Genomic DNA, 112,523 nt, shown 5'->3' with positions numbered 1-112,523 from the left:
GTCCGGGCGCCGGCCCGTAGCGGAATCCCGGACCGCCGTTCCCGACACTCCCGCGCCCGGCCCAGTTCACCTTCCGTTCACCCAGGTTGCCTACGTTCAACCCGCCAATGACGCTCGAACGATTGCCTGGGTAAATGGAAAGCTTCTCGCTGATCCTCGCGATTGTGGTGGTAACCGCACTCGCGTTCGATTTCACGAACGGTTTCCACGACACCGCCAACGCGATGGCCACCACCATCTCGACCGGTGCGCTCAAGCCCAAGGTCGCGGTGGCCATGTCCGCCGCGCTGAACCTGGTGGGCGCTTTCCTCTCCGTGGAGGTCGCCAACACGATCTCCAAGGGTCTCGTCGATGAGAACGGCATCCGTCCCGAGGTCATCTTCGCCGCCCTGGTCGGCGCGATCCTCTGGAACCTGCTGACCTGGCTGGTGGGACTGCCCTCCAGCTCCTCCCACGCCCTGATGGGCGGCCTGATCGGCGCCACCGTCGCCTCGGCGGGCTTCGGCGCCGTGCACGGCGACGTCCTGGTCACCAAGGTGCTGCTGCCGGCGGTCGCCGCCCCGGTCGTGGCCGGCCTGGCCGCCATGCTGTCCACGCGCTTCTCCTACGGGATCGGCGGCAAGGCCGAGGGCGAGGCCACCCGCAAGGGCTACCGCGCCGGCCAGATCGCCTCCGCCGGACTGGTCTCCCTCGCCCACGGCACCAACGACGCCCAGAAGACGATGGGCATCATCACCCTGGCGCTGATCGCGGGCGGCGCCATCGCCCCGGGCTCCAACCCTCCCACCTGGGTGATCCTCTCCGCCGGCCTGGCCATCGCGCTCGGCACCTACATCGGCGGCTGGCGCATCATCCGCACCATGGGCAAGGGCCTGACCGAGCTGGAGCCGCGTCAGGGCTTCGCCGCCCAGACCAGCGCCGCCACCGCCATCCTGGCCTCCTCGCACCTGGGCTTCTCGCTGTCCACCACGCACGTCGTCTCCGGTTCGGTGATGGGCGCGGGCCTGGGCCGCAAGGGCGGTGTGGTCCGCTGGTCCACCGCCACCCGCATGGCGGTCGCCTGGGTCCTGACCCTGCCCGCCGCCGCCCTGGTCGGCGCCCTCGCCGAGTCCGTCACGGGCCTGGGCGACTGGGGCACCGCCCTCGTCGCGGTCTTCCTGGTCGGCTCCAGCGCCGTCATCTGGAAGCTGTCCCGCCGCGAGGTCGTCGACCACACCAACGTCAACGGCACCGACGAGCCCGCCGGTGTGGTGACCACCGCGATCGCCGCGGTGGCCCCGCCGCCGGCCGGCGCCGCCGCCCTCGGCGAGGGTCCGGTCGTCAGCTTCCCGGAGCAGTCCGGCGGCCCGGCCACGGCCGTCGTCGAAGTCACGGCACCGGCCGCCCCGGCCGTCCCGCCGGCCGCCACCGTCTGACCCGGTTACCGGAGGAATAGCGACATGAAGATCGACTGGGCGGCCATCGGATCCGTCTTCGGCGTCAGCCTCGCCTTCGCGGTGGGCCTGGTGGCCCTGTTCACCCTCGGCGTCAACGGCCTGGCCCGCCGGGAGCGGGCGGCGGCGCAGGGCGGGTCCGCCGGGCTCGCCGTGACCGGCGCCTACGTGTGCTTCGCCGCGTGCGCGGCGGCCGTGGCGTACGGCATCTACCTGATCGTGGCCAAGCCCTGACCTGAGCAGTTCCCGAAGAGGCTCCCCGCCGGTGTGTGTTCCGGCGGGGAGCCTTTTCGCTGTCCCGATCGCGCCGGTGTGGGGCTCAGCACACTCTCCCCCCGCAGGTCAAAGGCAAGTTGACGGCCCTTCGGGGGGCGTGGTGGACTGCCCGGGCCATGTACGGCGGCAGGAGAGGAAGCCCGGTGCGAATCCGGCGCGGTCCCGCCACTGTGACCGGGGAGCGATCCCCGGGAGCCAGGAACTCTCACCGCCGGCTTCGTCGAACCAGGGCGTGGACACCCTGAGTGAGGACACATATCGCCATGCTCGGCCGCAGATCGAGGACAGCCGCAAGGACCGCCCCTGTGCCCACGGCCGGCTGAGCCGATGGGTGCCGATCGCGCTTACGCGTACGGCGCCGCCGCCGGCCTTCTCGGCGACCTGCTCCTCGGCGATCCCCGCCGCGGGCACCCGGTCGCCGTGTTCGGGCGGGCGGCCGCTGCCGTGGAACGCGTGCTGTGGCACGACCACCGCGGCTGGGGCGCGCTGCACACCGCCGTGTGCGCCGGCGGCGCCGTGGCCGCCGGACTCGTCGCCGAACGGGCCGTGCGCCGCTCCCCCGTCGCCTCCGCCGCGCTGACCGGCGTGGCCACCTGGGCCGTCGTCGGGGGCACCTCCCTCGCCCGCGAGGCCCGGACCGTCGGGCGCGCCCTGGAGGCCGGGGACCTGACGGCGGCCCGGGCGCGGCTGCCCCACCTGTGCGGCCGGGACCCGCAGGCGCTGGACGCCGACGGGATCGCCCGGGCCGTGGTCGAGTCCGTCGCCGAGAACACCTCCGACGCCGTCGTGGGCGCGCTGGTGTGGGGCGCCGTGGGCGGGGTGCCGGGTCTGCTCGGGTTCCGGGCCGTCAACACCCTGGACGCGATGGTCGGTCACAAGTCGCCCCGGCTGCGCCGGTACGGCTGGGCGTCCGCCCGCCTCGACGACGTCGCCGGGTGGCCGGGGGCCCGGCTGACCGCGGTGCTCGCCGCGCTCGCGGGTCCTGACCCGCGCGGCGCCGTGCGGGCCTGGCGGGCCGACGCGGCCAGGCACCCGAGCCCCAACGCCGGGCCCGTGGAGGCGTCGTTCGCCGGCGCCCTCGGGGTGCGGCTGGGCGGGACGCTCTCCTACGCCGGGCGGGTGGAGCACCGGCCCGTGCTCAACGGCGGCGCCGGGCGGACCGTCCGGGCCGCCGACATCGAACGGGCCGTACGGCTCTCCCGCCGGGTCGGCCTGCTCGCGCTCGGTGTCACCGCCGGCGCGCGCCTCCTCGTGAAGGGACGTGGCAAGTGAACGGCGGTCTCCTCGTCGCCGGCACCACCTCCGACGCCGGCAAGAGCGTCGTGACGGCCGGTATCTGCCGGTGGCTGGTGCGCCAGGGCGTGAAGGTCGCGCCGTTCAAGGCGCAGAACATGTCCCTCAACTCCTTCGTCACCCGCGAGGGCGCCGAGATCGGGCGGGCGCAGGCGATGCAGGCGCAGGCCTGCCGGGTGGAGCCGACCGCGCTGATGAACCCGGTGCTGCTCAAGCCGGGCGGTGAGCAGAGCAGCCAGGTGGTGCTGCTGGGCAGGCCGGTGGGCGAGATGAGCGCGCGCGGCTACCACGGCGGCCGGCAGCAGCGGCTGCTGGGCACGGTGCTGGACTGCCTCGCCGAGTTGCGGGGCACGTATGACGCGGTGATCTGCGAGGGGGCCGGATCGCCCGCGGAGATCAACCTGCGGCGGACGGACATCGTCAACATGGGCGTCGCGCGGGGCGCGCGGCTGCCCGTGCTCGTGGTCGGCGACATCGACCGGGGCGGCGTCTTCGCCTCCTTCTTCGGCACCGTCGCCCTGCTGGCGCCCGAGGACCAGGAACTGGTCGCCGGGTTCCTGGTGAACAAGTTCCGCGGGGACGTCTCCCTGCTGGAGCCGGGCCTCGACATGCTCCAGGGCCTCACCGGGCGGCGCACCTACGGAGTGCTGCCGTTCCGGCACGGGCTCGGCATCGACGAGGAGGACGGGCTGCGCGTCTCGCTGCGCGGCGCCGTCAGGGAGTCCGCCGTGACGCCGCCGGCCGGCGAGGACGTGCTGCGGGTCGCCGTGTGCGCCGTCCCGCTGATGTCCAACTTCACCGACGTGGACGCGCTGGCCGCCGAACCGGGCGTCGTGGTGCGGTTCGTGGACCGGCCGGAGGAACTCGCCGACGCCGACCTGGTGGTGGTCCCGGGCACCCGCGGGACCGTGCGGGCGCTGGCGTGGCTGCGCGAGCGCGGGCTCGCGGACGCGCTCGCGCGCCGGGCCGCGCAGGGCCGCCCGGTGCTCGGGATATGCGGCGGCTTCCAGGTCCTCGGCGAGCACATCGAGGACGAGGTCGAGTCGCGCGCCGGCGCCGTCGACGGGCTCGGCATGCTCCCCGTGCGAGTGCGGTTCGCCCGCGAGAAGACCCTGGCCCGGCCGTCCGGCGAGGCCCTGGGCGAGCCGGTCGAGGGGTACGAGATCCATCACGGGGTCGCCGAGGTGCTCGGCGGCGAGGCCTTCCTCGACGGCTGCCGGGTCGGCTCGGTGTGGGGCACGCACTGGCACGGCTCGCTGGAGTCGGACGGCTTCCGCCGGGCCTTCCTGCGCGAGGTGGCGGCCGCCGCGGGGCGCCGCTTCGTGCCGGCCCCCGCCACCTCGTTCGCCGCGCTGCGCGAGGAGCAGCTCGACCGGCTCGGCGACCTGATCGAACAGCACGCGGACACGGACGCGCTGTGGCGGCTCATCGAGTCGGGCGCGCCGCAAGGACTGCCTTTCATTCCACCGGGAGCGCCCGCATGAGCACAGTGTTGTTGTTGTCGACCGCCGACACCGATCTGCTGGCGGCCCGGGCCTCCGGCGCCGGGTACCGGATCGGCAATCCGGCCCGGGTGGACGTGGCCGGGGAGCTGCCGGGGCTGATCGAGGGCGCGGACCTCGCGGTGGTACGGCTGCTGGGCGGCAGGCGCGCCTGGGAGGACGGGCTGGCCGCGCTGCGGGCGTCCGGCGTCCCGACCGTGCTGCTGGGCGGCGAGACGGTGCCGGACGCCGAGCTGATGGCCGAGTCGTCCGTGCCCGCGGGCGTGGTGGCTCAGGCGCTCGAGTACCTCGTCGAGGGCGGCCCGGAGAACCTGACCGAGCTCGCGCGGTTCCTCTCCGACACCGTCCTGCTCACCGGCGAGGGGTTCGAGGAGCCGCGCCGGATGCCGGAGTTCGGCGTCCACGGCTCGTACGCGCTCCGCGACGGCCGCCCGACCGTGGGCGTGCTGTTCTACCGGGCGCACGAACTGAGCGGCAACACCGCCTTCGTGGACACGCTGTGCGAGGCGATCGAGGCGCGCGGCGCCAACGCCCTTCCGGTGTACTGCGGTTCGCTGCGCGACGCGGACCCGGGGCTGTACGAGCTGCTGGGGCGCGCCGACGCCCTGGTCGCCACCGTGCTGGCGGCCGGCGGCACGCACGCCTCGCAGGCGTCCGCCGGCGGCGACGAGGAGTCCTGGGACGTCGGGGCGCTCGCCGGCCTCGACGTGCCCGTGCTGCAGGGGCTGTGCCTCACCTCGTCGCGGGCCGCCTGGCTGGAGTCGGACGCCGCCCTGTCCCCCATGGACGCGGCGATGCAGGTGGCCATCCCGGAGTTCGACGGCCGGCTCGTCACCGTGCCGTTCTCCTTCAAGGAGCAGGGCCCGGACGAGGTCCCGGTGTACGTCGCCGACCCCGAGCGGGCCGCGCGGGTCGCCGGGATCGCCGTCCGGCACGCCGGGCTGCGGCACAAGCCGAACGCCGACAAGCGGATCGCGCTGGTCTTCACCGCCTACCCGACCAAGCACTCCCGGGTCGGCAACGCGGTCGGCCTGGACACGCCCGCCTCGGCGGTGCGGGTGCTGGACGCGCTGCGGGACGCCGGATACCTGGCCGAGGGCTACCCGGACAACGGCGACGAGCTGATCCACCGGCTGATCGAGGCCGGCGGGCACGACGTGGAGTGGCTGACGGAGGAGCAACTGGCCGCCGCGCCCGCCCGGGTGCCGCTGGCCGCGTACCGGGAGTGGTTCGGCCGGCTCGACCCCGGGCTGCGGGAGGCGATGACCGAGGCGTGGGGCGAGCCGCCGGGCAGCCTGTACGTGGACGGCGAGGACATCGTGCTCGCCTCCCTGCGGTTCGGGAACGTCGTCGTGATGATCCAGCCGCCGCGCGGATTCGGCGAGAACCCGATCGCGATCTACCACGACCCCGACATGCCGCCCTCCCACCACTACATGGCCGCCTACCGCTGGCTGGAGGCCGCGCCGTCCGAGGGCGGCTTCGGCGCCGACGCGATCGTGCACATGGGCAAGCACGGCACGATGGAGTGGCTGCCGGGCAAGGGCCTGGGCCTGAGCGGCGGCTGCGCCCCCGACGCGGTGCTCGGCGACCTCCCGCTGGTCTACCCGTTCATCGTCAACGACCCCGGCGAGGGCACCCAGGCCAAGCGGCGCGGGCACGCCACGGTGGTCGACCACCTGGTGCCGCCGATGGCACGCGCGGACACCTACGGCGACCTGGCCAAGCTGGAACAGCTCCTGGACGAGTACGCGCTCGTCTCCGACCTGGACCCGGCGAAGGCGCCGGCGGTGCGGGCGCAGATCTGGACGCTGGTCAAGGCGGCCGAGCTGCACCACGACCTGCACGTCGACGAGCAGCCGGACGACGAGGCGTTCGACGAGTTCGTCATGCACATCGACGGCTATCTGTGCGAGATCAAGGACGTGCAGATCCGCGACGGACTGCACGTCCTCGGGGGCGGCCCGGAGGCCGAACCGCGGGTGAACCTGGTCCTGGCCGTGCTGCGCGCCTCCCAGGTGTGGGGCGGGCGGGCGAACGCGCTGCCGGGGCTGCGGGCCTCGCTGGCCGCCCACTTCGGGCTGGACGAGAAGGAGCTGCTGGCCGAGCCCGGCGCCCCGGTGAAGGCGCCGGTAGAGCTGACCGACCTGGTGGAGGGACCGGCGCGCACCGCGTCCGACGCGGTCGACCTGCTGGAGCAGCTGTGCCGGCGGCTCGCGGAGGGCATGGAGGAGCGCGGCTGGGACGTCTCAGCCGTCCGGGGTCTCGTCGGCGACGTCCTCGGCACCGAACTGCCCGACGCCGTCGCCGTGCTGGAGTTCGCGTGCACCGAGGTCGTGCCGCGCCTCGCCCGCACCACCGACGAGATCGGGCACATCCTGCGGGCCCTGGACGGCGGTTACGTGCCCGCGGGCCCCTCGGGCTCCCCCACCCGCGGTCTGGTCAACGTGCTGCCGACGGGCCGCAACTTCTACTCCGTCGACCCCAAGGCCATCCCCTCGCGCCTGAGCTGGGAAGTCGGGCAGTCCCTGGCGGACTCCCTGGTCACCCGGTACCTCCAGGACACCGGCGAGTACCCGAAGTCCGTCGGGCTCACCGTCTGGGGCACCTCCGCGATGCGCACCCAGGGCGACGACATCGCCGAGATCCTGGCGCTGCTGGGCTGCCGTCCGGTCTGGGACGACGCCTCGCGCCGGGTGACCGGCTTCGAGGTGATCCCCCCCGAGGAGCTGGGCCGGCCGCGCATCGACGTCACGGTGCGCATCTCCGGCTTCTTCCGGGACGCGTTCCCGCACGTGGTCGGGCTGATCGACGACGCGGTCCGGGCGGTGGCCGAGCTGGACGAGCCCGCCGAGGTCAACCACGTGCGGGCGCACGTGGACGAGGACACCGCGGAGCACGGCGACCGCCGGCGGGCGACCGCCCGCATCTTCGGCTCCAAGCCGGGCGCGTACGGCGCCGGACTGCTGCCGCTGATCGACGCCCGCAACTGGCGCTCCGACGCCGACCTCGCCGAGGTGTACGCGGTGTGGGGCGGTTACGCCTACGGGCGCGGGCTCGACGGGCGGGCGGCGCGCGGGGACATGGAGACGGCGTTCAGGCGGATCGCGGTGGCGGCGAAGAACGTCGACACCCGGGAGCACGACCTGGTCGACGCCGACGACTACTTCCAGTACCACGGCGGCATGGTCGCCATGGTGCGCCACCTCACCGGCGCCAACCCCGAGGCGTACGTGGGCGACTCCGCCGTGCCGGACCAGGTGCGGACCCGCACGCTCGGCGAGGAGACGCACCGCGTGTTCCGGGCGCGGGTGGTCAACCCGCGCTGGATGGCGGCGATGCGCCGGCACGGCTACAAGGGCGCCTTCGAGATGGCGGCGACCGTGGACTACCTGTTCGGCTACGACGCCACGGCGGGCGTGGTCGACGACTGGATGTACGAGAAGCTCAGCGCGGAGTACGTCTTCGACCCGGAGAACCGGGACTTCATGAAGAAGTCCAACCCGTGGGCGCTGCGCGGCATCACCGAGCGGCTGCTGGAGGCGGCGGACCGCGGGCTGTGGGCGGAGCCGGACGCGGACACGCTGGAGCGGCTGCGCGCCACCTACCTGGAGCTGGAAGGCGACTTGGAGGGCGACCAGTGACCACCCCGTTCCCTTTCACGGCCGTTGTCGGCCAGGACGACCTGCGGCTCGCGCTGCTGCTGAACGCCGTGTCGCCGGCGGTCGGCGGTGTGCTGGTGCGCGGCGAGAAGGGCACCGCGAAGAGCACGGCCGTCCGTGCCCTGTCCGCGCTGCTGCCGCGGGTCGCCGTCGTCCCCGGGTGCCGGTTCTCCTGTGACCCGGCGGCACCGGACCCGTCCTGCCCGGACGGTCCGCACCGGACCGGCGAGGGCGCCGAACGGCCCGCGCGGATGGTCGAGTTGCCCGTGGGCGCGTCCGAGGACCGGCTGGTCGGCGCCCTGGACATCGAGCGGGCGCTCGCCGAGGGCGTGAAGGCGTTCGAACCGGGCCTGCTGGCCGACGCCCACCGCGGGATCCTGTACGTGGACGAGGTCAACCTCCTGCACGACCATCTCGTGGACCTGCTGCTGGACGCGGCCGCGATGGGCGCCTCCTACGTCGAGCGCGAGGGGGTCTCGGTCCGGCACGCCGCCCGGTTCCTGCTCGTCGGGACCATGAACCCCGAGGAGGGCGAGCTGCGGCCGCAGTTGCTCGACCGGTTCGGGCTGACCGTGGAGGTCGCCGCCTCGCGGGAGCCGGACCAGCGGGTGGAGGTGGTACGGCGCCGGCTGGCGTACGACAACGACCCCGGCGCCTTCGCCGCGCGGTGGGCCGGCGAGGAGGCCGCCGTCCGGCAGCGGATCGTCGCCGCGAGGGAGTTGCTGCCGCGGGTGCGCCTCGGCGACGGCGCGCTGCGGCAGATCGCGGCGACCTGCGCGGCCTTCGAGGTGGACGGCATGCGCGCCGACATCGTGATGGCCCGTACCGCGACCGCGCTGGCCGCGTGGGCGGGGCGGACCGAGGTGCTCGCCGAGGACGTGCGGCAGGCCGCGCTGCTCGCGCTCCCGCACCGGCGGCGGCGCAACCCCTTCGACGCGCCGGGGCTGGACGAGGACAAGCTGGACGAGACGCTGGAGCAGTTCTCCGGCGAGGGCGAGGACGAGGGCGACGACGACCCCGACCCCGGCCCCGAGGGCCCCGGCGGCGGTGGCGGGCAGCCGGCGCCCGACGGCGGCCCGGAGGACGACGGCGGCGCGGCCGCGCCGCCGGAGAACGGTGCGGGCGGGCAGCCGCAGCCCTCCGGGGGGCAGGAGCAGCCGGCCGCACGGGCCGCCGAGCCGTTCCGCACGAAGGTGCTGAGCGTGCCCGGCGTCGGCGAGGGCGCGGCCGGCCGGCGTTCGCGGGCGCGTACCGAGCACGGGCGGACCACCGGGGCCAGGCGGCCCCGGGGCGCGCTGACCAAGCTGCATCTGGCGGCGACCGTGCTGGCGGCGGCGCCGCACCAGCGGGCGCGGGGGCGGTCCGGGCCCGGTCTCGTGGTCCGCCGGGACGATCTGCGGCAGGCGACCAGGGAGGGGCGGGAGGGCAACCTCGTGCTGTTCGTGGTGGACGCCTCCGGGTCGATGGCGGCGCGGCAGCGGATGAGCGCCGTGAAGGGCGCGGTGCTGTCGCTGCTCCTCGACGCCTACCAGCGGCGGGACAAGGTGGGTCTGGTGACCTTCCGGGGGTCCGCCGCCGACCTGGCGCTGCCGCCGACCTCCTCCGTCGACGCGGCCGCCGTCCGGCTGGAGTCGCTGCCGACCGGCGGCCGTACGCCGCTGGCGGCCGGGCTGCTGAAGGCGCACGAGGCGCTGCGGGTGGAGCGGCTGCGGGATCCGGCGCGGCGGCCGCTGGTCGTGGTGGTGACGGACGGACGGGCCACCGGCGGCCCTGAGCCGGTGGCCCTGGCGGGGCGGGCGGCGCGGCTGTTCGCGGCGGAGGGCGTCGCCTCGGTGGTCGTGGACTGCGAGTCGGGGCCGGTGCGGCTCGGGCTCGCCGGGCGGCTCGCGGGCGACCTGGGCGGCACCGCGGTGACGCTGGACGAGCTGCGGGCCGACTCGATCGCCGGGCTGGTCAGGGATGTGCAGGGGACTTCGAGGAGGGCCGCGTAATGCCGCAGGGGCAGCCGAGTGTCGTACCGGACGACGGGCTGACGACCCGTCAGCGCCGCAACCGTCCGCTGGTCGTCGTGCACACCGGCGTCGGCAAGGGCAAGTCCACCGCCGCCTTCGGGCTGGCGCTGCGGGCCTGGAACCAGGGGTGGCCGATCGGGGTGTTCCAGTTCGTCAAGTCCGCCAAGTGGAAGGTCGGCGAGGAGAACGCGCTGCGCGTGCTCGGGGCCTCCGGCGAGGGCGGGAGCGTCGACTGGCACAAGATGGGCGAGGGCTGGTCCTGGGTGCAGCGGGACATCCAGGGTGACAACGCGACCAACGAGGAGAAGGCCCGGGAGGGCTGGGAGCAGGTCAAGCGGGACCTGGCGGCCGAGACGTACCGGCTGTACGTGCTGGACGAGTTCGCCTACCCGATGCACTGGGGCTGGGTGGACACGGACGAGGTGGTGGACGTGCTGCGCGCCCGGCCGGGCACCCAGCACGTGGTGATCACGGGGCGGAACGCGCCGCGCAAGCTGGTGGATCTCGCCGATCTGGTCACCGACATGTCCAAGGTCAAGCACCCCATGGACGTGGGCCAGAAGGGCCAGAAGGGCATCGAGTGGTGATGTCGCCGGTGCCCCGGCTGGTCGTCGCCGCGCCCGCGTCGGGCAGCGGCAAGACCACCGTCGCCACGGGGCTGATGGCCGCGTTCGCCGCACGGGGGCTCGCCGTGTCCCCGCACAAGGTCGGGCCGGACTACATCGACCCCGGGTACCACGCGCTCGCCGCCGGGCGGACGGGCCGCAACCTGGACGCGTACCTGTGCGGGCCGGAGCTGGTCGCTCCGCTGTTCCTGCACGGGGCGCGGGGGTGCGGCCTCGCCGTGGTCGAGGGCGTGATGGGGCTGTACGACGGGGCGGCGGGCCAGGGCGAGCTGGCCTCCACCGCCCATGTCGCCAAGCTGCTGCGGGCGCCGGTGGTGCTGGTCGTGGACGCGTCCTCGCAGTCGCGGTCGGTGGCGGCCCTGGTGCACGGGTTCGCCTCCTGGGACCCGGAGGTGCGGATCGGCGGCGTGATCCTCAACAAGGTGGCGTCCGACCGGCACGAGGCGCTGCTGCGGGAGGCGCTGGACGCCTCCGGGGTTCCGGTGCTCGGCGTGCTGCGGCGGGCGGCTCGGATGGACACGCCGTCGCGGCACCTGGGGCTGGTCCCGGCCGCCGAGCGGCGGGCCGCGGCGGTGGACGCCGTGGCGGCCATGGCGGCCGCGGTGTCCGAGGGCTGCGATCTGGACGCGCTCCTGCGGCTGGCGCGGAGCGCGGGCGCGGTGCCGGGCGCGCCCTGGGACCCGGCCGAGGCCCTGGCCGCCGCGGCCGGGCCCGCCGGGAGGCGGGGGCCGGTGGTCGCCGTCGCCGGCGGCCCGGCGTTCACCTTCTCCTACGCGGAGCACGCCGAGCTGCTCGCCGCCGCCGGCGCCGAGGTCGTCACCTTCGACCCGCTCCGGGACGAGAAACTGCCCGCGGGCACCGCCGGGCTGGTCGTCGGGGGCGGCTTCCCGGAGGTGTACGCGGCCGAGCTGTCCGCCAACGAGCCGCTGCGCGAGGCGGTCGCCGGACTCGCGCTGGGCGGCGCTCCGGTGGCCGCGGAGTGCGCGGGGCTGCTCTACCTGTGCCGGGAGCTGGACGGGCGGCCCATGTGCGGGGTGCTGGACGCCGGCGCCCGCATGGGCGAACGGCTCACTCTCGGCTACCGGGAGGCGGTGGCCGTCGGCGACAGTGTGCTGGCCGTCGCGGGGACGCGCACGCGCGGGCACGAGTTCCACCGCACGGTCGTCGAGCCGGGCGCCGGCGCCGCTCCCGCCTGGGGGCTCACGGCTCCGGTCCGGCGCGTCGAGGGTTTCGTACAGCAGGGCGTGCACGCGAGTTATCTGCACACGCACTGGGCCGCCGCGCCCGGTGCCGCCCGTCGGTTCGTGGAGAGGTGCCGGACGTCATGAGCAGCAGGCTGGTCGGAGTCGGGGTCGGACCCGGCGACCCGGAGCTGGTGACCGTCAAGGGGGTCAACGCGCTGCGCGCGGCCGAGGTCGTCGTCGTCCCCGTGCTGGACACGGGCGAGCGCGGCCGGGCCGAGGCGACGGTGCTGCACTACGTGCCCGCGGAGAAGGTCGTCCGGGTGGTGTTCGCGCTGAACGAGCGGACCGACCGGGCCCGCCGGGAGGCCGCCTGGGACGCGGCGGGCGAGCGGGTCGCCGGGCTGCTGGAGCGGCACGGGTCGGTCGCCTTCGCCACCATCGGCGATCCCAACGTGTACTCGACGTTCACGTATCTCGCGCAGACCATCGCGGAGCTGGTGCCGGGGACCGTGGTGCAGACCGTGCCCGGGATCACCGCCATGCAGGATCTGGCGGCGCGCTCCGGCGCGGTGCTGACGGAGGGCACCGAGCCGCTGACCCTGGTGCCGGTGACGGCGGGCTCGGCGGCGCTCAGGGAGGCGCTGGCGGGGCCGGGCACGGTCGTGGCGTACAAGTTCGGGCGGCAGGCCACCGAGGTCGCCGAGGCGCTGCGGGAGACCGGGCGGATCCAGGACGCGGTGTGGGGCTCGGCGCTCGGGCTGCCGGAGGAGTCGGTGCGGCCGGCCGCCGAGCTGGACGGGGCGCCGCTGCCGTACCTCTCCACGCTGATCGCGCCGCCGCGGCGCGACGGCGGGCGGGGCGGGAAGCTGTGAGACGGCCCGTGCGGTCAGCCCCCGGAGACGCCGACCACCAGCCAGATGAAGGCCACACCCGCGACCGTGAACAGCAGGGTGGAGCGTGCCGGGTGCTCGTGGTGGGCCTCGGGCAGGATCTCGGCGGCGGCGAGGTAGAGCAGCACGCCGCCGAAGAGGCCGAGATAGCCGCCGAGCACCGGCTCGGGGATGTGGACGAAGACCGTCGACAGCGCGCCCAGCAGCGGGGCGCAGGCGTCGGCCAGCAGCATGCCCATCGCCCGGCGGCGGGCGTTGCCGTACAGGCTGGTGATGGTGAACGTGTTGAAGCCGTCGGCGAAGTCGTGCGCGATCACGGCGAGCGCCACGGACGCGCCCATGCCGCCGCCCACCTGGAAGGCGGCGCCGATGGCCACGCCGTCCATGGCGCTGTGACCCACCATCGCGGCCGCCGCCGTCAGGCCCACCTCGGGCGCGCGGTGCACGTGCTCGTCGCCCCCGTGCGACGCCTGGCGCGCGGCCAGGGTGCGCTCCACCAGATGGGCCAGCAGGAACCCGGCCACGAACAGCAGCAGGGCCGCCGGCACGCCGAAGATCTCGCGGTCCGCCGCGTGCAGCGCCTCCGGGAGCAGGTCGAGGCCGACCACGCCCAGCATCAGGCCGCCGGCCAGACCCAGGACGAGATGGCGACGGTCGGTCACGCGCTGTGCCGTCCAGCCGCCGGCCAGCGTCATCAGGAACGCGCCGAGCGCGACGAAGACCGCCATGGGCCCTTGCTATCCGATGAAGGCGCCTTCGCGCACATCCGGGGCCTTCCGCACTCCCCCAGACCCTGACGTTCCATCCCATAACAGACCTGCGTCTTTCCCACGAGAGGACCCCTTCCCATGGCCATGGCCGATGCCCCCGCCGGCAAGGTGACGTTCGTCGGTGCCGGCCCCGGCGCCGCCGATCTGCTGACGTTCCGGGCCGCGCGCGCGATCGCGGCGGCCGACGTGGTGATCTGGGCGGCGAGCCTGGTGCAGGCCGAGGTCCTCGAGCACGCCCGGGACGACGCGGAGGTGCTGGACTCGGCGGCCATGTCGCTGGAGGACGTGGTGGCCGTCTACCGGCGGGCGCACGCCGGGGGGCTGCGGGTCGCGCGGATCCACTCCGGTGACCCGGCGCTGTGGGGCGGCACCCAGGAGCAGCTCGACCGGTGCGCGGAGATCGGCATCGCGACGGAGGTCGTGCCGGGGGTGTCCTCGTTCTCCGCCGTGGCCGCCCTCGCCCGGCGGGAGCTGACCATCCCCGAGGTGGCCCAGTCGGTCGTCCTGACCCGGCTCGGGGGCGGCAAGACGCCGATGCCGCCCGGCGAGGAGGTGCGCGAGTTCGCCCGGCACGGCACCACGATGGCGGTGTTCCTGTCGGCGGCGCGCAGCGGCCAGCTCGTGCGGGAGCTGCTGGAGGGCGGCTACCCGACGGACACCCCGGTGGTCGTCGCGTACCAGGCGACCTGGCCGGAGGAGCTGGTCGTCAAGTGCACGATCGGCACGCTGGAGGAGACGGTCAAGGAGCACCGGCTCTGGAAGCACACCCTCTTCCTGGTCGGCCCGGCCCTGGACGCCCACGGGACCCGCTCGCACCTGTACCACCCCGGCCACTTCCACGGGTACCGCAAGGCCGACCCGGAGGCGCGGCGGGCGCTGCGCGAGCAGAGGGCGAAGAGTTGATCACGGTCGTCGGCACCGGGACGGGGGCGCCGGTCCCGGGCGAGGTGCTCGCCGGGGCCGCACTCGTCGTGGGCGGACGGCGGCACCTGGACGCCGTGGACCTGCCCGAGGGTGCCGGGCGGATCGTGCTGGGGCCGCTGGCGCCCGCCCTGGACGCGATCGGGGAGTGCGTGGACCGGGGACTGCCGGTGGTCGTGCTGGCCTCCGGGGACCCGGGGTTCTTCGGGATCGTGCGGGCGCTGGCCGAGCGGTTCGGGCCGGGCCGGCTGGACGTGCGGCCGGGGGTGTCCTCGGTGGCCGCCGCGTTCGCGCGGCTGGGGCTGCCGTGGGACGACGCGGTCGTGGTCAGCGCGCACGGGCGGGACCTGCGTACGGCGGTCAACGCCTGCCGGGCGCACCCGAAGGTGGCCGTGCTGACCGGGCCGGGCGCCGGGCCGGCCGAGCTGGGAGCCGCGCTCGGCGGCGGCCGGGTGCTGGTGGTGGCGAGCGCGCTGGGCGATCCGGAGCGCGAGCGCGTGGAGCGGGTGACGCCCGCCGAGGCCGCCGCCCGGGACTGGGGCACGGCGGTGAGCGTGGTGCTGTGCCTGGACGAGGCGCGGACGCTGGGCGCGGTGCGGACGGTCGCCGGGGCGGGGGCGCGGCCCGCCGGATGGGCCCTGGACGAGGGCGAGTTCGCGCACCGCGACTCGATGATCACCAAGTTCGAGGTGCGGGCGCTGGCGCTGGCCCGGCTGGGCCCGCGCCTGGGCGACCTGGTGTGGGACGTCGGGGCCGGTTCGGGTTCGGTGGCCGTGGAGTGCGCGCGGCTCGGCGCGGCCGCCGTCGCCGTGGAGCGGACCGCGGAGGGGGCCGGGCGGATCCGGGCCAACGCCACCGCCCACGGGGTCGACGTGGACGTGGTGCACGGTGCGGCGCCGGACGCGCTGGACGGGCTCGACGACCCGGACGCGGTGTTCGTCGGCGGCGGGGGGCGCGAGCTGCCGGACATCGTCGGCGCGTGCGCGCGGCGGGCCCGGCGGACCGTCGTCGTCGCCCTGGCCGCGCTGGACCGGGTGCCGGCCGCGCGGGCGGCGCTGACGGGCGCGGGGCTGCGCTGTGACGGCGTGCTGCTGCAGTCGTCCCGGCTGGCGCCGCTGCCCGGGGACGTGACCCGGCTGGCGGCGGCCAATCCGGTTTTCCTGCTGTGGGGCGTCAGGCCCCCGGCGACCAGTGAAGGAGTAGCGAAGTGATCGGCCTCATCTCCGCCACCGCGGCGGGCGCGGCGGCGCGCGACCGGCTGGCCGCGGCCTGGCCGGACCGTACGCGGGTGTACGACGGCGGCGCCGGGGAGGCCGTACGGGCCGCGTTCGCCGAGTGCGAGCAGCTCGTCTGCTTCCTGGCGACGGGCGCGGCGGTACGGCTGCTCGCGCCGCTGCTCGGCGACAAGACGGCCGACCCCGGCGTGGTGTGCGTGGACGAGGGCGGCCGGTTCGCGGTGTCGCTGCTCGGCGGGCACGGCGGCGGAGCCAACGAACTCGCCCGCGAGGTGGGCGGGCTGCTGGGCGCCGAGCCGGTGGTGACGACCGCGACGGACGCGGTGGGACTGCCGGGCCTCGACACCCTCGGACTCCCGTACGAGGGCGCTGTCGCCGCGGTGTCGCGGGCCCTGCTGGACGGCGAGCCGGTCGCCCTGGCGGCCGAGGTGCCGTGGCCGCTGCCCGCGCTGCCCTTCTCGCCGGCGGGCGCGTACACCGTGCGGCTCACCGACCGGGCCGTGGCCCCGGGCGAGCGGGAGGTGCTGCTCAGGCCGCCGTCCCTGGTGGTCGGCGTGGGCGCCTCCCGGGGCGCGCCGGCGGACGAGGTGCTCGCCCTGGTCGAGGAGGCGCTGCGGGAGGCGGGTCTGTCGCCTCGGTCGGTCACGGAACTGGCCACCGTGGACGCCAAGTCCGAGGAGCCGGGCGTCGTGGCCGCGGCGGAGCGGCTGGGGGTGCCCCTGGTGACGTACCCGGCGGCTGAGCTGGCGGACGTGGCGGTGCCCAACCCGTCCGGCGCGCCGCTCGCGGCCGTGGGCACGCCCTCGGTGGCGGAGGCGGCGGCGCTGGCGCGCGGCGGCGAACTCCTCGTGCCCAAGCGGAAGTCGGTGCGCGCCGACGGCCGGCCGGCGATGGCGACCTGCGCCGTGGCACGGCGCCCGGGCCGCGGGCGGCTCGCCGTGGTCGGGCTCGGTCCGGGCGCCCGGGACCTGCTCACCCCGCGCGCGACGGCGGAGCTGCGGCGGGCCTCGGTGCTGGTCGGCCTCGACCAGTACGTCGATCAGATCCGCGACCTGCTGCGGCCCGGCACCCGGGTGCTGGAGTCGGGTCTCGGCGCGGAGGAGGAGCGGGCCCGTACGGCCGTCGAGGAGGCCCGGCGCGGGCACGCGGTGGCGCTGATCGGCAGCGGTGACGCGGGCGTGTACGCGATGGCGTCGCCCGCGCTCGCCGAGGCCTCCGACGACATCGACGTGGTCGGCGTGCCGGGCGTGACCGCCGCGCTCGCCGCGGGGGCGATCCTCGGGGCGCCGCTCGGCCACGACCACGTGTCCATCAGCCTGTCCGACCTGCACACGCCGTGGGAGGTCATCGAGCGGCGGGTGCGGGCGGCGGCCGAGGCGGACATCGTGGTCACCTTCTACAACCCGCGCTCCCGGGGCCGCGACTGGCAGCTCCCGAAGGCGCTCGCGATCCTCGCCGGGCACCGGGACCCGGCGACGCCGGTCGGCGTGGTGCGCAACGCCTCCCGGCCGGACGAGTCGAGCCGGCTGACCACGCTCGGCGGACTGGACCCGGCGACGGTCGACATGATGACGGTCGTCACCGTGGGCAACACCGCGACCCGGAGCGTCGCCGGGCGCATGGTGACCCCGCGCGGCTACCGCTGGCAGGAGGCGCCGAAGTGAACCGTGTCGTCCACCCCATCGAGCAGGAGTCCTACCGGCGGCTGCGCGCCCGGCTGGACACCTCGCACCTCCCGCCGCTGACCCGGGCGGTGGTGGAGCGGGTCGTCCACTCCGCCGCCGACCTGGACTACGCGACCGACCTCGTCACCGACGAGCACGACCTGGTCAGGGCGCACGCCGCGCTGCACGCCGGGGCGCCGGTCGTCGTGGACGTCGAGATGGTCGGGGCCGGCATCACCCGCCGGGAGACCGTCTGCCGCCTGAAGGACGCCGTGGCCGGTCCGGGGCTGACCCGTTCGGCGCACGGCGTCCGGCTCGCCTACGAACAGGTCGGGCCCGGCGCCCTGTGGGTGATCGGGAACGCGCCGACCGCCCTCGAGGAGCTGCTGGCCCTGGACGCCTCCCCCGCACTCGTCGTCGGCCTGCCCGTCGGCTTCGTCGGCGCGGTGGAGTCCAAGGAGGCGTTGCGCGCGAGCGGGCTGCCCGCCGTGAGCAACGTGTCCGAGAAGGGCGGGTCGGCGGTCGCCGCCGCCGCGCTCAACGCCCTGCTGTACCACCCGATTTCCCCGAAGGAGACCCCGTGACCACCCCGCCCCCCGCCCTGCTCATCGCCGGCCACGGCACCCGGGACGAGGCCGGAGCCGAGGCGTTCCGCGACTTCGTACGGGAGCTGGGCCGCCGCCACCCCGAACTGCCCGTCGCGGGAGGCTTCATCGAGCTGTCCCCGCCGCCGCTGGGCGAGGCGGTCGCCGAACTGGTGGAGCGGGGCGTGCGGCGCTTCGCCGCCGTACCGCTGATGCTGGTGTCCGCCGGGCACGCCAAGGGCGACATCCCGGCGGCGCTGAACCGGGAGAAGGAGCGGCACCCGGGCATCTCGTACACCTACGGGCGGCCGCTCGGCCCGCACCCGGCGCTGCTGGACGTGCTGCGGCGGCGGCTGGAGGAGGCGCTGGCCGGTACGTCCGCCGAGCGGTCCGACGTGACCGTGCTGCTGGTGGGGCGCGGGTCGACCGACCCGGACGCCAACGCCGAGGTGCACAAGGCGGCCCGGCTGCTGTGGGAGGGGCGCGGCTACGCCGGGGTGGAGACGGCGTTCGTGTCGCTGGCGGCGCCCGACGTGCCCGGCGGGCTCGACCGGTGCGCACGGCTGGGGGCGCGGCGGATCGTCGTGCTGCCGTACTTCCTGTTCACCGGCATCCTGCCGGACCGGGTGCGCCGGCAGACCGAGGAGTGGGCGGCCGCGCACCCGGAGCTGGAGGTGCGCTCCGCGGACGTCATCGGGCCCGAGCCGGAGCTGCTCGACCTGGTGATGGAGCGGTACGCGGAGGCCGTCAAGGGCGATCTGCGGATGAACTGCGACTCCTGTGTGTACCGGATCGCGCTGCCCGGCTTCGAGGACAAGGTCGGGCTGCCGCAGCAGCCGCACTTCCACCCCGACGACGACGGCCACCACCACGGGGGGCACTCGCACAGCCATGCGCACTGAGGAGACCGGGGCCGTCCCGGGCGGCGGGCCCGACCTGCGTCACCACGGGGACGCGGAGACGCGTGACGACGGCGCGGGGCTGGTCGATCTGGCCGTCAACGTCCGTGCGGACACCCCGCCGCAGTGGCTGCGGGAGGAGATCGCCGCCTCGCTGCCGTCCCTCGCGGCCTACCCGGACGGACGGGCCGCGCGGGCGGCGGTCGCCGCGCGGCACGGCCTGCCGGCGGAGCGAGTGCTGCTGACGGCGGGGGCGGCGGAGGCGTTCGTGCTGCTGGCGCGGGCGCTGAAGGTGCGCCGGCCGGTGGTGGTGCATCCGCAGTTCACCGAGCCGGAGGCGGCGCTGCGGGACGCGGGGCACACCGTGGACCGGGTGCTGCTGCGGGCGGCGGACGGGTTCCGGCTGGATCCGGCGGCGGTGCCCGAGGACGCGGACCTGGTGGTGATCGGGAACCCGACGAACCCGACGTCGGTGCTGCACCCGGCCGGCTCGGTCGCCGGGCTCGCCCGGCCCGGCCGGGTTCTGGTGGTCGACGAGGCGTTCATGGACGCGGTGCCCGGTGAGCGGGAGGCGCTGGCCGGGCGGACCGACGTGCCCGGTCTCGTCGTGCTGCGCAGTCTGACCAAGACCTGGGGGCTGGCCGGGCTGCGCATCGGGTACGTGCTGGCCGCGCCGGAGACGATCGACGCGCTGGAGCGGGCCCAGCCGCTGTGGCCGGTGTCGACGCCGGCCCTCGCCGCGGCCGAGGCGTGTGTGGCGCCGCGGGCGCTGGCGGAGGCGGCGCACGCGGCGCACCGGATCGCGGCGGACCGCGGCCACCTGCTGGCCGGGCTCGCCGCGCTGGCGTCCCGCGGGGTGCGGGTGGTGTCGCCGGCGGAGGGGCCGTTCGTGCTGGTACGGCTGCCGGAGGCGGGTGCCGTACGGGGCCGGCTGCGTGAGCTCGGGTACGCGGTGCGGCGCGGGGACACGTTCCCGGGCCTGGACGGGGACGAGTGGGTGCGGGTGGCGGTGCGGGACCGGGGGACGGTGAGCGGGTTCCTGGCTGCGCTGTCGGCCGCACTGCCGTAGCCGGGGCGCCGCCGGGGGCGCCGTCCCGGCCCGGCGCCCCCCTTGAGGCCGGGGCCCGTCAGTTCCTGCGGCGGCGGGCCACGGTCACCGCGCCTCCGCCGGCCAGCAGCAGTGCCAGCGCGCCGCCCGCGATGTACGGGGTGGCCGAGTCGCCGCCCGTCTCCGCGAGGTCGGCTTGGGCGCCCGGGGCGCCCTGGGGCTTGACCTCGGGGGCGGTGCCGGAGTCGTGCCGGGCGGGTGCGGGGGTCTCGCAGGTGGCCTTGGCGAGCGTGACCGTGCCGTTCACCTCGGCCACGTTCAGCTTCAACGGGTTGATGGAGACCTTGAGTTCGAGTGCCGTGGCGGCCGCCGTACGGGAGGTGGTCCGGCGCTGGGAGAGGTCGAGGCCGACCTCGCCGACGCCCGGCACCTTCACCACGGCGGGGCTGCCGGCGGTCAGCGTGACCCGCTTGCCGAGGACCGTGACGGCACCGAGGACATTCGCCGAGGCGACCGGCGCCTTCCCGGCGGCGCAGGTCGCCTTGGCGGTGACCGTGCCCACCTCCACCACGGAGAGCAGGGGCAGGCCCGGGACGTGCAGCTTGGCGTGGACGAGGCGGACGGAGCCCTCGGCGAGCCGGCCGTTCGCCGTGGCACGGGCGGAGGCGGCCTCCGCGCCGAGGACGGTGAACGGGCGGCCGCCGTTCACGCCGTCGAGACGGGCCGTCAGGGCGGTACGGTCGGCGCTGCGCGGCGCCTGGACCTCGTTGAGGGAGACCGCGAGCGGGACGTTCACGGTCTTGTTGAGCAGGGACACGTCGAGCCCGGTGCGGAGCACGACGGCGGAGGCGCGGCCGTGGCCGGTGGTGGCGTGCGCGGCGCTCGCGCCCAGCAGCGCGGGCGCCGCGGCGAGCGCGGTAACCGTCGCGGCCGTGGCGATCCTGCGTACGGGCATGCGGAAGTTGTTGCTGTTCAAGGCGGTGGGACCCCCAGAGGAAACTGCTTGGGACACGTCAACCTTGTACGCACTGTGGGTGAACGGTCGGCGATCCAGCGTTACTTCACTCCATCGTGGAGTTTCCGTACGCGTCTTCGAATCGCCGGGCACATTCGTTCACCCGCCCCGCCCGTGCCGCCCGGCCCTCCCGCGCGCCCTACTCCACGACCCGTCCGTTCAGCACCACCCGGCGCGGCGCCGCCAGCACCCGGACGTCCGCCCGCGGATCGGCCTCGTACACCACAAGGTCGGCCGGTGCGCCCTCCTCCAGGCCGGGCCGGCCCAGCCAGGCGCGCGCGCTCCAGCTCGCCGCCGCCACCGCCCGCACCGGCGGGATGCCCGCGGTGACCAGTTCCGCGACCTCGGCCGCGACCAGCCCGTGGGCCAGCGTGCCGCCGGCGTCGGTGCCCACGTAGACCGGGATGCCGGCGTCGTGGGCGCCGCGCACGGTGTCGTAGCGGCGCTCGTGCAGCCGGCGCATATGGGCCGACCAGCGCGGATACTTGCGTTCGCCGCCCGCCGCGAGCCGCGGGAAGGTGGCGATGTTGACGAGGGTCGGGACGATCGCCACGCCCCGCTCGGCGAACAGCGGGATCAGGTCGTCGGTCAGGCCGGTGGCGTGCTCGACGCAGTCGATGCCCGCCTCGACCAGGTCGCGCAGGGAGCTCTCGGCGAAGCAGTGCGCGGTGACGCGGGCGCCCAGCCGGTGGGCCTCGGCGATGGCGGCCTCGGCCGCCTCCCGCGGCCAGCAGGCGGAGAGGTCGCCGAGGTCGCGGTCGATCCAGTCGCCGACCAGCTTGACCCAGCCGTCGCCGCGCTCCGCTTCCCGGGCGACGTAGTCCACCAGGTCCTCCGGTTCGACCTCCCAGGCGTAGTTGCGGATGTAGCGGCGGGTACGGGCGATGTGCCGGCCGGCCCGGATGATCTTCGGAAGGTCCTCGCGGTCGTCGATCCAGCGGGTGTCGGAGGGCGAGCCGGCGTCCCGGATCAGCAGGGTGCCCCGCTCCCGGTCGGTCAGCGCCTGCTTCTCGGCGGTGTCCGCGTCCACCGGGCCCTCGGCGCCGAGGCCGACGTGGCAGTGCGCGTCGACCAGGCCGGGCAGCGCCCAGCCCTCGACGACGGTCACGTCGCGCGCCCCGGCGGGGCGGTCGTAGGACACGCGGCCCCCGACCACCCACAGCTCGTCGCGGACGTCCTCGGGTCCGGCCAGGACCCGCCCCCTCACGTGCAGCACCGCGTCATCGCTCATACCCGGCACCTTAGTGAGCTACCGCTCGGCCCCGCCCACCTGGTCGGAGCTCTCCTCCTCGACCTCGGCCATCGCCGGGTCCAGCAGGCGGGAGAGGAAGTGGCGGGTGCGTTCGTGCCGGGGGGCGCCGATGACCTGGCCGGGGCGGCCGTCCTCGACGATCACGCCGCCGTCCATGAAGACGACCCGGTCGGCGACCTCGCGCGCGAAGGTCATCTCGTGGGTGACGACCATCATGGTCATGCCCTCCTCGGCGAGCCGGCGCATCACCGCGAGGACGTCCCCGACCAGTTCGGGGTCGAGGGCGGAGGTCGGCTCGTCGAACAGCATCACCTCCGGGCCCATGGCGAGCGCCCGGGCGATGGCCACCCGCTGCTGCTGGCCGCCGGAGAGCGAGGACGGGTAGGCCTGCGCCTTCTCGGCCAGGCCGACGCGCTCCAGGTTCTCGGCGGCGATCCGCGCGGCGGTCGCCTTGTCCCGGCCGAGGACGCGGCGCTGCGGCAGCGTGAGGTTGTCGGTGACGCTCAGGTGCGGGAAGAGGTTGAACTGCTGGAAGACCATGCCGATGCGGCGGCGCGCGGCGTCGATGTCCACGTCGGGGTCGGTCAGTTCGGTGCCGCCGACGAAGACCCGGCCGCCGGTGGGCTCCTCCAGCAGGTTCACGCAGCGCAGCAGCGTGGACTTGCCGGATCCGGAGGGCCCGATGACGCAGACGACCTCGCCCTGGCCGATCTCCAGGTCGATGCCGCGCAGCACGTGGTTGTCGCCGAAGGACTTGTGCAGGTCCTGGACCTGGATCTCCGCGCGGCTCACCGGATCGCCTCCTGGGACCTGGACTCCATGCGGCGCACGACGTAGCCGAGCGGGATGGTCACCAGCAGGTAGCACAGGCCGGCGACCAGGATGGGCGTGGAGTTGGCGGTGGTACTGGCCAGATCGCGGCCGTACTTGGACAGTTCGCGCTCCTCGAGGGTGACGCCGAGGAACAGCACCAGCGAGGAGTCCTTGAAAAGCAGGACGAGTTCGTTGGTGAGCGGCGGCAGGATGATCCGGAAGGCCTGCGGGACGATGATCGAGACCATGGCCCGGGCCGGCGAGAAGCCGAGCGACCTGGCCGCCTCCATCTGGCCCTTGGGCACGGCCTGGATGCCGGCGCGGATCGTCTCGGCCATGTACGCGGCCGAGACCAGGCCGAGCGCGATGGCGACCTTGCCGTACGTGCCGCCCGGGATCTGCGTGCCCGGGAAGGCGAGCGGCACGGCCACGCCGACGAAGATGAAGATCAGCAGGGCCGGCAGGCCGCGGAAGATCTCGATGTAGATGCCGGCCACCCAGCGGTACGGGCCCACGGAGGACAGCCGCATCAGGGCGATGACCATGCCGAGCACGAGTCCGACGACGAAGCCGGACAGCGTGTAGAGCACGGTGTTCTTCAGGGCCAGCGTGATGACCTCGGGGAACATCTCCTTGGCGATGCTGCCCTGGGCGAACTGGTTCTTCAGCCGGCCCCAGTCCGCCGCCAGCGCGAACGCGATCACGGCGGCGGCGAACACGACGTACTGCACCGTCCTGGACAGGCTGCGCCGCTGCCGCCGGGTCAGGCCCTTCTTCTTCGGCCGCAGTGCTGTGCCGGTGTCGGTCATGAGGCCGAGGGGGAGGCGGCGGACGCGTCGTACGGGCCGATCCACTTCTCGTACAGCTTCTTGTACGTGCCGTCGGCCTTCGCGTCGGCGATCGCCTTGCTGACGGCCTCGCGCAGCTTGGTGTTGCCCTTCTTGAAGGTGAACCCGTACTGCTCACCGGTCTTGAGGTTGCCGACGACCTTGAACCGGCCGGCGTTCGCCTTGTCCTTCAGCCAGCCCTGGACGACCGGGTAGTCGATGACGACGGCCTGGACCTGGCCGGTGCGCAGGCCGTTGAGGACCGCGTCGGAGGACTCGAAGGAGATCGGGTCGTAGCCCTTGCCCTTGACGTAGTCCTCGCCGGTGGTCTGCGCCTGGGCGCCGAGCTTCTTGCCCTTGGCCTTGACGTCGTCGAGGGAGTTGATCCCGCTGTTCCTGTCGACCAGGACCGCCTGGGTGGCCTCGAAGTACGGGTCGGAGAAGTCGACGTTCTTCTTGCGCTCGGCGGTGATGGTCATGCCGGCCGCGGCCAGGTCGCACTGGCCGGAGTTGAGGAACGCGCCGGTCTTGAAGTTCTCGAACGGCGTGTCGAGGATCTGCTGCCTGACGCCGAGGTCCTTGGCGACGAGGTCGACGAGGGAGACGTCGAAGCCCTGCACCTTGCCGTTCACCTCCGACTGGAACGGCGGGTAGGGCAGGTGGGTGCAGGTGGTCAGCTGGCCCGCCTTGACGAGGTGGACCCCCTTGACCGTGGCGCCGCCTCCCCCGTTGCCCGAGGAGCAGCCGGCCACGAGCACGAGCCCGGCCGTGGCGGTGGTGGCGGCCAGAAGGCGGGTCCGGCGCCCGAGGAGCGTTTTCATGGGGAGGTCTCCAGTGGGGGGAATCTTGGGTTCCGATTATAAGGAGATGTTTGGGTCTCTCAAATCAAACCGATGACCGAGGGGCGTTCCGGCCTGAGAAGTCGCCGGTCGCGAGGGGGTGGAGGGCGGGCGTTACCCTCGTTTCCGTCGGCCTTCGGCCGGCCTCGTGGACCCTCGTGAGCGAAGAGAGCAGCGCCGTGACCCACCCCCTCCTCGATCTGCCCCCGCTGAGCGCCGAACGGTTCGCCGCCATCGAGGACCGGGTGGCCCGGCTGCTGGACACCCGCCAGGACGTGGTGATCACCCAGGGCGAGGCGCTCCTGCCGCTGGAGGGCGCGATCCGCGCGGCGGCCGGCCCCGGCACGACGGCGCTCAACGTGATCACGGGTCCGTACGGGCAGACCTTCGGGGACTGGCTGCGGGACTGCGGGGCCACGGTGCACGACCTCGCGGTGCCCTTCCACACGGCGGTGACGGCCTCCGCGGTCCGGGAGGCGTTCGCCGAGCACCCGGAGATCGACTTCGTGTCGCTGGTGCACGCCGAGGCGGCGACGGGCAACACCAACCCGGTCGCGGAGATCGGCGAGGCGGTGCGGGAGCAGGGCGCGCTGTTCTACCTGGACGCGGTCGCCTCGGTCGGCGCGGAGCCGGTGCTGCCGGACGCCTGGGGCGTCGACCTGTGCGTGATCGGGGCGCAGAAGGCGATGGGCGGGCCGGCCGGGGTGTCGGCGATCTCGGTGAGCGAGCGGGCGTGGGCGCGCATGGCGGCCAACCCGAACGCCCCGCGCCGCTCCTACCTCTCCCTGCTGGACTGGAAGGAGCGCTGGATCGACGGCGGCCGCAAGGCGCTGCTGCACGCTCCCGCCCAGCTGGAGATGCTCGCGCTGGAGGCGTGCCTGGAGCGGATCGAGTCCGCGGGCCTCGACGCGGTGATGGCGCGGCACGCCGGCGCAGCGCGGGCCGCCCGGGCGGGCGCCGCGGCGCTGGGGGGCGGCCTGGAGCCGTACGTGCACGAGGCCGGGGACGCGGCGCCGGTCGCCACCACCCTGCGGGCGCCCTCCGGCACGGTGGCGTCGGAGCTGGTGGCGCACGCGCTGGGGAGCGAGCCGGGGCTGCCGCTGGCCGCCGGCGGCGGCGCCCTGGCCAAGGAGATGATCCGGGTGAACCACTACGGGCCGGATGCCACGCGGGACGCCGTGCACGCCTGCCTGGCGGCCCTGGGCGGGGCGCTCGCCGCGCAGGGGCTGACGGTGGACGTGGCGGCGGCACGCCGGGCGGCGGACGACGCCTGGCGGTGACGGCAGAAGTCCGCGAAACGACGGCCCGCACGCACCGTGCGGGCCGTTTTCATTGCCGGAGTGGAAATTCAAATTAGTTTCACAAATTCCGCGAATTCGTCCGCCGATAGCTTCCCGTCTTCTTCTGCCCGCTTTTCACATGGCTAAACGGGTGGGTTTTCCGGCGTGTTTCATGTATGTGACACACTCCACAGGCGAGACTCTTTGTCATAGTTTGATGTAGGTCAAACCCGACATTTCATCGGCGTGGTCGTGAGTGCCGTCGATGCCGCCCGTGCATTCTTCAATTTGTCTCGCTAAATTCCATCCGCATGACTGCCGCACCAGCAGACCTGCTGATAGACCGACCGGCGGTGACCGACGGAGCCTCGCTCTGGCGGCTCGCCAAGGAATCGAAAACCCTCGACCTGAACTCCTCGTACAGCTATCTGCTGTGGTGCCGGGACTTCGCGGCCACCTCGGCGGTGGCCCGCGGCGCGGACGGCGAGCCCGTCGGTTTCGTCACCGGGTACGTGCGGCCCGACGACCCCCGCACCCTGCTCGTGTGGCAGGTGGCCGTGGACTCCGCCCACCGCGGCTACGGCATCGCCGCCGCACTGCTGGACGGGCTGACCGCCCGGCTCGCCGACGAGCGCGGGATCACCGGCATCGAGACCACCATCACCCCGGGCAACACGGCCTCCGAGCGGCTCTTCACCTCCTTCGCCGAACGGCACGGCGCGGACCTGACCCGCGAGGTGCTGTTCCCGGCCGGCCTGTTCCCGGACGGCCCGCACGACCCCGAAGTCCTGTACCGCATCGGCCCCCTCACCCCCACCACCGCGCACTGAGGAGCGACCCACCGTGACGATCACCCAGCCCGACCTGAGCGTCTTCGAAACCCTCGAATCCGAGGTGCGCAGCTACTGCCGCGGCTGGCCCACCGTGTTCGACCGTGCGCAGGGCAGCCGAATGTACGACGAGGACGGCCACGCGTACCTCGACTTCTTCGCCGGGGCCGGCTCGCTCAACTACGGGCACAACAACCCGGTGCTCAAACGGGCGCTCATCGACTACCTGTCCCGGGACGGCGTCACCCACGGCCTGGACATGTCGACCACGGCCAAGCGGAGCTTCCTGCAGACCTTCGAGAACCTGGTGCTGCGCCCGCGCGACCTGCCGTACAAGGTCATGTTCCCGGGTCCGACGGGCACCAACGCGGTCGAGTCGGCGCTGAAGCTCGCCCGCAAGGTGAAGGGGCGGGAGGCGATCGTGTCGTTCACGAACGCCTTCCACGGCATGTCGCTGGGCTCCCTCGCGGTCACCGGCAACGCCTTCAAGCGGGCCGGCGCCGGCATCCCGCTGGTGCACGGCACCCCCATGCCGTTCGACAACTACTTCGACGGCCAGGTCCCCGACTTCCTGTGGTTCGAGCGGCTGCTCGAGGACCAGGGGTCCGGCCTCAACAAGCCCGCCGCCGTGATCGTGGAGACCGTGCAGGGCGAGGGCGGCATCAACGTCGCGCGCGCCGCCTGGCTGCGGGCGCTGGCCGAGCTGTGCGAGCGCCAGGACATGCTGCTCATCGTCGACGACATCCAGATGGGCTGCGGCCGCACGGGCGCCTTCTTCTCCTTCGAGGAGGCGGGGATCACGCCCGACATCGTCACCGTGTCGAAGTCGATCAGCGGTTACGGCCTGCCGATGTCGCTGTGCCTGTTCAAGCCCGAGCTGGACGTCTGGGAGCCGGGCGAGCACAACGGCACCTTCCGCGGCAACAACCCCGCGTTCGTCACCGCCACCGCGGCCCTGGAGACCTACTGGACCGACGGCTCCGCCATGGAGAAGCAGACCCGCACCCGCGGCGAGCAGGTCGAGCAGGCCCTGATCTCCATCACCGAGGAGAACCTCGCCGACGTGAAGGAGTACCGCGGCCGCGGCCTGGTGTGGGGCCTGGAGTTCCACGGCAAGGACCGGGCCTCGCGGGTCGCCCGGCGCGCCTTCGAGCTGGGGCTGCTCATCGAGACCTCGGGCCCGGAGGGCGAGGTCGTCAAGCTGCTGCCGGCGCTCACCATCACCCCCGACGAGCTGGACGAGGGCCTCAGCGTCCTCTCCCGCGCCGTCCGCGAGACCGTCTGACCCGCTCCGCGCGGCCCGCCGGCCGCACCGCGGAGCAACCGTTCGACCAGGAGGAAGTACAGCACCGTGATCGTCCGATCGTTCAAGGACCTCGAAGGCACCGACCGGCACATCAAGTCCGCGTCCGGCACGTGGGAGAGCAAGCGGATCGTCCTCGCCAAGGAGCGGGTCGGCTTCTCCGTGCACGAGACCATCCTGTACGCGGGCACCGAGACGAACATGTGGTACGCCAACCACATCGAGGCCGTCGTCTGCACCCGGGGCGAGGCCGAGCTCACCGACCGCGAGACCGGGAAGGTGTACACCATCACCCCCGGCACCATGTACCTCCTGAACGGGCACGAGCGGCACACGCTGCGCGTCAAGGAGGACTTCCACTGCATCTGCGTGTTCAACCCGCCCGTGACCGGACGGGAGGACCACGACGAGAACGGCGTCTACCCGCTGCTCACCGAGCCCGAGGAGGTGTGACACCCATGACCGCTGTCACGGACCTGTACCCCAGCCGCGGCGCCGGTGAGGTGGCCGTGCCCCGCCAGGACCCGGTGGTCTGGGGCTCCCCCGACACGCCCGGCCCGATCGCGACGGCCGACCTGCAGGCGTTCGAGCGCGACGGCTTCCTCGCCGTCGACCAGCTCATCACCCCGGACGAGGTCGAGGTCTACCGGAGCGAGCTGGACCGGCTGGTCGCCGACCCGGCGATCCGGGCCGACGAGCGCTCGATCGTCGAGCCGAAGTCCAAGGAGATCCGCTCGGTCTTCGAAGTGCACCGGATCAGCGAGGTGTTCGCGAAGCTCGTGCGCGACGAGCGGGTGGTCGGCCGGGCCCGGCAGATCCTCGGTTCCGACGTGTACGTCCACCAGTCGCGGATCAACGTCAAGCCGGGCTTCGGCGCGAGCGGCTTCTACTGGCACTCGGACTTCGAGACCTGGCACGCCGAGGACGGCCTGCCCAACATGCGCACGGTGTCCGTCTCGATCGCGCTGACCGAGAACTACGACACCAACGGCGGGCTCATGATCATGCCGGGCTCGCACCGCACGTTCCTGGGCTGCGCGGGGGCCACGCCCGAGGACAACTACAAGAAGTCGCTGCAGATGCAGGACGCGGGCACCCCGTCCGACGAGGCGCTGACGAAGATGGCCGGCGAGTACGGCATCCGGCTGTTCACCGGCAAGGCCGGCTCGGCGACCTGGTTCGACTGCAACTGCATGCACGGTTCCGGCGACAACATCACGCCGTTCCCGCGCAGCAACGTCTTCATCGTCTTCAACAGCGTGGAGAACAAGGCGGTGGAGCCGTTCGCGGCGCCGGTGCGCAGGCCGGAGTTCATCGGGGCCCGCGACTTCACTCCGGTCCGGTGAGCATTTCCGGCCGGGGGTCCGGGGGTCGCCCCCCGGGAAGACGCAGCATCGGGGCCCGCGACTTCACTCCGGTCCGGTGAGCATTTCCGGCCGGGGGTCCGGGGGTCGCCCCCCGGGAAGACGCAGCATCGGGGCCCGCGACTTCACTCCGGTTGAGTAGACCCCTCCGACCGCCGGGCCGGAGCCTCCTCGTGTGGGACGGGAGGCTCCGGCCCGGTCGCGTGGTCAGCGGGACAGCGCGTCCAGCAGCCGGTCCACGTCCGCCGGGGTGTTGTAGAGGTGGAAACCCGCGCGCAGATTGCCCGCCCGGTCGGACACCTCGATACCGGCCTCGCTCAGCCCGGGCTGGAGGTGGCCGAGTCCCGGCACCGAGACGATGGCGGAGCCGGGCGCGGGCACCGGCTCGTGGCCGAGGCCGGCGAGCCCGGTCCGGAACCGGTCGGCGAGCCGCACGGCGTGCGCGTGCAGGGCGGGCAGCCCGATCTCCTCGACGAGTTCCAGCGAGCGGCGCAGCCCCGCGTACGTGAACAGGGCATGGCTGAGGTCGAACCGCCGCGCTGAGTGGGCGAGTTCCCGGACCGGTCCGTAGCAGCTGTCCCACGGCCGCTCCCCCGCGACCCAGCCCGCCAGCACCGGGCTCAGCCCGCCGAGGTCCTCCGGGACCACCAGGAACGCCGCGCCGTGCGGGCCGAGCAGCCACTTGAAGGAGACCGTGGCGCTGAAGTCGAAGGCGGCCGCGTCCATGGGGAGCCAGCCGGCGGACTGGGAGAAGTCGACGTAGGTGCGCGCGCCGTGCTCGCGGGCGGCCTCGCGCACGGCCGCCAGGTCGGCCACGCGTCCGTCGGCGGACTGCACGGCGCTGAGCGCGACCAGCGCGGTGTCCGGGCGGACGGACTCGGCGATCCGCTCCAGCGGGACCGACCGCACCTTGAGGTCGCCGCGGACGTGGAACGGATTCAGCACCGAGGTGAAGTCGTCCTCGGCGGTGAGCACTTCGGCGCCGGCGGGCAGCGACGCTGCGATCACGGCGGTGTGCGCGGCGACCGAGGCGCCGGCCGCGACACGGCCGGCCGGAACGCCGGCGAGCCGGGCGTAGGCGGCCCGGCAGGCCTCGACGTCCTCGTACAGCGGCAGCAGCGGCCGGCCCTCGGCCCGCAGCAGAGCCGCCTCGTGCAGGGCGGTGACGGTACGGGCGGGCAGCAGGCCGTTTCCGGCGGTGTTGAGGTAGCTGCTCCTGGGGGCGAACTCGGCGCGGACGAGGCTCTCGAACGTCTCCGTGGTCTCCATGGGGTCCACTGTGCGGCCCGGCGAACCCGCCGTCCATCGCCAGTTTTCGCGCAGGTTCTCCCAGTGCTCCTTATACGTCCGCGCCGGCCTGCGGTTTCTCAGTGCTGCGGCACCGCGCACCCGTCCGGGCCACAGGCCTCGGCCGCGCCCTCGTCGACCAGCTTCAGCGGGGAGCGCTCGCCCCAGGCCTGGGCCAGCGCCCGGGTGAAGACCTCGGCGGGCTGGGCTCCGGAGACGCCGTACTTGCGGTCGAGGACGAAGAAGGGGACGCCGGTCGCGCCGAGCTCGGCGGCCTCGCGCTCGTCGGCGCGGACCTCGTCGGCGTGGGCGGCGGGGTCGGCGAGGACCGCCCGGGCGGCCCCTGCGTCCAGGCCGGCCTCGGCGGCCAGCTCCACCAGCCGCTCGTCGTCCTCGCCGAAGACGGACCGCTCCTCGGCGAAGTTGGCGCGGTAGAGGATCTGCAGCAGCTCGTCCTGCCTGCCCTGCGCCTTGGCGAAGTGCAGCAGGCGGTGCATGTCGAAGGTGCTGCCGTGGTCGCGGTCACGGGTGCGGTAGTCCAGGCCCTCGGCGGCGGCCTGGGCGCCGAGGTTGTCCTCGCCTGCCTGGGCCTGCGCCTCGCTCATGCCGTACTTCCGGGTGAGCATGGTCAGCACCGGCTGGACGTCGCCCTTGGCGCGGCCGGGGTCCAGCTCGAAGGAGCGGTGCACCACCTCGACGTCGTCGCGGTGCGGGAAGGCCGCGAGCGCCTTCTCGAAGCGGGCCTTTCCGACATAACACCAGGGACAGGCGATGTCGCTCCAGATTTCGACGCGCATGCTCTCGGCTCTTCTCCAGGTCGTACGGATGCGGAGGGGTTCTCCTCGCGCGTACGTGAACGTTCAAGCAGCGGCGTTCATTCCCCGGCGACCGCCAGGCGCAGGAAGAGATGGTGGTCGCCCTCGGCGGTCGGGTTCTCCGGGTCGGGGACCCAGCCCTGGCGTGCGTAGAAGGCCTGGGCGCGCCGGTTGTCCACGTGCACGTCGAGGACCGCGGTCCGGACGCCGTCGGCCCGCCACTGCTCCACGCAGGCGGTGTGCAGCGCCGTTCCGACGCCGGCGCGCCAGCGGCCGGGGTCGACGTGGAACTGGAACAGCTTGACCGTGCCGGCCGGCCCGCCCTCGGGGGCGCGGAAGGAGGCGATGCCGGCGAGCCGTCCCCGTTCGACGGCGCACAGCACGTGCCCGTCGGGCCGTCCGATCGCCTCGCGCCACCTGGCCGGCCAGTCGAGGCCGTCGTCCGGGAGGCCGTCCGGGTAGTACGTCGACCTCGCCCGGACGTGCAACTCCGCCACGGCACCCGCCTCCGCGGGCAGGGCCGTCCTGATCACGAGGGTCCCGGTGGCCGGGTGCGCTTCGCTCACACCCGCGGGGACGTGCCGGGGCGCGGCTCCGGTTCCCCGGCCGCGCCCCGCCCGCCGCGCTCAGCCGCCGCCGCGCTCAGCTGCCGTCGCGCTCAGCTGCCGTCGCGCAGGTCGTCCGGCCAGCCGGCCCGGAACTCGAGGTGGTCGTAGGTCACCACACAGCCCTCCCCCAGCGGCGACTGGGTCATGAAGCCGACCAGCGCCGCGCCGGACTCCTTCTCCTCGCCCAGGGTGAAAAGCCGGACGAAGGTCCAGCGCACGCCGTCCCGGGAGGCGTGGAAGGCGAAGGCGCGCCCGGTCCGGCTGACCCGCAGCCAGACCGAGCTGCCCTCCACGGTGAAGGAGTTGGCGTCGTCGGAGTGCCCCCGGGTGACCACCGTGCAGACGGTGGGCACGTCCCGGGAGTACTCCAGGCAGAGCTTGGCCCAGGCGCGGTCGCCGACGTGGACGTACAGCACGCCCGCGTCGAAGGCCGCGCCGAAGCCCACGGTGACCCTGGCTATGAGCTGGAAGTCCCCCTCAGGCGCCCCGAGCAGCCGGGGCGCGTCGGCGGCGGGGTCCAGGGCCTCGCCGGTGGGCGGCACGAACCGGTCCTGCCGGGGCCCGGCCCAGCCGGTGAGCACGCCGCCCTCGTAGGACCAGTTGCCGTCGGGACCGTAGGTCCGCAGGGGGAAGGGGAGTTCGGGGAGTTCGACGTCCATCGCGTGAGTGTCCCAGGTTCCTCGTGCCACGTCCCGCCGCTCCGGTCAGTGCTCCAGCCGGCCGTTGAACCGGCGCGGGAGCCCGAGCGGGTTGTCGTCGCGCAGCTCCGGGGGCAGCAGGGCCTCGGGCGCGTTCTGGTAGGCGACCGGCCGCAGCCACCGCTCGATGGCGGTGCCGCCCACGGAGGTGGAGGTGGAGGTGGTCGCGGGGTACGGCCCGCCGTGGTGCTGGGCCGGCGCCACCGCCACCCCGGTCGGCCAGGCGTCGACCAGCACGCGTCCGGCGAGCGGGGTCAGCTCGGCGAGGATCCGGGCGCCCTGCCCCTCGCCGGCGGCCTCCCCGGCCGACAGGTGCACCGTGGCCGTGAGGTTGCCCGGCAGCCGCGACAGCACGGCGGTGGCCTCGCCGTCGTCGGCGTAGCGGACCACCACGGTCACCGGCCCGAAGCACTCCTCCAGCAGCAGGTCGTACGCCCCCTCGGCGGTCAGACCGCTCGCCGGGACCGTCAGGAAGCCCGCGCTCACCGTGTGCTCGCCGCCGGCGCCCGGCGTGACCGGCGTCTCCACCCCGGGGAGCTGCGCCCGCTCGGCCACGCCCGCGATGAAGTTGTCCCGCATCCGGTGGTCGAGCAGCACCCCGGCGGCGGTGCCGCCGACGGCGTCGGCCAGGGACTTCAGCAGCCGGTCGCCGGCGTCGCCGGACGGCACCAGCACCAGGCCCGGCTTGACGCAGAACTGGCCGACGCCGAGGGTCATGGACCCGGCGAGTCCGGAGCCGATCGCCTCGGGCCGCTCGGCCGCGGCCGCCTCGGTGACCAGGACCGGGTTCAGCGAGCCCAGCTCGCCGTGGAACGGGATCGGCACCGGACGCGCGGCCGCCGCGTCGAACAGGGCGCGCCCGCCGCGCACCGAGCCGGTGAAGCCCGCGGCGGCGACCAGCGGGTGCGTGATCAGCTCGACGCCCGCCTCGAAGCCGTGCACCAGGCCGACGGCCCCCTCGGGGATGCCGTGCTCGGCGGCCGCCCGGCGCAGCACCGCGGCGACCTGCTCGGACAGGGCCGGGTGGTCGGGGTGGGCCTTGACGACCACCGGGCAGCCCGCGGCCAGCGCGCTGGCGGTGTCGCCGCCGGCCACGGAGAAGGCGAAGGGGAAGTTGGAGGCGGAGTAGACGGCGACCACGCCCAGCGGCACCTTGTACCGGCGCAGGTCCGGGACGGGCGGGGTGGCGGTGTCGTCGGGGTGGTCGACGATCACGTCCAGGAAGGCGCCCTCGTCGACGATGCCGGCGAAGGCCCGCAGCTGGTAGACCGTGCGCGCGAGTTCTCCGGTGAGGCGGACCGGGCCGAGGGCGGTCTCGGCGTCGGCGGTCTCGATCAGGCCGTCCGCTGCGGCCTCCAGGCCGGCGGCGGCCGAGCGGAGGAAGGCCGAGCGCACGGCGCGGTCGGCGAGGGAGCCGCGCGCGGCGTGCGCCGCCCGGACGGCCGCGTCCACCTCCTGGGCCGTCGCCTCCACCGCGACCTGTTCACGCTGCTTCCCGGTGCGCGGGTCGACACTCCAGACTGGTGCTGCTGCCACCGCGGGTCCCTCCAGTTAAGGCCGCATTCGCTGGGTCAACCACCAGCGCGTTCGATATACTGAACGCCGTCTCTGATGGTGAATATGCTGCTCGGAGACTATTTCCCGTCGAATGAAGGGGTCAAGGGCGATGTCGGCAGGCGAGACGGGCGGGGCCCAGGTCAAGTCCGCGGTGCGGACCGTTGAGTTGCTCGAGTACTTCGCCGGCAGGCCCGGCATGCACTCCCTCGCGGCGGTGCAGGAGGCCGTCGGATACCCCAAGTCCAGCCTGTACATGCTGCTGCGCACGCTCGTGGAGCTGGGCTGGGTGGAGACCGACGCCACGGGCACGCGGTACGGCATCGGGGTGCGGGCGCTGCTGGTCGGCACGTCCTACATCGACGGCGACGAGGTGGTGGCGGCCGCCCGGCCGACCCTGGACCGCCTCTCCGACGACACCACCGAGACCATCCACCTGGCCCGGCTCGACGGCACGAACGTGGTGTACCTGGCCACCCGGCAGTCGCAGCACTACCTGCGCCCGTTCACCCGGGTGGGCCGGCGGCTGCCCGCCCACTCCACCTCCCTCGGCAAGGCGCTGCTCGCCACCCACACCGACGAGCAGGTGCGCAAGCTGCTGCCGGAGACGCTGCCCGCGCTCACCGAGCACACCATCACCGACCGGGAGAAGCTGATCGAGGAGCTGAACCAGGTCCGGGAACAGGGCTTCGCCGTCGACCGCGAGGAGAACACCCTGGGGCTGCGCTGCTTCGGCGTGGCGATCCCGTACCGCACCCCCGCCAGGGACGCCATCAGCTGCTCGGTGCCGGTGGCCCGGCTGACCCCCGCCCACGAGCAGATGATCAAGGACGCGCTGTTCGACGCGCGGGACCGGCTGACGCTGGCGACGCGGCGGCTGTAGGCCCGGCGCGCTCACGGCGGTCTCCGTCTCCCGGGCGAGTGCGGATCGTCGTGTACGCGGCGGGCTTTCTGAACGCGGGATGAGAAAAGGGGCGGACGGGAACGATTGCCCCGTCCGGCTCGTCTTCACCAGCGGCATGAACAAGACGATCAGGCGGGCTTCCGTCTTCACCCTGCTGCTCGTGCTCGCCCTGCTGGTCAGGGCGACCTGGGTGCAGTACTACGACGGAACGGCCCTCGCGGACGACCAGAACAACCGGCGGAACGTCATCGAAACGTACTCGCAGCCGCTGGGGAACATCATCGTGGCCGGCAGCGCCGTCACCGGCTCGGCCCGGACGAAGGGCGGCGACCTCGCGTACAAGCGGACGTACCGCGACGGCGAGCTGTACGCGCCGGTGACCGGCTACGCCTCCCAGGCCTACGCCCCGACCCAGCTCGAGGGCATCTACCAGGACCTGCTCAACGGCACGGACAGCAGACTGAAGACCGTGCTGGGCACGGTGACCGGCAAGCGCGCCGACCCGGGCGACGTCGTCACGACGATCGACCCGGCCGTGCAGAAGGCCGGGTACCGGGCGCTCGGCGGCAACAAGGGCGCCGCCGTCGCCCTCGACCCGAAGACCGGGAAGATCCTCGCGGCGGTGTCGACGCCGTCGTACGACCCGACGCGGCTCACCGACGCGAACACCGCCGGGGCAGCCTGGAAGTCGCTCAACGCGGACAAGGACAAGCCGCTCGTCAACCGCGCGCTGCGCCAGCCGCTGCCGCCGGGCTCGACGTTCAAGCTGGTCGTCGCCGCCGCGGCGCTGGAGAGCGGGCTCTACAAGAACGTGGACGACCCGACCGACAGCCCCGACCCGTACACCCTGAAGGGCTCCACCAAGGATCTGGTCAACGAGAACCGCTCGGCACCGTGCGAGAACGCCTCGATCCGGGTCGCGCTGCGCTACTCCTGCAACAACGTCTTCGGCAAGATGGCCGTCGACCTCGGTCAGGACAAGGTGCGGGCCATGGCGGAGAAGTTCGGCTTCAACGACCGGAAGCAGGACGTCCCGGTGCGGGCGTACCCCAGCGTCTACCCCTCCGGGATGGACGAGGCGCAGACCGCCCTGTCCGGCATCGGCCAGTTCGACGTCACGGCGACCCCGCTGCAGATGGCCATGGTCTCCGCGGTGATGGCGAACGGCGGCAAGCTGGTCTCGCCGCACATGGTGTCGCGGATCACCGACGGCGACGGCGACGTGCTGAAGGACTACGACGACGGCACGGACAGCAAGCAGGTCGTCGGCTCCGCCACCGCCGCGCAGTTGCGGTCGGCGATGGAGACGGTGGTGAAGGACGGCACCGGTACGAACGCGCTGATCGACGGGGCGACGGTCGGCGGCAAGACGGGTACCGCCCAGCACGGTGAGAACAACAGCAAGACGCCCTACGCCTGGTTCACCTCGTACGGCAAATCGGACGGCACCGGCAAGGAGGTCGCCGTCGCGGTGATGGTCGAGCAGTCGGACGCGGCCCGCTCCGAGGTCAGCGGCAACGGGCTCGCGGCGCCGGTGGCCAGGGCGATGATGCAGGCGGCGCTCAAGTAGGCGCGGCACGGGGGCGGTCCGCACGCGGCCGCCCCCGTCCGTCTCACCCGACGCCCAGGACCTGCTCCACCGGGTCGATCGCGAAGTACACCAGGAACAGCGCGGAGACTCCCCACAGCAGCCAGTTGACCTCCCTGGCCTTGCCCAGGACCGTCTTGATGAGCACGTAGGACAGGAAGCCCGCGCCGATGCCGTCGGTGATGGAGTAGGTGAACGGCATCGCGGCGATGGTGAGGAACGCCGGGATGGCGATCTCGTACCGGTCCCAGTCGATGTGCTTGACGTGGGTCATCATCAGGAAGCCCACCGCGATCAGCGCGGGTGCGGCGGCCTGCAGCGGGACGATGGTCAGCAGCGGGGTGAGGAAGAGCGCCAGCCCGAACAGGCCGCCGGTGACGAGGTTGGCGAAGCCGGTGCGGGCGCCCTCCCCGACGCCGGCCGCTGACTCGATGTAGGCGGTGTTGGAGGAGGCGGATCCGATCCCGCCCGCGACGGCCGCGGCGCCGTCGATGAACAGCACCCGGCCGATGCCGGGCACCTGTCCCTGGTCGTCGAGCAGCCCGGCCTCGGCGCTGATGCCGACGATGGTGCCCATGGCGTCGAAGAAGTCGGACAGGATGAGGGTGAAGACGAGCAGCACGGCGGTGAGCACACCGGCCTTGGCGAAGCCGCCGAACAGGCTGAAGTGACCGACGAGCCCGAAGTCGGGTGCGGCGACGATCTTGTCGGGCACCTTCGGCGTGGTCAGGCCCCAGCTCTTGATGTCGGCGACCGCGTCGATGACGATCGCGACGACCGTCATGGTGACGATGCTGATGAGGATCGCGCCCTTCACCTTGCGGGCGAGCAGGGCGATCGTCAGCAGCACGCCGAGGCAGAAAACCAGCACGGGCCAGCCGGTCAGCCGTCCGACCGCGCCGAGCTGGACGGGCACGGTGCTGTGCGCGGCGTCCGGGATGCGGCTGACGAACCCGGCGTCCACGAAGCCGATGAAGGCGATGAACAGGCCGATGCCGACCCCGATGGCCTGCTTGAGCTGCTGCGGGATCGCGTTCATGATCGCTTCGCGGAGTCCGGTGAGCACCAGCAGGCAGATGACGGCGCCTTCGAGGACGACGAGGCCCATCGCGTCCGCCCAGCTCATCAGCGGGGCCAGCTGGAAGGCGACGACGGCGTTGAGGCCGAGACCCGCGGCGATGGCGAGCGGCAGGTTGCCCCCGACGCCCATGACCACCGTCATCACGCAGGCCACCAGCGCGGTGGCGGTGACGAGTTGGCCGGTGTCGAGAGTGTGGCCGAACTTGTCCTCGGCGCTGCCCAGGATGATGGGGTTCAGCACGAGGATGTAGGCCATGGTGAAGAAGGTGGCGAAGCCGCCGCGTATCTCCCGGCCGAAAGTGGATCCCCGTTCGGAGATTCTGAAGTACCGGTCGACGCCGTTGCCCGCGGGCGGTGCGGCACCGGGCCGTTGTTCCGCCTTCTGCGTCTGGGACATGGTCGTACTCCTCGTCGCCTGATCAAAGGTGCGCGGATGCTGGCTGGATTGTTCCCCTGCCGGACCCGGTTCAGGTTTTCCTCGTGTTACGGAATCGGGGCCCCGCCGATCGTTCGCGTGTGGTGACACGCACGGACCCGTACCGAGAAGAGGTCACTCGTGGGCCCGGTCGTCGACGACGCCGCCTCCGTGGAGTTCCACGCCTTCTTCGAACGGCACTACGCCGAACTCGCGCGACTCGCGTACCTGTTGACCGGCGAGGCGGACGCGGCCGACGACCTGGCCGCGGACGCCCTGCTGGCCCTGTGGCACCGCTGGGACCGGGTGCGCGCGGCCGGCCACCCGGTGGCGTACGCGCGGGGCGTGGTCGCCAACCTGGCCCGGACGCGCATCCGCGCCGCGGTGCGCGAACGGCGCCGGATCGCGCTGTTCTGGCCGCACCGGGAGGAGCGGACCGAGAACCCCGACGTGGCGGGCGTGGTCGACGTGCGGGAGGCCCTGCGCCGGCTGCCGTTCCGCAAACGGGCGTGCGTGGTGCTCCGGCACGCGTTCGACCTGTCGGAGAAGGACACCGCACTGGCCCTCGGGGTGTCGGTGGGTACGGTGAAGAGCCAGACGTCCAAGGGGGTGGCCGAGCTGCAGAGGCTGCTCGGCGGTCAGGGGGTGCCTCAGCGGGTGCACGCGGCCGCGGCCCGGGGCGGCGGGAGCGGAGGAAGGAACCGATGAGGCGGCGGGACGGGCACGAGGAGCTGCGCGCCCGGCTGCACGAGGCGGCCGAGGCCCATGAACCCGACCGGGCGCGCATCCTGGCCCGGGTGGAGCGCGGGACGGCCGCGCAGGACCCGCCGGGACGCCGGGGCGGCCGGCCGCCGGTGGCCGGCCGGCTGAAGGTGCTCGCGGCGGCGGGGGCGGCCGCCGTGCTCGCGGCCGGCGGGTACGCGGTGGCCTCCGCGGTCAGGCAGGAGCCGCCGGCCCGGCGGACCGTCGCCGTGTCGCCGGCGCCCGCGTCCACACCCGCCCCCTCGCCGGACGCGGCGAACCGGCCCCCGGCGCACTCCGCCGGCCCCGTGCCCGGCGCCACGCACACCGCGCCCGGACCGGACCCCGCCGCGCCCCGGACGCCGGAGTCCTCCGTGCCGCCGCCCGCCGCCCGGGCAGGGCAGCAGGGTCCGCTGTGGTCGGACGGCTCGGTGGACCCGCACGGCAACGACTTCTGGGCGCAGAGCGACGTGACGCTCAGGACCTCCCGGCGACTCAGCGCCCTGTCCGTGGAGCTGCGGATCGCGCAGACCGGCGGGGTGTCGTCCACCGGTGCCTGGCGCACCCTGCCCGAGGCCGACTTCACCCAGCGCGCCGAGGAGCGCGGCGGGTTCCTCGTCTTCACCTGGACGCTGAAGGACGGCCGCACGGTCCCGGCCGGCGAGTGGATCTTCGCCGGTCAGTACGACCACGCGCGCGGCGGGCGGGACGCGAAGGACGACAGCTACACGATCACGGGGGCCGCGGGCGCGCGGTACACCGTCACCGGCGCCTTCGCGGCCCACGACGGCGGCGGGGACGGCTCGTAGCGAAGAGCGCGGGCCGTGGCGGCCCTGTGCAGCGGCGCGGGCGCGGCGGCCCTGTGCAGCGGCGCGGGCGCGGCGGCCCCGGGAAGAAGACGAGGACCTGCGGCTCGTACGGGTGGGCCCGTCACCTTCGCCACGACGACGGGCGGCCCCGCCGGGGATCCCCGGCGGGGCCGTCGTCGCGGACCGCCTGCGCGTGCGGCGGTGCGTCAGGACACGAAGTACGTCGGGTTCGGCAGCTTGTAGGTGCGGTCGGCGTGGCCGCCGTCCAGGTCCGAGTACTGGTCGCCGAAGTTGGCGATGATGTCGTACCCGAGGTCGTCCTCGATGTGCTCGCGGGTGCCGGCCTTGTACTGCACGGTGGTGCAGTTCCAGGTGCCCGGGGTGGCGCAGTCGCTCAGGTAGGCCGGAGGTGCGGCCTTGTCCTTGAGGAACATGTGGCCGGCGTCGAGGTTGACGTCGGCGCCGATCTTCTTCAGGTTCTCCACGGCGCCGGCGCGCTGCGCCTCGCTGAGACCGGAGTTGTAGAAGACCTCCACGCCCTTGGAGTCGGCGTAGCGCACCAGTTCGGGGCTGCCGAAGACGGCCGGGCGGTCGGCGCGGTTCACGTAGTCGTTCCACGTGGTGGAGTTGTACGTGTAGTTGTAGCGCTTCTCGTAGTCGAGGCTGAGCAGCAGGGTGTCGTCGATGTCGAAGACGACGGCCGGCTTCTCACCGTGCTTGTGGGCCTTGCGGGCCGCCTTGTCGATCCAGTTCCGGGCGTCGGCGTCGATGCGCGCCAGGTCCTTGGCGTACGGGCTGTCCGGGGAGGCCTGGTAGACGCCGTCGCTGTCGGCGGTGGTGCCGTAGTAGGTGTCGATGTCCTTCACCAGGAGCCCGATGTTGTAGGGCTCGTGGGTGGAGTTCGCCGTCGACTGACCGGCGGTGGCCGCACCGGCGCCGTACAGGGCGCCGCCGGCGAGGGCACAGGCGGCGGTGACCGCCGCGATCCGCTGTGATGTACGCATGACAGGTGTTCTACGCGCGTCACCCGGGGTAGCGCGAGGGCCTTTGCCCGATCGATATCAAGCCATCGGGCGAGAGGCCCCCGCGCCGTCTCCGGCCGGACGTGCCGTCAGCACTCCTTCCAGGGCGCCCAGTCGCCGAGGTGGGTCTCCCGGGTCGCCGACGCCGCCTGTGCCGCGGTCAGTTGCGGCCGGTTCCCCGGGACGGTGACGACGGCGCCGGGGCCGGTGTTGCGGTACTCGGCGAACCGCTGGTCCTGCCAGGGGTGGGCGGCCGACATGTCCGTGTAGGGAGCCACCGCGTCGATGCCGGGGCCGAGCCAGGTGTCGCGGACGGTCAGCATGGGGCGGGCGGTGGGGTCCGAGCTGGGCACCCAGGGGCGGGCCAGTTCGTAGTACCCGTCCGGGGCCTCGCCGCCGACCCGGCCGTGGAGCACCAGGAAGCCGCGGGGGTTGGCGCCGGCCGTGGAGGGCGCGAAGACGAAGCCGTAGGGAGCGGTGGCCAGTTCCGTGCGGTTCAGGGTGCGGAAGCGGCAGTGCTCGAAGACGGCGGTGGCCCGCCCGAAGACGAAGTCGACGTCGCCCTCGGCGTAGCAGTGCGCGTAGTACTGGCGGGCGAGGACGCCGAGGGCCGTGGTGTCGGCGTACAGCGTGTCCTGGTGGCCCAGGAAGCGGCAGTGCAGGAAGGCGGTCCGGTCGCCCTGCGCCTTGAGGGCGACGGCCTGGGTGCCGGTGACGTCCGGGTGTCCGGCGCGCAGCCAGTCGTTGGCGAAGGTGATCCGGTGGGCGGTGAAGCCGTCGGCCTGCACGGTGACGGTGGCCGAGCCGGAGGTGCCGTAGGTGCCGCCGCCGGGTCTGGGGGTGCCGGCCGCGTTGTCGTACACGATCACGACGCCCCCCGGGTCCCCGGAGGCGCCGATCCAGGTCATGTCCGTACGGCCGGCGTCGACGAGCACCGTCTCCCGGTAGTCGCCGGGCGCGATGACCAGGGTGCGGCCGGCGCCGGTGGCCGCGGTCACCGCGGCCTGGACGGAGGTGAAGTCGCCCCGGCCGCCGGGGTCGACGTACAGGGTCCCCGGGGTGCGGCGGCGGGCCGGTGACCCGTGGCGGCCGAACGGGCCGGGCCCGCCGGCGGCCCGGGCGGGCGCGGCGGCGAGGCCCGGCGCGGCGGCGGCAGCGGCCCCCGCCGCGAGGAGACGCCGTCTGGACAGGGGTGGTCGGGCCGAGGGCATACGGGTGCTCCTTCGCGATGGGTGGGACGCGGGCGGTGCGGGCGGCAGGGGGGCCGGGGCCGGTGGCCCGGCGGTGGTCCGGAGCCGGAGACCTGGCGGTGGTCCGGGCCCAGAGACCTGGCGGTGGTCCGGGGCCGGAGGTCCGGCCCCGGACGGGTCGTCAGCCGATGCGGCCCGCGCCCGCGCGGTGGCCGACGAGGCCCGGCACGGCCCTGGCCGGGTCGACCCTGGTGCGCAGGACCGGGGTCCAGCCGGCCCCGGACCGCAGGGTCTCGCCGGGGACCTCGGCGTTGTGGACGGCGATCAGGTCGGTGAGGCGGCCGTTGACGTAGTTGTCGGCGGCGGTGACCGGCGCGTCCTTCCACTTCTTCAGGATCGGTCCGGCCGTGACCCCGTCCGGCAGCGTGAACGCGTTGTGCTCGGCGACGAGCTGGGACTCCATCCCGATGCCGTAGCTGTAGGAGTATCCGTCGCCGGCGACGAAGTGGTTGTTGTACGAGTCGACCTGGCCGAAGCGGACCCGGGGCGCGCGTTCCACCAGGTTGCGGAACAGGTTGTGGTGGAAGGTGACCTTGAGGTGGCCGCGGTCGACGGCGGCCGTGGCGGCGCTGTCGCTGTTGCCGACGAGGATCGTCTTGTCATGGTCCTCGAAGACGTTCCAGGAGGCGGTGACGTAGTCGGCGCCCTTGACGACGTCCAGCTCGCCGTCGTGCTGCTCGTAGATCCGCCCGAAGTAGTGCGGCAGGGTGCTGTCCGGGTGGTCGCCGTCGGTGAAGGTGTTGTGGTCCATCCAGACATGGGTGGAGCCGTGGATCACGGCGCTGTCGTACTCGGAGTTCCAGTTGCCGTCCGCGGTGTCGGTCGGGTCCCACTGCGGGAAGCAGTCGAGGGGGCTCTCGAAGCGCAGGTTGCGGACGATGACGTTGTCGACGCCCTTGATCTGGAGGCTGGCGCCGTTGAAGCCGGCGTTCCTCCCCACGCCGACGATGGTGGTGTCGGCCGGGACGTCCGCCTTGATGTAGGCGTCCTGGCCGGCGGCGGAGGCGCGGCGCAGGCCCTCGGGGCTGTCGTCGGGCTCGCCGTCGAGGGTGGTGGTGCGCCCCCAGTTCTCCGGGGCGTACTTGGCCAGGTAGGCGCCGAAGTCGTAGCCGGGCGCGGCGAACGTGTCGCAGCCCGGCCCGTCGGCGTCGATGACGCCCTTCACCCTGATGATCCTCGGGGCGCCGCCGTCGTCGGCGAGGGCCGCCTTGAACTGCTCCCAGGTGGTCACGGTGTGGACGTGCGCGCGGTCGGCGGCCGCGCCGCCGGTGGTCCCGGCGCCGTAGGCGGCCCAGCCGTCGCCGGCGGGCAGGACCTGCCGCTCGGTCGCGGCCCGGTGCGCGGCCTGCGCGGGGGCGGTGCCGGTGACGGCGAGCACGAGCGCGGTGCAGCCCACCAGGGCCGCCATGACACGTCCATGACATACAGGTGTACGCACTGTGCGGGTCTCCTCTTTCACGGGGGAACGGGATCGGGGGCCGGGCGGGCGTGCCGCTCCGCCGCGTGGGCGCGGCCGGCCCTGCCGGGCCGGGGCGCGCCCACGCGAGGCGGCCGCCCGGGGTCAGTGGTTCTTCTTCCAGTCCGCCTGGGCCGCGTTGAGCTGCTCGGCGAGCGTGTCCAGGAACTGCTTGGCGGTCATCTTCCCGAGCAGCAGCTTCTGGAAGTTCGGCTCGTTGTCCGCCTTGGAGATGGTGTTCCAGTCGGGCAGGTAGTACGGCAGCTGGACGATCTTCGTGTCGGCGCCGTTCAGCGCCTCGGCCGCCAGCTTGGTCGGCTCGGCCCGCTGGATCCACGCGTCCTTCGCCGCGTCGGTGTTGGCCGGCACCTGTCCCGCGGACTCGTTGAACTTGGAGTTCTCCGCTGCGGAGAGGGCGAACTCGATGAACTTCCAGGCGGCCGCCTTGTTCTTGCTCGACCTGAACAGGCTCAGCCCGTCCACCGGGTTGGACACCTGCACCCGGGTGCCGTCCTCAAGCGTGGGGTTGGGCACGCCCCGGAACTTGTCCTTGCCCAGCGCCTTCAGATGATCCTGGTAGGAGCCGAGGTTGTGGCTCAGCATGCCGATCGTGCCGCTGTCCCACTGGGCGACCATCTTGGTGAAGTCGTTGTTGACGTCGGCGGACGGGGTGTCCTTCTTGTAGAGCGCGACGTACTTCTCCAGCGCGGCGACGTTCTTCGGGTCGTTGACGGTGGTCCTGTCGCCCTTCCAGAACGAGGTGATGCCGGTCTGGCCGTAGACCGCGTCGAGGGCCGGGGCGATGGCGCCCTCGCCGCCGCGGATGGTGAAGCCGAACTCGTTCCTGCCCCGGTCGGTGAGCTTGCCGGCCGCCTCGTAGAACTTCGGCCAGGTGGTCGGCGCGTCGAGACCGGCCTTCTCGAACAGGTCCGTCCGGTACCACAGGGTGCCGTTGTTGGCGGAGGTCGGCACCTGGTACAGCTTGTCCCCGCCGCCGGCCGACTTGCTGACGTCGAGCAGGTTCTGGCTCAGCCTGCCCTTCAGCGGGCTCTTCTCCAGCCGGCCGTCCAGCGGCTCCAGGGCGCCCTGGACGGCGACCTCGGCGAGCATCGCGGTGCCCACGCCGCCCACGTCGGGCAGCCCGCCGCCCTGGATGGCGGTGTCGTACTTGGACTGCGCGCTCGCGGCCGGGATGCCGACGTACTCGACCTTGATGCCGGGGTACTTCTTCTCGAAGTCGGCGATGACCTGCTTCCAGATGTCGGTGCGGACCCCGCCGTTGTTGTCCCAGAAGGTGATCGTCCCCTTGCCGGAGCCCTCGCCCCCCTTGTCCCCCGCGCCGCCGCTGCCGTCGTCGCCGCAGGCGGTGGCGGTCAGCGCGAGGACGGAACCCAGGGCGACGGCGGTGGCGGCGCGCCTGCTTCTGCGGATGCTGCTTCTCATCGGTCGGCTCTCTTCTGCTGGATCCAGTGAGGTGGTGGAGCTGTGGGGTCAGTGGCCGGCCCGCGCCCGCGGACCGCTGGGGGTGACGCGGAACCGGGTGAACGTCGCCGTGCCGGTGGGGCCCGGCCCTTCGGGGGCGACGGCGAACAGGCCGAGCAGTGCGCCCACCCAGCGCCAGGGGGTGGCCGCGAACACCGGCCCGGAGGGGCGTGGGCCGTCCCCCAAGTCGTAGTGGAAGCGGCAGCGCGCCCCGGCCCCGATCCCGATCCGCAGCAGGGCCCGTCCGCCGGGCGCCGGGCACGACGGTCCGGCGTCCCGCTCGGCGCCGGCCGCGGCCTCGGCGAACCGGTGCACGAGCCGGACCGTCCCGTCGGTCCCCCGTTCGAGCCCGATCCAGCCGTAGGCGTCGCCGAGCACGGCGAGTCCCGCCCGCGCCCCCGGCTCGCCGCCGTCGAGGCGCAGTTCGGCCTCCACCGTGCAGGGGAAGCCGGGCAGGCGCTGGGTGAGCACGTTCGGCAGGCACCGCGGGTCGTCGGCGTCCGCGGAGCGGACGCAGGTCAGCCGCAGCCCGTCGGCGCGGTGCTGGGTGGTCCAGCCGGTGCCCGGGTTGGCGGTCCACTGCCACTGGCGGCCGTGGCGTCCGCCGGGGAAGTCGTCGTCCGTGGCCGGCGCGGCCGGCGGCTGCGGGGCGAGGTCCGGCGCCCGGTGCACGGTGACGGGCGCGCCGTCCTCCCCCAGCACCGGCCAGCCGTCGGCGCCCCAGCGCATCGGCTGGAGGTGGACCACCCGGCCGTAGGCCCCGCGCTGCTGGAAGTGCAGGAACCAGTCCTCGCCGGCCGCCGTGCGCACCCAGCCGCCCTGGTGCGGCCCGTTGACCTCGGTGTCCTGCTGCTCCAGGACGATCCGCTGCTCGTACGGCCCGAAGAAGCCGCGCGAGCGGAAGGCGCCCTGCCAGCCGGTCTCCACGCCGCCCGCGGGCGCGAGGATCCAGAACCAGCCGTCGTGCCGGTAGAGCTTCGGCCCCTCCAGGGTGAACCAGCCGGGGAGGCGGTCCCCGTCGACGATCACCTGGCCGTCGTCCAGCAGCGAGGTGCCGTCCGGGTGCATGCGGTGGCCGGTGAGCCGGTTCTTGACGCCGGAGCGGGACCTGGCCCAGGCGTGCACCAGGTAGGCCTCGCCGGTCTCCTCGTCCCAGAGCGGGCACGGGTCGATCAGGCCGCTGCCCGCCTTGACCAGGTGCGGGCGGGTCCAGGGCCCGCGGATCCGGGGCGCGTTGACCTGGAAGACGCCCTGGTCGGGGTCGCCCCAGAAGATCCAGAAGCGGTCGTCGTGGTGGCGGATCGAGGGCGCCCACACGCCGCGGTCGTGCCGGGGGACGGCGAACTCCTCCTCCGGTTCGAGGCGTTCGAGGGCGTGGCCGGCCAGGGTCCAGTTGACCAGGTCGCGCGAGTGCAGCAGCGGCAGACCGGGGACGCGGCCGAAGCTGGAGGCGGTGAGGTAGAAGTCGTCGCCCACGCGGACCACGTCCGGGTCGGACCAGTCGGCGTCCAGCACCGGGTTCCGGTACGTGCCGGCGGTCACCGGCTCACCGCCCTGCGGACCAGCGCGGCCGCCTCGGCCCGGTCGAGCCGTCCGTCGGCGACCACGGTGACGACACGGCGGACGACGGTCTCGCCGGGCGGCACCCGCAGCCGTTCGGCGGAGGCCAGCGACGAGCCCACCCCGGGGTAGTCGGCGGCCCGCACGAACCACGGGTCCCGCCGGGTCTCCTCGGTGGCCCCGGCGAACACCAGCGTCCACGCTCCCCCGCTCCCGGCCTCACCGGGGCGGGGGGACCCGCCGCCGGCCAGCGCCAGCCAGTCGGCGCGCCCGCCGTGCACCTCGGCCTCGCCCGCGCGGTCCGCGGTGAAGACCTCCGGCGCCCGCGGCTCCTTGCGGGCCCGCCAGAAGAAGCCGCCGTAGGCCGCGCCGGGGCGCCCGTTGGTGGCGGGGCTGCCGAGGGACAGCGGGCCGGCCGTGACGTTGGTGAGGGAGAAGGTGAGGTCCAGCGCCCAGGCCCGGTCGTCGAGGCCGGTCGCGGCGACGGTGCGGCGTTCGCGCAGCAGCTCGCCGCCGGCGGCGACCCAGCGCAGCTCCTCGACGAAGCCGTCGGGGTCCAGCAGCTGGAAGGCGGTGTGCCGCTGGGCGCCGTGGTTGTCCAGCTCGGTGGGGCCCCGGCCGCGGACGAAGGTGCGGCCGCCCCAGAAGTTGTGCCCCTCGACGTCGGGGACGGCGACACCGACGCCGAGGTGGTGTGCGTGGTCGGCGGGGCCGAGTTCGGTGACCGCCGTGCCGGCCAGGGTGGTGACGGGGTGCAGATAGGGGCGCGGGGAGAGGCGGGCCGGCAGTTCGGGCCGGGTGACGTACCGGCCGACCGGCCGGCCCGCGACCCGCAGGACCGGCGTGTCGTGGGACATCAGGTGCTCACCTCTTCGTGCGGGGCCCAGGGGGCGCCCAGTTCGGAGTAGAGGGCGAGGGTGTCGGCCGAGGCGGCGACCAGGGCGTCGACGCCGGTGACGACCCGGCGGCCGGCGCCGGGCGGCCGGTGCCAGGCCTCGCGGGGCAGCGGTAGCGGGTCGGGGGCGGTGCGGACCGCCTCGACGACCTTCATGAAGGCGCCGGTCTCGTCCGGGGCGACCAGCAGCGGGGTGCCGCCGGTGAGGTGCCCGACCAGGTTCTCCAGCAGGTCGGTGCGGCCGTAGGAGGTCTCCCGCGGACCGTGGCCGGACCGCTGCAGCAGCACCCGGTCCTGCTTGTACCAAAAGGTGATCCGGCCCCTGCTGCCGTGCACCAGGACGTACGGCTCCCCCGGCCGCTCGGCGCACAGGGTCGCGGCCACCGTGACCGGGCCGTGCGTGGTGCGCACCCGGACGCAGGAGGTGTCGTCCGACTCGATGTCGTTGGCGCGCAGCAGCTCGGTGTCGATGCCTTCGACGTCCTCGGCCCGGGTGGCGCCGAGCACGGCGAGGGAGGTGGCGACGGCGTGCGCGAGCGGGTTGGTGAGCACCCCGTCGACCACGTCGGCGCCGTTCAGCCGCCGCCGGCCGGCCCAGGGCGCCCGCCGGTAGTAGGCCTCGTCCCGGGCCCAGGCCCCGGCGCCGCCGACCCCGGTGACCTCGCCGATGGCGCCCTCGGCGAGCAGCCGCCGGATCGCGGGCACGGCGTGCGAGCCGAGCGACTGGAAGCCGATCTGGCAGGCGACGCCGGCCCCGGCGATCCCGTCGGCCATCCGCCGGAACTCGGCGTAGGAGGGCGCCGGCGGCTTCTCCAGCAGCAGGTGCACGCCCCGTTCGGCGGCCGTCAGCGCCAGCTCGGCGTGGGTGGGGATCGGGGTGCAGACGACGGCGGCCCGGGCGCCGGTGGAGTCGAGGAGCGCCCCGAAGTCCGCGGACTGCTCGGGCGTGCCGAGGCCGTCGGGGATCTCGTCCTCGGCCAGCGGGGTCAGCTCGCAGACGCCGGCCAGCCGGACGGCGCCCTTCGCCTGGAGCCGGCGGATGTTGTCCAGGTGCCAGCGGCCGTGGCCGCGCGCGCCCGCCAGCACGACGGGGAGGGTCATCCCTTCACCGCCCCCGCGCTGAAGCCGGTGATCAGCCACTTCTGGATGAAGGCGAACACGACGACCACCGGTACGGCGGCGATGATGCCGCCCGCGGCCAGCGCGCCCAGGTCGACGCTGTCGGCGCTCATCAGCGTGTTGAGGCCGACCGGGATGGTCTGCTTGCCCTGGTCGGAGAGGAACATCAGGGCGAACAGGAAGTGGTTCCAGGCGTGCACGAAGGCGAACGAGCCGACGGCGATCAGCCCGGGCCGCAGCAGCGGCAGCACGACGATCCGGAAGGCGGTGAGCCGGTTGCAGCCGTCCACCCAGGCGGCCTCCTCCAGGGAGTACGGCACGTTCCGGATGAACCCGCTGATGAGGATCATCGACAACGGGAGCTGGAAGACGGTCTCGGCGATGACGACGCTGCCGAGCGAGTTGATCATCGACAGCCGGGCGAAGATCTGGAAGAGCGGCACCAGCAGCAGCGCGCCCGGCACGAACTGGGAGCAGAGCAGGGCCAGCATGAAGCCGCGCTTGGCCCGGAAGTCGAAACGGGCCAGGGCGTAGCCGCCGGCCAGGGCGACCACCGTGGTCAGGACCAGGGTGGCGAAGCCGACGTAGACGCTGTTGGCGAAGTAGGTGCCGAAGCCGCGGTCGGTCCACACCTTGCCGAAGTGCTCGAACGTCACCGGCCAGGGGACCAGGGAGGTGGAGCCGGCCGGGCGGAGGGCGAAGAGCAGGATCCAGTAGAAGGGGACCAGGGTGAACAGCAGGTACACCGACAGCGGGAGGTAGATCTGCCAGCGCGGGACCTCGTCCCAGGCGCGGCGCCTGCCGCGCGGACGGGCGGGCTCGGACACGACCCGCTCGGGCGCGGGAGCGATCTCGGTGATCACTTGGTCTCACCTCCGAACTTGCTCAGCCGCAGATAGACCATCGAGCAGAAGAGCAGGATCACGAACGCCACCGTCGTCAGGGCGGAGGCGTAGCCGAAGTTGTGGGCGTCGACGCTGGTGTTGGCGATGTAGAGGGGCAGCGTGGTGGTCTCGCCGGCCGGTCCGCCGCCGGTCAGGGTGTAGAGCAGGTCGACGTTGTTGAACTCCCACACCGCACGCAGCAGCGTGGACAGGACGATGGCGTCCTTCAGGTGGGGCAGGGTGATGTGCCAGAACTGCTTCAGGCGGCCGGCCCCGTCGACCTCGGCGGCCTCGTACAGGTCGCGGGAGACGGACTGCAGGTCGGCGAGGATGAGGATGGCGAAGAAGGGGACGCCCCGCCACAGGTCGGCGACGACCGCCGCCGGGAAGACCGTCGAGGTGTCGGAGAGCCAGCTCGTGCCGTAGGAGCCGATCCCGGCGTCGGCGAGGTAACGGGTGATGCCGGTCTGGGAGTTGTAGAGCAGCACCCAGATCACCGAGGTCAGCACACCGGAGACGGCCCAGGGCGAGAAGACCAGGGCGCGGCCCAGCGAGCGGCCCACGAAGGTCTGGTTGACGATGAGCGCCAGGGCCAGGCCGAACAGCAGTTGCAGCCCGACCTCGACCACGACCCACTTGGCGCTGAAGGTCAGGGTGTCCCAGAACTGCGGGTCGTGGCTGAAGGCCCGGGTGAAGTTGTCCAGGCCCGCGAAGCCGTTCCGCCAGGGCTTGGTGGGGTTGTAGTTCTGCAGGCTGTAGTAGAAGACGCTGAGCACCGGGTAGGCGATGAAGCCCAGCATCAGCAGGGCGGCCGGCGCGATCAGCAGGTACGGCAGCCTGCGCGGCGTCGCGGAGGCACGGCGCCGCCGGGGTGGCGCGGGCGGTTCCGCCACGGCTGCGGCTTGGGCCATGACTGTTCTCCGTTCGCAGGGGGGCAGTTTCAGCGGGGACAGGAAGCGCTTGCTACGTACACATGGGTGAAGCGCTTCCGCCGTGGGGCGGGGTCAGCCGGCGTAAGGGTCCGGCACCGTGGCCTGACGGGCCAGGAACTCGAAGTCGCAGCCGGTGTCGGCCTGGGTGATCTGCTCGTTGTAGAGGGCGCCGTAGCCGCGTTCGTAGCGGGCGGGCGGCGGGGTCCACTCGGCCCGCCTGCGCTCCAGTTCCGCGTCGTCGACGTGGAGACGGAGGGCGCGCGCCCCGACGTCCAGGGTGATGAGGTCGCCGGTGCGCACCAGCGCCAGCGGTCCGCCGACGTACGACTCCGGCGCCACGTGCAGCACGCAGGCGCCGTAACTCGTGCCGCTCATCCGGGCGTCGGAGATCCGCACCATGTCCCGCACGCCCTGCTTGAGCAGGTGGTCCGGGATGGGGAGCATGCCGTACTCGGGCATGCCCGGGCCGCCCTTGGGGCCGGCGTTGCGCAGCACGAGCACGCTGTCCGCCGTGATCCCCAGCGACGGGTCGTTGATGGTGCGCTGCATCGTCCGGTAGTCGTCGAAGACGACCGCGGGGCCGGTGTGCTCGAGCAGGCGGGGCTCGGCGGCGATGTGCTTGATGACGGCGCCGTCCGGGCAGAGGTTGCCGCGCAGCACCGCGACCCCGCCCTCGCTCGCGACCGGGTCGTCCCGGGTCCGGATGACGTCGTCGTCGTGCACCCGCGCTCCGGAGATCTGCTCGCGCAGGGTGTCGTGCGAGACGGTCGGCCGGTCCAGGTGGAGCAGGTCCGGGATCCGGGAGAGGAAGCCGGGCAGGCCGCCCGCGAAGTGGAAGTCCTCCATCAGGTAACGCCGTCCGCCGGGGCGGACGTTGGCGAGGACCGGGACCGTGCGGGCGGTGCGGTCGAAGTCGTCCAGGGTGAGCCGCACCCCGGCCCGGCCGGCCATGGCGATCAGGTGGATCACGGCGTTGGTGGAGCCGCCGAGGCCGAGGACCGTGGTCACGGCGTCCTCGAAGGCCTCGCGGGTGAGGATGTCGCCCAGGGTGCGGTTCCGGTGGATCAGGTCGACGACGGTCATGCCCGCCCGGGCCGCCATCCGGTCGTGCCCGGAGTCCACCGCCGGGATGCTCGACGCGCCCGGCACGGTCACGCCGAGCGCCTCGGCGGCGGCGGTCAGCGTGGACGCCGTGCCCATGGTCATGCAGTGGCCGGGCGAGCGGGCCAGGCCGCTCTCCAGCTCGGTCATCTCGCAGTCGCCGATGAGACCGGCCCGCTTGTCGTCCCAGTACTTCCACATGTCGGTGCCGGAGCCGAGGACCTCGCCGCGCCAGTGGCCGGGGAGCATGGGCCCGGCCGGGACGAAGACGGCCGGCAGGTCCACCGAGGCCGCGCCCATCAGCAGGGCGGGCGTGGACTTGTCGCAGCCGCCCATCAGCACCGCGCCGTCGACGGGGTAGGAGCGCAGCAGCTCCTCCGTCTCCATGGCGAGCATGTTCCGGTAGAGCATCGGGGTGGGCTTCTGGAAGGTCTCGCTGAGGGTGGAGACCGGGAACTCCAGCGGGAAGCCGCCCGCCTGCCACACCCCGCGCTTGACGGCCTGGGCGCGGTCGCGCAGGTGGACGTGGCAGGGGTTGATGTCGGACCAGGTGTTGAGGATCGCGACGACCGGCTTGCCGAGGTGCTCCTCGGGGAGGTAGCCGAGCTGGCGGGTGCGGGCGCGGTGGCTGAAGGAGCGCAGGCCGTCGGTGCCGTACCACTGGTGGCTTCTGAGGTCCTCGGGGGCGCGGCGGGGGGTGTTCATATCGACCACCCGGCGGTGATGGCGGCGACCTCGGCCCGCTCGTCCGCGGGCAGCGGCTTGCTCGGCGGGCGGACGTCCCGGCGGCACAGGCCGAGCGCGGCCAGCGCCTCCTTGACGACGGTGACGTTGTTGGCGTTGCCGTGGGCGGCGCGCAGTTCCTCGAAGCGGCGGATGCGTTCCCAGACCTTCATGGCGGCCGGGAAGTCGCCGGAGCGCAGCGCCTCGATCATCTCCCGCGAGACGGCCGGGGCGACGTTCACCAGCCCCGAGGTGAAGCCGGTGGCGCCGGCCGAGAAGTACGAGGGCGCGTACGGCTCGGCGAGGCCGGCGACCCAGACGAAGCGGTCGAGCCCCGCGTCCCGGGCGAAGGCGGCGAAGCGCGCGGCGTCGGGGACGGCGTACTTGACGCCCATGACGTTCGGGCACTGGTCGGCGAGTTCGGCGAGCCGGGCGCCGGGCAGCCGCTCGTTGCGGATGTAGGGCACCACGCCCAGTTCGGGCACGGACTCGGCGATGGCACGGTGGTAGTCGACCCAGCCGGCCGCCGAGACGTACGGGTGCACGGGCTGGTGGACCATCACCATCGCGGCGCCGGCGTCGCGGGCGTGCCGCGCGGAGTCGATGGCGGTGGACAGGTCGTGGCCGATGCCGACCAGGACCACGGCGCGGTCGCCGGCCTCGTCCACGGTCAGCTCGGTGACCAGGCGGCGCTCCTCGGGGGTGAGGGCGTAGAACTCGCCGGTGTTGCCGTTGGAGGTGATGGTGGTGACACCGCCGTCGAGCAGGCGACGCAGCAGCGAGCGGTGGGCGTCCCGATCGACGGAGCCGTCCTCGGCGAACGGGGTCACCGGGATGGCCACCACGTCGGCCAGGGCCGCCCGCTGGGTCTCGAACGTCACGCTGCTCATTCCTGGCCTTCCTCTGGATGCTCGGGGATCGCCCGCCGTACGAACGACGCGATGTGGGTGTGCAGGGCGCTCGCCGCGCCGTCCGCGTCGCCCGCCAGCGCGAGCCGCAGGATGTCCCGGTGCTCGGCGGCCTCCCGCTCCCAGGAGGGGTCGGCCGCCCAGGCCACGGCGGCCACCAGGGCGGCCTGGTCGCGGACCTCGTCGAGCATCCGGCCGAGCAGCGGGTTGCCGCACGGCAGGTACAGGGCCCGGTGGAACTGGCGGTTGGCCAGGGAGCGTTCGGCGGTGTCAGCGGCGGCGTCGGCGCGGGCCAGCGCGTCCCGGGCGGCGTCCAGGGACGCGCCGCGCCGCACGGCCCGGCGCAGCGCCTCGGGTTCCAGCAGCAGCCGGACGTCGTAGACCTCGCGCGCCATGTCCGCGTCCACCATGCGCACCGTGACGCCCTTGTACTGGCTCATCACGACGAGCCCGGTCCCGGCGAGGGTCTTCAGCGCCTCCCGCACCGGGGTCTTCGACACCCCGAACTGCGCGGCCAGTTCCGTCTCGACCAGGGCCTGGCCGGGCGTCAGCTGACCCGTCAGGATGCGGTGTTTGATCGCGTCCAGCACGTACTGCGTGCGGGACGGGATCGGCGTGGGCACAGAGGTCATGCGGCCCTCTCGGATCTCGCGTATCGCGTCTCATATATGACGTACGGAGTACGACGCGTTGAAGGTAGGAGGGGGCCCGTGTTTCGTCAATGCTTCTGACAAAGGAAGTCCTGGTTGCCTTGAGGCGCCCCGGACTTCACGGGTGTCGCCCTCCACGGCGGCCCGGGTGGGCCGGCCGACGGCATCGGCGTGTTCGCCACCGCGATGTCCCGCGGGGTCCGCCTCGCGCGGGACCAGGCCGGCGCGGGCGGTGAGCCGGAGGTTCCGGCGCCGGACGGCATGGCCGTCGTGCGGGGGCCGGAAGTCGCAAGCGCCCTTGAGGAAGCCGACGTCCGGGCGCCCGCGGAAACCCTGCGGCCGGTGGGCGCGGTCCTGCGGCGCGTGCACCGGAACGGGCGCCGCGGGGATTCGGATCCCGGTGAGCTGGTGAGCCGCGCGGGATCCGTGTGCCGCCGCAACGCCGCGAACGTGCCGGGCTTCGACCGACGAGGTGTCCGAGCAGGGCCGTGGGCGGGCACGGACAGCGGAGGCGTCCGAGCAGGGCCCTGGGCGGTCACGGACAGCGGCGGAATCGAGCGGCCCGGGCCCCAGCCCCGGCCGAAACGGAAGCCGGGGCGGGACCGGAGCCGGGGCGGGGCCGGGGCCGCTGCCGGGTCAGGCGGGATTCACGGGCGCCATCCCGGGTCGCGGCCGCTCAGGCCGATCGTGCGGTCCAGCAGGGACGCGGTGGGCGGGACCGGGACGACCGGGCCGAAGGGGGCGTCGCCCCGGGACGGGTCGTCGGCGGCGGCGGCGGCGAGGAAGCCGTGGGCCGCCTCCAGGGCGGCGGGGTCGGGCTCGTAGGGCTGGCCGGTGGCGCGGGCCAGGTCCCAGCCGTGGACGACCAGTTCCTCGGCGGCGACCGCGCCCGCGACCGCCCCGGGCAGGTCCACGCCGCCGGCCCGGGTGGCGCCGGTCCAGGCGGCCGGGTCGCGCCAGGCGTCGGCGAGTTCGTCCAGCGCCTTCGGCAGGTCCTCGCGCCAGCCGGGGCCGATGTCCGGGACGGCGGCGTCGGGACGGGTGTCGGTGGTCGCGCCGAGGTCCTTGCGGGCGGCGTCCCGGAAGGCCACCGACAGGTGCAGGATGTGGCCGAGCAGGTTCCGCACCGCCAGGTCCGGGCACGGCGTGGCGGCCGTGAGCCGCTCGTCGGCCACGGACTCGGCGAGCCGTGCCACGATCCGGGCCTGCGGGCCGAGATCCACCATGCTCATGGGTCGCTCCTTCGCGTTCGCGCTGTCTGTACGAAGGGGTGACCGTGCGGCCCGCCGGAACTCATCGGCGCCACCCGGCCACTCCTGCGCCGGACGGCCGGGCGGCGTACGGAACGCGCTCGGGATTAGGGCGTCCTGCCGATGCCGGGCCCCCGCCTTAGGCCCACGATGAACAGGCATGACGACTTCCTGGCCGCTGGTCCGCGTCCTGCGGAACCGCAGCGCGGCGCTGTACCTCGCCGGCGTGGTGGTGTCCGCCTTCGGCACCTCCTCGCTGTGGCTGGCATCGGGGGTGTGGGTGAAGGACCTCACGGGGTCCGACGGCCTGGCCGCCCTGAGCGTGCTCGCCCTGTGGGCCCCCACGCCGGCGGGGCCGGCGCTCGGCGCGCTCGCCGACCGGATGCGGCGCAGACCCCTGCTCGTCGCGTCGAACCTGTGCCTGGCGGCGCTGCTCCTCACCCTTCTCACCGTCGACTCCCCCGGCCGGCTGTGGCTCCTGTTCGCCGTGCTGTTCCTCTACGGCGCCATCGGGGTCGTGCACGACGCCGCCGAGTCGGCCCTGGTCGCCGCCGCCGTCGCGGCTGACCTCCTCGGTGACTTCAACGGGCTGCGGACGACCCTCACGGAGGGCATGAAGCTCGTCGCCCCGCTGACGGGAGCGGGTCTCTACGCCCTCTGGGGCGGCCCCGCCGTGGCTTGTCTGGACGCCGTCACCTTCGTCCTCGCCGCCGGGCTGTACGCCCTGCCGCGGGTGCGCGAGGAGCGGCCCGCGCGGACCGGCGACGGCTGGCGGCGCCGGACCGCGCAGGGCGTCCGGCACCTGTGGGGCCACCCCGTGCTGCGGCCGCTGGTGGGGGCGGGCGGCACGGCCATGCTGCTGGCCGCGCTCGCCGGCTCCGCGGTGTACGCCGTCGTCGACCGTCTCGGCCACTCCCCCGCGTACGCGGGTGTGCTGTACGCCTTCCAGGGCGCCGGTTCGGTGGCGGCCGGGCTGGTCTCGGGGCCCGCGCTGCGCCGCATGGGCGCGCGCCGGTTCGCGGCGGCCGGGATCGCGCTGACCGGGATCGCGGTGGCGGCGCGGGCCGTGCCGTCGGACCCGGTGGCCCTCGCGGCGGGCGTGGTGATCGGCCTGGGCCTGCCCTGCGTGCTGGTGGCCGCGTTCACCGCCGTCCAGCGGGAGACGCCCGGCCCGCTGCTCGGCCGCGTGACGGCCACCGCCGGCACGCTGGTCCTCGCCCCGAACGTGCTGGGCCTCGGCGCCGGGGCCGGCCTGGTCGAACTGGCCGGCGTGGGAGTGCTGCTGCCGCTCTACGGGGCCGCGCTGCTCGCGACGGCGGCCGCCCTGGCTCACCGCCCGGACAGGGCCTCCCGCACCGCGGACAGGTCGTCGTCCGACGCCAGTCCGGCGTGATACAGGCGCAGTTCCGTCGCCCCCTCGGCACGCGCGCGTGCCGCGTCCGAGGCCAGCGTGGCGGGGCTGCCGCCCATGCCGGTGACCACCGTGAAGTTGGCCGCCAGGACCTTTCCTCCGTCCGCCCGCCCGGCGAAGGGCGCCAGCGGGCCGGTGCCGCCGGTGCACGGCACCACCACCCCGTCCGCGATCCCGAGGACGTGGGCGGGGTCGACGCCGGCGTTGGCGCCGCAGTGGTAGGTCACCGGGTCGGCGTGCAGCAGCACCTGGAAGCCCACGGGCGCCGCTGCGCGCACCGCGGCGACGGCCTCCTCCTGGAGGGTGCGGGCGACGGTGTCGCGCCACGCGCGCGTGGCCGCCGCCGTGTCCTGCCCGAGGAGCTTCTCGACCGCCGGCCAGCCCCCGTCGTCCGCCGCGCCCCGCCACAGCGGTTCCAGCGCCGCGCGCACGCCGGCCGCGAGCCGGGCGGGGTCCAGCCCCTGCTCGCCGTAGCCGGCCGCGCAGGACGGGCAGAAGCACAGGGACATCAGGTATTGCCCGGCGTCCCCGAGGCCGACCCCTGAGGTCTTGTCGTGCGCGTGCAGGTGCTGCAGGCCGTACCAGCCGAGTGACTCCAGTTCGGTGCCGCGCGCGCCGGGGCGCACGGCGGCCTCGGCGGCCAGGTCGACCAGGTACGCGCGCGTGGCGGGCTGCGCGATGCACGGCGCCCACGGGTAGCGGTCGCCGTAGGCGTTGACCACCGAGGTGTCGGGGTGTTCGGCGCCCAGGCGGGAGTTGTGCGCGAGGACGACCCAGGTGTGCACCTCCAGCCCGGCCGCGGTGAGCGCGGTGGCGGCCTCGCCGTAGGCGTCCCCCGGGGCCCAGCGGCCGGCGGGGTACGGGCGCAGCCCGCGGCCCGCCCAGCGCTCGCCCGGCGGGTAGAGGACGGCCGCGTACTCCGCCGTGACGATGCGGTGCCGGGGGTGGCGGGGGGTCAGGGCGCGGGTGGAGTGGTAGGCGGAGGCGAGGGTGACCTGCCCGGCGCCGAGCGAGGCGATCCGCGCGGGGGCCTCCGGGTCGCCGGCCACGTCCCAGGGGTAGACGAACGCCGACGCCTTCACTCCGTCTCCTCCAGCAGGGCGTGCCCGCGCTCGATGAGCCGGGCGAGCTGCTTGACGTGGTCCTCGTCCGGCTCGTGCAGCGGCGGTCGGACCTCGCCCACGTCCAGGCCGCGCAGCCGCACGCCCGCCTTGACGAGCGAGACGGCGTAGCCGCGGCCACGGTCGCGCAGTTCGACGAACGGGCGGTAGAAGCCGTCCAGCAGGCGCCGCACGGTGGCCTCGTCGCCCGAGCGGAGCGCCCGGTGGAAGGCCAGGGCGATTTCTGGGACGAAGCAGAAGACGGCCGAGGAGTACAGGGTGATGCCGAGGGCCCGGTAGGCGAGCTGGGTCTGCTCGGCGGTCGGCAGCCCGTTGAAGTACAGGAAGTCGCCGGGGGCCTCGGTACGCACGGCGCTGACGATCCGCTGCATCAGGTCCAGGTCGCCGAGTCCGTCCTTGAGGCCGGCGATGCCCTCGGTGCGGGCGAGTCCGACGACGGTCCGCGGGGTGAGAACGGCGTTGTCGCGCTGGTAGACGATGACAGGCAGGGCGGTCGCGGCGGCGATCTCCCGGTAGTGCCGCAGCAGTCCCTCCTGGCCGGCGACAACGAGGTACGGCGGCATGGCGAGCAGCCCGTCCGCGCCCGCCTCCTCGGCGAGGCGCGCGTAGCGGACGGCGAGCGCGGTGCCGTACCCGGCGCCGGCCACGACGGGCACCCGCCCCCCGGCCGCCTCGACGGCCGTCCGTACGCAGGCCTCGAACTCCTCGGGCAGCAGCGCGTGGAACTCGCCGGTGCCGCAGCAGGCGAAGACGGCGGCGGCGCCGGCCGCGACGCCCTCGCGCACATGGGCGCGGTAGACGTCGAGGTCGACGGAACCGCCGGGGCCGTAGGCCGTGACGGGGAAGAACAGCGGCCCGCTCGGGTCGTGGAGCCGGGCGGCGAGAGGGGCTGGCGTCACGAGCGCTCCCTGTCGGTGCATGTCTCTGATCGACGTCCATATTTCTGAACAACAGCACGCTACGGGCCCCTTTCGGCCCGGGTCAAGCGTCCAAACACGCGACACAGCACCGGATTTCCCCACCCCACAGCACCCTTGACTGGATCAGTCAGCGCTTTCTAGCGTGTCCACGCATGTGAATGACGTCCCGGCACACGGCCGTTCGTCACCCGTCACAGGTGATCAAGGAGACCGAGGATGCCCGCTCCCCGCACCGTTCTGCTCACCGGCGCCGCCGGCGGGCTCGGCACCCTGATGCGCTCCCTGCTGCCGGAGTACGGCTACACGCTGCGCCTGTTCGACGTGCGGCCCATGGAGGGAGAGCCGGACGCCGTCACCGCCGACCTCACCGACACCGGCGCGCTGCGCGAGGCGGTGCGCGGGGTGGACGCGGTCGTCCACCTCGCGGGCATCTCCCTGGAGGCGCCGTTCGAGAAGATCCTCAGGTCGAACATCGAGGGCACCTACAACCTGTACGAGGCCGCCCGCCTCGAAGGCGTGCCCCGGATCGTCTTCGCCTCCTCCAACCACGCCGCCGGCTTCACCCCGGCCCCGCGTCCCGGCGAGGCGCTGATCCCCGTGGACACCCCGCGCCGCCCGGACACCTTCTACGGCCTGTCCAAGTGTTTCGGCGAGGACCTCGCCCAGCTCTACTGGGACAAGCACGGCCTGGAGACCGTCTCGGTGCGCATCGGCTCCTGCTTCCCGGAGCCGACCAGCGTGCGCATGCTCTCGGTGTGGATGAGTCCGGCCGACGGCGCCCGCCTCTTCCACGCGGCCCTGACCGCCGAGGGCGTCGGCCACACCGTGGTCCACGGCTCCTCGGCCAACACCCGCCTGTGGTGGGACCTCACGAGCGCCCGGGCGCTCGGCTACGACCCCCAGGACGACTCCGAGCCGTGGGCGGAGAAGCTCATCGCCGAGCAGGGCGAACTCGACCCGGCGAACCCCGCGCACAGCCGCCTCGGCGGCCACTTCGTGACCGACCCGCCGATCTGGCCGTACTGACGCGGCCGGCCAGCGCGGCCGGAAAAGGGCGTTCGCGGCGGCGGGCGGGCACCGAACGGGCCCGCCCGCCGCCGTGTTCGGGCATCCGGACCGCCCGATCCCACCGCGCCCCGGACGGCCCCGCAGGTCCGCGACGGGCACGGCAGGTCCGAAACGGGCGCACCCGGGCAGGATCGGGCCCGTAACAGACCTGGTCAGCGCCGCACACCCGCTGTAGAACTTCCCCCAGGGCCCGAACGGGCAGGCCGGCGGGGAAGCGGGTGAGGACATGAGCATCAGGACGGCGGAGGAACGCCAGCGCGAGATCGTGCGGGCCGCGCGCGCCACCGGCTCGGTCGACGTCTCCGCGCTCGCCGCCGACCTGGGCGTGGCCAAGGAGACCGTCCGGCGCGACCTGCGCGCCCTGGAGGACCACGGCCTGGTCCGCAGGACGCACGGCGGCGCCTATCCGGTCGAGAGCGCCGGTTTCGAGACGACGCTCGCCTTCCGCGCCACCAGCCACGTCCCGGAGAAGCGCCGGATCGCGGCCGCCGCGGCCGAGCTCCTCGGCGACGCGGAGACGGTGTTCGTGGACGAGGGATTCACCCCGCAGCTCATCGCCGAGTCCCTGCCGGCCGGCCGGCCGCTGACCGTGGTCACCGCCTCCCTGCCGGTCGCGGGCGCGCTCGCCGAGGCCGAGAACGTCTCGGTCCTGCTCCTCGGCGGCCGGGTCCGGGCCGGCACCCTGGCGACCGTCGACCACTGGGCCACCCGGATGCTGGCCGGCTTCGTGATCGACCTCGCCTACATCGGGGCCAACGGCATCTCCCGCGACCACGGGCTCACCACCCCCGATCCCGCGGTCAGCGAGGTCAAGACCCAGGCCGTCCGCGCCGCGCGGCGCACCGTCTTCGCGGGTGTGCACACCAAGTTCGGGGCGGTCAGCTTCTGCCGGTTCGCCGAGATCGGCTCACTGGAGGCGATCGTCACGAGCACGCTGCTGCCCGCCACCGAGGCGCACCGCTACTCCCTGCTGGGCCCGCAGGTCATCCGGGTCTGAACACACGGGTCCGGACACCCGGGCCCGCGGCTCCGCACCGCCTTCCCCAGGGCACTGCCACACACCCCTGAACGCCCCTTATCTCCCCATACATCCAGGAGCGATCCATGCGCATCCCGAGCCGACGGAGGCCGCGAGCCGCGCTCGCCACGGCCGCCGCGGGGACGCTGCTCGCCCCGCTGCTCTCCGGCTGCTGGGCCGGTGCGGGCGGGACCGGTTCCGGCGGCGACTCCATCAACGTGCTGATGGTGAACAACCCCCAGATGACCGAGCTGCAGAAGCTGACCGCCGCCCACTTCACCAAGGAGACCGGCATCAAGGTCAACTTCACGGTCCTGCCCGAGAACGACGTCCGCGACAAGATCAGCCAGGACTTCGCCAACCAGGCCGGCCAGTACGACGTGGCCACCCTGTCCAACTACGAGATACCGATCTACGCCCGCAACGGCTGGCTGCACGACATGGACGGCTACGTCGCCAAGGACCCCTCCTACGACGAGCAGGACGTGCTGAAGCCGATGCGCCAGTCGCTGACGGCGGACGACGGCAAGCTCTACGGGCAGCCCTTCTACGGCGAGTCGTCCTTCCTGATGTACCGCAAGGACGTGTTCGCGGCGAAGGGCCTGAAGATGCCCGCCCGCCCCACCTGGACGCAGGTGGCCGACCTCGCCGCGAAGGCGGACGGCGCCCGGCCCGGCATGAAGGGCATCTGCCTGCGCGGACTGCCCGGCTGGGGCGAGCTGATGGCGCCGCTCACCACCGTGGTGAACACCTTCGGCGGCACCTGGTTCGACAAGGACTGGAAGGCACGGCTCGACTCCCCCGAGTTCGTCAAGGCGACGAAGTTCTACGTCGGCCTGGTGCGCGAGCACGGCGAGTCCGGCGCCGCCCAGTCCGGCTTCGCCGAGTGCCTGAACGGCATGACCCAGGGCAAGGTCGCCATGTGGTACGACGCCACCAGCGCGGCCGGCCTGCTGGAGGCGGCCAAGTCCCCGGTCCGGGGCAAGCTCGGCTACGCCCCCGCGCCCGTCGAGCGGACCGGCTCCTCCGGCTGGCTCTACACCTGGGCCTGGGGCATCCAGCAGGCCTCCCGCAACCCCGACAAGGCCTGGAAGTTCGTCTCCTGGGCGTCGGGCAAGGGCTACGAGCGGCTCGTCGGCGAGACCAGCGGCTGGCCGAACGTCCCGGCGGGCAAGCGGGCCTCGACCTACACGAACGCCGACTACCGGCGGTCCGCCGCGGCCTTCCAGGAACCGACCAGGAAGGCCATCGAGAACGCCCGCCCGAACGACCCCGGCGTACAGCCGCGGCCCGCGCCCGGCATCCAGTTCGTCGGCATCCCCGAGTTCACCGACCTCGGCACCAAGGTCTCCCAGGAGATCAGCGCGGCCATCGCCGGACGCCAGTCCGTCGACTCGGCCCTGAGGAAGGCGCAGGCGCTCGCCGAGAAGATCTCCGAGGAGTACGAGGGACGATGACAGCGACGACCACGGCACCGATCGCGACCACACCCGCGCGGGCGGCGCACCGCCCCCCGGCCCGGCTGCGCGCCTGGGCCACCCGGGCCCCGCTGCTGCCCGCCCTCGTCTTCATGATCGTCGTGACCCAGCTCCCGTTCGTGGCCACGCTGGTGATCTCCTTCTTCGACTGGAACGCCCTCTACCCCAAGGCCCGCCGCTTCACCGGCCTCGACAACTACCGCCAGGTGCTCACCGACGCGGACCTGCGCCACTCGGTGTGGACGACCCTGCTGCTGACGGTGGCGGTGGTGCTGGCCAGCCTGGTCCTCGGCCTGGCCCTCGCGCTGCTGCTGGACCGGCGGTTCCGCGGCCGGGGCGTCGTGCGCACCCTGCTCATCGCGCCCTTCCTGGTGGTGCCCGTGGCGGCGGCCCTGCTCTGGAAACACGTGCTCTACAACCCTGAATACGGTCTGCTCAATGGGCTGTTGCACTATGTGGGCGGCCCACAGCCGGACTGGATCTCGAACACCCCGCTGCTCGCGGTCGAGGTCTCCCTGGTGTGGCAGTGGACCCCGTTCATGATGCTGATCCTGCTGGCCGGACTGCAGAGCCGGGACCAGCAGCAGATCGAGGCCGCGCGGGTCGACGGCGCGAGCGGCTGGCAGATCTTCCGCCATCTGACCCTGCCCCACCTGCGCCGCTACCTCGAACTCGGCGCCCTGCTGGGGTCGATCTACATCGTCCAGAACTTCGACGCGGTGTTCACGATCACCTCCGGCGGCCTCGGCACCGCCAACCTGCCCTACACCGTCTACCAGAGCTTCTACCAGGCCCACGAGAACGGTCTGGCCTCGGCCGCCGGCGTCCTGGTGGTCATCGGCTCCATCGTCATCGCGACCCTCGCCCTGCGCGTGGTGTCGTCCCTGTTCCGCGAGGAGGTGTCCCGCGCATGAGCGCCACCGTCGTCAAGCGCAGGGTGCGCACGGGAACCGGCCTGGGTCTGGTGGCCTGGCTGGCCGGCGTCGTGTTCTTCCTGCCCATCGCCTGGATGGCCCTGACGTCCCTGCACTCCGAGGCGGACGCGGCGACCAACCCGCCCTCCTTCGCCGCCTCCCTCACCCTGGACGGCTACCGCGAGTTCTTCGGCACCGGCGGCGGGGCGAGCCCCTGGCCCGCGCTGATCAACTCCACGGTGGCCTCGGTGGTCTCCACCGCCTGCGTGCTGCTGCTCGCCCTGCCGGCGGCGTACGCGCTGTCGATCCGGCCGGTGCGCAAGTGGACGGACGTGCTGTTCTTCTTCCTCTCCACGAAGATGCTGCCGGCCGTCGCGGGCCTGCTGCCGGTCTACCTGTTCGCGAAGAACGCCGGGATGCTCGACAACATCTGGCTGCTGGTCGTCCTCTACACCTCCATGAACCTGCCGATCGCGGTGTGGATGATGCAGTCCTTCCTCGCCGAGGTGCCGGTCGCGGTGATCGAGGCGGCCCGCGTGGACGGGGCCCGGCTGCCGACCGTCCTGGCCCGAGTGGTGGCCCCGATCGCGCTGCCCGGCATCGCGGCGACCGCGCTGATCTGCTTCATCTTCAGCTGGAACGAACTGCTCTTCGCCCGGGTCCTGACGGGCGTGGTCGCCGAGACCGCCCCCGTCTTCCTGACCGGCTTCATCACCAGCCAGGGCCTGTTCCTGGCCAAGGTGTGCGCCGCGTCGCTCGTCATCTCCCTGCCGGTGCTCGCCGCGGGGTTCGCCGCCCAGGACAAGCTGGTCCAGGGCCTGTCGTTGGGAGCCGTGAAATGAAGGCCGCCGTCATCGAGTCCGTGGGCCGCGCCGTCGTCACCGAGGTCCCCGACCCCACGCCGGGGCCGCGCGAGGTCGTCGTGGAGGTCGCCGCGTGCGGCCTGTGCGGCACGGACCTGCACATCCTGCAGGGCGAGTTCGCGCCCAAGCTGCCCATCGTCCCCGGGCACGAGTTCGCCGGCGAGGTGGTCGGCGTCGGCGCCCAGGTCACGGAGGTCGGACTCGGCGACCGGGTGGCCGTGGACCCGTCCCTGTACTGCTACGAGTGCCGCTACTGCCGCACCGGCCACAACAACCTGTGCGAACGGTGGGCCGCGATCGGCGTGACCACGGCCGGCGGCGCCGCGCGGTACGCGGTGGCTCCGGTGGCCAACTGCGTCAGGCTGCCCGAGCACGTGCGCACCGAGGACGCGGCCCTGGTGGAGCCGCTGTCCTGCGCGGTGCGCGGCTACGACGTGCTCAACTCGCGCCTCGGCGCCCACGTGCTGATCTACGGTTCCGGGACGATGGGCCTGATGATGCTGGAGCTGGCCAAGCGCACCGGCGCGGCGAGCGTCGACGTGGTCGACGTGAACCCGGCCCGGCTGGAGACGGCGCGCAGGCTCGGCGCGTCGGCGTCGGCCGCGAACGCGGACGAGCTGGACCGGCCGCGGGGCTGGGACGTGGTCGTCGACGCGACGGGCAACGCGGCGGCCATCCAGGACGGCCTGGACCGGGTGGCGAAGGCGGGCACGTTCCTGCAGTTCGGGGTGGCCGACTACGCGACCCGGGTGACCGTCGACCCGTACCGGATCTACAACCAGGAGATCACCATCACCGGCTCCATGGCGGTGCTGCACAGCTTCGAGCGGGCGGCGGAGCTGTTCGCGAACGGCGTGCTGGACCCGGAGGTGTTCATCAGCGACCGGATTCCGCTGGAGCGCTACCCCGAGGCGCTGGAGCAGTTCGCGGCGGGCGTGGGCCGGAAGATCGTCGTGGTGCCCTGAGCCGAACGGGGGGTCGCCGTCGGTAAGGGAACGGTAAAGCGGTGCCGTTCGTTCACCCGGCATGACAGCTATGACCCCCGGCTCGAACATCCCTCTCTCCGCCGCCCGCGTGACGGTGGACGTCGCCGCCCCGGTGCGGCTCGACGTATCGGGCCTGCTGCTCACCGCCGACGGCAAGGTGCGCTCCGACGACGACTTCATCTTCTACAACCAGCCCGGCGGCCCCGGTGTGACGTACCGGTCCGGCGGCGGTGCCGCGCCCGACGCGATCGAGGTCGACACCGCCGCCGTGCCGCCGGACATCGAGAAGATCGTGGTCACCGCCAGCCCCGACGCGGCGGGCCAGACCTTCCAGGGCATCGAGCCGACGGCCACCGTCCGGGACGCCGCCGGATCGGTGCTGGCCACGTTCACGCCGCCGCGGCTCGGCGCCGAGACGGCGCTGGTGGTCATGGAGATCTACCGCCGCAACGGCCAGTGGAAGGCCCGCGCCGTCGGCCAGGGGTACGCCAACGGTCTGGCCGGCATCGCCACGGACTTCGGCGTGACCGTGGAGGAGCCCGCGGCCGCGCCGGCCCCCGCCGCTCAGCCCGCACCGCCGGCCCCCGCCGCCCCACCCGCACCGCCGGCTGCCGCAGCGCAGGCGCCCGCCGCCCCGCCTCAGCCCGCCGCGCCGCCGGCCCCGGCGCCGGGCGCCGGCAAGGTCAACCTGGACAAGGGCCGGGTCAGCCTCCAGAAGAACCAGACCGTGTCCCTGGTCAAGGGCGGCCGCCCGCTGCTGTCCATGGTCCAGATGGGCCTGGGCTGGGAGCCCGCCTATCGCGGCAAGGACATCGACCTGGACGCCTCGGTCATCGCCTACGGCCCGCAGCGCAACCCGGTCGACAGCTGCTACTTCGGCAAGCTGTCGATCCTGAACGGCGCGATCAAGCACTCCGGCGACAACCTCACCGGCGAGGGCGGCGGCGACGACGAGGTGATCGTCGTCGACCTCGGCCGGATCCCGCAGGAGGTCACCGGCCTGGTCTTCACGGTCAACTCCTTCTCCGGCCAGAAGTTCACCGAGGTCGCCAAGGCCTACTGCCGCCTGGTGGACGCGGCCTCGGGCGAGGAGCTGGTCCGCTTCGACCTGACCAGCGCCGAGCCGCAGACCGGCGTGATGATGGCCAAGCTCATTCGGCAGTACTCCGGCGAGTGGGAGATGACGGCGATGGGCGACTTCGTGAAGGCGCGCACGGTGCGCAACATGGTCGACCCGGGAGCCCGGGCGCTGTAGGCGCCGCCCGCGCCGACGGTCAGGGGCGCCCCCGCGCGGGGCGCCCACCGGCCGGCCGGTCCGGCCGCCCGTGCAGGCCCTCCATCAGCAGGGCCAGGTACCGGCGGATCTGGCCGCCCTGCCCGTCCGCGAACTCCGAGGCCGTCGCCACACCGTGCGCCAGCCGCAGCAGTTCGACCGGCTCGACGTCGGCGCGCAGGGCGCCCTCGGCCCGGGCCGCCGCCACCAGCCGGGCGGCCGCGTCCCGGACCGAGGCGCAGCAGGCCGGGACCGGCGCCGTCCCGCCGTCCATGACGGCCGAACCCAGCAGCGCCTTCAGCCCGCGCACCCGGATCGTCCCGGCGCACAGCTCGTTCAGCCACTCCACCAGCGCCGCACCGGGCGGCAGGCTCCGGGCCAGCTCGTCGGCCCGCGCGGCGAGCGCCGCCATCCGGTCGGTGTACGCGGCCTCCAGCAGCGCCAGGCGGTTCGGGAAGTGCCGGTACAGCGTCCCGGAGCCCACGCCGGCGCGCCGGGCGATGTCGTCGAGCGAGGCGTTCTCCCCGTGCTCGGCGAAGACCTCCGCCGCCACCCGCAGCAGCCGCTCGTAGTTGCGCCGGGCGTCCGCGCGCATGGGTCTTGCCTGCGTCATCCGGGACTCCTCGCGAACCGTGCCGATCCCGAACAGTACCGGGAGCGCCTCGGGCCCCGCGGTCAGCGGCTGTCCGGCGGCTGGTACCGGGCGCCGGCCGGGTCCGGTCCTGGCCGGCGGCTGATCGCTCCGGTGCCCAGGTCGATCGTGGCGCGGACGCGCATGGGCCCGTCACCGCGGCGGGACAGCACGCAGATCCCGGCCACCCGCGCGTGCAGCGCACCGAGCCGGGCGGCGCACTCTGCCGCCAGCTCGCGCGGGGCACGGGTGCGGCCGAGCGAGAGATGCGGGGTGAAGCGCGGGAAGCGGTCCACGCAGTACGGGAAGGGCTGCGCCAGCGCGTCCCGCAGCCGCGTCCAGGGGGCGAGGCCGGCCGCGGCGGGGTCGAGCCACACGGTGGCGCGGGCACGGTGGCGGAAGAAGCGGACGCCGTCGAGCCGGATGTCGAAGGGCTCGTGGTCCGCGGCGGCCGCGGCCAGCAGCGGGAGCGCCGCCGGGAAGTCCTCCTCCGGTACGAAGCCGAAGAGCAGGTTCACATGCGGCGGCCACCGGCGGATCTGCGGGTCGTGCTCGGCCCTGATCCGCTGGACGGCGGGCCACAGCGGGTCCGGGGGCAGCCAGGCGACCGCGGTCCGGGGCGTGGGCGCCGACGCGAGGCGCCCGGGGACGGCGGCCGGACCGGACCGCCCGGCCGGGCCGGGCGTCGGAGGGCGGGGCACGCCTCCATCATGGCCCCGCCCGCCGCCGGCCGCCGCCCCTCAGGACACCGCCCCGCCGGAGGGAGCCGGCCGGTTCAGCGCTGCTGCCGCTTCCACGGGCCCGTGACGGCGAGCATGATGCCGGGCGTCTGGATGTTGGCGTACAGGGTCCTGCCGTCGGGCGAGAAGGTGACGCCGGTGAACTCGCTGTACTCGGGCTCCTCGGCGGTGCCGAGGTTCAGCTCGTTGCGGGCGATGGGGTAGGTGCGGCCGCTGTCCGTCGCGCCGAACAGGTGCTGCACGCCCTCGCCGTCCTCGGCGATGACCAGGCCGCCGTACGGGGAGACGGTGATGTTGTCCGGGCCGTCGAAGTTCCCGTCGGCGGACGGGTCCGGGTTGACGCCGATGAGCACCTTCAGCGTCAGGGTGCGGCGCTTGGGGTCGTAGAACCAGACCTGGCCGTCGTGCTGGACGGGGCTCTCCGCACGGGCGTAGGAGGAGACGATGTAGGCGCCGCCGTCGCCCCACCACATGCCCTCGAGCTTGCGGGCGCGGGTGATCTGGCCCTCGCCGAACTGCTTGCGCGTGGAGACCTGCTTGGCGTCGCGGTCCGGGACGGTGACCCAGTCGACGCCGTACACCGTGCCGGTCCTCGTGGCGCGGGACAGGTCGTCGACGAACTGGCCGCCGGAGTCGAAGCACTTGAAGGCCTGCAGGACGCCGGCGTCGTCGGCGAGGGTGCGCAGCTTGCCGCGGCCGTGGCGGAAGCTCTCCGGCGGGGTCCAGCGGTAGAGCAGGCCGTTGGGCCCGGAGGCGTCCTCGGTGAGGTAGAGGTGACCGCGCTTGGGGTCGACGACGACGGCCTCGTGGGCGTAGCGGCCGAGCGCCTTGACCGGCTTGGGGTCGCGGTTGGCGCGGCGGTCCTCGGGATCGACCTCGAAGACGTAGCCGTGGTCCTTGGTGAAGCCGTTCTTGCCGGCCTTGTCCTCGGTCTCCTCGCAGGTGAGCCAGGTGCCCCACGGGGTGCTGCCGCCCGCGCAGTTGGTGGCGGTGCCGGCGATGCCCACCCACTCGGCGACCTCGCCGCCGCGGCGCACCTCGACGACGGTGCAGCCGCCGGCCGCGGCCGGGTCGTAGACCAGGCCCTCGGTGAGCGGCACCGGGTGCGGCCACTGGGCGCGGGCCCCGGCGAGTTCGTGGTTGTTGACGAGGAGCGTGGTGCCGCGCGGGCCTTCGAAGGTGGCGGTGCCGTCGTGGTTGGACGGGGTGAACTCGCCCGACTCCAGCTTCGTCTTCCCGCTGTGGGTGATGATCCGGTACGTGAAGCCGGCGGGCAGCGCGAGGATGCCGTCGGGGTCGGGGAGCAGGGGGCCGTAGCCCACGCCGTGGTGCCCGTGCTCGTGCCCGTGCGCCGGCCCGCCGTCCGCGCTGCCGGTGTCCGTGGCGGCGAGGGCGCCCGGGGCGGTGGCGAGGGCGCCGACGCTGCCCGCGAGCGCGACTCCGGCACCGGTGATCGCGGATTTTCTGGCGAAGTCCCTGCGGCTGAGCGACATGGTGTCTCCTGTGACAGTGGGCGTGCCGTGGAGGGTGGCGTCCTGAGGTCGGCGCTCACGCTCCCGCCCGTTGCTGAACGGGAGCTGAACGCCCGGCTGCTTCAGGGGTGCCTGTTCCATGAATCCGCATGCACTGCCCAACCGCGGGTAAAGACACCGGCCGCGGGCGGCCCGTCAGCCGCCCTGCTGGGAGCGCGCCTTGAAGGCGGCCTTGCGCGCCTCCTTGGCCACCTTCTTGTCCGGGTGCAGCCGTCCCATCGCCTCCAGCACGTCCGCGGTCGCGGGGTGGTCCACCCGCCACGCCGCGGCGAAGAACCCGCTGTGCTGCTCCGCCAGTCCTTCCACCAGGGCCTGCAGCTCCTCGGAGTTGCCCTCGGCCTGGAGCTGCGCGGCGAGCGTGTCGACGGTCAGCCAGAACACCAGCTCCTGGGAGGGGGCGGGCACGTCCGAGGCACCGTGTTCGCTGAGCCAGACCCGGGCGAGTCCGCCCAGCTCGGGGTCGTCGAGCACGTCCCGCAGCGCCGGTTCGGCCTCCGGGCCGACCAGCGACAGCGCCTGCTGGCAGCGCAGCCGGCGCAGCGGCGCACCGGCGTCGGCGCCGCGCGCCGCCGCCAGCAACTCGCGTGCGGCGGCGAGCGGTTCACGCCGGTGCAGCCACTGCTCGGTCTCGGCGCGGGCGGCGGACTGGCCGAAGCGGGCGGTGCCGTCGAGCAGCGCGTCCGCCCCCTTGTCGGCGAGTTCACCGACCGCGGGCGCCTCGAACCCGGCCTCCAGCAGTCGCGCCCGCAGCCCGTAGACGCCCAGCGGGGTCAGCCGGACCATGCCGTAGCGGGAGACGTCGGTCTCGTCCACCGGCGCGGCGGGTTCCTCGTCGGCGTCGGCCATCAGCGCCTCGTCGACCGGCTGGTACTCCACCAGACCGACCGGCTCCAGCATCCGGAACTGGTCGTCGAGCCGCATCATCGCGTCGGAGACCTGCTCCAGGACGTCGTTGGTGGGCTCGCCCATGTCGCCGGGGACGATCACCGAGGCGGCGAGGGCGGGCAGCGGCACCGGGGCGTCACCGGCGCCGCCCTCACTGACGGTCAGCGCGTAGAGGGTGCCGAGGACGCCGTCGAGGAACTCCGCCTCGGCCTCCGGGTCCCAGCCGAGTGACTCGAAATCGACCATGCCGCCCTCGTCGACGGCGTCGAGCAGGCCGTCCAGGTCGGGCACGCTCGCGTCCGCGACGACCGTCTCCAGGGCGCTGAGCCACACGGCGAGCACGTCGTGCGGCGAGCCTCCGGTGAGCAGCGCCAGCTCCTCGCCGGCCGCCACCGTCCCGGCCTCCTCGTCGGTGACCGCGACCAGACCGGTGTCCACGGCCACCCGCCAGGCCTCACTGGCCTGCGCGGCGGCCTCGTCGCCGCTCAGCCCGAGCAGTTCGGCGGCGGCCGGCAACTGCTCCTCGGCCAGTCCGCCGCCGGCGTCGACCCGGGTGCCGGGCCCGGCCCAGCGGGCGAGACGGGCGGCGCGGGAGAGCAACGGTGTGGACAGCGCGGCGAGCGCCAGCTCCGCTTCGGGACGCAGCCGCACCGGCGGCAGGGGGGAGCTGTCTGACATCGGCTGATTCTCCTCGGACCGTGAAAGGGCTCAGCCGCTCAGCCTAGACGGATTTCCACCCATGCCGCCCGGTTCATCTCTCCGTCAGGCTGCGTACATGGCCGAAACCTTGACAACTCCCCGGCGCAGGCAGGAGATTGACGCGCGTAGAAGTTGGGGGGACGACTGTTCACTCGGTTCTACGCGTGTCACAGAGGGCCACGAGTCCCACACGCTGCCGTTCCACCCTCGTCCCGGCGCCCAGTCACGTCCCCGGAGGGATTCCCTTGCCGAGCAGGTCTTCCGCGCGCCTCGCCGCGCTCACCGTCGCCGCCGTCTGCAGCGCGGCGTCCGCCGTCGTCCTCACCTCACCCGCGCACGCCGCCTCGGTGCGCGTCCACGACGTCCAGGGCACCACCCGGATATCCCCGTTCGCGGGGCAGAAGGTCACCGACGTCCCCGGCATCGTCACGGCCATCCGCACCTACGGCTCCTCCAAGGGCTTCTGGCTGCAGGACCCGACGCCGGACGACAACCCGGCCACCAGCGAGGGCGTCTTCGTCTTCACCAGCTCCACGCCGAAGGTCGCGCCCGGCGACTCGGTCACGGTGACCGGCACGGTCTCCGAGTTCGTCCCGGGCGGCGCCTCCTCGGGCAACCAGTCGCTGACGGAGATCACCAAGCCCACGGTGACCACGGTCTCCACCGGCAACGCCGTCCCGGCCCCGGTCGTCGTCGACGAGAACGCGGTGCCGGACGCCTACGCCCCCGCGGGCGACACCGCCGCGGCCGGCTCGGTCAACGGTCTCACCCTGGACCCGTCGAAGTACGCCCTGGACTACTACGAGTCCCTCGAGGGCATGAACGTCCAGGTCGCCGACGCACGGGTGGTCACCGCGACCGACCCGTACAGCGAGCTGTGGGTCACCGTGAAGCCGAACGAGCACCCCAGCCCGCGCGGCGGCACGGTCTACGGCTCCTACGACTCGCAGAACACCGGCCGGCTGCAGATCCAGTCGCTCGGCTCCACCGCCGGCTTCCCGACGGCGAACGTCGGCGACACCCTGGCGGGGACCACCACCGGTCCGCTGGACTTCAACCAGTACGGCGGCTACACGCTGGTCGCGAGCGAGCTGGGCACGCTGAGGAGCGGCGGTCTCGAGCGCGAGACGACGCAGAAGCAGTCGGACCGCGAGCTCGCGGTGGCGACGTACAACGTCGAGAACCTCGACCCGTCGGACGCCACCTTCGACCAGCACGCCGCCGCGATCGTGCACAACCTGCAGTCGCCGGACATCGTGTCCCTGGAGGAGATCCAGGACAACAACGGCGCCAAGGACGACGGCACGGTCGACGCGAGCGAGACCGTGAACAAGCTGATCGACGCGATCGTCGCGGCGGGCGGCCCGAAGTACGAGTGGCGTTCCATCGACCCGGTCAACGACCAGGACGGCGGCGAGCCCGGCGGCAACATCCGCCAGGCGTTCCTGTTCAACCCGGAGCGGGTGTCCTTCACGGACCGCGCCGGCGGCGACTCCACCACCGCGGTGGGCGTCACCAAGGTGCGCGGCAAGGCGCAGCTCACCGCCTCCCCCGGCCGGGTCGACCCGGCGAACGCGGCCTGGGCGAACAGCCGCAAGCCGCTGGCCGGCGAGTTCGTCTTCCACGGCAAGACGGTCTTCGTGATCGCCAACCACCTGAACTCCAAGGGCGGCGACCAGGGTCTGGCGTCCCAGTACCAGCCGCCGGTGCGCAGTTCGGAGATCCAGCGTCACGCGCAGGCGACGGTGGTGAACGCCTTCGTCAAGGACATCCTGTCGGTGCAGAAGAACGCGAACGTCATCGCGCTCGGCGACATGAACGACTTCGAGTTCTCCGGCACCGCCCGGATCCTCGAGGGCGACGGCGAGCTGTGGTCGGCGATCAAGTCGCTGCCGAAGAGCGAGCGGTACACCTACGACTACCAGGGCAACCAGCAGATCCTGGACCAGATCCTGGTGAGCCCGGCGATCCGGCGCGACTGCGGCCTCGAGTACGACAGCGTGCACATCAACTCGGAGTTCAGCGACCAGATCAGCGACCACGACCCGCAGGTGCTGCGGTTCCGCCCGTAACCGTCCAGGCGGTTCAGGACTGGCCGAACACGCCGTTCAGCCAGTCCTGCCAGGCGGCCCCATGCGCCCGGCCGTCGGCGCCGGGCGCGAAGTCGTGGACGCTGACGCCGAGCGGGGCGCCCCAGTGCCCGCGTCCGAAGAACCGGATGAGGGCGCTGTCGGTGCGCAGCCCGATGAAGTACGGGCTGCGGTAGTCGAGCACGCCGTGAAGGGTGTGCCCGCCCGGCCCGCGGGCGCCCACCCCGGTGCCCGCGGCCGCGTCGTCCGCGAGATGGAGGGCGTGGCCGACGGCGGCGAGCGCCCCCGCCGTCGCCGAGGCCGCGGGCCCCTCGGCCCGGGCGAAGGCCGCCGGGCGGGGCGCGAAGTGGGTCAGGTACTCGCACAGCGTGTGCAGGTAGAAGTTGGTGTGCTTGCTCGCGGCGTCGTACCGCTTGTTCCAGTCGTCGGTGAAGACGCCGCTGTGCACATGGCGCACCCGGGCGCGACGGCCCTCGTCGAGGGGTTCGACGGTGTGGTCGAGCCGGTCGAGCGACTGGCCGGGCCTGCCCGCGTCCTCGCTGCGGATGGTGTAGCGGCGGGGCGGGTACCAGGCGGTGACGGTGGAGCCGAAGGGTCCCCGGCCGCCCTTCCGGGGCTCGGGCGGGTCCATGGGCCACAGATAGCCGGCCGTCCCGGTGGTGAGGGCCGCCCAGACCCGCTCCGGCGGCACGCCGACCTCGAACTCGCGGACGATCTCGAACTCCTCGGGCACGGCGGGGCTCCTGCTCGGCTTTCGGGGGTGGGCCGGTCCTTGCGTCCGGTCCTCGCGCCGCTCCAGTGTCCCCGATCGAGGTCGCCCGACGCGCGACCGCCCTCGCACCGAGGACCGTCTCCGCTCGGGAGGACAGCCGTTCGCGGTGCGAGGGGGATCGGCGGGACCGGTCCGCCGCCGGGCGGCGAGCCGGAGCAGGTCAGCAGCAGCGCCTGTGCTGCCTGCGCCGGACGATGACCGCCGCGACCGCGGCGGCGGTGAGGGCGCCGGCGGCAACGAGCACGGGCCCCGGGTGCCGCCTGCCCGCGTCCCAGGCGCCGCGCAGGGGCGCCGGCAGGCCGCTCGCGGCGTGCGCCGCGCGACCGCGCTGCTCCTGCAGGGCGTGACCGGCGGCCGTGGCCTGCTCCTGCAGGGCGTGACCGGCGTGGCCGGCCCGCTCCTGCAGGGCCCGCCTGGCCGGGGCGGAGCGGTCCTGTACCGCGTGCCGGGCGTGGCTCGACCGGTCCTGTACCGCGTGCCGGGCGTGCGCCGAACGCTCCTGCACCGCGTGCCCGGTCCTGGTCGCCCGCTCCTGCACGGTGTGTCCGGTCCTGGACGCCCGCTCCTGCACGGTGTGCCCGGCCTGTACCGCGCTGGAGCGAAGCTGCACGGTCATGGCGCCGGCCTTGTCCTTCAGGTCGGCGGCGCGCGCCTTGGCCCGGCCCTTCATGTCGGCCTTGCCGACGAGCTGGGCGACGGTGTCGCCGAGCTGGCTGCGGGTCTGCTCGATCTGGTGCCGCAGTTCGTCGGGGCCCTTGGCGCCCGAGCCGTGCGGGTTCTTGTGGCTCATCGGTGTGCCCTTTCCCTGATCACGTCGACGTCCGCCTTCACGCTGCCGAGCGTCACCTCGGGTTTGGGCGGGGTCGCGCGGCGCAACTGGGCCCGGCCGGCCACGGCCAGCAGACCGGCCACCGCGAAGAACGCCACGGCGACGATCAGCGCCGACGCCCACAGCGGCAGCGCGAGGGCGATCGCGGCGGTGGCGGCGCCGGCCAGGACGATCAGTCCGACGTATCCGACGGCGCCCGCGGCACCGAGCAGTCCGCCGCCCTTTCCGGCATGACGCCCCTTCTCCGTGAGTTCCTCCTTGGCGAGGGCGACCTCCTGCCGCAGGAGCCGGGAGAGCTGTTCGGTGGCCCGGCTGACGAGTTCACCCGTGGAAGGGTGCCCGTCGACAGAGGGCCGTGTCTGCGAGGTCACGGTCACGGTGTTCCGCCTCCTCTTCCGTACGGAGCCCCCCGAGTACCCAGGCCCGGATCCGTCACCCCCTCCCCTCCGCCCCCGCACCGGGTGGGCCGAGCCGGGCGAGTTGTGTCTGGAACCAGTCCAGCCGGGCCTGCAACAGGGCCGCCTCGGCCACGAGTTCGGGCACGCCCAGCTCCCCTTCGACCGTCAACCCGGCGTCCGCCGCGGCGGACGGCGCGGCGGCCGCCTCCACCCGCAGGCCATGCCCGGCCAGCCGGGCGAACCCGGGGAGCGGGACGGAGGTACGCGCCCGCACACAGCCGGCGCACGCGGGCGCCAGCGCCTGCCAGCCGGGTCTGCCCCAGCCGGCGTCGGCGAGCGCGACCGCGCCGGCCCCGCAGGAGCACGGGCCCACGGTCGCCGCGCACACCCGTTGCCGGGCGTACCGGAAGCCGCGCTCGAAGCGGATGTAGGCGCCGAGCACGCGGACCTCCAGCAGGACCGCGGCACGGTGCTCGGCCGTGCACAGCAGGGCCTCGGCGGCCGCGCGGTCGTGCACGCAGTGGAAGCCGCAGTCGCACAGTCGCGCGGGCGCGCGGTGCCGGCGCCCGTAGACGCAGGAGGCGTCGTCGAGCACGCCGTACGGCAGCGCGCCGCCCAGGGACACACCGGTGAACCCGGCCCGAGCGCCGTCCTGCGACAGCACCGGGTGGGCGATCTTGTATCCGGTCGGCGGCTCCGTCGGCCGTTCCGCCGGGAGCCGCAGCCTCATCGGGCCGCGGGCACCTCTTCGCGGGCCGGCTCGGCCGGTGCGGTGCGGGTGGTCCCGGTGCGGTTGGTCTCCCGGGGGAGCTCCGGCTCCTCCTGGTGCGCGACGGGCCGCTCCTCGGCGACTCCGGTGGCCAGTGCCTTGCCGAGCTTCATGGTGCCTCCCATGACCGACGCCAATGACCGTCCTGACTCATAGTGGCCCATCTCGGCCGACTTGGACACAGGACCTCCGGCCACCCTCGCGATTAATCAGCATCACTTACGAATACCCCGTAGAAGATTTAAGTGGAGCTTCACCGACAGGTCGCCGAGACTACCGGTATGACGACCCGACGCAGGCCCTTCGGCCGCACCCTGTGCGCGATGATCACACCGTTCACCGAGGCGGGCACGCTCGACCTGGAGGGGGCCGGGCGGCTGGCGGACCGGCTGGTGACCGAAGGCTGCGACGGGCTGGTGCTGAACGGCACCACGGGCGAGTCGCCGACCACCACGGACGCGGAGAAGGCGGAGCTGATCGCGGCCGTCCGGGACGCGGTCGGCGACCGGGCCACCCTGGTGGCGGGCGTCGGCACGGCGGACACCCGGCACACGGCCGAGGGCGCCCGCGCGGCGGAGAAGGCGGGCGCCGACGGCGTGCTGGTGGTGACGCCGTACTACAGCAGGCCGCCGCAGGAGGCGGTGTCGGCGCACTTCCGGCAGGTCGCCGACGCGAGCGGCCTGCCGGTGATGCTCTACGACATCCCGGGCCGCACCGGCACCCGGATCGAACCGGAGACGATGATCCGGCTCGCCGAACACCCCCGGATCGTCGCGGTCAAGGACTGCTCGTACGACTTCCTCGGCACCCAGAAGGTGCTGGCGGAGACGGAGTTGGCGTACTACGCGGGCTGCGACGAGCACGTGCTCGCCCTGTACGCGGTGGGCGCGGCGGGCTGTGTGAGCACGGTCGCGAACGCGGCGCCCCGGCACATCGCCGCCGTCCTGGACGCCTTCGACGCGGGCGACACGGCCCGCGCGGCCGGACTCCAGCAGCGCCTCATGCCGCTGATCGAGGCGATGACGGCCGCGGGCCTGCCCGGCACGGTCACCGCCAAGGCCCTCCTCACCCGCCTCGGCCTGCCCGCGGGCCCGGTACGCCCACCCCTGCTGCCCGCCGACCGGGAGACGGCGGACGGGCTGCGCGAGGTCTACGACCGACTCGTCGAGGCCTAGAGGCTGGCCGGACTCGCCCGAACTGGGCTGGGGTGGCTAGGGGTGGCCAGGCCAGGCCAGGCCAGGCCCCGGAAATGATCGCGCCTTCTCCCGGCCCCCGCCGTACGGTGACCCCGTGACCCGTCCGTTCCTCTTCCTTGACGTCGACGGACCGCTCAACCCGTACGCGGCCCGGCCGGAGCGCCGTCCCGAGGGCTACACGACGATCAGGGCCGCCGTACGCCCCGGGCACCCGCTACGGGTGTGGCTGAACCCGTCCCACGGCCCGGCGCTGCTGGCGCTCGGCTACGAGCTGTGCTGGGCGACGACCTGGATGGCGGAGGCCAACCGCTGGATCGCGCCGGTCATCGGGCTGCCCGAGCTGCCGTACGTCGACTTCGCCCACTGCCTGTTCGCCGAGCGTCCGGACGGCGTCCACTGGAAGACGGAGGCGATCGTGGCCCACGCGGCGGGCCGCCCCTTCGCCTGGGTGGACGACGAGCAGACCCCCGCGGACACCGCCCACGTGGCGGCCCGCCACCCCGCACCCGCCCTGCAGCACCACGTCGACCCGCGAATAGGCCTGCGCCCGCCCGACTTCACGTTCCTCGCGGACGCCCTCCCCGGACTCGCGGCAGGACTGTAGCCGCCGGCGCGGGCATCGGCAGCACCGCCGGTCGACCCGACCCGCCGCCTCTTTCCCGGCCTGTTCGGGCCAACAGGCCCCTGGTTCGTGAATGCGCCGCAGAACCACGCCTGTGCGATTGCCTTGATCAAGCGTCAAAAAGGGGAGCTCGTCGTAGGGCGAGAGGTGAGGTGTGAGCGCTCGGCCGCGCCCCCGCGCCAGTGTCCGGTTCGTAATGCCGCCACCCGACTGCCCTGGACATGCACTCGCTAGCGCTGATCTGGCTATGAATGGAGCCCGGATGTCATTGACATCCGGGCTCCATGTCGTCAGCTCAGACAGGAAGCAGCAGCCCGGCTGCGGACCCTTCTGCGACCGCCGCGGCCACCATCAAGACGGCCTCAAAGGACTTTCGCATTCTGCTCATGGTGCTCTCCCTTCGCGAAGCGTGGACAGTTCCGTTACCTGACGTGATGGTGCCTAGGACCAGTGCAACGAACCTCAGTGCCAACGCGGCCGAAGCGAGTACGAGGAAGGACGCAAGGGGAGTCGAACCCCAAACTCCTGCCCCTAGTCTCAACTGACGACACGTCAATCATACAGTGCCGTGATGGTGAACTGCCGCCCCAGCCGCGGAACCCATGCCAGGTGCGGCACCCGCGCGTGTCTCAGGACTCTCCAGCCCGGCAAGAACACGGGAGCGCGCAACAGGGTTCCGGCCGGCGGGCGGAACGGCCCTCCCACGCCGTTCTCCGGTCGTGGAAGGGCGCTCAGCGGTGACCGCAGCGCCGGCCGTTCAGTTGTGGCTGTGCAGGATGTCGTTCAGGCCGCCCCAGACCGCGTTGTTCGGGCGGGCCTCGACCGCGCCGGTGACCGAGTTGCGGCGGAAGAGGATGTTGGAGGCGCCGTTGAGCTCGCGGGCCTTGACGATCTGGCCGTCGGGCATGGTGACGCGGGTGCCGGCGGTGACGTACAGCCCGGCCTCCACCACGCACTCGTCGCCGAGCGCGATGCCGACGCCCGCCTCGGCGCCGACCAGGCAGCGCTCGCCGATGGAGATGATCACGTTGCCGCCGCCGGACAGCGTGCCCATGGTGGAGGCGCCGCCGCCGATGTCGGAGCCGTCGCCGACCACGACGCCCGCGGAGATACGGCCCTCGACCATGGAGGTGCCGAGGGTGCCGGCGTTGAAGTTGACGAAGCCCTCGTGCATGACCGTGGTGCCCGCGGAGAGGTGGGCGCCGAGGCGGACCCGGTCGGCGTCGGCGATGCGCACGCCCTTCGGGGCGACGTAGTCCGTCATGCGCGGGAACTTGTCGACCGAGGTGACCTGGAGGTGCAGGCCCTCGGCGCGGGCGTTCAGCCGCACCTTCTCGATGTCGTCCACGGCGACCGGGCCGAGCGAGGTCCAGGCGACGTTGGCGAGGTGACCGAAGATGCCGTCCAGGTTCTGGCCGTGCGGCTTGACCAGGCGGTGGGAGAGCAGGTGCAGGCGCAGGTAGACGTCGTGCGCGTCGAGAGGCTTCTCGTCCAGCGAGGCGATGACCGTACGGACCGCGACCACCTCGACGCCCCGGCGGGCGTCCGGGCCGGTCGCCGCGGTCGCACCGCCGCCGAGCAGCTCCGCGGCCCGCTCGGCGGACAGCCGCTCGGTACCGGCCGGGCCGGGGTCCTCGACCAGCTCGGGGGCCGGGAACCAGGTGTCGAGGACGGTGCCGTCGGAGGCGATGGTGGCGAGGCCGGCGGCCACGGCACCGGTGGTGCGGGAAGCAGTCGTGTCGGTCATGTGGCAAAACCTAACGTGGACGGGGGCGCCGGAGCGAACCGTGTCTCATGTGCCGGGCGCGGCCTCAGCGGATCAGCCGGGCGAGCGCGGTGCGCGCGTGCTCCTCGTCGTAGGAACCGCCGGTGAGCAGGACCTGGAGGCAGATGCCGTCCATCAGCGCGAGCAGCGCCCGCGCCGTGTCCGGATCGGTGCGCCCGGCCAGCCGCGCGGCCGTCCGGCGCGTCCAGTCCGCGGCGACGGGACGCAGGGCGGGGCGTCTGAGCGCGGCGAGGTACAGCTCGTACTCCAGCTCCGCCCCGGGCCGATCGGCTCCCAGCCACTCGCCGAGGACGCGGGCGAGGCCCGCCGCGAGGTCGGCGTCCGGGTCCGCGAGGATCCCGTCGGCGTCGAGCACGTCGCCGAACCCCTCGCTGGCCTGTTCCAGAGCGGCCACCAGGAGGTCGTCGAGGGTGGCGAAATGGTAGGTCGTGGAACCGAGCGGGACGTCCGCCTCGGCGGCGGCCGTGCGGTGGCTGAGCCCGGCGATGCCCTTCTCCCCCACCACCCGCAGCGCCGCGTCGATGATGCGCTGGCGCCGGCCGGGGTCGTGACGGCGGGGCATCAGTGCGCACCGCCCAGGTTGAGGACCACCACGCCGGAGACGATCAGGAGTATCCCGGCCACCTTGGCGGTGCTCAGCCCCTCCCCGAACAGCGTCAGGCCGATGACGGCGATGGTCGCGGTCCCGGCGCCCGACCAGATCGCGTACGCCGTGCCGATGGACACGGTGCGCAGGGTCCGGGCGAGCAGCGCGAAGGCGACGACGTAGCCCAGTGCCGTCACCAGGGACGGCAGCGGCCTGCTGAACCCCTCGCTGTACTTCATCGCCGTCGTCGCGGCGACTTCGGCGGCGATGGCGCCGGCGAGCCACAGATATCCCATGTGTACGAGCGTACACATCGGCCCCGCCGCCCGGCCCCGGACATACGGAAGGGGGCCGCGGCACACGGCCGCGGCCCCCTTCGCGAGGCGCTGCGTCAGACGTTGAAGCCGAGCGCGCGAAGCTGCTCGCGCCCGTCGTCCGTGATCTTGTCGGGGCCCCACGGCGGCATCCAGACCCAGTTGATGCGCAACTCACTGACCAGGCCGTCCGTGGCGGACTTGGCCTGGTCCTCGATGACGTCCGTCAGCGGGCAGGCCGCGGACGTCAGGGTCATGTCGATGGTCGCGATGTTCGCGTCGTCGACGTGGATGCCGTAGATCAGGCCCAGGTTGACGACGTCGATACCCAGCTCGGGGTCGACCACGTCCATCAGGGCCTCGCGAAGCTCCTCCTCAGAGGCGGGCTTCATCTCCACGGTGTCGCTCATGCGGTCTTCCTTTCGGCGTCGGCGCCGTCCAGCGCCTGGGCCGTCGCGTCCTTCCACGCCATCCAGCTCAGGAGGGCGCACTTGACCCGGGCCGGGTACTTGGAGACGCCGGCGAACGCGACCGCGTCCTCCAGCACCTCCTCCATGGCGTCGTCCGGCTCGATCCTGCCCTTGGACTGCATCAGCTCCAGGAAGGTCTCCTGGATCTTCTGCGCGTCGGACAGGTCCTTGCCGACCAGCAGCTCGTTCAGCACGGAGGCGGAGGCCTGGCTGATCGAACAGCCCTGGCCCTCGTAACTGACGTCCTCGATCGTCGTGCCGTCGTACTTCACTCGGAGGGTGATCTCGTCGCCGCACGTCGGGTTCACGTGGTGCACCTCGGCGTCGCCATCCCGCAAGCCCCGCCCGTGCGGGTTCTTGTAGTGGTCCAGGATGACTTCCTGGTACATCGAGTCCAGCTTCATGCGATCCGCTCGTCCCTGTCAGCCGAAGAAGTTCCGTACGTGCTCCAGGCCGTCGACCAGAGCGTCGATCTCCGCCGGCGTGGAGTACAGATAGAACGACGCTCGCGTGGTCGCGGGAATTCCGTAGCGCAGGCAGACGGGCCGCGCGCAGTGGTGGCCCACGCGTACCGCGATGCCCTGCTCGTCGAGGACCTGGCCCACGTCGTGCGGGTGGATGTCGCCCAGCGTGAACGAGATCGCGGCGCCCCGGTCCTCGGCCGTGGTCGGGCCGATGATCCTGAGGTCCGGCACCTCGGCGAGCCGCTTCACCGCGTACTCGGTGAGCGCGTGCTCGTGGGCGAGGATCTTGTCCATGCCGATGGAGTTCAGGTAGTCGATGGCCGCGCCGAGACCGACCGCCTGGGCGATCGGCGGCGTGCCTGCCTCGAACTTGTGCGGCGCCGGGGCGTAGGTCGAGGAGTGCATCGACACCGTCTCGATCATCTCGCCGCCGCCGAGGAACGGAGGCAGGTCCTCCAGCAGCTCCTGGCGGCCCCAGAGCACACCGATGCCGGTCGGGCCGCACATCTTGTGGCCGGTGAAGGCCACGAAGTCGGCCTGGAGGGCCTGGACGTCCAGCGGCATGTGCGGCGCGGCCTGCGAGGCGTCGACGCAGACCAGCGCGCCCACCTCCTGGGCGCGGCGGACTATCGCCTCGACCGGGTTGACCGTGCCCAGGATGTTGGACACCAGCACGAAGGAGACGATCTTCGTCTTCTCGGTGATGACCTCGTCGATGTTGGACAGGTCGAGCCGGCCGTCGTCGGTGAGGCCGAACCACTTCAGCTTCGCGCCCGTGCGCTGCGCCAGCAGCTGCCACGGCACGATGTTGGAGTGGTGCTCCATCTCCGTGATGACGATCTCGGTCTCGTGGTCCACCCGGTAGGGGTCGTCGGCCCAGCCCAGCATGTTCGCCACGAGGTTCAGCGACTCGGAGGCGTTCTTGGTGAAGATCACCTCGTCACGGCTGGGCGCGTTGACGAACTCGGCGACCTTGTCGCGCGCGCCCTCGTACAGCGCCGTGGCCTCCTCGGCGAGCACATGCACACCGCGGTGGACGTTGGCGTTGTAGCGCTCGTAGTACTCGCTCAGGGCGTCCAGTACCTGGCGCGGCTTCTGGGAGGTCGCCGCGTTGTCCAGGTACACGAGCTTCCGGCCGTCGTGGACCGCGCGGTCCAGGATGGGGAAGTCCTTGCGGATCGCCTCGGTGTCGAGGAGGCCCGGCAGTTGCGTCACGCGGATGCGCCACCCTTCGTGTAAGCCTCGTAGCCCTCTTCCTCCAGCTTGTCGGCGAGCTCGGCGCCGCCGGACTCCACGATCCGGCCGGCGGAGAAGACGTGGACGAAGTCGGGCTTGATGTAGCGCAGGATGCGCGTGTAGTGCGTGATCAGCAGGGTGCCGACCTCGCCGGTCTCCCGGACGCGGTTGACGCCCTCGGAGACGATGCGGAGGGCGTCGACGTCCAGACCGGAGTCCGTCTCGTCAAGGATCGCGACCTTCGGCTTGAGCAGCTCGAGCTGGAGGATCTCGTGGCGCTTCTTCTCACCGCCGGAGAAGCCCTCGTTGACGTTGCGCTCGGCGAAGGCCGGGTCCATGTTGAGGCGCTCCATGGCCTCCTTGACCTCCTTCACCCAGTGGCGCAGCTTCGGGGCCTCGCCGCGGACCGCGGTGGCGGAGGTGCGCAGGAAGTTGGAGACCGAGACGCCGGGGACCTCGACCGGGTACTGCATCGCCAGGAACAGGCCCGCGCGGGCGCGCTCGTCGACGGACATCTCCAGGACGTCCTCGCCGTCGAGCAGCACGGTGCCGCTGGTGATCGTGTACTTCGGGTGACCCGCGAGCGAGTAGGCGAGCGTCGACTTGCCCGAGCCGTTGGGGCCCATGATGGCGTGCGTCTCGCCCTGCTTCACGGTCAGGTCGACGCCCTTGAGGATCTCCTTCGTGGCGTTGTCGGCCTCGACGGTGACGTGCAGGTCTCGGATTTCAAGCGTTGCCATGGGTGCCTCAGGACTCCTGGGTGAGGGAGACGAGAACGTCGTCCCCTTCGATCTTTACGGGGTAAACGGGGACGGGGCGCGTCGCGGGAAGGCCGGACGGCTTGCCGGTGCGCAGGTCGAAGGAGGAACCGTGCAGCCAGCACTCGATCTGGCAGTCCTCCACCTCGCCCTCGGAGAGGGAGACGTTCGCGTGCGAACAGATGTCATGGATGGCGAACACCTCGCCCTCGGTCTTCACGACCGAGACCGGCGTGCCGTCGAGTTCCACCCGCTTCGGGGTGTCCTCTTCCAGCTCACTCAGCCCACAGGCGCGTACGAACGACGTCATGCGACCGAGGCCTCCAGCTCGTCCTCGATCTTGGCGAGCAGGCGCTCCTCGATGTCGGCGACACCGATCTGCTGGACCAGCTCGGCGAAGAAGCCGCGGACCACCAGGCGGCGGGCGTCCTGCTCGGGGATGCCGCGGGCCATCAGGTAGAAGAGCTGCTCGTCGTCGAAGCGGCCGGTGGCGGAGGCGTGTCCGGCGCCGACGATCTCGCCGGTCTCGATCTCCAGGTTCGGCACCGAGTCGACGCGCGCGCCGTCCGTGAGGACGAGGTTGCGGTTCATCTCGTAGGTGTCGGTGCCCTCGGCGGCGGCCTCGATGAGCACGTCGCCGATCCAGACCGCGTGCGCGTCCTCGCCCTGGAGCGCGCCCTTGTAGACGACGTTGGACTTGCAGTGCGGGGTGTTGTGGGTGACCAGCAGGCGGTGCTCCTGGTGCTGCCCGGAGTCGGTGAAGTACACGCCCAGCAGCTCGGCCTCGCCGCCGGGACCGGCGTACTCCACACGCGGGTGCAGCCGGACCACGTCGCCGCCGAAGGTGACGACGACGGACTTGAAGGAGGCGTCCCGGCCGATCAGCGCGTTGTGCTGGGCCACGTGGACGGCCTTGTCGTCCCAGTCCTGGACGGAGACGACGGTCAGCTTGGCGCCGTCGCCCAGGAGGTAGTCGACGTTGGCCGCGAGGACCGCGTCACCGGTGTGGTCGATGACCACGACGGCCTCGGCGAAGGCGCCCAGCTCGATCACCTGGTGGCCGAAGGCGACCCCGCCCTCGCCCTGCACGGCGATGCGGATCGGCTCGGTGAGCACCGTCTCCTTGGGGACGGTGACCACGCCGGCCTGCTCGAACGCCGAGTACGCCTGGGCGGCGACCCGGTCCACCGGGGTGCCGGCCCTGCCGATCCGCGCGTCGTCGCGGCCGACGGTCTCGACGGTCACGCCCTCGGGGGCCTCGACGGCGACCTTCACGCCCGCGCCGTTGGCGACGGCGGTGCCGTCGTGCAGGCCGCGCAGGCGCTCCAGCGGCGTGAACCGCCACTCCTCCTCGCGGCCGTGCGGGACCGGGAAGTCCGCCACGTCGAAGGACGGGGGCGCGCTCATGCGCGTGGCGACGGTCGACTCGGCGGCCACCGCGATCTGGCCCGCGGTGGTGGAGCCCACGGGGATGTTCTGAGCCTCAGCCATGGCTGTCGGTCTGCTCTCTTCCTACGTCAGAAATTGCTGGCTGCTGTCCGGGACGGGTCTCAGCCGACCGCGCCTTCCATCTGCAGCTCGATCAGCCGGTTGAGCTCGAGGGCGTACTCCATGGGGAGCTCCTTGGCGATCGGCTCGACGAAGCCCCGCACGATCATCGCCATCGCCTCGAACTCGGACAGACCGCGGCTCATCAGGTAGAAGAGCTGGTCCTCGGAGACCTTGGAGACGGTCGCCTCGTGGCCCATGGACACGTCGTCCTCGCGGACGTCCACGTAGGGGTAGGTGTCGGAGCGGGAGATGGTGTCGACCAGCAGCGCGTCGCACAGCACGTTGGACTTGGAGCCCGCGGCGCCCTCGCCGATCTCGACCAGGCCGCGGTAGGAGGTGCGGCCGCCGCCGCGCGCCACCGACTTGGAGACGATGTTGGACGAGGTGTTCGGCGCCATGTGGACCATCTTGGAGCCGGCGTCCTGGTGCTGGCCCTCGCCGGCGAAGGCGATGGACAGGGTCTCGCCCTTGGCGTGCTCGCCCATCAGGTAGACGGCCGGGTACTTCATCGTCACCTTGGAGCCGATGTTGCCGTCGATCCACTCCATGGTCGCGCCCTCGTAGGCCACGGCGCGCTTGGTGACCAGGTTGTAGACGTTGTTCGACCAGTTCTGGATGGTCGTGTAGCGGCAGCGGGCGTTCTTCTTGACGATGATCTCGACGACCGCGCTGTGCAGCGAGTCCGACTTGTAGATCGGGGCCGTGCAGCCCTCGACGTAGTGCACGTAGGCACCCTCGTCGACGATGATCAGGGTCCGCTCGAACTGGCCCATGTTCTCCGTGTTGATGCGGAAGTAGGCCTGGAGCGGGATCTCCACGTGCACGCCCTTCGGCACGTAGATGAAGGAGCCGCCCGACCACACGGCGCTGTTCAGCGAAGCGAACTTGTTGTCGCCGACCGGGATGACCGTGCCGAAGTACTCCTTGAAGAGCTCCGGGTGCTCCTTCAGCGCGGTGTCGGTGTCGAGGAAGATGACGCCCTGCTCCTCCAGGTCCTCACGGATCTGGTGGTAGACGACCTCCGACTCGTACTGGGCCGCGACACCGGCCACGAGGCGCTGCTTCTCCGCCTCCGGGATGCCGAGCTTGTCGTACGTGTTCTTGATGTCCTCGGGCAGGTCCTCCCAGGACTCCGCCTGCTTCTCCGTGGAGCGCACGAAGTACTTGATGTTGTCGAAGTCGATGCCCGACAGGTCCGAGCCCCAGTTCGGCATGGGCTTCTTCTCGAACAGGCGCAGGCCCTTGAGGCGGAGCTTGGTCATCCACTCCGGCTCGCTCTTCTTCGCCGAGATGTCCCGGACCACGTCCTCGTTCAGGCCGCGCTTCGCAGAGGCGCCGGCCACGTCGGAGTCGGCCCAGCCGTATTCGTACTTGCCCAGGCCCTCGAGTTCGGGGTGGGCAGTCTCCGTGGGGAGCGTCATGCGGGGTTCCTCCCGGACGTGCTTGCAGATGCTTGGTGGCTCTGGTGATCGGACTTCGAAATCTTGGGGATGAACGTCGTGCAGACGCCGTCGCCGTGCGCGATGGTCGCCAGCCGCTGCACATGGGTACCCAGCAGCTCGGCGAAGATCTCCGTCTCCGCCTCGCACAGCTGCGGGAACTGCTCCGCCACGTGCGCGACCGGGCAGTGGTGCTGGCAGAGCTGCTCGCCCTGCTGCGGGAGGGGCGCGCTGCGCGCCGCAGCAGCGTACCCGTCCGCGCTCAGGGCCTTGGCCAGTGCCTCGGCGCGCCGGTCGGGGCCGACGCCCTCGATCGCCTCGCGGTACGCCCTCGCCTGCGCGGCGAACCGGGCCCGGGCGAAGGCGGCGACCGCCTCCGGGCCGCCCTCCCGCTCGGCGATCCAGCGCAGCGCCTCGGCGGCGAGCTTGTCGTACGACTGGTCGAAGGCGTCCCGGCCGCAGTCGGTGAGCGCGAACACCTTGGCGGGCCGCCCGCGCGTGCGCGCGCCGTAGACCCGCTGCTCCCGGGCCTCCACGACGTCGTCGGCGACGAGCGCGTCCAGGTGGCGGCGTACGGCGGCCTGGGTCAGACCCAGCCGTCCGGCCAGCTCGGCGACGGTCGACGGGCCGTGGTCCAGGATGGACCGCGCGACCCGGTTGCGCGTCGAGCGCTCCCCGGTCGCGAGCTCCTCCTGGGGGGTCCCCACCGGGGTCTCCCGAGCCTCGCCGACGTTTTTCACAACGCCATTGTTGCGTAATTCCTCGGGGACTGACAAGCGCCGTCCGGATCACCCTCCGGTGCCCTGCATCACTTAGGCATGCCTAATCCGACCTGCGGAAACGATCTTCTGATCGATCGTCCCCGGCCCGCGGCCAGGCAATCCACTGGCGCCGGGCACCCTCGTCGGCAAGACTCCGGGACCATGTCCACACCCCCTGCCGGCCCGCTCCTCACCCGTGACGGCATCGCCGCGGCGCTGCGCCGACTGGGTGTCGCGAGCGGCGAGACGCTCCTGGTGCACTCCTCGCTGAGTTCCCTCGGCTGGGTGAACGGAGGCGCCGTCGCCGTCGTCCGGGCACTCCTCGACGCGCTCGGTCCGGCCGGCACGCTCGTCGTCCCCACCCAGTCCGGCGACCAGTCCGACCCGGCGGTGTGGGGGAACCCGCCGGTGCCCGAGGAGTGGTGGGACCGCATCCGCGCCACCATGCCGCCCTACGACCCCGCGATCACCCCCTCGCGCGGGGTCGGCGTGATACCGGAGACCGTGCGGACCTGGCCGGGCGCCCTGCGCAGCGCGCATCCGCAGACCTCCTTCGCCGCACTCGGCCCCCGCGCGGCCGGCGTCCTCGACGGACACTCCCGCGACTGCCGGCTCGGCGAGCGCAGCCCGCTGGCCCGGCTGGAACGGCTCGGCGCCCGGGTGCTGCTGCTCGGCGCGGGCTACGACGCCTGCACCAGCTTCCACCTGGCGGAGTACCGCATACCGGCTCCCCTGGTGCGGGTGGGACGGCCGGCGCCGGACGGCGGCTGGGAGACGGTGACCGAGGTGTCCATCACCTCGGACCGCTTCGACGAGCTGGGCCACGACTTCGAACGGGACCGCCCCGTCGTCCGCGGGACGGTGGGCGCGGCCGACGCGCGCCTGTTCCCGGTGGCGGACGCGGTGGCCTACGCACAGCGGTGGCTGCCGGTGCACCGGCCCCGTGAGGAGGACTTCCAGCACCCCCGCGTCTGAGCGGCCGGCGGCCTCCCTAGACTCTGGGTTCATGCGAAGTGAGCCCGTGGTCCAGGTCGAGGCCTTGGTGAAGCGGTACGGCACGAAGACCGCAGTGGACGGGCTGGACCTGGTGGCCGGGGCGGGAGTCACCGCCGTGCTCGGCCCCAACGGGGCCGGGAAGACCACCACGGTCGAGACCTGCGAGGGGTACCGGAAGCCGGATTCCGGCACGGTGCGCGTCCTGGGCCTGGACCCGGTGCGGCAGTCCGCCGAGCTGCGTCCCCGGATCGGCGTGATGCTCCAGTCCGGCGGCGTGTACTCCGGCGCCCGGGCCGACGAGATGCTGCGGCACGTCGCCAGACTGCACGCGCACCCGCTGGACGTGGACGCGCTGATCGAGCGCCTGGGGCTCGGCTCCTGCGGCCGGACCCCCTACCGGCGGCTGTCCGGCGGTCAGCAGCAGCGGCTCGCCCTCGCCATGGCCGTGGTCGGGCGCCCGGAGCTGGTGTTCCTGGACGAGCCGACCGCGGGCCTCGACCCCCAGGCCCGGCGGGCCACCTGGGACCTGGTGCGGGACCTGCGCGCGGACGGCGTGTCGGTGATCCTCACCACGCACTACATGGAAGAGGCCGAGCAGCTCGCCGACGACGTGGCGATCATCGACGGCGGCCGGGTCATCGCCCAGGGCTCCGTGGAGGAGCTGTGCAAGGGCGGAGCCGAGAACACGCTGCGGTTCACCGGCCGGCCCGGCCTCGACGTGGCCTCGCTGCTGAAGGCGCTGCCCGCCGACTGCACGGCCGCCGAGCTGACCCCGGGCTCCTACCGCGTCGTCGGCAAGGTGAACCCGCAGCTGCTGGCCACGGTGACCTCGTGGTGCGCCCAGCACGGGGTGATGCCCGACCGGATCTCGGTCGAACAGCACACCCTCGAGGACGTCTTTTTGGAGATCACGGGCAAGGAGCTGCGTTCATGACCGCGCCTCGCACAGCGACCGGCCGGGGGTCCGGGGGTCGCCCCCCGGGAGAACACAGCTTGGAGATCACGGGCAAGGAGCTGCGTTCATGACCGCGCCTCGCACAGCGACCGGCCGGGGGTCCGGGGGTCGCCCCCCGGGAGAACACAGCTTGGAGATCACGGGCAAGGAGCTGCGGTCATGACCAGCGCGTCGGGTACCTACACCCCCAAGCCGGGCGCGGCGCCGCTCCCCCGCATGATCGCGGCGCAGGCGGCGCTGGAGACCCGGATGCTGCTGCGCAACGGCGAGCAGCTGCTGCTGACGGTCGTGATCCCGACCCTGCTGCTGGTGCTGTTCAGCTCCGTGGACATCGTCGACACCGGCAAGGGCGAGGCCGTGGACTTCCTCGCGCCCGGCGTCCTCGCCCTGGCCGTGATGTCCACGGCGTTCACCGGGCAGGCCATCGCGACCGGCTTCGAGCGCCGCTACGGCGTGCTGAAGCGGCTGGCCGCCTCCCCGCTGCCCCGGTGGGGCCTGATGGCGGCGAAGACGGCGTCGGTGCTGGTCACGGAGATCCTCCAGGTGATCCTGCTGACCGTGATCGCGTTCGCACTCGGCTGGTCCCCGCACGGCAACCCCTTCGCCGTGCTGCTCCTGCTGGTCCTCGGCACCGCCGCCTTCTCCGGCCTCGGCCTGCTGATGGCGGGCACGCTGAAGGCCGAGGCCACGCTGGCCGCGGCCAACCTGGTCTTCCTGCTGCTGCTGGTCGGCGGCGGGGTCGTCGTCCCGCTGGAGAAGTTCGGCCCGGCCGGCGAGCAGGTGCTCGGTCTGCTGCCGATCTCGGCGCTCTCCGGCGGCCTGCGGGACGTGCTGCAGCACGGGGCCGGGGTGCCCTGGGGCGACCTGGGCGTCCTCGCGGTGTGGGCGGTCGTGGGGCTGGCCGCGGCGGGGAGGTTCTTCCGCTGGGAGTGAGCCCGCGGTGGACCCTCGTGAAAGAGTGCACAAGCGGCGGCCTACTATGGTGCACGTGCCAAAGCTGACCCTTGCCGACGCCACCGCGGCGCTGCGCAACCCGCTCGCCTTCATCGCCGGCCGCTGGACCCCGGATCCCCGGACCGTCCGCCGGGCGGCGCTCACCGCGCTCGTCATGGCGGTGATCATCGTGGTCACCGGGGGCGCGGTCCGCCTCACCGGCTCGGGCCTCGGCTGCCCGACCTGGCCGACGTGCACCGACGACTCGCTGACCACCACCCGGGCCATGGGCTTGCACGGGGTCATCGAGTTCGGCAACCGGATGCTGACGTACGTGCTCTGCGCCGCCGTCGGCTGGGCGATCGTCGCCGCCCGGGCCGAGAAGCCGCGGCGGCGCAGCCTGACCCGGCTGGGGTGGGCGCAGTTCTGGGTGGTCATGGGCAACGCGGTGCTCGGCGGCATCGTCGTGCTGGTCGGCCTGAACCCGTACACGGTCGCCGCGCACTTCCTGCTCTCCTCGGCGCTGATCGCCATCGGCACCGTGATGTGGCAGCGCACCCGCGAGGGCGACGGGGCGCCGCTTCCGCTGGTCGGCAAGGCGGTGCAGCAGCTCGTCTGGTTCCTGGTGGCCGCTTCCGTGCTGCTCATCGCGGTGGGCACGGTGGTCACCGGGGCCGGTCCGCACGCGGGCGACTCCTCGGAGGTCGAGCGGATTCCGATCGACTGGGAGACGGTCAGCAAGCTGCACGCGGTGCTCGCGTGGATCGTGGTGACGCTGACGTTCGCGCTGTGGTTCGTGCTGAAGGCGGTGGACGCGCCCAAGGGCCCGCTGAACCGCACCCGCGAGCTGTTCCTGGTCCTGCTCGGGCAGGGCGTCATCGGCTACGTCCAGTACTTCACGCACCTGCCCGAGGTCCTCGTCGGCGCGCACATGCTCGGCTCGTGCCTGGTGTGGATCTGGGTGCTGCGGGTGCTGCTGTCGCTCCGGGAGCGTCCCGGGGCCGCCCTCGACCTGCCCGGCCCCTCGGCCGAGGTGGCGGTGGGCACGCACGCGTGACTCACCCGTACGAGGTGACCAGCGCGTCGATCGCCGGCCCGAGGTATGCCCGGGTCAGTTCGGCGCGGCGGGCGAGCCAGGCCCCGCCTCGCGGGGCCGGAGCCCCGTAGCGCCGGCGGGTGATGTCCTCGACCACCTCGGCGGGCGCGCCGAGGGCGGTCAGCTCGGCCAGCGCCTCCCGTTTGGCGATGAGCCGTCCCTCGCGCAGGGTGACGGTGGCCCGGGCGAACGTCAGCAGACCGAGGTCGACCCAGACGTCGTGCCGCCACAGCCGGGCGCGGTCCACCTTGGGCCGCCAGTAGTCCCGCTGGTCCAGCAGGACGAACTCGTGGAGCTGCCCGTCCGGCACCGGCGGCAGCAGTCCGGCCGGCGGGGCGCCGTGCAGCACCCGGCCGAAGTCGTGCAGTTCGCGCCGGGTCACGGGGGTGACCGGCCGGCGCATCACATGGCCGTGCGCCCAGGTCAGATGGGCCGCGCCGGGGTCCGCCGAGGCGGCCGGCGTGAGGTACGTGCAGTGCAGCCCGGCCGCGAGCGGTTCGGCGCGCAGCCGGCGGTGGGTGCGGATCACCCCGCGTACGGTGCCCAGGGTGAGCGGGCCGGGAACCACCGCGATCAGGTCGAGGTCGCTGCGGCCCTCCTGGTAGTCGCCGCCGGCCAGGGAGCCGTGCGCCCAGAGGGCCAGTGGCCGCAGCGGCATGACGTAGTGCAGGAAGCGGGCGAGGAGCGCGTCGGTCGGCATGGCGGCAGTCTGCACGGGACCGGCGACGCCGCACACCCCTCAGTCCAGCGCGTAGACGCGGCGCGCGTTGTCCGCGGCGACCATCCGGGCCACCCGCCGGGCGTCGTCCAGGGACCACGCGTCCTCGGCGACCCAGGCGCCCAGCACCCGGCCCAGGGCCTCGCGGAACAGCCGGGCGCCGACGACGTGCAGCTCGGGCAGGCCGTGGGCGCCGCTGGAGAAGAGGATCTTGCCGAACGGGGCCAGCTCCAGGATCTCGGCGAGGACCGCGACCGCACGGGCGCCGGTGCGCACCAGGGCCGCGCCCGAGTCCGCGTACACGTGCGGGAAGATGCCGGCGAGGTGGGCGGCGTGGCGGTGGTGCGGGTGGCCGTGCAGCAGGATCAGATCGGTGCCGAGCCCGGCCGTGGCCCGCACGAAGTCGGTGAGCAGCACCGGGTCGGCGCGGTCGATGCGCGAGCCGGGCTCGCCCGGGCCGGCGTGGAGCTGCAGGGGCCGGCCCGAGGCGACCGCGATCCACAGCAGGTGCCGCAGCAGCACCGGGTCGGTCAGCGTCCCGCCGACCCGCCGTCCGGCCAGCCAGCGGCCCGCCGCGCCCCGCACCTCACCCGGGCCGGGCGGCTCAGGGGCGAGGGCCAGGCCGTGTCTGAGCCCGGCGACGGAGGTGAAGGCGACCGCCTCGGCGGCGGCCGCGTGCACCGACTCGGCGAGGTTGGCGAGGAAGCAGCCGACGGTGCCCGAGGTGTCCGCGACCTGCTCGGCGAGGAGTTCCAGGCGGACGATCTCGTGCGCCTCGGCGTCGCCCGCGGACGCCAGCTCCGCCGGGCCGGTGAGGTCGCCGGGCAGACCGGTGTCGACCAGATAGGTGGTGATCCCGCTGCCCCGCAGCAGCCGGCGGCCCGCCTCCAGCACGCCCAGTTCCCTGCGCCGGGCCAGATAGCGGGCGGGCGGGCAGTGCGGTTCGAGGCCGAGCAGCGGCGGGCACCAGCGGCGGACCGCGAAACCGGTCTGGGTGTCGAAGAGGGTGGTGCCCGGCGCGGGCGGGCCCTCGGTCCGCGCGAGCCGGGCCTCGAAGGTGCCGAGGCCCAGCTCGGTGCGCAGCACGCCGTGGCAGTACTGGTCCACGAGGGACGGCGTTTCGATCATGCGGGCTCCCCGGGGAGGCGCTGCGCTTCTCGCAGGGCCTAACGGGTGAACCCGCGATCCGGTGTCGCCCGGGTGTCCTTCGAACGGCAGGCCGCAGGCGTCAGCCGTTGGCCGGACCGCCCACCTGGATGCCGGCCATCCGGCTCCACTCGTAGCGTCCGGTGGTCACCTTGGCGGCGAACTCGCCGTCGAAGGACTCGTGGACGGTGATGCCGGCCTTCTGCACGGCCTGCTCGGCGACGGCGGTGCTGGGCGCCACCAGGTCGCCCCAGCCGCCGTCCTCGCCGACGAGCACGATGCGGGCGCCGCGCTCGCCGATGTAGGCCACCTGGCCCTCGGCGCCGCCGTGGGCCTTGGCGAAGGCGCCGATCTCCCGGGCCAGCTTCGCCGCCCTGCGCTCGTCCTTGGGGTCAACCTGCTGCGTGTCTGCCATGCACAGGATGCTACTCACGGGTAGATCGACTGGCGAGAGCAGGGCTCTGTGACGTACGCCCGGCCCGGGTCAGCGCAGGAACGGGTCGACGGCGACCGCGACGAAGAGGATGGAGACGTAGGTGATGGACCAGTGGAACAGCCGCATCTCCTTGAGCTTGACGCCGGTCACCTCGGCCTTCGCCCGGTTCTGCAGCCCGTGCGCCTCCCACAGCCAGAAGCCGCCGGCCGCTAGGGCGACCACGGTGTAGAACCAGCCCGTGTAGCCGAGCGGGGTGAGCAGCAGCGAGACGGCGACCATCACCCAGCTGTAGATGACGATCTGCCGGGCGACCACCTTGTTGGAGGCGACGACCGGGAGCATCGGCACGCCCACGCGCGCGTAGTCCTCCTTGACCTTCATGGACAGCGGCCAGTAGTGCGGCGGCGTCCAGAAGAACATGACGAGGAAGAGGACCACCGGCGCCCAGGACATCGAGTTCGTCACCGACGACCAGCCGATCAGCACCGGCAGGCAGCCCGCGATGCCGCCCCAGACGATGTTCTGCGAGGTGCGCCGCTTGAGGATCATCGTGTAGACGACGACGTAGAAAAGGAGCGCTCCGAGTGACAGCCAGGCGGACAGCCAGTTGACGGTCAGCCCGAACAGCAGCGTCGAGACGACCGCCAGGGTGATGCCGAAGGCCAGGCACTCGCGCGGGCTGACCATGCCGGTCACCAGCGGCCGCTGCGAGGTGCGGTCCATCAGGGCGTCGATGTCCCGGTCGATGTACATGTTCAGCGCGTTTGCGCCGCCCGCCGAGAGGTACCCGCCCAGACAGGTGAGGAGCACCAGCCTCAGGTCGGGCACACCCTGCTGCGCCAGGAACATGACCGGAACGGTGGTGATGAGCAGCAGCTCGATGATCCGCGGCTTGGTCAGCGCCACGAACGCCTTGACACGGGCCCCGAGTGGCCGGTGAACCGGGCTCCGGTCCGCATCGCGAACCGCACCCTCCCCCAGTGCCTGAAGGACCTGGGAGGTGCCCCCAGGACGGGATTCGACGGCCGTCACGCACACCCCTGACAGAGACTCCCAGCGAGCCTCCCCTCGTGAAGGTCGGGCAAGGGCTCGCGCGTACCACGCCACTTTAGACGTTGCCCATACCCGGGCATTCGCGGGGGTGGGGTCGTGTTGGCGGGCTGCCCGTCCGAGGTCCGTCCGGGCTCGATTGAGCACCCGGATGAGCGGCCGCGTATTCATCTGACGAACGGGCCGTCGGCCAGTCGGGAGGCGGATGTCCGCGAGTCCCGGCAGTCTGTAATGACCCGCAAAAACGCACGTCCTCACGGGGGTAGGCTCAAAGCGGCCGGTGGGCAGGCAGTGCACCGGCGGCCGGGCGGGGGGCACGCCCCCCAGGGCCGGCGACCGATCATGTGGAGAGGAGCCCTGACCCAGGGTGAGCACCAAGCCGACCACCACAGACCTTGAGTGGACCGAGCTGGACCAGCGGGCCGTGGACACCGCCCGGGTCCTGGCCGCCGACGCCGTACAGAAGGTCGGCAACGGCCATCCCGGCACGGCGATGAGCCTGGCCCCGGCCGCTTACACCCTCTTCCAGAAGGTGATGCGGCACGACCCGGCCGACCCGGAGTGGGTCGGCCGCGACCGCTTCGTGCTGTCCGCCGGCCACTCGTCCCTGACCCTCTACACGCAGCTCTACCTGGCCGGCTTCGGCCTGGAGCTGGACGACCTGAAGGCCTTCCGCACCTGGGGCTCCAAGACCCCGGGCCACCCGGAGTACGGGCACACCAAGGGCGTGGAGACCACGACCGGCCCGCTGGGCCAGGGTGTGGCCAACGCGGTGGGCATGGCGATGGCCGCCCGCTACGAGCGCGGCCTGTTCGACCCGGAGGCCCCGGCCGGCGAGTCCCCGTTCGACCACTTCGTCTACTGCATCGCCGGTGACGGCTGCCTCCAGGAGGGCATCTCCGCCGAGGCGTCCTCGCTGGCCGGCCACCAGAAGCTCGGCAACCTGATCCTGCTGTGGGACGACAACCACATCTCGATCGAGGGCGACACCGAGACCGCCGTCTCCGAGGACACCGTCAAGCGGTACGAGGCCTACGGCTGGCACGTGCAGCGGGTCGCCCCGAAGCCGGACGGCGACCTCGACCCGAACGCGATCTACGACGCCGTCGAGGCCGCGAAGCAGGTCACGGACCGGCCGTCCTTCATCGCCATGCGCTCGATCATCGCCTGGCCGGCCCCGAACGCGCAGAACACCGAGGCCGCCCACGGCTCGGCGCTCGGCGACGACGAGGTCGCGGCGACCAAGCGCGTCCTCGGCTTCGACCCGGAGCGGTCCTTCGAGGTCGCCGACGAGGTCCTCGCGCACACCCGCAAGGCGCTGGAGCGCGGCGCGCAGGCGAAGGCCGAGTGGGAGAAGTCGCTGCAGGTGTGGCGGGACGGCAACGCCGAGCGCGCCGCCGAGTTCGACCGCATCGTCAAGGGCGAGCTGCCGGCCGGCTGGGAGGAGAAGCTCCCGGTCTTCGAGCCGGGCAAGGGCATCGCGACGCGTGCCGCGTCCGGCAAGGTGCTGCAGGCGCTCGGCGCGGTGATCCCCGAGCTGTGGGGCGGCTCCGCCGACCTCGCCGGGTCGAACAACACCACGATCGACAAGGACAGCTCCTTCCTGCCGGCGGACAACCCGCTGCCGGAGGCGAACCCGTACGGCCGCACGATCCACTTCGGCATCCGCGAGCACTCCATGGCCGCGGAGATGAACGGCATCACCCTGCACGGCAACACCCGCGTCTACGGCGGCACCTTCCTGGTGTTCTCCGACTACATGCGCAACGCCGTGCGCCTGTCGGCCCTGATGCACCTGCCGGTGACGTACGTGTGGACGCACGACTCCATCGGCCTCGGCGAGGACGGCCCGACCCACCAGCCGGTCGAGCACATCGCCTCGCTGCGCGCGATCCCGGGCCTGAACGTGGTCCGCCCGGCGGACGCCAACGAGACCGCGATCGCCTGGCGCGAGATCCTCAAGCGCTACACCAAGGAGTTCGGCAAGGGCCAGCCGCACGGTCTGGTGCTGACCCGGCAGGGCGTGCCGATCTACGAGCCCGACGACACCGCCGCGCGCGGCGGCTACGTGCTGATGGAGGCCGACGGCGGCGAGCCGCAGGTCGTCCTGATCGCCACCGGGTCCGAGGTGCACGTGGCCGTCGAGGCCCGTGAGCGGCTGCAGGCCGAGGGCGTGCCCACGCGGGTCGTGTCCATGCCGTGCGTGGAGTGGTTCGAGGAGCAGGACCAGGGGTACCGGGACTCCGTGCTGCCGCCGTCCGTGAAGGCCCGTGTCGCCGTGGAGGCGGGCATCGGCCTGACCTGGCACAAGTACGTGGGGGACGCCGGCCGCATCGTTTCGCTGGAGCACTTCGGTGCTTCCGCCGACGGCAAGGTGCTCTTCCGCGAGTTCGGCTTCACCGCCGAGAACGTGGCCGACAAGGCCCGGGAATCCCTGGCCGCCGCCCAGCGCTGACGCTCATATACGACACGTAGGAGATGTAATTCCATGACAGACGCACTCAAGCGCCTCTCCGAGGAGGGCGTGGCGATCTGGCTGGACGACCTGTCGCGCAAGCGGATCACGTCCGGCAACCTCGCCGAGCTGATCGACCAGCAGCACGTCGTGGGCGTCACCACCAACCCGACGATCTTCCAGAAGGCGATCTCGCAGGGTGACGGCTACGACCAGCAGCTGTCGGACCTGGCCGCCCGGAAGGTCACGGTCGAAGAGGCCGTCCGCATGATCACCACGGCGGACGTCCGCGACGCCGCCGACATCCTGCGGCCGGTCTTCGACGCCACCAACGGCCAGGACGGCCGGGTCTCCATCGAGGTGGACCCGCGCCTGGCGCACAACACCAAGGCGACCGTCGCCGAGGCCAGGCAGCTCGCCTGGCTGGTGGACCGCCCCAACGCGCTGATCAAGATCCCGGCCACCGAGGCGGGTCTGCCGGCCATCGCCGAGACGATCGGCAACGGCATCAGCGTGAACGTCACGCTGATCTTCTCGCTGGAGCGCTACCGCAAGGTCATGGACGCGTACCTCTCCGGCCTGGAGAAGGCCAAGGAGCGCGGCCTGGACCTGTCGGAGATCCACTCTGTGGCGTCCTTCTTCGTGTCCCGCGTGGACACCGAGGTCGACAAGCGCCTGGACGGCATCGGCACCGACGAGGCCAAGGCGCTGCGCGGCAAGGCCGCCGTCGCCAACGCCCGGCTCGCCTACCAGGCGTACGAGGAGGTGTTCGGCTCGGAGCGCTGGAGCGCGCTGGAGAACGCCGGCGCCAACCGGCAGCGTCCGCTGTGGGCGTCGACCGGTGTGAAGGACCCGGCGTACCAGGACACCATGTACGTCACCGACCTGGTCGCGCCGAACACGGTCAACACCATGCCGGAGGCGACGCTGGAGGCCGTCGAGGACCACGGCGAGATCCGCGGCGACGCGGTGTCCGGCACCTACGAGCAGGCGCGCGCCGACCTGGACGCGCTGGAGCGGCTCGGCATCGCGTACGACGACGTCGTGCAGGTGCTGGAGGACGAGGGCGTCGACAAGTTCGAGGCGTCCTGGAACGACCTGCTGAAGTCGACCCAGGCGGAGCTCGAGCGCCTCGCTCCCTCGGAGGGCTGACTTGTCCCGCCTTCCCGGTTCCGGAGCGAACCCGCTTCGTGACCCCGCCGACCGACGGCTCCCGCGTATCGCGGGGCCGTCGGGCCTGGTGATCTTCGGCGTCACGGGCGACCTGTCCCGCAAGAAGCTGATGCCCGCGGTGTACGACCTCGCCAACCGGGGTCTGCTGCCGCCGGGCTTCTCGCTGGTCGGTTTCGCCCGCCGCGAGTGGGCGAACGAGGACTTCGCCGCCGAGGTCCACGACGCCGTCAAGGAACACGCCCGGACCCCGTTCCGCGAAGAGGTCTGGCAGCAGCTCATCCAGGGGATGCGTTTCGTCCAGGGCACCTTCGACGACGACGACGCCTTCGAGCGGCTGCGCGGCACCATCGAGGAGCTGGACAAGGCCCAGGGCACGGGAGGCAACTTCGCCTTCTACCTCTCGGTGCCGCCGCGTTCCTTCCCGGTGGTCATCCAGCAGCTCAAGAAGCACGGTCTGACCGACCAGTCCTCGGGCTCCTGGCGGCGCGCGGTCATCGAGAAGCCCTTCGGTCATGACCTGAAGTCGGCCGAGGAGCTGAACAAGGTCGTGCACGAGGTGTTCGAGCCGGACCAGGTGTTCCGGATCGACCACTACCTCGGCAAGGAGACCGTCCAGAACATCCTGGCGCTGCGTTTCGCCAACACGATGTTCGAGCCGGTCTGGAACCGGTCCTTCGTGGACCACGTGCAGATCACCATGGCCGAGGACATCGGGGTGGGCGGCCGCGCCGGCTACTACGACGGCATCGGCGCCGCCCGTGACGTGATCCAGAACCACCTGCTGCAGCTCATGGCCCTCACCGCCATGGAGGAGCCCGCCTCCTTCGACGCGGACGCGCTGGCGGCGGAGAAGACCAAGGTGCTGGGCGCCGTGCGGCTGCCGAAGGACCTGGGCCGCAGCACCGTGCGTGGGCAGTACGCGGCCGGCTGGCAGGGCGGCGAGAAGGTCACCGGCTACCTCGAGGAGGACGGTATCGACCCCAAGTCGAAGACCGACACCTTCGCCGCGGTGAAGCTGGGGATAGACAACCGCCGCTGGGCGGGCGTCCCCTTCTATCTGCGCACCGGCAAGCGGCTCGGCCGCCGGGTCACCGAGATCGCGGTGGTCTTCCAGCGGGCCCCGCACTCCCCCTTCGACCACACGGCGACGGAGGAGCTGGGCTCGAACGCGGTCGTCATCCGGGTGCAGCCGGACGAGGGCATCACGGTCCGCTTCGGCTCCAAGGTGCCGGGGACCTCGATGGAGATCCGGGACGTGTCCATGGACTTCGCGTACGGCGAGTCGTTCACGGAGTCCAGCCCGGAGGCGTACGAGCGGCTCATCCTGGACGTGCTGCTCGGCGACGCCAACCTCTTCCCGCGCACCGAGGAGGTCGAGCTGTCCTGGAAGATCCTCGACCCGATCGAGCAGTACTGGGACCGGCACGGCAGGCCCGCGCAGTACAAGTCGGGCACCTGGGGGCCCGTCGAGGCGGACGAGATGCTGGCACGAGACGGACGGAGCTGGCGCCGGCCATGAAGATAGACCTGACCGGCACCACCGCCGGCGAGATCAACAAGGCGCTCGTCCAGGGCCGCCGCGCCATCGGCACCCCCGCCGTGGGCATGGTCCTGACCCTGGTCATCGTCACCGACGAGGAGAACGCCTACGACGCCCTGAAGGCCGCCAACGACGCCTCGCGCGAGCACCCCTCGCGCACCCTGGTGGTCATCAAGCGGGTCTCCCGGTCCCCGCGCGACCGCACGTCCTCGCGGCTGGACGCCGAGGTGCGGGTGGGCGCGGAGGCGGGCACCGGCGAGACGGTCGTCCTGCGGCTGTACGGCGAGGTGTCCGAGCACGCCGACTCCGTGGTGCTGCCGCTGCTGCTGCCGGACGCCCCGGTGGTCGTCTGGTGGCCGGTGAGCGCGCCGCTGGACCCGGCCAACGACCCGCTGGGCGCGCTTGCCCAGCGCCGGGTGACCGACACCTACGCCGCCGAGCAGCCGGTGCGGGAGCTGTCCGCCCGCGCCCGGGCCTACACGCCCGGCGACACCGATCTGTCCTGGACCCGGATCACGCCGTGGCGCTCGATGCTCGCGGCGGCCCTGGACCAGGTGGTGTGCGAGGTGAAGGCCGTCGAGGTGGAGGGCGAGGAGTTCAACCCGAGCTGTGAGCTGCTGGCGATGTGGCTCGCGGACCGGCTGGACGTGCCCGTACGGCGTTCCCTGTCCGCGGGGCCGGGCCTGACGGCCGTGCGGATGGACACCAGCGGGGGCCCCATCACGCTGGACCGGGCGGACGGCTCGCTGGCCACCCTCTCCATCGAGGGCCAGCCGGCCCGCGCGGTGGCGCTGAAGCGGCGGGACACCGCCGAGCTGATCGCGGAGGAGCTGCGGCGGCTCGACCCGGACGACACCTACGCCTCGGCGCTGGCCTACGGCGTGGAGCGGCTGAACACCGTGCCGGAGCCCGCGGCGGCGGAGCCGGCCGCGGTCGCCGAACCGGTGGAGGAGGCCGCGAAGGCGCCCGCGAAGAAGGCGGCCGCCAAAAAGGCCCCGGCACGGAAGGCGGCCGCGAAGTGAGCACTCCGCAACTGGTGGTGCACCACGGCAAGGAGCTGATGGCGCAGGCCGCCGCGGCCCGGCTGATCACGCGGATCGTGGACGCGCAGGCCTCCCGGGGCACCGCGTCCGTGGTCCTCACCGGCGGCCGCAACGGCAACGGCCTGCTGGCCGCGCTGGCGGCGGCACCGGCCCGGGACGCCATCGACTGGGGCCGCCTGGACCTGTGGTGGGGCGACGAGCGCTTCCTGCCCGAGGGCGATCCGGAGCGCAACGTCACGCAGGCCCGCGAGGCGCTGCTGGACTCGGTCCCGCTGGACCCGGAGCGCGTGCACGCCATGCCCGCGTCCGACGGTCCGCACGGTTCGGACGTGGAGGCGGCGGCGGAGGCCTACGCGGCGGAACTCGCCAAGGCCGCCGGGCCGGAGAACCACGGCCCGGTGCCCACCTTCGACGTGCTGATGCTGGGCGTCGGACCGGACACCCATGTGGCCTCGCTCTTCCCGGAGTTGCCGGCGGTCCGCGAGACCGAGCGCACGGTGGTCGGCGTGCACGGCGCGCCCAAGCCGCCGCCCACCCGGATCTCGCTGACCCTCCCGGCGATCCGTGCGGCCCGCGAGGTCTGGCTGCTCGCGGCCGGCGAGGACAAGGCGCAGGCCGTGGCCATCGCCCTGTCGGGCGCGGGCGAGGTGCAGGCGCCGGCCGCCGGCGCCCGGGGCCGCTCGCGGACGCTGTGGCTGCTGGACGCCGCGGCGGCGTCCGGGCTGCCGCGGTCGCTGTACCCACCGGCCTCACCGTGAGGTTCGCGCGTCCGTGACGGACGGGGGCGGCGGGGAGGACTCAACTCCCCGCCGCCCCCTTCGCGTTGACGCCCGGTGACGCCCCGCCGCTCGACGTCTTCACACTTGCGTCACTTTTCACACCGGACGTACATGTAATCCTCATCTTTTGTGTAAGCTCCTGGCCGCATCACTCGCACCATCGAGGGGGGACCTCATGCGTATACGTTTCGCGCTGTCCGCGGCCGTCGTGGCCGGAGCGCTCGCCGTCACCGTCGCGGCTCCGGCCCAAGCCGCCGAGTACTCCTCCGCCCTGAAGGTCAAGGGCGTCCAGTACGACGCTCCGGGGCGGGACTCCAACAGCTGCACCACCGGCAACACCAAGAGCGAGTACGTCACGATCAAGAACTACTCGCGCACCGCGACCGTGAACCTCAAGGGTTACGTGGTCAGGGACGCCACCAGCAGCAACAAGTTCGTCTTCACCAGGAACCACTACCTCGAGCCCGGCGACTACGTGAAGCTGCGCGGCGGCCACGGCACCGACTCGGACGCCAAGAACGTCGTCTACCGCCAGAACTGCAACTTCATCTGGAACAACGACAAGGACACCATCCGCCTGTACAAGCCCTCCGGCGCCCACGCGGACACCCACGCCTACACCAAGTCCGCCGACGACCGCGACGGCGACGGCTACATCACCTTCCACGGCTGACGCGGGGGGAACGTCCGCGCGCGACGGAGGCGGCCGGGTCGCCGGCCGCCTCCGTCGGTGCCGTCGGGGTCACTTGACCGAGCCCGCCATCACGCCCTGGACGAAGTGGCGCTGGAAGGCGAAGAAGACGATCACGGGGACCACGAGGGAGAGGAAGGCGCCCGGCGCCAGGACGTCGATGTTGCTGCCGAACTGGCGTATCTGGGACTGCAGTTGCACGGTCAGGGGCTGGGAGGAGCTGTCGGCGAAGAGGAGCGCGACCAGCATGTCGTTCCAGACCCAGAGGAACTGGAAGATGGCCAGCGAGGCGATGGCGGGGCGCCCGACCGGCAGGACCAGCCGGGTGAAGATGCGCCATTCGCCGCCGCCGTCCATCCGCGCCGCCTCCAGCATCTCCTTCGGCATCTCCGCGAAGTAGTTGCGCAGGAGGAACACCGCGAACGGCAGGCCGTAGGCGACGTGGAAGAGGACGACGCCCGGGATCGTGCCGAACAGGCCGAGTTGGCCGAAGAGTTTGGCCACCGGCAGCAGGCCGATCTGCACCGGCACCACCAGCAGGGCCACCACCAGCAGGAACAGCGGCTCGCGCAGCGGGAAGTCCAGCCAGGCGAAGGCGTACCCGGCGAGGGCCGCGAGCACGACGACCAGGACGGTCGTCGGCACCGAGATGAGCACGGTGTTCCAGAAGGCCTGGGTGATGCCGGCGTTCTTCAGCAGCGCCGCGTAGTTGTCGAAGGACAGTTGCCCCGGGTCGGCCAGGGCCGTCCACCAGCCGCCCTTCGCCGTGTCCCGGGCGGACCTGAGCGAGGACAGGAAGAGTCCGGCGAGCGGGGTCGCCCAGACCAGGCCGATCACCACGAGGAACGCCTGGACCAGGCCGTTGCCCAGGCCGCGCCGGACCGCGTTCATCGCTGACTCCTTCGGAAGCGGCGGACGTTGAAGACCATCGCGGGGATCACGAGCAGCAGGAGCAGCACGCCGAGGGCGCTGCCGAGGCCCTGGTTGTTGCCGCCGCCGAACGACACCAGCCACATCTGGGTCGCGAGCACGGTGGCGTCCTCCTGCACCGGGCCCGGGGCGATGATGTAGACGAGGTCGAACACCTTCATCACGTTGATCACGAGGGTGACGAAGACGACCGTCAGGACGGGGGCGAGCAGCGGCACGGTGATGCGGCGGAAGATCTGCCACTCGTTCGCGCCGTCCATCCGCGCGGCCTCCAGCGCGTCCCGGGGCAGGCTCGACAGGCCCGCTCCGATCAGCACCATCGCGAAGCCCGTCCAGATCCACAGATAGGCGCCGATGATCGCCGGAGTGACCAGCGCCGGGCCGAGCCAGGAGATCCCCTGGTAGGGCGGCGCGAAGTTGGACGCGGGCAGCTTGACCGTGTAGGAGCCTTCGGGGAGCCCGGTGAAGCTGAAGGAGCCGTCGGCGGAGGAGGTGGTGTCCGCGACCGTCCTTCCGTCGCGCAGCGCCTCGACCCGCATGCCGGGCAGGCCGCTCTCCCGCGGGTCGACCCGGCCCTGCTTCCCTCCCCCGCCGGGTGTGAAGTCCAGGTAGACGACGCCGCGCAGTTCACCGGCGGCGGCCGCGCGCCGCGCCGCGGGCCCGGCGGGCGAGGCGTCCCGGGGCAGGTCCCCGGGCAGCACGCCGACCATGGGCAGCGTGACCGTCCCGCCCGGGGAGGCGGCCGCGTGGCTGAGGTAGGACCCGTCGCGGCCCTGGTCCAGCAGCCCCTCACGGCCCCGCGCCGTCGGGTACGACGAGGTCCCCGCGAAGGCGTCGTGCACGGAGACCACGGCGGCGTTGAGGACGCCCTTGTCCGGATCCTCGTCGTAGGCGAGCCGGAAGATGATGCCGGCGGCGAGGAAGGAGACCGCCATCGGCATGAAGAGCAGCAGCTTGAACGCCGTCGCCCAGCGGACCTTCTCCACCAGGACGGCCAGGATCAGGCCGAGGCCGGTGAGCAGGGCCGGGGCCACGACGACCCAGACGGCGGTGTTGCGGACGGCCTTCAGCGTCGCCGGGTCGCGGAACATCTCGGCGTAGTTGCCGCCGCCCACGAACCGGGTGCCGGAGGCGTCGAAGAAGCTGCGGCCGACGGAGAACAGCACCGGGTAGACGACGAGCGCGCCGAGCAGGAGCAGGGCGGGGAGGACGAAGAGCATCGCGGCGGTCCGGCCCCGCCGCCGGGTGCGGCGCCTGCGGGCCGCACCGGCGGCGGACGGGCCCGCCCCTTCGGCTGTGAGTGTGGTGGCGGTCATCGGCCGGGTCAGTCCTGGTAGGCCTTGGCCGCCGCGGCCTCGAGCTTCGCCGCGGTCCCCTTCGGGTCGGACGGGTCGCGCAGGAAGTCCTGCAGGAGCTTCCACTCGCCGGCGCCCTTGGTGCCGCCGAAGGCCGCCGGCGCCTGGTCCGACATGTCGAAGCGGACCGAGTCGCCGGCGCCGACGAGGGACTTGGCGGTGGCGCGGGTGACGTCGTCGCCGTAGGAGGCGAGGTCGAGCTTCCTGTTCGGGGACAGGAAGCCGCCGGCCTTCGCCCACACGGCCGCCGCCTCGGGAGTGGCCAGGTACTCCATGAGCTTCATGCCGGCCTCGGTGTTCTTGCCGTCCTTGAGGACGACGGCCGCGTCGCCGCCGCTGACCACCGGTGCGGTGCCGCCGCCGACCGCCGGGAACGGGAAGAAGTCCGCGTCCTTGCCGATGGTCCGCTGGAACTGGTCGTGGGCGACGCCCGCGACGAAGTCGCCCTCGTAGACGAGCCCCGCCTGCGGCTTGGGCCCGAACACCTTCTCCACCGAGCCCGGGAAGTCGGTGTTGAGCGCGCCCTTCCGGCCGCCCGCGACGAGCTGCTCGTCCTTGAACAGTTTGCCGAGGGTGCCGAGCGCCTGGACCACGGAGGCGTCCGTCCACTTCAGCTTGTGCGCGGCGAGCGCGTCGTACTTCTCGGGCCCGGCCTGGGAGAGATAGATGTTCTCGAACCAGTCGGTGAGGGTCCAGCCGTCCTGGCCCCCGACGGCGAACGCGGCGAGCCCGGAGTCGGAGACGGTGTGCCCGGCCTTCAGCATCTCGTCGTAGGTCTTCGGCGGCTTCACCCCGGCCTGCGCGAGGGCCTCGGGGCTGTACCAGACGGTCGACTTGTGGGCGGCCTTGAAGTAGAGGCCGTAGAGGGTGCCGTCGACGCTGCCGTACTTCTTCCACACCGGGGCGTAGCCCGCGTCAACGGACTTCGCGGTGGCGGCGGACAGCGGCTTCAGCCAGCCCTTCTTCGCGAACTGCTGGAGCACGCCGACCTGCGGGACCATCACCACGTCGGGCGCGTTGCCGCCCTCGATCTTGCTGCCGACGACCGTGGAGACGTTGTCGCCGGTGGAGACGAACCGGGTCCCGGCGCCGGTCTTGGCGGTGAAGGCGTCCAGCACCTTCTGGAAGTTCTTCTGCTCGCTGCCGGACCAGACACCGGCCACGGTGACCGTCTGGCCGCTGAGCGCCTTGTCGCCGCCGCCGGCCGAGACGGGGCCGCCGCCGCAGGCGGTCGCGCCGAGCGCCAGGGCGAGGGCGGTGCAGCCCGTGAGCAGGGTGGTACGTCGTCGCATCATCGTTGATGTCCCTTCGGGAGAGTGGGAGTTGACGTGGAGCGGGAGTTGACGTGGAGCGGGGGGTGGGTCAGAGGTCGGTGAGCCACCAGGCGGCCGTCGAGCCGGGCAGCACCCCGGCCGGGCACGGCCCGCTGGACAGCAGGGGTGTGCCGGAGGCGGGTGCGGGCGTGGGAGCGGCGGTGAAGTTGACGGCGCAGACCAGGCCGTCGCCGCGGACGAAGCCGAGGACGCCGGGCGGGGTGTCCAGCCAGCGCAGCGTGCCCTCGCCGAGCTGGGGCAGTGAGCGCCGCAGTTGCAGCCCGTCGCGGTACAGGTGCCAGAAGGAGCGGGTGTCGGCGAGGGCGCGGTCGGTGGCGTGTTCGGCGAAGTACTCGGGCTGCGGCAGCCAGGGCCTGGCGCCCTCCGCGCCGGAGGTGAAGCCGAACGGGGAGGCCTGTCCGGACCAGGGCAGCGGCACCCGGCAGCCGTCGCGGATGCGGGCCCGGCTCCCGGTGCGGCGGAAGATCGGGTCGGTGAGGACGTCGTCGGGCAGGTCGACGACCTCGGGCAGGCCCAGTTCCTCCCCCTGGTAGATGTACGCGGCACCCGGCAGCGCCAGCATCAGCAGGGCGGCGGCGCGGGCGCGGGCGGGACCGAGGCCGCTGCCCCCGGTGGCGGGTTCGCCGTAGCGGGTGACGGTGCGGACCTGGTCGTGGTTGTTGAGCACCCAGGTGACGGTCGAGCCGGTGCCGGCGATGTCCTGCATGGCCTCGGAGACGACCTTGCGGAAGGCGTCGGCGTCCCAGGGGGCGCCGAGCAGGTCGAAGAAGAAGGCCTGGTGGAGCTCGTCGGGGCGGACGTACCGGGCGTGTTCGCGGGCGGTGGGCACGGAGACCTCGCCGACCAGCAGGCGCTCGCGGCCGTCGCGGGCGGTGTACTCCTCGCAGGTGGCCCGCCACTGCCGCCACACGTCGTGCACCTCGGGCCGGTTCCAGGCCAGCGGGTTGACCGAGTCGCGGGTGCGGGCGTCGGCCTCCGGGTCGTCGGAGTCGGGCAGTTCGGGGTGCTTGAACAGCCCGGCGGCGACGTCGATGCGGAAGCCGTCCACGCCGCGGTCGAGCCAGAAGCGCAAGGTCCGGTCGAACTCGGCGGGCGTCGCGGGGTCGCGCCAGTTCCAGTCGGGCTGTTCGGGCGTGAACATGTGCAGGTACCACTGGCCGGGGCGGCCGTCCGCCTCGGTGACCCGGGTCCAGGCGGGGCCGCCGAACATGGCGTGCCAGTTGTTGGGCGGCTCGGCGCCGTCGGGGCCGCGCCCGTCGGCGAAGTGGAAGCGGGCGCGGGCCGCGCTGCCGGGCGGGGAGGCGAGCGCCTCGCGGAACCACGGGTGCTCGCTGGAGCAGTGGTTGGGGACGATGTCCAGCAGGACCCTGATCCCGAGCCGCCGGGCGGCCGTCATCAGCAGGTCGAACTCGGCGAGGTCGCCGAAGACCGGGTCGACGTCGCGGTAGTCGGCGACGTCGTAGCCGTGGTCGTGCTGGGGCGAGGGGTAGAACGGGCTGAGCCAGATCCCGTCGACGCCGAGCTTCTTCAGGTACGGCAGTCCGGCGCGGACGCCGGCCAGATCGCCGATGCCGTCGCCGGTGCTGTCGAGGAAGCTGCGGACGTAGACCTGGTAGATCACCGCGTCACGCCACCAATGATGCCTGTTCAACCCTGGGGCCTGTCTCTGTGAAGGGCAGCAGTTATGCATGCATGTTAGGTAAGCGTGTCGCGAGGGTGTCAATGAAGGGAACGAAAGCTACTGGAGAGTTGGGCGCGCAAACCGGGGTCTACCCGGGCAACCTGAGCACAGTTGAGACGTCGGCGTTACCTAACAAGTAACTAGGAGGCCGCTATCGGCTGGCGACGGCGTCCAGTTCCCGCGCCAGCCGGCGCACCGCAGCGGCCGGTGTCTGCCGCCCGGTCAGCGCGTCGTGCACCACCGCCTGGACCACCAGGCTGACCTGGTCGTAGCGCGGGCTGCGGGGGCGCGGCTCGGCCGTCCGGACGGCGGCGCGCAGGGTCGGCAGGTACGGGAAGCGGGCGATCAGCGCGGGATCGTCGTAGAGGGCGGCGCGCACGGGCGGCAGCGCGCCCCGGGTGAGCACCTGGCGCTGGACCCGCTCGCTCGTCAGGTAGGCGATCAGCCGGGCGGCCGAATCCGGGTGCCGGGCATGGGTGTTGACGGCCAGGTTCGACCCGCCGAGGACGCTCTTGCCCGGCCCGTCGGGGCCGGGCAGCGGTACGGCGCCGATCCGGCCGGCGACCTTGGAACCCCTGGCCGAGGCGACCGCGTAGGCGTAGGGCCAGTTGCGCAGGAAGAGCAGCCGGCCGTCCTGGAAGGCCTGCTTGGACTCCTCCTCCTTGTACGTCAGCGCCGCCTTCGGGATCCAGCCCTCGCGCAGGCCGCGGGCGAGGAAGCCGATGCCCTCGCGGGCGGCGGCGGAGTCGACGGTGACGCGGGCGCCCTCGTCGCCGAGGATGGTGCCGCCCGCCGAGTACACCGCCTCGGCCGCGTTGACCGTGAGGCCCTCGTAGGGCAGGAACTGGCCCGTGTAGCCGTCCAGTCCGTACCGGGGCGCGATGGTCTTCGCGTCGTGCTCCAGTTCCGCCCAGGTGCGCGGCGGCGGCACGCCCGCCCTGTCGAGGACGTCCTTGCGGTACAGCAGCAGCCCGGCGTTGGTGACGTACGGGACGGCGTACAGCCGCCCGTCGTACCGGGCGGTCCTGACCACCGGCTTCAGGAAGCTGCCGAGCGGGAAGCGGTCGCCCGGCAGCGGGCGGATCCAGCCGGCCGCCGCGAACTCGGCGGTCCAGTTGACGTCGATGTTGAGGACGTCGAACCGGCCCCGGTCGCCGCCGCGCAGGTCGGTGGTCATCTGCGCGTGGGTCTCGTCGGCGGAGTCCGGCAGTTCGACGAGGGTCACCCGCTCGCCGGGGTGGGTGCGGTTCCAGCCCCGCAGCAGCGGGCCGAGGTAGCCGGTCAGGTCGCCGGCCGTGGCCAGGGTGAGCGGTCCGCGCCCGCCGGAGCCGGTCTCGCCGACCCGGGCGCCGGAGGCGACGTACCCCGAAAGGACCACGGCGAGAACGAGGAGCCCCCTACCGGCGGCGCGCGTCCACCGCATAGGTTCCTCCCTGAACACGTACACCCGGCTCCGGGCGCCCTCGCCGGGAGTCAGAGGCCATGTATACCTGTTAGGTATGGGCGATACTAGGGCCTGGAGCACATTGCCGCGGACAGGAGGAGAGCACGAGTGCGCCTGCCCCTCCTGGCACTCCTGGCGCGTGGCCCCGCCCACGGTTACGAGCTGAAGCAGGACCTTGAGCAACTGCTGGGCTCCGCGTACCCTCAGCCGAACGTCGGCCAGATCTACGTGACCCTCGGCCGCCTCGAGAAGTCGGGGCTGATCGCGGGCGAGGACGTCGAGCAGTCGAGCCGGCCCAACAAGAAGGTCTACCACCTCACCGACGCCGGGCGGGAGGCGCTGCACGCCTGGTTCGAGGAGACCGAGGACGAGCCGCGGGTAAGGGACGAGTTCTTCATGAAGCTCGCCCTGGCCCCGCAGACCGGTCTCGCCGACCAGATCGCCCTCATCAACCGGCAGCGGCGCCAGTACCTCAACACCATGCGCAACCTGTCGAAGCTGGCCGCGGCCGAGAGCCGGGACAACCGAATCGCCCAACTGCTCATCGAGGGCGCGATGCTGCACCTGCAGGCCGACCTGGACTGGCTGGAGCGGTGCCAGGAGGAACTGGAGGGACTTCAGTGAACGACGCCTCCGTTCCGCTGCTGCGCGCCGAGAACCTGGTGAAGACCCACCACGGCGAGGGCGCGCCCGCGCACGCCGTGCGCGGGGTGGGCCTGAGCGTGGCGCGCGGCGAGTTCGTGGCGATCACCGGGCCGTCCGGAGCCGGCAAGTCCACGCTCCTGCACCTGCTGGGCGGCCTGCAGCGGCCGGACGCGGGCAGCATCTGGCTCGACGGCCGGTGCACGGACTCCTTCAGCGAGGCGCGCTGGGCGGTGGAGCGCCGCAAGGCCATCGGGATCGTCTTCCAGTTCTTCAACCTGGTGTCCAACCTGTCGGTCGCGGACAACGTCGAACTGCCCGCCCTGCTCGCCGGCGTCCCCCCGAAGCGGGCCCGGGCCGAGCGCGAGGAACTCCTCGCCGAACTGGGCCTCGCGGGCAAGGAGCGCAGCATGCCCGGCGAGCTGTCCGGCGGCGAGCAGCAGCGGGTTGCGCTCGCCCGCGCCCTGGTCAACCATCCGCCGCTGCTGCTGGCCGACGAGCCCGCGGGCAGCCTGGACAGCAGGGGCACCCGTGAGGTGATGCGGCTGCTGTCCCGCTTCCACGGACGCGGGCAGAGCATCGTCCTGGTCACCCACGACGCCCGGCTGGCCAGCGCCGCCGACCGTGTCATCAGCTTCTTCGACGGCCGGATCGCCGACGACGCCGTGCTGGACGGCGCCCCGCCCCGCAAGCCCGGCACGGCGGGCGTGCTGGAGCTGAGGGACTGATGACACGCCGACCCCCCGGCCCCGGGACCGGGGACTGAGCCGTGCGAGCCACCCTGCGCTGGGCCCACTCCGATCTGCGCGCGCACCGCGGCGAGGCGCTGTTCATCACGCTCGCCACGGCCGGCATCGTCGCCTCGCTGCTGCTGGCCGCCGCCCTGTTCGGTTACGCCACCAATCCCTGGCAGCGGACCTTCACCCAGGCCCACGGGGCCCATGTGTGGATCCACACGGCCGCCTCGGCGGACGCGGGCCGGCTCGCCCGGCTGGACGGCGTCGAGTCCGTCGCCGGCCCCTACCGCACCGAGTCCGCGACCGTCGCCGTGCGCGGTGTCCGGGCCGCCGTGGAGCTGCGCGGCACCCCCGAGCCGCCGTCGGTGGGCCGCCCGGTGCTCACCGCGGGCCGCTGGCTGGACCCGGCGCTGCCGGACGAGGTGGTCCTGGAGAGCCGGCTGGCCCGGGCGCTGCTGGCGGAGCCCGGCGACACCCTCACGCTGCCCGGCACCGCGCGGACGCTCACCGTGGCCGGCATCGCGGACAGCGCCGAGCCCGGCTACAGCCCGGGCTCCCGGCCGGGGCTGGTCTGGGCCCTGCCGTCCGCCGTGCGCTCCCCCGGCGGCGAGGTGACCGGGCTGCGCCTCGGCGACCCGGCCGACACGGACTACGCGGTCCAGCGCGCCGTCACCGTGCTGGGCGCGGGCGCGGTCGGCGAGGTCTCCACCTGGCAGCAGGCACGGGCCGCGGCGCAGGGCGAGAACCGGCTGCTCGGGCAGGTGCTCGGGCTGTTCGGCCTGGGCGCCCTCGCGGCCGCCGGATTCGCCGTGCACGGGGCGATCGGCACCCGCATCCGCAGCCACCTGCGGGACATCTCGGTGCTGAAGGCGATCGGCTTCACGCCCGGGCAGGTGGTCCGGGTCTTCCTGCTGCAGCACCTGGCGTACGCCGCGCTCGGCGCGGTGGCCGCGGCGGCCCTCACCGAGGGGCTCGGCAGCAGCGTCCCGGGCAGGCTCGGCGACGCGGTGGGCGTGTGGCAGACACTGCCCGGGCACAGCCTGGCCCTGTCCGCCGTGCCCGTGGGCGCGGTGCTGTTCATCGGCCTGACGACGGGCCTCGCCGCCTGGCGGGCGGGCCGGGTGCCGCCGGTTCCTGTGCCGCGTCCGTCCGCTCCGGCGGGCGGCCGGCTGACGGGCCTTGCGCGCGGCGCCCTGGGGCTGCGGCTGCCGGCCGCGCTCGTCCTCGGCTGCCACAAGGCGTTCGCGGGCCGCGGCCGGTCGCTGGCCGGCGTGGCCCGGCTGACGCTGCCGCTGACGCTGATCGTGGTGGCGCTCAGCGCCTGGACGACCATCGACCGCTTCCACAGCAGCCCGGAGCGGGTCGGCCTGCCGACCGCGCTCGCGGTCCGCTCGGACGGCGCGCTGGGCGACGCCCGGGTGCGGGCCGTGCTGACGGCCGACCGCCGGGTCGCGGCCGCCTATCCGGGGGTCGAGGTGGCCGCGCTGGTGCCCGGCCAGACCGGGACGATCGCCCTGCGCGGCCTCGGCACCCACGACCGGCCCTACCCCTACGCCCTCGCCGAGGGCCGGGCCGCGCGCGGCCCGGACGAGGCGGTGGCCGGGCAGGGACTGCTCGACCTGCTGCACGTACGGGTCGGCGACTGGGTGCGGATGACGGTGGGCGAGCAGCCGCAGATCCTGCACATCGTGGGCCGCAGCCTCGAACCGCAGAACGCCGGCCGGGTCGTGACGACCTCCCTGGACACCCTGCGCGAGAACGACCCCCGGCTGTCCCCCGCGTTCTACCAGCTCCGGCTGCGCCCGGGCGCCGATCCGCAGCGGGTCGCGGCCGCCCTCACCGCGGCCGGGCGCGGCCACCTGGACGTGCACGCCGTGCCGAACCCGGCCGACGGGCTGTCGCCGCTGCGCGCGGTCGTCGCCGGGCTGGTCGCGGTGCTCGCCCTGATCGGCCTGGTCGAACTGCTCACCGCGATCGGCGGCAGCGTCCGCGAGGGCGAGCGGGACGTGCTGGCACTGCGGGCGATCGGCATGTCGCCGCGGCAGATCGGCGCGATCACCGTCACGGCGACGACCTGTACGGCGCTGACCGCGGCGGTCGCCGGCATGGCACTGGGACTGCCGCTGGCGCACCGGCTGATCGACGCCCAGGGCGTCTCCAGCGGCATCGGCGCCGGGATCGCCCAGTCTCCCCCGGCCGGTCTGCTGCTCGCGCTGGGCGCGGGCGCCGTGCTGGGGGCCGCCGCCCTCACCGCCCTGCCCGCCGCCCGGGCGGCCCGCCGGCGGCAGGCGGACACGCTGAGCGCGGTGGCCTGAGCTCGGTGGCCTGAGCTCGGTGGCCTGAGCGCCGGCTCGGGTGCGCCGCGCCGAAGGGCTCGCCTCCGGCGCGGCGGACCGCAAGCGGTCAGCTGCGGCCGCGCAGCTCCCGGTACCTGGCGACGAGGGCTGTGGTGGAGGGGTCGAGGCCGGGGACCTCGGCGCCCTCGGTCAGGGCGGGTTCGATGCGCTTGGCGAGGACCTTGCCGAGTTCCACGCCCCACTGGTCGAAGGAGTCGAT

At 73.0% G+C, this 112,523-nt stretch carries 105 protein-coding genes and 1 riboswitch; of the genes, 48 read left to right on the top strand and 57 right to left on the bottom strand.

From position 1 onward, the window contains the following. Nucleotides 1–134 precede the first annotated feature (134 nt). From TNCT1_RS28655 to cobI, 9 genes are all read left to right on the top strand, one after another. Complete coding sequence (locus TNCT1_RS28655; RefSeq protein WP_143637803.1) at nt 135–1,415, top strand: inorganic phosphate transporter; 1,281 nt, start codon at nt 135–137, stop codon at nt 1,413–1,415. A gap of 24 nt (nt 1,416–1,439) precedes the next feature. After that, entirely contained in the window at nt 1,440–1,667 is a 228-nt protein-coding gene (locus TNCT1_RS28650) for a hypothetical protein (protein WP_143637802.1), read from the top strand. A 173-nt stretch (nt 1,668–1,840) separates the two neighbouring features. Further along, a riboswitch (cobalamin riboswitch) is annotated at nt 1,841–1,914 on the top strand. A 122-nt stretch (nt 1,915–2,036) separates the two neighbouring features. Continuing rightward, the gene (locus TNCT1_RS28645) at nt 2,037–2,981 is read left to right on the top strand and encodes a cobalamin biosynthesis protein (protein ID WP_143637800.1); all 945 of its coding nucleotides are present in this window, start codon (nt 2,037–2,039) and stop codon (nt 2,979–2,981) included. Next, entirely contained in the window at nt 2,978–4,486 is a 1,509-nt protein-coding gene (locus TNCT1_RS28640; protein WP_143637799.1) for a cobyric acid synthase, read from the top strand. The genes TNCT1_RS28645 and TNCT1_RS28640 overlap by 4 nt, the downstream gene beginning before the upstream one ends. Further along, nucleotides 4,483–8,148 (top strand): cobaltochelatase subunit CobN, encoded by a 3,666-nt coding sequence (cobN, locus tag TNCT1_RS28635; RefSeq protein WP_174266488.1) that lies wholly within the window; start codon nt 4,483–4,485, stop codon nt 8,146–8,148. Before TNCT1_RS28640 ends, cobN begins: the two co-directional genes overlap by 4 nt. Beyond that, the gene (locus TNCT1_RS28630; protein WP_143637797.1) at nt 8,145–10,157 is read left to right on the top strand and encodes a putative cobaltochelatase; all 2,013 of its coding nucleotides are present in this window, start codon (nt 8,145–8,147) and stop codon (nt 10,155–10,157) included. The genes cobN and TNCT1_RS28630 overlap by 4 nt, the downstream gene beginning before the upstream one ends. After that, nucleotides 10,157–10,765 carry a cob(I)yrinic acid a,c-diamide adenosyltransferase gene (gene cobO, locus TNCT1_RS28625; protein ID WP_143637795.1) on the top strand — a complete coding sequence of 203 codons (609 nt, stop codon included), beginning with the start codon at nt 10,157–10,159 and terminating at the stop codon, nt 10,763–10,765. The genes TNCT1_RS28630 and cobO overlap by 1 nt, the downstream gene beginning before the upstream one ends. Then, a complete protein-coding gene (locus TNCT1_RS28620; protein ID WP_174266487.1) occupies nt 10,765–12,132 on the top strand; it encodes a cobyrinate a,c-diamide synthase in 1,368 nt (455 codons plus the stop codon). The genes cobO and TNCT1_RS28620 overlap by 1 nt, the downstream gene beginning before the upstream one ends. Continuing rightward, nucleotides 12,129–12,860: a precorrin-2 C(20)-methyltransferase gene (gene cobI / locus TNCT1_RS28615; protein WP_143637791.1), complete on the top strand. Its 732-nt coding sequence runs from the start codon at nt 12,129–12,131 to the stop codon at nt 12,858–12,860. The genes TNCT1_RS28620 and cobI overlap by 4 nt, the downstream gene beginning before the upstream one ends. A 14-nt stretch (nt 12,861–12,874) precedes the next feature. Here the strand turns inward: cobI and TNCT1_RS28610 are convergent, their stop codons facing one another. Next, nucleotides 12,875–13,606 (bottom strand): ZIP family metal transporter, encoded by a 732-nt coding sequence (locus TNCT1_RS28610; protein WP_143637789.1) that lies wholly within the window; start codon nt 13,604–13,606, stop codon nt 12,875–12,877. 126 nt (nt 13,607–13,732) lie between these two features. Between TNCT1_RS28610 and cobM the strand changes: the two genes are divergently transcribed. Genes cobM through cobC form a run of 6 tightly spaced genes read left to right on the top strand, consistent with a single transcriptional unit; the run spans nt 13,733 to nt 20,020 of the window. Beyond that, a complete protein-coding gene (gene cobM / locus TNCT1_RS28605; protein ID WP_143637948.1) occupies nt 13,733–14,551 on the top strand; it encodes a precorrin-4 C(11)-methyltransferase in 819 nt (272 codons plus the stop codon). After that, nucleotides 14,548–15,780 carry a precorrin-6y C5,15-methyltransferase (decarboxylating) subunit CbiE gene (gene cbiE, locus TNCT1_RS28600; protein ID WP_143637787.1) on the top strand — a complete coding sequence of 411 codons (1,233 nt, stop codon included), beginning with the start codon at nt 14,548–14,550 and terminating at the stop codon, nt 15,778–15,780. The genes cobM and cbiE overlap by 4 nt, the downstream gene beginning before the upstream one ends. Further along, nucleotides 15,777–17,468: a precorrin-3B C(17)-methyltransferase gene (cobJ, locus tag TNCT1_RS28595; protein WP_143637786.1), complete on the top strand. Its 1,692-nt coding sequence runs from the start codon at nt 15,777–15,779 to the stop codon at nt 17,466–17,468. Before cbiE ends, cobJ begins: the two co-directional genes overlap by 4 nt. Further along, entirely contained in the window at nt 17,465–18,052 is a 588-nt protein-coding gene (locus TNCT1_RS28590) for a precorrin-8X methylmutase (RefSeq protein ID WP_143637783.1), read from the top strand. The genes cobJ and TNCT1_RS28590 overlap by 4 nt, the downstream gene beginning before the upstream one ends. Next, nucleotides 18,049–18,954: a sirohydrochlorin chelatase gene (locus TNCT1_RS28585; protein WP_143637781.1), complete on the top strand. Its 906-nt coding sequence runs from the start codon at nt 18,049–18,051 to the stop codon at nt 18,952–18,954. The genes TNCT1_RS28590 and TNCT1_RS28585 overlap by 4 nt, the downstream gene beginning before the upstream one ends. Then, complete coding sequence (gene cobC, locus TNCT1_RS28580) at nt 18,944–20,020, top strand: Rv2231c family pyridoxal phosphate-dependent protein CobC (RefSeq protein ID WP_143637779.1); 1,077 nt, start codon at nt 18,944–18,946, stop codon at nt 20,018–20,020. The genes TNCT1_RS28585 and cobC overlap by 11 nt, the downstream gene beginning before the upstream one ends. A 58-nt stretch (nt 20,021–20,078) precedes the next feature. On the opposite strand, the gene TNCT1_RS28575 is transcribed toward cobC, so the two are convergent. The 5 genes from TNCT1_RS28575 to TNCT1_RS28555 form a co-directional block, all read right to left on the bottom strand. Continuing rightward, nucleotides 20,079–20,975 (bottom strand): SCO1860 family LAETG-anchored protein, encoded by an 897-nt coding sequence (locus TNCT1_RS28575; protein WP_143637777.1) that lies wholly within the window; start codon nt 20,973–20,975, stop codon nt 20,079–20,081. Between the two features lie 178 nt (nt 20,976–21,153). Beyond that, the gene (locus TNCT1_RS28570; RefSeq protein ID WP_143637775.1) at nt 21,154–22,245 is read right to left on the bottom strand and encodes an amidohydrolase family protein; all 1,092 of its coding nucleotides are present in this window, start codon (nt 22,243–22,245) and stop codon (nt 21,154–21,156) included. Nucleotides 22,246–22,263: 18 nt separating this feature from the next. Next, nucleotides 22,264–23,058 (bottom strand): amino acid ABC transporter ATP-binding protein, encoded by a 795-nt coding sequence (locus tag TNCT1_RS28565; RefSeq protein WP_143637773.1) that lies wholly within the window; start codon nt 23,056–23,058, stop codon nt 22,264–22,266. Next, nucleotides 23,055–23,888: an amino acid ABC transporter permease gene (locus TNCT1_RS28560; RefSeq protein ID WP_143637771.1), complete on the bottom strand. Its 834-nt coding sequence runs from the start codon at nt 23,886–23,888 to the stop codon at nt 23,055–23,057. Before TNCT1_RS28560 ends, TNCT1_RS28565 begins: the two co-directional genes overlap by 4 nt. Beyond that, complete coding sequence (locus tag TNCT1_RS28555) at nt 23,885–24,727, bottom strand: transporter substrate-binding domain-containing protein (RefSeq protein WP_143637769.1); 843 nt, start codon at nt 24,725–24,727, stop codon at nt 23,885–23,887. The genes TNCT1_RS28560 and TNCT1_RS28555 overlap by 4 nt, the downstream gene beginning before the upstream one ends. Nucleotides 24,728–24,924: 197 nt before the next feature. Here TNCT1_RS28555 and TNCT1_RS28550 point away from each other — a divergent pair, with 197 nt between their 5' ends. The 5 genes from TNCT1_RS28550 to thpD all read left to right on the top strand — a co-directional run bounded on the left by TNCT1_RS28550 (nt 24,925) and on the right by thpD (nt 29,504). Next, complete coding sequence (locus tag TNCT1_RS28550) at nt 24,925–26,025, top strand: alanine--glyoxylate aminotransferase family protein (RefSeq protein ID WP_143637767.1); 1,101 nt, start codon at nt 24,925–24,927, stop codon at nt 26,023–26,025. Between the two features lie 311 nt (nt 26,026–26,336). Beyond that, complete coding sequence (ectA, locus tag TNCT1_RS28545) at nt 26,337–26,855, top strand: diaminobutyrate acetyltransferase (protein ID WP_143637765.1); 519 nt, start codon at nt 26,337–26,339, stop codon at nt 26,853–26,855. 13 nt (nt 26,856–26,868) lie between these two features. After that, complete coding sequence (gene ectB / locus TNCT1_RS28540) at nt 26,869–28,140, top strand: diaminobutyrate--2-oxoglutarate transaminase (protein ID WP_143637763.1); 1,272 nt, start codon at nt 26,869–26,871, stop codon at nt 28,138–28,140. Between the two features lie 66 nt (nt 28,141–28,206). Beyond that, on the top strand, nt 28,207–28,611 hold the full coding sequence (locus tag TNCT1_RS28535; protein ID WP_143637762.1) for an ectoine synthase: 405 nt from the start codon (nt 28,207–28,209) through the stop codon (nt 28,609–28,611). A gap of 5 nt (nt 28,612–28,616) precedes the next feature. Continuing rightward, nucleotides 28,617–29,504, top strand: coding sequence for an ectoine hydroxylase (gene thpD / locus TNCT1_RS28530; RefSeq protein WP_143637761.1), 888 nt, complete (start codon nt 28,617–28,619; stop codon nt 29,502–29,504). Nucleotides 29,505–29,729: 225 nt separating this feature from the next. Here the strand turns inward: thpD and TNCT1_RS28525 are convergent, their stop codons facing one another. The 5 genes from TNCT1_RS28525 to TNCT1_RS28505 form a co-directional block, all read right to left on the bottom strand. Then, entirely contained in the window at nt 29,730–30,791 is a 1,062-nt protein-coding gene (locus tag TNCT1_RS28525) for an aminotransferase class V-fold PLP-dependent enzyme (protein WP_143637760.1), read from the bottom strand. A gap of 98 nt (nt 30,792–30,889) precedes the next feature. Further along, the gene (locus TNCT1_RS28520; RefSeq protein ID WP_143637758.1) at nt 30,890–31,606 is read right to left on the bottom strand and encodes a DsbA family oxidoreductase; all 717 of its coding nucleotides are present in this window, start codon (nt 31,604–31,606) and stop codon (nt 30,890–30,892) included. A 77-nt stretch (nt 31,607–31,683) separates the two neighbouring features. Then, nucleotides 31,684–32,190 (bottom strand): GNAT family N-acetyltransferase, encoded by a 507-nt coding sequence (locus tag TNCT1_RS28515; RefSeq protein WP_235902945.1) that lies wholly within the window; start codon nt 32,188–32,190, stop codon nt 31,684–31,686. 92 nt (nt 32,191–32,282) lie between these two features. Further along, nucleotides 32,283–32,891 carry a DUF1349 domain-containing protein gene (locus TNCT1_RS28510; RefSeq protein ID WP_143637756.1) on the bottom strand — a complete coding sequence of 203 codons (609 nt, stop codon included), beginning with the start codon at nt 32,889–32,891 and terminating at the stop codon, nt 32,283–32,285. 45 nt (nt 32,892–32,936) lie between these two features. Further along, nucleotides 32,937–34,466 (bottom strand): aldehyde dehydrogenase (NADP(+)), encoded by a 1,530-nt coding sequence (locus TNCT1_RS28505; protein ID WP_143637754.1) that lies wholly within the window; start codon nt 34,464–34,466, stop codon nt 32,937–32,939. Nucleotides 34,467–34,596: 130 nt separating this feature from the next. On the opposite strand from TNCT1_RS28505, the gene TNCT1_RS28500 reads away from it, so the two are divergent. After that, entirely contained in the window at nt 34,597–35,367 is a 771-nt protein-coding gene (locus TNCT1_RS28500) for an IclR family transcriptional regulator (RefSeq protein WP_143637752.1), read from the top strand. A gap of 136 nt (nt 35,368–35,503) precedes the next feature. Then, a complete protein-coding gene (locus TNCT1_RS28495; protein ID WP_143637750.1) occupies nt 35,504–36,958 on the top strand; it encodes a penicillin-binding protein 2 in 1,455 nt (484 codons plus the stop codon). Nucleotides 36,959–37,001: 43 nt separating this feature from the next. On the opposite strand, the gene TNCT1_RS28490 is transcribed toward TNCT1_RS28495, so the two are convergent. Beyond that, a complete protein-coding gene (locus tag TNCT1_RS28490; protein WP_143637748.1) occupies nt 37,002–38,453 on the bottom strand; it encodes an NCS2 family permease in 1,452 nt (483 codons plus the stop codon). A 159-nt stretch (nt 38,454–38,612) separates the two neighbouring features. Between TNCT1_RS28490 and TNCT1_RS28485 the strand changes: the two genes are divergently transcribed. Beyond that, a complete protein-coding gene (locus TNCT1_RS28485) occupies nt 38,613–39,179 on the top strand; it encodes a SigE family RNA polymerase sigma factor (protein WP_143637746.1) in 567 nt (188 codons plus the stop codon). Then, entirely contained in the window at nt 39,176–40,021 is an 846-nt protein-coding gene (locus TNCT1_RS28480; RefSeq protein ID WP_143637744.1) for a hypothetical protein, read from the top strand. Before TNCT1_RS28485 ends, TNCT1_RS28480 begins: the two co-directional genes overlap by 4 nt. A gap of 206 nt (nt 40,022–40,227) precedes the next feature. Here the strand turns inward: TNCT1_RS28480 and TNCT1_RS28475 are convergent, their stop codons facing one another. From TNCT1_RS28475 to TNCT1_RS28415, 13 genes are all read right to left on the bottom strand, one after another. Beyond that, the gene (locus tag TNCT1_RS28475; protein WP_143637743.1) at nt 40,228–41,025 is read right to left on the bottom strand and encodes an HAD family acid phosphatase; all 798 of its coding nucleotides are present in this window, start codon (nt 41,023–41,025) and stop codon (nt 40,228–40,230) included. Nucleotides 41,026–41,132: 107 nt separating this feature from the next. After that, complete coding sequence (locus TNCT1_RS28470) at nt 41,133–42,254, bottom strand: pectinesterase family protein (protein ID WP_143637741.1); 1,122 nt, start codon at nt 42,252–42,254, stop codon at nt 41,133–41,135. A 160-nt stretch (nt 42,255–42,414) separates the two neighbouring features. Beyond that, on the bottom strand, nt 42,415–43,701 hold the full coding sequence (locus TNCT1_RS28465) for a polysaccharide lyase family 1 protein (RefSeq protein ID WP_143637739.1): 1,287 nt from the start codon (nt 43,699–43,701) through the stop codon (nt 42,415–42,417). A 153-nt stretch (nt 43,702–43,854) separates the two neighbouring features. After that, nucleotides 43,855–45,192 carry a sugar ABC transporter substrate-binding protein gene (locus TNCT1_RS28460; RefSeq protein ID WP_143637737.1) on the bottom strand — a complete coding sequence of 446 codons (1,338 nt, stop codon included), beginning with the start codon at nt 45,190–45,192 and terminating at the stop codon, nt 43,855–43,857. Between the two features lie 48 nt (nt 45,193–45,240). Next, nucleotides 45,241–46,773, bottom strand: a complete 1,533-nt coding sequence (locus TNCT1_RS28455) for a glycoside hydrolase 43 family protein (protein WP_143637735.1) — start codon at nt 46,771–46,773, stop codon at nt 45,241–45,243. Next, entirely contained in the window at nt 46,770–47,648 is an 879-nt protein-coding gene (locus TNCT1_RS28450) for a PmoA family protein (protein ID WP_373920513.1), read from the bottom strand. Before TNCT1_RS28450 ends, TNCT1_RS28455 begins: the two co-directional genes overlap by 4 nt. After that, on the bottom strand, nt 47,648–48,787 hold the full coding sequence (locus TNCT1_RS28445) for a Gfo/Idh/MocA family protein (RefSeq protein ID WP_143637733.1): 1,140 nt from the start codon (nt 48,785–48,787) through the stop codon (nt 47,648–47,650). The genes TNCT1_RS28450 and TNCT1_RS28445 overlap by 1 nt, the downstream gene beginning before the upstream one ends. Next, nucleotides 48,784–49,668, bottom strand: a complete 885-nt coding sequence (locus TNCT1_RS28440) for a carbohydrate ABC transporter permease (protein ID WP_143637731.1) — start codon at nt 49,666–49,668, stop codon at nt 48,784–48,786. Before TNCT1_RS28440 ends, TNCT1_RS28445 begins: the two co-directional genes overlap by 4 nt. After that, nucleotides 49,665–50,600: a carbohydrate ABC transporter permease gene (locus tag TNCT1_RS28435; RefSeq protein WP_143637729.1), complete on the bottom strand. Its 936-nt coding sequence runs from the start codon at nt 50,598–50,600 to the stop codon at nt 49,665–49,667. Before TNCT1_RS28435 ends, TNCT1_RS28440 begins: the two co-directional genes overlap by 4 nt. A gap of 93 nt (nt 50,601–50,693) precedes the next feature. Further along, complete coding sequence (araD, locus tag TNCT1_RS28430; protein WP_143637727.1) at nt 50,694–52,427, bottom strand: L-arabinonate dehydratase; 1,734 nt, start codon at nt 52,425–52,427, stop codon at nt 50,694–50,696. Continuing rightward, nucleotides 52,424–53,335: a dihydrodipicolinate synthase family protein gene (locus TNCT1_RS28425; protein WP_143637725.1), complete on the bottom strand. Its 912-nt coding sequence runs from the start codon at nt 53,333–53,335 to the stop codon at nt 52,424–52,426. The genes araD and TNCT1_RS28425 overlap by 4 nt, the downstream gene beginning before the upstream one ends. Further along, a complete protein-coding gene (locus tag TNCT1_RS28420; protein ID WP_143637723.1) occupies nt 53,332–53,985 on the bottom strand; it encodes a GntR family transcriptional regulator in 654 nt (217 codons plus the stop codon). Before TNCT1_RS28420 ends, TNCT1_RS28425 begins: the two co-directional genes overlap by 4 nt. Before the next feature lie 665 nt (nt 53,986–54,650). Then, complete coding sequence (locus tag TNCT1_RS28415; RefSeq protein WP_143637721.1) at nt 54,651–55,235, bottom strand: TIGR03086 family metal-binding protein; 585 nt, start codon at nt 55,233–55,235, stop codon at nt 54,651–54,653. Nucleotides 55,236–55,413: 178 nt separating this feature from the next. Here TNCT1_RS28415 and TNCT1_RS28410 point away from each other — a divergent pair, with 178 nt between their 5' ends. Next, nucleotides 55,414–56,646: an MFS transporter gene (locus TNCT1_RS28410; RefSeq protein ID WP_143637718.1), complete on the top strand. Its 1,233-nt coding sequence runs from the start codon at nt 55,414–55,416 to the stop codon at nt 56,644–56,646. Here TNCT1_RS28410 and TNCT1_RS28405 read toward each other — a convergent pair. Both TNCT1_RS28405 and TNCT1_RS28400 read right to left on the bottom strand, forming a co-directional pair. Continuing rightward, nucleotides 56,583–57,746 (bottom strand): hypothetical protein, encoded by a 1,164-nt coding sequence (locus TNCT1_RS28405; protein WP_143637715.1) that lies wholly within the window; start codon nt 57,744–57,746, stop codon nt 56,583–56,585. The genes TNCT1_RS28410 and TNCT1_RS28405 overlap by 64 nt on opposite strands. Beyond that, complete coding sequence (locus TNCT1_RS28400; RefSeq protein WP_143637713.1) at nt 57,743–58,684, bottom strand: 5-dehydro-4-deoxyglucarate dehydratase; 942 nt, start codon at nt 58,682–58,684, stop codon at nt 57,743–57,745. The genes TNCT1_RS28405 and TNCT1_RS28400 overlap by 4 nt, the downstream gene beginning before the upstream one ends. A 237-nt stretch (nt 58,685–58,921) precedes the next feature. On the opposite strand from TNCT1_RS28400, the gene TNCT1_RS28395 reads away from it, so the two are divergent. The 7 genes from TNCT1_RS28395 (at nt 58,922) to TNCT1_RS28365 (ending at nt 66,287) form a co-directional block, all read left to right on the top strand. Then, entirely contained in the window at nt 58,922–59,731 is an 810-nt protein-coding gene (locus tag TNCT1_RS28395; protein WP_143637710.1) for an NAD(P)-dependent oxidoreductase, read from the top strand. 268 nt (nt 59,732–59,999) lie between these two features. Next, nucleotides 60,000–60,770, top strand: coding sequence for a DeoR/GlpR family DNA-binding transcription regulator (locus TNCT1_RS28390; protein WP_143637708.1), 771 nt, complete (start codon nt 60,000–60,002; stop codon nt 60,768–60,770). Nucleotides 60,771–60,877: 107 nt separating this feature from the next. Next, the gene (locus TNCT1_RS28385; protein ID WP_143637705.1) at nt 60,878–62,248 is read left to right on the top strand and encodes a sugar ABC transporter substrate-binding protein; all 1,371 of its coding nucleotides are present in this window, start codon (nt 60,878–60,880) and stop codon (nt 62,246–62,248) included. Further along, nucleotides 62,245–63,183, top strand: a complete 939-nt coding sequence (locus tag TNCT1_RS28380) for a carbohydrate ABC transporter permease (RefSeq protein ID WP_143637703.1) — start codon at nt 62,245–62,247, stop codon at nt 63,181–63,183. Before TNCT1_RS28385 ends, TNCT1_RS28380 begins: the two co-directional genes overlap by 4 nt. Further along, the gene (locus TNCT1_RS28375; protein WP_143637701.1) at nt 63,180–64,025 is read left to right on the top strand and encodes a carbohydrate ABC transporter permease; all 846 of its coding nucleotides are present in this window, start codon (nt 63,180–63,182) and stop codon (nt 64,023–64,025) included. Before TNCT1_RS28380 ends, TNCT1_RS28375 begins: the two co-directional genes overlap by 4 nt. Then, a complete protein-coding gene (locus TNCT1_RS28370) occupies nt 64,022–65,011 on the top strand; it encodes a zinc-dependent alcohol dehydrogenase family protein (protein ID WP_143637699.1) in 990 nt (329 codons plus the stop codon). Before TNCT1_RS28375 ends, TNCT1_RS28370 begins: the two co-directional genes overlap by 4 nt. 70 nt (nt 65,012–65,081) lie before the next feature. Continuing rightward, nucleotides 65,082–66,287, top strand: coding sequence for a TerD family protein (locus tag TNCT1_RS28365; protein ID WP_143637942.1), 1,206 nt, complete (start codon nt 65,082–65,084; stop codon nt 66,285–66,287). Between the two features lie 19 nt (nt 66,288–66,306). Here TNCT1_RS28365 and TNCT1_RS28360 read toward each other — a convergent pair whose 3' ends face one another. The 4 genes from TNCT1_RS28360 to TNCT1_RS28345 form a co-directional block, all read right to left on the bottom strand. After that, on the bottom strand, nt 66,307–66,918 hold the full coding sequence (locus TNCT1_RS28360) for a TetR/AcrR family transcriptional regulator (protein WP_143637697.1): 612 nt from the start codon (nt 66,916–66,918) through the stop codon (nt 66,307–66,309). 62 nt (nt 66,919–66,980) lie between these two features. Further along, nucleotides 66,981–67,637 (bottom strand): 2'-5' RNA ligase family protein, encoded by a 657-nt coding sequence (locus tag TNCT1_RS28355; RefSeq protein WP_143637695.1) that lies wholly within the window; start codon nt 67,635–67,637, stop codon nt 66,981–66,983. A 74-nt stretch (nt 67,638–67,711) separates the two neighbouring features. After that, on the bottom strand, nt 67,712–69,169 hold the full coding sequence (locus TNCT1_RS28350; protein ID WP_143637940.1) for an alkaline phosphatase PhoX: 1,458 nt from the start codon (nt 69,167–69,169) through the stop codon (nt 67,712–67,714). Between the two features lie 174 nt (nt 69,170–69,343). After that, the gene (locus tag TNCT1_RS28345; protein WP_143637693.1) at nt 69,344–70,771 is read right to left on the bottom strand and encodes a hypothetical protein; all 1,428 of its coding nucleotides are present in this window, start codon (nt 70,769–70,771) and stop codon (nt 69,344–69,346) included. A gap of 266 nt (nt 70,772–71,037) precedes the next feature. On the opposite strand from TNCT1_RS28345, the gene TNCT1_RS28340 reads away from it, so the two are divergent. Continuing rightward, the gene (locus TNCT1_RS28340; RefSeq protein ID WP_143637692.1) at nt 71,038–72,864 is read left to right on the top strand and encodes an endonuclease/exonuclease/phosphatase family protein; all 1,827 of its coding nucleotides are present in this window, start codon (nt 71,038–71,040) and stop codon (nt 72,862–72,864) included. Between the two features lie 13 nt (nt 72,865–72,877). Here the strand turns inward: TNCT1_RS28340 and TNCT1_RS28335 are convergent, their stop codons facing one another. The 5 genes from TNCT1_RS28335 to TNCT1_RS35930 all read right to left on the bottom strand — a co-directional run bounded on the left by TNCT1_RS28335 (nt 72,878) and on the right by TNCT1_RS35930 (nt 75,763). Continuing rightward, nucleotides 72,878–73,615 (bottom strand): SRPBCC domain-containing protein, encoded by a 738-nt coding sequence (locus tag TNCT1_RS28335; RefSeq protein ID WP_143637690.1) that lies wholly within the window; start codon nt 73,613–73,615, stop codon nt 72,878–72,880. Nucleotides 73,616–73,814: 199 nt separating this feature from the next. Continuing rightward, entirely contained in the window at nt 73,815–74,444 is a 630-nt protein-coding gene (locus TNCT1_RS28330; protein WP_143637688.1) for a DUF3618 domain-containing protein, read from the bottom strand. Then, a complete protein-coding gene (locus TNCT1_RS28325) occupies nt 74,441–74,860 on the bottom strand; it encodes a phage holin family protein (protein ID WP_143637686.1) in 420 nt (139 codons plus the stop codon). Before TNCT1_RS28325 ends, TNCT1_RS28330 begins: the two co-directional genes overlap by 4 nt. Nucleotides 74,861–74,915: 55 nt before the next feature. Further along, a complete protein-coding gene (locus tag TNCT1_RS28320) occupies nt 74,916–75,611 on the bottom strand; it encodes a hypothetical protein (RefSeq protein WP_143637684.1) in 696 nt (231 codons plus the stop codon). Beyond that, nucleotides 75,608–75,763 (bottom strand): hypothetical protein, encoded by a 156-nt coding sequence (locus TNCT1_RS35930; protein WP_174266486.1) that lies wholly within the window; start codon nt 75,761–75,763, stop codon nt 75,608–75,610. Before TNCT1_RS35930 ends, TNCT1_RS28320 begins: the two co-directional genes overlap by 4 nt. Nucleotides 75,764–75,931: 168 nt before the next feature. On the opposite strand from TNCT1_RS35930, the gene dapA reads away from it, so the two are divergent. After that, nucleotides 75,932–76,825, top strand: coding sequence for a 4-hydroxy-tetrahydrodipicolinate synthase (gene dapA / locus TNCT1_RS28315; RefSeq protein WP_174266485.1), 894 nt, complete (start codon nt 75,932–75,934; stop codon nt 76,823–76,825). Nucleotides 76,826–76,940: 115 nt separating this feature from the next. Beyond that, nucleotides 76,941–77,450: a hypothetical protein gene (locus TNCT1_RS28310; protein WP_143637680.1), complete on the top strand. Its 510-nt coding sequence runs from the start codon at nt 76,941–76,943 to the stop codon at nt 77,448–77,450. Nucleotides 77,451–78,225: 775 nt separating this feature from the next. Here TNCT1_RS28310 and dapD read toward each other — a convergent pair. The 11 genes from dapD to TNCT1_RS28255 all read right to left on the bottom strand — a co-directional run bounded on the left by dapD (nt 78,226) and on the right by TNCT1_RS28255 (nt 86,812). Then, complete coding sequence (dapD, locus tag TNCT1_RS28305; protein WP_143637678.1) at nt 78,226–79,215, bottom strand: 2,3,4,5-tetrahydropyridine-2,6-dicarboxylate N-succinyltransferase; 990 nt, start codon at nt 79,213–79,215, stop codon at nt 78,226–78,228. A 64-nt stretch (nt 79,216–79,279) separates the two neighbouring features. Next, complete coding sequence (locus tag TNCT1_RS28300) at nt 79,280–79,816, bottom strand: TetR/AcrR family transcriptional regulator (protein ID WP_143637676.1); 537 nt, start codon at nt 79,814–79,816, stop codon at nt 79,280–79,282. Beyond that, nucleotides 79,816–80,136, bottom strand: a complete 321-nt coding sequence (locus tag TNCT1_RS28295; RefSeq protein ID WP_143637674.1) for a multidrug efflux SMR transporter — start codon at nt 80,134–80,136, stop codon at nt 79,816–79,818. Before TNCT1_RS28295 ends, TNCT1_RS28300 begins: the two co-directional genes overlap by 1 nt. A 95-nt stretch (nt 80,137–80,231) precedes the next feature. Beyond that, nucleotides 80,232–80,564 (bottom strand): metal-sulfur cluster assembly factor, encoded by a 333-nt coding sequence (locus TNCT1_RS28290; protein ID WP_143637672.1) that lies wholly within the window; start codon nt 80,562–80,564, stop codon nt 80,232–80,234. Continuing rightward, the gene (sufU, locus tag TNCT1_RS28285) at nt 80,561–81,028 is read right to left on the bottom strand and encodes a Fe-S cluster assembly sulfur transfer protein SufU (RefSeq protein ID WP_143637670.1); all 468 of its coding nucleotides are present in this window, start codon (nt 81,026–81,028) and stop codon (nt 80,561–80,563) included. The genes TNCT1_RS28290 and sufU overlap by 4 nt, the downstream gene beginning before the upstream one ends. 18 nt (nt 81,029–81,046) lie before the next feature. Then, nucleotides 81,047–82,303 (bottom strand): cysteine desulfurase, encoded by a 1,257-nt coding sequence (locus tag TNCT1_RS28280; protein ID WP_143637668.1) that lies wholly within the window; start codon nt 82,301–82,303, stop codon nt 81,047–81,049. Beyond that, entirely contained in the window at nt 82,300–83,064 is a 765-nt protein-coding gene (gene sufC, locus TNCT1_RS28275; RefSeq protein ID WP_143637666.1) for a Fe-S cluster assembly ATPase SufC, read from the bottom strand. The genes TNCT1_RS28280 and sufC overlap by 4 nt, the downstream gene beginning before the upstream one ends. A gap of 7 nt (nt 83,065–83,071) precedes the next feature. Next, nucleotides 83,072–83,392 carry a non-heme iron oxygenase ferredoxin subunit gene (locus TNCT1_RS28270; protein ID WP_143637664.1) on the bottom strand — a complete coding sequence of 107 codons (321 nt, stop codon included), beginning with the start codon at nt 83,390–83,392 and terminating at the stop codon, nt 83,072–83,074. Continuing rightward, nucleotides 83,389–84,573: a Fe-S cluster assembly protein SufD gene (gene sufD, locus TNCT1_RS28265; RefSeq protein WP_143637662.1), complete on the bottom strand. Its 1,185-nt coding sequence runs from the start codon at nt 84,571–84,573 to the stop codon at nt 83,389–83,391. Before sufD ends, TNCT1_RS28270 begins: the two co-directional genes overlap by 4 nt. A gap of 59 nt (nt 84,574–84,632) precedes the next feature. Continuing rightward, nucleotides 84,633–86,054, bottom strand: a complete 1,422-nt coding sequence (sufB, locus tag TNCT1_RS28260) for a Fe-S cluster assembly protein SufB (RefSeq protein ID WP_143637660.1) — start codon at nt 86,052–86,054, stop codon at nt 84,633–84,635. Continuing rightward, nucleotides 86,051–86,812, bottom strand: a complete 762-nt coding sequence (locus tag TNCT1_RS28255; protein WP_143637659.1) for a metalloregulator ArsR/SmtB family transcription factor — start codon at nt 86,810–86,812, stop codon at nt 86,051–86,053. The genes sufB and TNCT1_RS28255 overlap by 4 nt, the downstream gene beginning before the upstream one ends. A gap of 183 nt (nt 86,813–86,995) precedes the next feature. Here TNCT1_RS28255 and TNCT1_RS28250 point away from each other — a divergent pair, with 183 nt between their 5' ends. The 4 genes from TNCT1_RS28250 (at nt 86,996) to TNCT1_RS28235 (ending at nt 90,774) form a co-directional block, all read left to right on the top strand. Beyond that, the gene (locus TNCT1_RS28250; RefSeq protein ID WP_143637657.1) at nt 86,996–87,808 is read left to right on the top strand and encodes an aminoglycoside N(3)-acetyltransferase; all 813 of its coding nucleotides are present in this window, start codon (nt 86,996–86,998) and stop codon (nt 87,806–87,808) included. A gap of 31 nt (nt 87,809–87,839) precedes the next feature. Continuing rightward, entirely contained in the window at nt 87,840–88,763 is a 924-nt protein-coding gene (locus TNCT1_RS28245) for an ABC transporter ATP-binding protein (RefSeq protein ID WP_143637655.1), read from the top strand. Between the two features lie 180 nt (nt 88,764–88,943). Next, complete coding sequence (locus tag TNCT1_RS28240; RefSeq protein WP_143637654.1) at nt 88,944–89,717, top strand: ABC transporter permease; 774 nt, start codon at nt 88,944–88,946, stop codon at nt 89,715–89,717. A gap of 46 nt (nt 89,718–89,763) precedes the next feature. Continuing rightward, a complete protein-coding gene (locus TNCT1_RS28235; protein ID WP_143637652.1) occupies nt 89,764–90,774 on the top strand; it encodes a heme A synthase in 1,011 nt (336 codons plus the stop codon). A 1-nt stretch (nt 90,775) separates the two neighbouring features. Here TNCT1_RS28235 and TNCT1_RS28230 read toward each other — a convergent pair whose 3' ends face one another. The 4 genes from TNCT1_RS28230 to TNCT1_RS28215 form a co-directional block, all read right to left on the bottom strand. Beyond that, nucleotides 90,776–91,513 carry a nucleotidyltransferase gene (locus TNCT1_RS28230; protein ID WP_143637650.1) on the bottom strand — a complete coding sequence of 246 codons (738 nt, stop codon included), beginning with the start codon at nt 91,511–91,513 and terminating at the stop codon, nt 90,776–90,778. Between the two features lie 39 nt (nt 91,514–91,552). Beyond that, the gene (locus tag TNCT1_RS28225; protein WP_143637649.1) at nt 91,553–92,659 is read right to left on the bottom strand and encodes an amidohydrolase family protein; all 1,107 of its coding nucleotides are present in this window, start codon (nt 92,657–92,659) and stop codon (nt 91,553–91,555) included. Between the two features lie 100 nt (nt 92,660–92,759). After that, entirely contained in the window at nt 92,760–93,092 is a 333-nt protein-coding gene (locus TNCT1_RS28220) for a hypothetical protein (protein WP_143637647.1), read from the bottom strand. Between the two features lie 69 nt (nt 93,093–93,161). Continuing rightward, entirely contained in the window at nt 93,162–94,151 is a 990-nt protein-coding gene (locus tag TNCT1_RS28215; protein ID WP_373920512.1) for a heme o synthase, read from the bottom strand. Nucleotides 94,152–94,530: 379 nt separating this feature from the next. On the opposite strand from TNCT1_RS28215, the gene tkt reads away from it, so the two are divergent. From tkt to TNCT1_RS28180, 6 genes are all read left to right on the top strand, one after another. Continuing rightward, entirely contained in the window at nt 94,531–96,618 is a 2,088-nt protein-coding gene (gene tkt, locus TNCT1_RS28205) for a transketolase (protein WP_143637642.1), read from the top strand. Between the two features lie 33 nt (nt 96,619–96,651). Then, nucleotides 96,652–97,770, top strand: coding sequence for a transaldolase (gene tal, locus TNCT1_RS28200; RefSeq protein ID WP_143637640.1), 1,119 nt, complete (start codon nt 96,652–96,654; stop codon nt 97,768–97,770). A 1-nt stretch (nt 97,771) separates the two neighbouring features. After that, nucleotides 97,772–99,310, top strand: coding sequence for a glucose-6-phosphate dehydrogenase (gene zwf, locus TNCT1_RS28195; RefSeq protein ID WP_143637638.1), 1,539 nt, complete (start codon nt 97,772–97,774; stop codon nt 99,308–99,310). Continuing rightward, on the top strand, nt 99,307–100,353 hold the full coding sequence (gene opcA, locus TNCT1_RS28190) for a glucose-6-phosphate dehydrogenase assembly protein OpcA (protein WP_143637636.1): 1,047 nt from the start codon (nt 99,307–99,309) through the stop codon (nt 100,351–100,353). The genes zwf and opcA overlap by 4 nt, the downstream gene beginning before the upstream one ends. Next, nucleotides 100,350–101,132, top strand: coding sequence for a 6-phosphogluconolactonase (gene pgl, locus TNCT1_RS28185; RefSeq protein WP_143637634.1), 783 nt, complete (start codon nt 100,350–100,352; stop codon nt 101,130–101,132). The genes opcA and pgl overlap by 4 nt, the downstream gene beginning before the upstream one ends. A gap of 196 nt (nt 101,133–101,328) precedes the next feature. Beyond that, nucleotides 101,329–101,826 (top strand): lamin tail domain-containing protein, encoded by a 498-nt coding sequence (locus tag TNCT1_RS28180; RefSeq protein WP_143637632.1) that lies wholly within the window; start codon nt 101,329–101,331, stop codon nt 101,824–101,826. A 69-nt stretch (nt 101,827–101,895) separates the two neighbouring features. Here TNCT1_RS28180 and TNCT1_RS28175 read toward each other — a convergent pair whose 3' ends face one another. The 5 genes from TNCT1_RS28175 to TNCT1_RS28155 form a co-directional block, all read right to left on the bottom strand. Then, on the bottom strand, nt 101,896–102,735 hold the full coding sequence (locus tag TNCT1_RS28175) for a carbohydrate ABC transporter permease (RefSeq protein ID WP_143637630.1): 840 nt from the start codon (nt 102,733–102,735) through the stop codon (nt 101,896–101,898). Further along, nucleotides 102,732–104,090 carry an ABC transporter permease subunit gene (locus TNCT1_RS28170; RefSeq protein WP_143637628.1) on the bottom strand — a complete coding sequence of 453 codons (1,359 nt, stop codon included), beginning with the start codon at nt 104,088–104,090 and terminating at the stop codon, nt 102,732–102,734. The genes TNCT1_RS28175 and TNCT1_RS28170 overlap by 4 nt, the downstream gene beginning before the upstream one ends. Before the next feature lie 8 nt (nt 104,091–104,098). Then, nucleotides 104,099–105,424: an ABC transporter substrate-binding protein gene (locus TNCT1_RS28165; RefSeq protein ID WP_143637626.1), complete on the bottom strand. Its 1,326-nt coding sequence runs from the start codon at nt 105,422–105,424 to the stop codon at nt 104,099–104,101. Between the two features lie 67 nt (nt 105,425–105,491). Further along, nucleotides 105,492–107,153: an alpha-amylase family glycosyl hydrolase gene (locus TNCT1_RS28160; RefSeq protein WP_174266484.1), complete on the bottom strand. Its 1,662-nt coding sequence runs from the start codon at nt 107,151–107,153 to the stop codon at nt 105,492–105,494. Between the two features lie 142 nt (nt 107,154–107,295). Continuing rightward, entirely contained in the window at nt 107,296–108,567 is a 1,272-nt protein-coding gene (locus TNCT1_RS28155) for an ABC transporter substrate-binding protein (protein WP_143637623.1), read from the bottom strand. A 129-nt stretch (nt 108,568–108,696) separates the two neighbouring features. On the opposite strand from TNCT1_RS28155, the gene TNCT1_RS28150 reads away from it, so the two are divergent. Genes TNCT1_RS28150 through TNCT1_RS28140 form a run of 3 tightly spaced genes read left to right on the top strand, consistent with a single transcriptional unit; the run spans nt 108,697 to nt 112,282 of the window. Then, nucleotides 108,697–109,212, top strand: coding sequence for a PadR family transcriptional regulator (locus TNCT1_RS28150; RefSeq protein WP_143637621.1), 516 nt, complete (start codon nt 108,697–108,699; stop codon nt 109,210–109,212). Beyond that, nucleotides 109,170–109,958 (top strand): ABC transporter ATP-binding protein, encoded by a 789-nt coding sequence (locus TNCT1_RS28145; protein WP_373920514.1) that lies wholly within the window; start codon nt 109,170–109,172, stop codon nt 109,956–109,958. The genes TNCT1_RS28150 and TNCT1_RS28145 overlap by 43 nt, the downstream gene beginning before the upstream one ends. 41 nt (nt 109,959–109,999) lie before the next feature. Then, entirely contained in the window at nt 110,000–112,282 is a 2,283-nt protein-coding gene (locus TNCT1_RS28140) for an FtsX-like permease family protein (protein WP_143637616.1), read from the top strand. Between the two features lie 88 nt (nt 112,283–112,370). On the opposite strand, the gene TNCT1_RS28135 is transcribed toward TNCT1_RS28140, so the two are convergent. Then, nucleotides 112,371–112,523 (bottom strand): hypothetical protein (locus TNCT1_RS28135; RefSeq protein ID WP_143637614.1); only part of this gene is annotated, 153 nt, incomplete at its 5' end.

Origin of the sequence: Streptomyces sp. 1-11 (assembly GCF_007176755.1) — a bacterium.
Lineage (GTDB): Bacteria > Actinomycetota > Actinomycetes > Streptomycetales > Streptomycetaceae > Streptomyces.
The sequence above is the reverse complement of the archived record's forward strand: the minus strand, read 5'-3'. Positions and strand labels throughout refer to the sequence as shown.

Bases quoted from the DNA above. Each gene is read 5' to 3' on its own strand.
- thpD (WP_143637761.1), top strand. From the start codon at position 28,617: ATGACCGCTGTCACGGACCTGTACCCCAGCCGCGGCGCCGGTGAGGTG.
- TNCT1_RS28250 (WP_143637657.1), top strand. From the start codon at position 86,996: ATGTCCACACCCCCTGCCGGCCCGCTCCTCACCCGTGACGGCATCGCC.
- TNCT1_RS28560 (WP_143637771.1), bottom strand. From the start codon at position 23,888: ATGACCGACACCGGCACAGCACTGCGGCCGAAGAAGAAGGGCCTGACC.
- TNCT1_RS28235 (WP_143637652.1), top strand. From the start codon at position 89,764: ATGGTGCACGTGCCAAAGCTGACCCTTGCCGACGCCACCGCGGCGCTG.
- TNCT1_RS28270 (WP_143637664.1), bottom strand. From the start codon at position 83,392: ATGACGTCGTTCGTACGCGCCTGTGGGCTGAGTGAGCTGGAAGAGGAC.
- TNCT1_RS28460 (WP_143637737.1), bottom strand. From the start codon at position 45,192: ATGAGAAGCAGCATCCGCAGAAGCAGGCGCGCCGCCACCGCCGTCGCC.
- TNCT1_RS28465 (WP_143637739.1), bottom strand. From the start codon at position 43,701: ATGGCGGCCCTGGTGGGCTGCACCGCGCTCGTGCTCGCCGTCACCGGC.
- TNCT1_RS28170 (WP_143637628.1), bottom strand. From the start codon at position 104,090: ATGACCGCCACCACACTCACAGCCGAAGGGGCGGGCCCGTCCGCCGCC.
- TNCT1_RS28365 (WP_143637942.1), top strand. From the start codon at position 65,082: ATGACCCCCGGCTCGAACATCCCTCTCTCCGCCGCCCGCGTGACGGTG.
- TNCT1_RS28345 (WP_143637693.1), bottom strand. From the start codon at position 70,771: ATGTCAGACAGCTCCCCCCTGCCGCCGGTGCGGCTGCGTCCCGAAGCG.
- TNCT1_RS28445 (WP_143637733.1), bottom strand. From the start codon at position 48,787: ATGACCCTCCCCGTCGTGCTGGCGGGCGCGCGCGGCCACGGCCGCTGG.
- TNCT1_RS28350 (WP_143637940.1), bottom strand. From the start codon at position 69,169: ATGTCGCTCAGCCGCAGGGACTTCGCCAGAAAATCCGCGATCACCGGT.
- TNCT1_RS28500 (WP_143637752.1), top strand. From the start codon at position 34,597: ATGTCGGCAGGCGAGACGGGCGGGGCCCAGGTCAAGTCCGCGGTGCGG.
- sufD (WP_143637662.1), bottom strand. From the start codon at position 84,573: ATGGCTGAGGCTCAGAACATCCCCGTGGGCTCCACCACCGCGGGCCAG.
- TNCT1_RS28520 (WP_143637758.1), bottom strand. From the start codon at position 31,606: ATGCGCGTCGAAATCTGGAGCGACATCGCCTGTCCCTGGTGTTATGTC.
- TNCT1_RS28385 (WP_143637705.1), top strand. From the start codon at position 60,878: ATGCGCATCCCGAGCCGACGGAGGCCGCGAGCCGCGCTCGCCACGGCC.
- cobO (WP_143637795.1), top strand. From the start codon at position 10,157: ATGCCGCAGGGGCAGCCGAGTGTCGTACCGGACGACGGGCTGACGACC.
- TNCT1_RS28320 (WP_143637684.1), bottom strand. From the start codon at position 75,611: ATGAGGCTGCGGCTCCCGGCGGAACGGCCGACGGAGCCGCCGACCGGA.
- TNCT1_RS28330 (WP_143637688.1), bottom strand. From the start codon at position 74,444: ATGAGCCACAAGAACCCGCACGGCTCGGGCGCCAAGGGCCCCGACGAA.
- TNCT1_RS28160 (WP_174266484.1), bottom strand. From the start codon at position 107,153: ATGCATAACTGCTGCCCTTCACAGAGACAGGCCCCAGGGTTGAACAGG.
- TNCT1_RS35930 (WP_174266486.1), bottom strand. From the start codon at position 75,763: ATGAAGCTCGGCAAGGCACTGGCCACCGGAGTCGCCGAGGAGCGGCCC.
- TNCT1_RS28390 (WP_143637708.1), top strand. From the start codon at position 60,000: ATGAGCATCAGGACGGCGGAGGAACGCCAGCGCGAGATCGTGCGGGCC.
- sufB (WP_143637660.1), bottom strand. From the start codon at position 86,054: ATGACGCTCCCCACGGAGACTGCCCACCCCGAACTCGAGGGCCTGGGC.
- TNCT1_RS28425 (WP_143637725.1), bottom strand. From the start codon at position 53,335: ATGAGCAGCGTGACGTTCGAGACCCAGCGGGCGGCCCTGGCCGACGTG.
- TNCT1_RS28175 (WP_143637630.1), bottom strand. From the start codon at position 102,735: ATGAACGCGGTCCGGCGCGGCCTGGGCAACGGCCTGGTCCAGGCGTTC.
- dapA (WP_174266485.1), top strand. From the start codon at position 75,932: ATGACGACCCGACGCAGGCCCTTCGGCCGCACCCTGTGCGCGATGATC.
- cobC (WP_143637779.1), top strand. From the start codon at position 18,944: ATGCGCACTGAGGAGACCGGGGCCGTCCCGGGCGGCGGGCCCGACCTG.
- TNCT1_RS28300 (WP_143637676.1), bottom strand. From the start codon at position 79,816: ATGCCCCGCCGTCACGACCCCGGCCGGCGCCAGCGCATCATCGACGCG.
- TNCT1_RS28165 (WP_143637626.1), bottom strand. From the start codon at position 105,424: ATGATGCGACGACGTACCACCCTGCTCACGGGCTGCACCGCCCTCGCC.
- araD (WP_143637727.1), bottom strand. From the start codon at position 52,427: ATGAACACCCCCCGCCGCGCCCCCGAGGACCTCAGAAGCCACCAGTGG.
- cobI (WP_143637791.1), top strand. From the start codon at position 12,129: ATGAGCAGCAGGCTGGTCGGAGTCGGGGTCGGACCCGGCGACCCGGAG.
- TNCT1_RS28295 (WP_143637674.1), bottom strand. From the start codon at position 80,136: ATGGGATATCTGTGGCTCGCCGGCGCCATCGCCGCCGAAGTCGCCGCG.
- TNCT1_RS28470 (WP_143637741.1), bottom strand. From the start codon at position 42,254: ATGCCCTCGGCCCGACCACCCCTGTCCAGACGGCGTCTCCTCGCGGCG.
- TNCT1_RS28650 (WP_143637802.1), top strand. From the start codon at position 1,440: ATGAAGATCGACTGGGCGGCCATCGGATCCGTCTTCGGCGTCAGCCTC.
- TNCT1_RS28230 (WP_143637650.1), bottom strand. From the start codon at position 91,513: ATGCCGACCGACGCGCTCCTCGCCCGCTTCCTGCACTACGTCATGCCG.
- opcA (WP_143637636.1), top strand. From the start codon at position 99,307: ATGAAGATAGACCTGACCGGCACCACCGCCGGCGAGATCAACAAGGCG.
- TNCT1_RS28375 (WP_143637701.1), top strand. From the start codon at position 63,180: ATGAGCGCCACCGTCGTCAAGCGCAGGGTGCGCACGGGAACCGGCCTG.
- cobN (WP_174266488.1), top strand. From the start codon at position 4,483: ATGAGCACAGTGTTGTTGTTGTCGACCGCCGACACCGATCTGCTGGCG.
- TNCT1_RS28155 (WP_143637623.1), bottom strand. From the start codon at position 108,567: ATGCGGTGGACGCGCGCCGCCGGTAGGGGGCTCCTCGTTCTCGCCGTG.
- dapD (WP_143637678.1), bottom strand. From the start codon at position 79,215: ATGACCGACACGACTGCTTCCCGCACCACCGGTGCCGTGGCCGCCGGC.
- TNCT1_RS28555 (WP_143637769.1), bottom strand. From the start codon at position 24,727: ATGAAAACGCTCCTCGGGCGCCGGACCCGCCTTCTGGCCGCCACCACC.
- TNCT1_RS28495 (WP_143637750.1), top strand. From the start codon at position 35,504: ATGAACAAGACGATCAGGCGGGCTTCCGTCTTCACCCTGCTGCTCGTG.
- sufU (WP_143637670.1), bottom strand. From the start codon at position 81,028: ATGAAGCTGGACTCGATGTACCAGGAAGTCATCCTGGACCACTACAAG.
- TNCT1_RS28245 (WP_143637655.1), top strand. From the start codon at position 87,840: ATGCGAAGTGAGCCCGTGGTCCAGGTCGAGGCCTTGGTGAAGCGGTAC.
- TNCT1_RS28410 (WP_143637718.1), top strand. From the start codon at position 55,414: ATGACGACTTCCTGGCCGCTGGTCCGCGTCCTGCGGAACCGCAGCGCG.
- TNCT1_RS28180 (WP_143637632.1), top strand. From the start codon at position 101,329: ATGCGTATACGTTTCGCGCTGTCCGCGGCCGTCGTGGCCGGAGCGCTC.
- TNCT1_RS28655 (WP_143637803.1), top strand. From the start codon at position 135: ATGGAAAGCTTCTCGCTGATCCTCGCGATTGTGGTGGTAACCGCACTC.
- TNCT1_RS28370 (WP_143637699.1), top strand. From the start codon at position 64,022: ATGAAGGCCGCCGTCATCGAGTCCGTGGGCCGCGCCGTCGTCACCGAG.
- TNCT1_RS28510 (WP_143637756.1), bottom strand. From the start codon at position 32,891: ATGGACGTCGAACTCCCCGAACTCCCCTTCCCCCTGCGGACCTACGGT.
- cobM (WP_143637948.1), top strand. From the start codon at position 13,733: ATGGCCGATGCCCCCGCCGGCAAGGTGACGTTCGTCGGTGCCGGCCCC.
- TNCT1_RS28490 (WP_143637748.1), bottom strand. From the start codon at position 38,453: ATGTCCCAGACGCAGAAGGCGGAACAACGGCCCGGTGCCGCACCGCCC.
- TNCT1_RS28435 (WP_143637729.1), bottom strand. From the start codon at position 50,600: ATGGCCCAAGCCGCAGCCGTGGCGGAACCGCCCGCGCCACCCCGGCGG.
- TNCT1_RS28380 (WP_143637703.1), top strand. From the start codon at position 62,245: ATGACAGCGACGACCACGGCACCGATCGCGACCACACCCGCGCGGGCG.
- TNCT1_RS28225 (WP_143637649.1), bottom strand. From the start codon at position 92,659: ATGATCGAAACGCCGTCCCTCGTGGACCAGTACTGCCACGGCGTGCTG.
- TNCT1_RS28240 (WP_143637654.1), top strand. From the start codon at position 88,944: ATGACCAGCGCGTCGGGTACCTACACCCCCAAGCCGGGCGCGGCGCCG.
- tal (WP_143637640.1), top strand. From the start codon at position 96,652: ATGACAGACGCACTCAAGCGCCTCTCCGAGGAGGGCGTGGCGATCTGG.
- sufC (WP_143637666.1), bottom strand. From the start codon at position 83,064: ATGGCAACGCTTGAAATCCGAGACCTGCACGTCACCGTCGAGGCCGAC.
- TNCT1_RS28450 (WP_373920513.1), bottom strand. From the start codon at position 47,648: ATGTCCCACGACACGCCGGTCCTGCGGGTCGCGGGCCGGCCGGTCGGC.
- TNCT1_RS28415 (WP_143637721.1), bottom strand. From the start codon at position 55,235: ATGAGCATGGTGGATCTCGGCCCGCAGGCCCGGATCGTGGCACGGCTC.
- TNCT1_RS28610 (WP_143637789.1), bottom strand. From the start codon at position 13,606: ATGGCGGTCTTCGTCGCGCTCGGCGCGTTCCTGATGACGCTGGCCGGC.
- TNCT1_RS28220 (WP_143637647.1), bottom strand. From the start codon at position 93,092: ATGGCAGACACGCAGCAGGTTGACCCCAAGGACGAGCGCAGGGCGGCG.
- TNCT1_RS28525 (WP_143637760.1), bottom strand. From the start codon at position 30,791: ATGGAGACCACGGAGACGTTCGAGAGCCTCGTCCGCGCCGAGTTCGCC.
- TNCT1_RS28420 (WP_143637723.1), bottom strand. From the start codon at position 53,985: ATGACCTCTGTGCCCACGCCGATCCCGTCCCGCACGCAGTACGTGCTG.
- TNCT1_RS28570 (WP_143637775.1), bottom strand. From the start codon at position 22,245: ATGAGCGATGACGCGGTGCTGCACGTGAGGGGGCGGGTCCTGGCCGGA.
- TNCT1_RS28645 (WP_143637800.1), top strand. From the start codon at position 2,037: ATGGGTGCCGATCGCGCTTACGCGTACGGCGCCGCCGCCGGCCTTCTC.
- ectA (WP_143637765.1), top strand. From the start codon at position 26,337: ATGACTGCCGCACCAGCAGACCTGCTGATAGACCGACCGGCGGTGACC.
- TNCT1_RS28290 (WP_143637672.1), bottom strand. From the start codon at position 80,564: ATGAGCGACACCGTGGAGATGAAGCCCGCCTCTGAGGAGGAGCTTCGC.
- TNCT1_RS28480 (WP_143637744.1), top strand. From the start codon at position 39,176: ATGAGGCGGCGGGACGGGCACGAGGAGCTGCGCGCCCGGCTGCACGAG.
- TNCT1_RS28475 (WP_143637743.1), bottom strand. From the start codon at position 41,025: ATGCGTACATCACAGCGGATCGCGGCGGTCACCGCCGCCTGTGCCCTC.
- TNCT1_RS28395 (WP_143637710.1), top strand. From the start codon at position 58,922: ATGCCCGCTCCCCGCACCGTTCTGCTCACCGGCGCCGCCGGCGGGCTC.
- TNCT1_RS28360 (WP_143637697.1), bottom strand. From the start codon at position 66,918: ATGACGCAGGCAAGACCCATGCGCGCGGACGCCCGGCGCAACTACGAG.
- TNCT1_RS28620 (WP_174266487.1), top strand. From the start codon at position 10,765: ATGTCGCCGGTGCCCCGGCTGGTCGTCGCCGCGCCCGCGTCGGGCAGC.